This is a genomic window from Variovorax sp. CCNWLW225, assembly GCF_037204045.1.
Taxonomy (GTDB): Bacteria; Pseudomonadota; Gammaproteobacteria; order Burkholderiales; family Burkholderiaceae_C; genus Variovorax.
In genome coordinates this window covers 1-85,955 of record NZ_JBBCBV010000018.1, presented here as the reverse complement: position 1 = coordinate 85,955, position 85,955 = coordinate 1, and the positions used below count along the sequence as shown (strand labels likewise).

The window sequence follows — 85,955 nt, the reverse complement described above, 5'->3', positions numbered from 1 at the left end:
CGTTGGCCTCCGGCTTCGCTCGAGGCGCCTTCGGCCACCGAGCGGCTGTCGGCGCTCTACGGCGCCGCGGGCAAGGCCTTCGATCCGGAGCTGACCCGGCTTCTGCTCGACGCCGGTGCGGATCCCAACGACGGCGAGTCTCTCTACCACTCACTCGAAGCGCCCGCGTGCACCATGCTCCTGCTCGATGCCGGCGCGCGCATTGCCGGCTCGAACGCGATGTATCGCGCGCTCGATCTCGACGACGCGAGCGCGTTGCAACTGTTGCTCGATCACGGTGGCGATCCCAACGAGGCACCGCTGGGTGCGCCTACATCCGAGTGGAGATCGCCATTGTTGTGGGCTATACGCCGCCGCCGCTCGCTTGTCCACGTCGAGGCCTTGCTTGCGGCGGGCGCGAGGGCGGACGTGTGCACATCGGACGGCGTGCCGGCCCACACGCTGGCGCTTCGCTTCGGGCGAGCGGACGTTGCCGGACTCCTGGAGCGTGCAGGCGCAGGCGCAGGCCGTGAGCCGCTGGCAGCGGACGAAGCCTTTGTGGCTGCCTGCGCGCGCGGCGACGCGGAATCGGCGCGCGCAATTCAGCAGATCCATCCGGGCGTGATCGACGCACTGGACGATGCCCGGCTGCGCATGCTTCCCGAACTCGCTGCGCAAGGCTGCGTCGACGCCGTCAAGGCAATGGTGGCCTGCGGTTGGCCGCTGGAGATCCGCGGTGGCGACATCGATGCCTCGGCGCTCAACCACGCCGTTTTTCGTGGTGATGCAGCTCTCACGCACTTTCTGCTGGAGCACGGCGCCGATTGGCGGACGCTGCACGGCTTCGGCGACAACGCCTGCGGCAGCCTGTCCTGGGCGTCGCTCAACGAACCGGTCGAAGGCGGCGACTGGGTTGGCTGCGCAAAGGCCTTGTGCGCACATGGCCTGCCGCCTGCGCGGCCTGACCCCAACGGTTCGGACATCGTCCTGATCGGAGAGGGGCGCTATCGGTTCGCGGACGACGTCACGGATGCGCTGCTCGGCGCCGCCGCTGCCCGGCAGGGGTCCTGAGTCGGAGAATTTGAGCGGTCGTGACGAACTTCCGTACATGGACGCCCCCAATATGCCAGGCATTCAGTTATTGATGGCTTGAAGGTTCGATTGCACCCGTACATTCGGACTTTCGCTGCGGCACTTTGCCGTTTGGGGTGTTCATGGGGCGCAGTTGAGGAAATATTCTTCGTTGTACCTGAGCGACCGCGTCTGGCCGTCAGACGTCGGTGGCGTCGAGAAGGTAAACCTTCGACCCGACGGGGAGACTCGCCTTGTTGACCGCTCGGGGCAAGGAGAACGGCGCGTGAACCATGGGCCGCCCGCGGCTAATCATTTCGAAAGCGGCGACGTTCGTTCGAACGTACGCGCCCTGGGGAGTCACGATGAGAAGCTGCTCGCCCGTCTTCACGTCGCGTCGAAACGCATCCGGGACGCCCGGCACGAGCACATATCCGCGGCCGCCGATGTCAAACACGTCTTCGATTTCGAACAAGAACTGCATCGCGATGGTCGTTGGATAGCGAACTGGAGAGCGGGGACGAACTTCCGGTATTGGCCGACTGCGGCCTCAACCCATATGTGCGCCAGCTTCGGCATTTGGGTAGACGACCGCGAAGTCGGCAGGGCGCTCCGCCTCATCAAGCGGTGAAGTTCCGACTGTGGCTGAATCGGCCAGCCGGTTCTCATAGATCATTTCGTTCTCTAGGAGTTCGATCACGAAGGGGAGTGCTGCATCCAGGTTTTCGGTGGACAGATAGATGAGCATTGCATCAGTTCCCTCTTCGTAGTCAAAGCCGCTGTCCGTCAGAATTCCGCTCGAAACCTCAGCCAAGCGATTAGGCACAACGTATCGAAGATCAGTATCTGGGTTCTCCATACGGCCGGGGTCAAGACGAATCAAGACTGACGGCATATTCCACCCTCAAGTGTTTTGGGATGACCGGTTCGTGGCAACTCTGTTCGCATGCGCATTTCCGCTCTTGGCCGGATTCTGCCGTAACCCGCAGCGCGACGCTGGGCTCAAGACAGCACCTCGGAAGAAGCTCACCGACCGCCCCTGATAACGATACGGGTCATGCCCTGGCCTGCCAGAAGCTCAATGAACTCTGATAGCGCACCGGCCGGAGCAGAGCCAAAGTCGCCGGCGAGGTACCACCATCCATCCTGACTCTCGACTGGGGAGAACGAGTGAATCGCCTGGCTCGTCCCGAAGGGGCCCGGGGGATTCTTGTCCTCAACGTCCAGCCAGCGAGTAATCCACCCTTCCAACTGTCTAGAGTCTTTGATTGGGCCGTTTACCAGCACCTGGACCGAATCCCAAGTGAAGGGGTAGACCTCAACCGCGAACGCTCCAAAGTTGAATTCCCGCGCTTCGAACGCCTCGTCAATATCGATCACCACTTCGCCTGGTTTCGGCAGGCCATCGGGGCCCTTGGACATGATGTCAACTCGGACGTAGCGGTATGGATACGGGATGGCCTCGTTGTTTATGCTGAGCAGCAGTTCCCCGACCGTGCCCTCGGACTCCGAGGCAAGTCGCGTTCTCGTCTCCACCAAGAACTGCACATATCGGTTGCGCTCCTGCTCAAAGATTTGCGATAGCTTCATAAATTCTATGGTGACTGCGATGCGCGGAGTGCCTCATTAGGGCAGTTCACGAAGGCTCATAGCATCGTCGCAGGGAATCTGCGAGGCCGCCGGCAATGTCTGGTTCTGGCCGACTGCAGCCTGTCTAGTTCTCAACCGTTATGTGCCGGTATCTCAGCGCGAGAGCGCTCTCGACGGGCTGCTGGCAGGCCATGCCGCGCATGCGGAAGATGCCCAGTTCCAGCCGAGGAATGGAGAGGCCGTGAATGGTCAAGGATTGCATCTATTCTTGCTCGTTGATGTAAGGAGCTCAGGCGCTTGCCAAGCCGGTGTAGAGGCCGCGCTCAAAAGCACCGAATAGTTCGACCATTCGCGCGTCGTAGAACGGCAGCAGTTGCGTGAATACCGCACCGGTCACTTTCTTGATCGGGTCGACCCAGAAGTAGCAGTTGAGCAGCCCGGCCCACGCGTAACTGCCTGCGCTGCGACCGTTGGGCCCGGGCTGCGTGTTGATGTCGAACGACAGGCCCCACTTCTGCGGCATGCCGGGGAATAGGTCGGCGTCGTTCGACCACGCTGCCGCGGATGTCTTCAGCGGGTTCACGTTCAGATCGCCGATCTGGTTCTGGCGCATCATGGCCACCGTCTGTGGCTTCAGAATGTGGGCGCCACGGAACGTACCGCCGCTCAGCAGCATCTGCAGAAGGGCCATGTAGTCGCGCGGCGTGCCGAACAGGCCACCCCCGCCCGAGAAGAACTCCGGGCGCTGCGGCATTTCGAACGGCATCGACGTGAGCGAGCCGTCCGCCTGGCGGATGTACGTCGTCGCCACGCGACGCTTCTGCGCACTGCTAATCAAGAAGCCGGTGTCGGTCATGCCGAGCGGCGCGAAGATGTTCTCGCGGAAGTAGACCTCGAGAGATTGATCGCTGACGGCCTCGACGATCTTTCCCACGGCGTCCATGCCCGTGCCGTACTGCCAGCGATCACCCGGGTCGAACTCGAGTGGGGCGTCGAATGCGCCGTTCTTGCTTTCGGCGATATCGGGCAGACCCGTGAACTTCTCGTACTGGGGCAGCTTGTCGCTCCAGTTGCTATAGGTAAGGCCCGAGGTGTGGGTCAGCAGGTGGCGCAAGGTGATTGGCCGCCTGGCGGGCCGCAGCGTGGGTGCCCCAGACGCATCGAAGCCTTCCAGAACCTTGGGCGACGCCAGTTCCGGCATCAGTTTGCCCACGGGATCGTCAAGTTGCAGCTTGCCCTGTTCGACGAGTTGCATGCAGGCGATTGCCGTTACCGCCTTCGTCATTGACAGCAGCCAGAAGACGGTGTCGAGCGACATGGCTGGACCGTGCGCCGCGTCGCGCTTGCCGAACGACCCTTCGTAGACGATGCCTTTGTCACTCGCACCCACGGCAACGACGCCAGCGACTTGCTTCCCGTCAACAGCACGCTGAAGCATTCGATCAATCGAGTTGAAGGCGCCACTGCGAGGGTATTTGGCCACCGGGCTCGGGGTACGTGCCGTCGCCGCCATAACTTGGGCGCTCGCCAACTGGGCGAGCGCGGGGACGGTCATCAACGTGGCAGCACCTTTGAGCAGATTGCGCCTACTGAAGCCTTGGTTCATGTTCATGACTCCTGTCAGGCGCGCGCGATCAGGGTTTGCAGAACCGTATCCAGGGACACGGTGCCTTTGCGCGTGCTGGATGCGTCACCCTCGAAGTCGATCCACCCTTCATTGAAGCCATCCAGCATCTGGGCGCGTGGCACCGGGTTCTTCATCCCCTGCGACTTGAACAGCGCCTCCCAGGTGGCGCGCGGCACCGCTTCCATCCGTACCTCGCGTTCGAGCACGCGCCCAAAGGCCGCGGCGATGTCATTGGGTGACAAGCGCGCGCCCTCCAATTCGACGACGCGCCTGCCTTGCCAGGTTTCCTGGAGCAACTCGGCCGCCACGCGCCCGATGTCCTCGGTGGCGACCATCGGCACCGGCTTGTCCAACGGGTAGAGAAAGCTCGGGATCACGCCGGTCGTGCGGGCCGGTGCGACATCCCATGTCGCGTTCTCCATGAACCAGGCGGCGCGCAAGAAGGTGATAGGCAGCGGCAAGGTTCCCAGGCTTTTCTCCTGCAACTGGTGCTGCTGCAGCAGGTTTGGCTGCAGCGCTTGAGCGCCTATCGTCGACAGGGAGACAACCTTGGAGGGCCGCGCGACTTCGAGCGCCTCATGGACGGCGGCGATCACACGACGCGCTTCGTTAAAGTCGGGCGACGGATCGAACACCGGCGGCAGCAGGAAGAAAACCCCTTGCACGCCGGCGAAGGCCTTCTTCAGTGCGGCGGCATCGTACAGGTCCGCGACTGCGACCTCACATCCTTTGCGCGCCCATGCCGCGCCCTTTTCAGCATCGCGCACGACTGCTCGTACCCGCTGTCCATTGTCGATGAGTGCCCTTGCGACGGCACCCCCGACCTGACCTGTGATTCCTGTAATGGCGAACATTCGAGACTCCTTGGGAAGGCGGCACTGAGCCGCGGTGCAAGAAGTCTCGGAGAACGAGCTTGATACTTCAATGATATGGGTGTCATTTCATTAATGACACAAGATCATCATTGAAGCTGGAGGCTAATGCAGCAGCGCGACGATGAAGTCCAGAAACGCGCGCGTCTTCGCGGGCACATGATGGCGTGACGGGTGCAGCGCATACAACGGAAACCGCTCATCGGGCCAGTCTGGAAACACCTCCACCAATCGTCCATCGGCAATCATCGGCCCGACGCCCAGGTCCATGACTTGGGCCATCCCGTGACCGGCGAGACACACGCTGTACAGCGTTCCGGCATCATTGACCGTCAACGAGCCGCTGGTTTCGAGCACCAGCTTCTTGCGACGTTTGTGAAACTCCCATGGATAGGGACGCCCGGACTCCGGATCACGGAACTGAATGCAGACGTGATGGCCCTTCTCGAGTTCGCGTGGGTCTTTGGGATGGCCGTAGCGCTTGAGGTAGGCGGGCGCTGCGATGGTCACCATCCGGGTGTCCAGCAGCTTGCGTGCGACCAGTGTCGACGGGCGAGGATTTCCGAAGCGCACGGCCAGATCGAAACCATCGGCCACAAGGTCGCCCAGGCGATCCGTTGTGATCAGTTCGAGGCGCAACTGCGGGTAGCTCTCGAGGAATGCGCCCAGCCTTGGCCCCAGGATCAGTCGAGAGAAATACGGATCAAGATTGACCCTCAGGCGCCCGCGAACGGCGGCCGCGCCTTGGGCGGCGGAGGCCGCAGCCTCTTCCAGGCCGGCCAGAAGGGGCATCACCTGCTCGTAGAAGCGCCTGCCCTCGTCGGTGAGGCTGACAGATCGCGTGGTGCGGTCGAGCAGCCGAATACCCAGCCGCGCCTCAAGCCGCGCAATCGACCGGCTGACGCCGGATTGCGACATGTTCAGTATGTCGCCAGCCGCCGCAAACGTGCCGCTGTCGACGATCGCGGACAGCACGCTGATCCCGTTTGTCACCCGATCGTCAAAGCTTGTCATACATGCCAACTTGTCATTTAAGAAACTTCATACATGCTATCGCCGTCTTCAATCGCGACACACGGGATCGAATTCTCTGTGTTGTTGCTATCGTTGTCGGGCGGTTCCAATGGCTAGCGATTCGGCTGACAGCTAGGAGCATCCAGCGCAGCCCTACGGTTCAATGAGCAAGCGCGGTGGCGAGAGATGATGCGGCTTGGCGTGAGCAGCGGAAGCATCCGCTTTCGGACGGATCGCGAACGACCCCTCATGGCCGAAGTCCGTCATCCTGTCGCCGGCCGTCATGCGTCCATGATCTCATGGGCTATTGACCAACTGCATGTATCGCCAGACGCCCCAAACCACGCCCACAGCGATACCAACCGCGACGCTCCAACCCACAGAAACACCCGCGATGAAGCTCAGAAAAAACATCAATGCGACCGACGCGAGACTAATGTAGGTCAGTGTGATGAGGTCAAAGCGTGCGATCTCGCTCGCGTCCTCGGAGACTGCACGGTCGCCGTGATCGCGCTTGCGGCGCTGCCCTCTGAAGAGCACCACGTCAACGATGAACTCGAAGATTCCGACGACGACGTCCGTCAGCAAGCTGAACATGAAGCTCCTTTGAGTGCCCGCAATTGGCCGATTGTGCCCCTAGCCGTAGGCCAAACATGGCCGCGAAAGCTGATGTCCATCCCAGAAATAGCAGGCGCTGCTTGGGCGCTGCATCCAGGACAGCTGCAGTCCGGCCAGCGCATGCTGAGGCTCCCTCAACTCGATGGGAGACCATCATGGGATCAGTAAACACTGCAACCTGCAAAGTGCCCTGGAACAAGGGCAAGATCGTCGGCCAGAAGGCACCTTTCAAACTCAAGGACATTTGGGCGCTGCGGGTACGGCTGCAATTAGAGGGCCGTGTGCGCGAGCTGGCTCTCTTCAACTTGGGCCTGGACAGCAAGCTGCGCGGCTGCGATCTTGTCAGCCTGAAGGTCAGGGACGTCTGCCACGGAGAGCAGGTTGCACCACGGGCGACGGTGATGCAGCACAAGACCCAGCGTCCGGTGCAGTTTGAGCTCACGCCTGGAACCCGAGAGGCTGTGCATGCGTGGATCCAGCGCATCGGCCTGCGATCGGACGACTTCCTGTTCCCGAGCCGAATGCACGGCTCGCCGCACCTCGGCACCCGGCAGTACGCCCGCATTCTGGGTGGCTGGGTCAGAGAGCTTGGACTAGATCCTGCCGGCTACGGAACTCACTCCATGCGGCGGACGAAGGCTACGCTGATCTACCGGCGGACGAGAAACCTTCGTGCGGTGCAGTTGCTGCTCGGCCATTCGAAGCTCGAGTCGACCGTCAGATATCTGGGCATCGAGGTGGATGACGCCCTGGAGATCTCGGAGCAGACAGAAATCTGAGCGAGCGTCGATTGAGCAGCGCAGATCCGTCCTCCTTGCTGCGGCGGTAAGGCGGATCAATGCGCTGCCGGATGACTCGATTGCGGCGCACAGCAGACAATCAGCGGGCCACGCCGACTGACCGCAACCAGTCTGAAGCGGAAGCTCCAAGACTCCCCAACAGCGGCTCAGTTGTATCGACCGCGCCGTGGTTCGCCTCCGAGACGAATGGGTTTCGTCCCGAAGGGGGTCTAGCTTCAATAAACCCTCGATTTTTTTGACACTCTGTTAGGAAGGCGTCATAACGAAATCTGATGGCGTTTTCAGATTTAACACTCTGCAATCAAGGGCCACTGGGCAACAGGGCGCCAAACCCAATAGCAACGTCGATTTTTTTTAACACTCTGTTAGGGATCACTAGGGGTCGCCTTTCGGGTAAGGAGACCTATGCCTTCAGGTACTCGGCCTTGGTGCCAAGCCAGCGGTCGATATGCCGCTGCGCCAGGTCCGGGTGTTTTTCAAGCATCACGGGCGCGAGTTCGCGCGCCCAGTCGAGCAGCATCAGGTCGGTGGTCAGGTCGGCAAAGCGCAGCAATGGTGCGCCCGACTGGCGCGCACCCAGGAACTCGCCCGGGCCGCGAATCTCAAGGTCGCGGCGCGCTATCTCGAAGCCGTCGCTGGTTTCGGCCATGGCCTTGAGCCGGGCACGCGCCGCCTCGCCGACGCGCCCGCTGTCGCCCGGCGCATAGAGCAGCACGCAGGCCGATGCCGCGGCGCCGCGTCCCACACGGCCGCGCAGCTGGTGCAGCTGAGAGAGGCCGAAGCGCTCGGCGTGCTCGATCACCATCAAAGAGGCGTTCGGCACGTCCACCCCCACCTCGATCACGGTGGTGCTCACCAGCACCTGGATTTCGTTGGCCGTGAAAGCCGCCATCACGGCCTGCTTCTCGGCGGTGGGCATGCGCGAATGCAGCAGCCCGACGTTGACCGCGGGGCCCAATGCGTCGGCCAGTTCGTCGCGTGTTTCGGTCGCGTTGCGCAGGTCGACGGCCTCGCTCTCCTCGATGAGCGGACACACCCAGTACACCTGCCGCCCCTGTTCGACCTGCGCCTGGATGCGATCGATCACCTCGTCGCGCCGGTGGTCGGCCACCAGCTTGGTGACGATGGGCGTTCGGCCCGGCGGCAGCTCGTCGAGCGTGGAGACATCCAGGTCCGCGTAGTAGCTCATCGCCAGCGTGCGCGGGATGGGCGTGGCGCTCATCATCAGCAAGTGGGGTTCGAGGTGCCCGACTGCCTTGCCGCGCAGCGCGAGCCGCTGGGCCACGCCGAAGCGGTGCTGCTCGTCGATGATCGCGAGCGCCAGGTTCTTGAAGCGCACCTTTTCCGAAATGACGGCATGCGTGCCGATCACCAGGGCTGCCTCGCCGCTTTCCACCGCGGCCGACATGGCGTCGCGCTCCTTCTTCTTCTGGCTGCCCGTGAGCCACGCCACGCGCAAGCCCCGCTCGGCCAGCAGCGGATCGAGCCAGCCCACCAGCTTGCCGAAGTGCTGGGCCGCAAGAATTTCTGTCGGCGCCATCAACGCGCACTGAAAACCCGCGTCGATGGCCCGCGCGGCAGCAAGCGCCGCCACCACCGTCTTGCCCGAGCCTACGTCGCCCTGCAGCAAGCGGTGCATCGGAATCTCGCGGCCCAGGTCGCGCGTGATTTCTTCGCCCACGCGCTGCTGAGCGCCGGTCAGGCCGAAAGGCAGCACCGCGAGCAATTGCGCATGCAGCGAGCTCGGCTCCGGCTCGGTGGAAGAGGGTAGCGCCGGTGCGCGCTGAGCCGCCCGCTCCAGCCGCGCCTGCAGCTGCGAAAGCTGCTGCGCCAGCAACTCCTCCGCCTTGATGCGCTGCCAGGCGGGGTGGCTGTGGTCTTCGAGCGTGGCCATGGCCACGTCGGGCGTGGGGTAGTGCAGGAAGGTCAGCGAACTGCGCAGGTCCCAGGCGCCTCGCAGGCCGATCTGCACCGGAATCGTCTCGTCGAGCACCGCACGCGCCAGGCCCGAGCGCACCTCGCGCCGGAGCACGGGCTGCGGGAGCCCGGCTACGGTCGAATACACGGGGGTGAGCGCCTCGGGCAGCGAGGTGCCGGCCGCCTTCACGGTCGGATGCATGATCTGCCGCCCGACAAAGCCGCCGCGCACCTCGCCGCGCACGCGCACGCGCGCACCGACCGCAAGCTGCTTCTGCTGCGAAGGGTAGAAGTTGAAGAAGCGCAGCTGGCAGGTGTCGCTGCCGTCGTCGATGGTCGCAATCAATTGCCGGCGGGGGCGGAACACCACCTCGCACTCCGTCACCACGCCTTCGACCTGCGCCATGTCGCCGTCGCGCGTGTCGGCCAGCCGCACGATGCGGGTCTCGTCCTCGTAGCGCATCGGCAGGTAGAGCGCGAAGTCGATGTCGCGCACCAGGCCGAGCTTGCGCAGTGCGCGCTGCACGGCGCTCAGGCCGGCGCCGGGCGGTTGCGCCGGCGCGGCGGGGGGAGTCGGTTCTTTCTTTGCGGGCACGGGCAAGGCTTCTAGCGTGGACGGCAAAGGTCCGTCAAGGCGCTGCGGGCATCGGGAAACATGAACTGGAAGCCGGTGCGCAGCAGCTGCGCCGGCACTACGCGCTGGCCTTCGAGCAGCAGGTCGGCCTGCTCGCCGAGCAACCACTTCACGGGCGCGGCGGGCGTGGGCATCCAGCAGGGGCGATGCAACACACCGGCCGCGACACGGGTGAAGGCCTCCTGGCCCAGTGTGCCCGGCGCGGTGACGTTGAAGGCCTGCGCGGCGACGGGCCCGGAGGAAGATTCGGTCGCGGTCCACACGTGTGCGATGGCACGAATCAGGTCGTGCACATGCACCCACGAGAGCCACTGCCGCCCGCTGCCCAGGCGCCCGCCCATGCCGAGCTGCACCGGCATCAGCAACTGCGGCAGCGAGCCCTGGTGGCCCAGCACGAATCCGAAGCGCAGGCAGGCCACGCGAACGCCGCGCGGCACGGCCGCATGCGCCGCCTGTTCCCAGCGCTGGCACAGCGTCGACATGAAGATGCCTTGCGGCGGCGCGTCTTCGGTGAGTTCGGTGGTCTCGCCCTGCGGCTGCACGCCGTAGTAGCCGATGGCGGAGCCCGAGAGCAGCAGCCACGGCTTGCGCGGGCGCGCCGCAATCCATGCGACGAGTTGCTGCGTCAGCCCTTCGCGGCTTTGCAGCAGCTGCTGCTGGCGCCGCGCGCTCCAGCGCTGGCCTAGGATGCGCGCGCCCGCAAGGTTGACGATGACATCGATGGCGTCCGCCGCAGGAATCTGGTCGAGCGCCTCCACGCAGCGCACCGCGCCGCCGAAGCCCCAGGCGGCGGCGCGCGCGTTGCGCGTCCACACCGTTACCGCGTGGCCATCGGCCAGCAGGTGCCGCACGAGGATCTGGCCGATGAAGCCGGTGCCGCCCGTCACCAGCACCTGCCGCGGCTTCGTGCCGAAGTGCACCTGTGCCTGGGCGTCGCGCGCCTGCGCCTGCTTCTGCTGTTTGAACAGCGCGCGCGCCGCAAAGCCGTCGCGCAGGCCCGAGATGCCGACGCCCACGCCGCACAGCGCGAGGAAGGCGCTGAGCCAGCCGTGCGGCTGCCAGACCATCGCGGTCGATTGCGCGGCCCAGCCGACCGCGCTCATCGCCAGCAATGCGATGAACGCGCCGGCGTTGATGGCCAGCACCGTGTGCGTCACGCGTTCGGTCGGCGGCAGCAGGCGGCTGCCGTCTTCGACCACGAAGTCCCACAGCGTGAGCACGATCTCGACGCCGAACACCGCGAGCAACACCCACGCCCACGCGCCGTGCCAGGCCCACGCCGACAGCCCGAGGAACAGCACGCAATAAATGGACGAGCGCGTGGCGTGGATCGCCAGTTCGCGCCCCGCCGTGCCGCGGCGCGGCAGGGCTTCTGTGCCTTCGTGGTGGTAGAGCGTGTCGAAAGCGCCCAGCGCGCCCTGCACCGCCATGAGCTGCAGGGCCAGCAGGTGCGTGTCGATCATGCGGCCACCGCCTGCGGCTGCGTCACTTCTTCGAACACGCCGACCTGCGTAAAGGTGGTGCCCATGAGGCAGTGGCGAATCTCGATGCGGATGTTGAAGCGCTCGGGCGTCTCGTTGTGGTGCCACAGAAAAGTCTTGCCCGGCGTGAAAAGGCCCGGCAGCGGAATGCGCCAGCCGAACAGTTCCCAGAAATAGCCGTCGCTCTGGAAATGCAGGCTGCCGTTGGCTTCCACGCTCAGCACCAGCTTCATGCCTAGCCCCATACCCACGTACTCCAGCACCTCGCCGCGTTCACTCTCGCGCATGAAGCTGGTGAACTGGATGGGTTGGCGCCCATGCAGGCGGTAGATGCGCTGCTTGTAGATGGCCGGGTCGCCGGGCCGGGCGTAGACCTGGATTTCGACCGGGAAGTGGCTGTCGCTGTAGGGGATCAGCGCGCCCTGGATCATCGGCTGCGTGAGGTGCCCCAGCAGCTTGCCGAAGCGCGAGCAGCGCAGTTCGCTGAGCGCGCCCAGGTAGTGCAGCGCCTTGCCCGGCAAGGGGTTCTTGTCAAAGCGCCGGCGGATGTCGGGGTGCAGGCCCATCCAGGCACCGCCCAGGATCTTCTTGAAGAGCTCGCCTTCGGAAGGAGGAGCAGGGGACGGCGTGACACGCGCGACAGAGGAATCGACCATGCGTCGATTCTGCCTCGGCAACCCCGGGCCAACCCCTGAGCAGTGCTGTGATTCCGGGCCATGGGACAATCGCCGCTCTCCGCCTTTTTCTCTTCCCACGCCTCCTTGGCACGGGCCCGTCCGGCCCTCAAGCACCATGCGCGCCTTTACGCTTTCCGATTTCGATTTCGACCTGCCCCCCGAACTGGTGGCGCAGCACCCGGCCACCGAACGCACTTCGTCCCGCCTGCTCGACGGCACCGGCAGCGAGCCGGTCGACCGCATCTTCAAGAGCCTGCCTTCGCTGCTGCGCAAAGGCGACCTGCTGGTCTTCAACGACACGCGCGTGGTCAAGGCACGCCTCTTCGGCGAGAAGCCGACTGGCGGCAAGCTCGAACTGCTGGTCGAACGCGTGCTGCAGGGCAACGAGGTCGTCGCACACATGAAGGTCAGCAAGAAGCCGCCTGTGGGCACCACGCTGCAGATGGTGGGCGGCTTTCGCGCGACGCTGCTGGGCCGCTGGCCGGAAGAAGACGGCGCGCTGTTCCGTTTCAGCTTCGAGAGCGGTACCGGCGAAGACCCCTACGCGCTGATGGCCCGCTGCGGCCACGTGCCGCTGCCGCCCTACATCACCCACACCGATTCGGCCGATGACGAGAGCCGCTACCAGACCGTGTTCGCGCGCGTGCCCGGCGCCGTGGCGGCACCAACGGCGGCGCTGCATTTCGACGAAGCGCTGCTCGACGAACTCGAAGCCCGCGGCGTGCAGCGCGCCAACGTCACGCTCCACGTGGGCGCCGGCACTTTCCAGCCTGTCAAGACCGAGAACATCGCCGAGCACACGATGCACGCCGAGCGCTACGAGGTGCCCGAAGCCACGCAGCGCGCAATTGCCGAATGCAAGGCACGCGGCGGCCGCGTGGTCGCGGTCGGCACCACCACCGTGCGCACGCTCGAGTCGTGGGCCAAGAGCGGCGAAACGAGCGGCGACACGCGCATCTTCATCACGCCGGGCTTCGCCTTCGAGCACGTCGACCTGCTGGTCACCAACTTCCATCTGCCGAAGAGCACGCTGATGATGCTGGTCTCGGCCTTTGCGGGCTACGAGCGTGTGATGGCGCTGTATGCCCACGCCATTGCCCATCGATACCGCTTCTTCAGCTACGGCGACTCCATGCTGCTGGCGCGCTCTGCCCCATGAAGTTCAGTGCCCTTCGCCTTTGGCTGGCCGCGTTCGGATGCGCGATGCTGCTGCCGACGGCGGGCCATGCGCGCGGCTACACGCCTCAGGGGCTCTGCGGCGAGTACGCGCGGCTCGACATCGGCAGCCCCGCGGGCACCTGCGTCGCGCTGCTGGCCGACGAGGCGCAGGGCCTGCGTGCGCCCCGGCGCATCCTCGAGGTCGCGCCGGGCCGCTACTGGGTTGTCGACATGGGCTCGTGGGAACCGCGCCGCGGCCGCCTGCTAGAGATGGTGCTGCCCGCCGAGGGCCCCGCGCCGCGGCGCGCGCGCTTCAGCGTTCTGGCCGAGCAGCTCGACCGGCCCCTGGGGCTCGTTGCCGGACCTGACGGCAAGATCTACATCGGCGAATCAGGGACGGTCTGGCGCACGGCTATTCCTTCGCCCGGCAGCGCACTGCAGCGCGAAACGGTGATCGACGGGCTGCCGGGCGACGGCACGCATCCGCTCAAGGAACTGGCGTTCGGACCCGGCGGGCGCCTCTACGTGAACGTCGGCTCCGATTCCGATGCCTGCCGCGATACGTCGTCGAAGCAATACCCGCTGCCCTGCCCCGACTTGGCCGGACCGAAGCCGCGCGCCGCGGTGTACGAAGCCGTGCTCTCCGGGCCAGATTACAAGTTGCAGAGCTTCAAGCCCTTTGCCACGGGGCTGCGCAACTCGGTCGCATTGACCGTGCTGCCGGACGGCCCGGCCAAGGGCGCCGTGCTGCAGGGCGAGAACTCCATCGACTACGAAGACGTGGGCCAGCCCCCCGAAGAGTTGAACCGGCTTCAGGCCGGGCGCGACTACGGCTGGCCCTACTGCGTCGGCAACCGCCGGCCCGCGCGCGGCTACGAGAACCGGCACGACTGCGAGGCCACCGAGGCTCCGCTGATGCTCTGGCCCGCGCACGTGGCGCCGCTGCAGATGATCGTCGGGCCCGCCGGCAGCCGCTTCGCCGGCCAGCTGCTGGTGGCGTGGCGCGGCCACCAGGCGCCCGGCCACCGCGTGGTGGGCTACAAGCTCGATGCGCGGGGCCTGCCGTCGGGCAAGCCGATCGAATGGCTCGCCGGCTGGAACCCCAAGCCCGGCGTGCGCCCGATGGGCCGCCCCACCGGCATCACCGTCGACCGGCAGGGCCGCTTGCTCGCCGTCGAAGACTTCAACCGTACCATCCTGATGCTGCTGCCGGACGCCGGCGCCGCCACCCAGAAATGACCGACACCACGTCCCTGCCGCGCCTGAAGTTCGAACTTCTCAAGACCGACCCCGACAGCCACGCGCGCCGGGCCACGCTCACGCTCAACCACGGCGTGGTGCAAACGCCGATCTTCATGCCCGTGGGCACCTACGGCACCGTCAAAGGCGTGATGCCGCGCAGCCTCGAAGAGATGGGCGCGCAGATCATCCTCGGCAACACCTTCCACCTGTGGATGCGGCCCGGCCTGGACGTGATGGCGAGCTTTGGCGGGCTGCACCAGTTCGAAAAATGGAACAAGCCCATCCTTACCGACTCGGGCGGCTTCCAGGTCTGGTCGCTGGGCGCAATGCGCAAGATCAGCGAAGAGGGCGTCAAGTTCGCCTCACCCGTCAACGGCGACAAGCTGTTCCTCACCCCCGAGGTCTCGATGCAGATCCAGACCATTCTCAACAGCGACATCGTGATGCAGTTCGACGAGTGCACGCCCTACGATACCAAGGGCCACATCACCACCGAAGCCGAGGCGCGCATCTCGATGGAGCTGAGCCTGCGCTGGGCCAGGCGCTGCCAGCATGAATTCGCACGGCTCGACAACCCGAACGCACTCTTCGGCATCGTGCAGGGCGGCATGTTCGAGAACCTGCGAGAAGAATCGCTCGCCGCGCTGGTGGACATGGATTTTCCGGGCTACGCCATCGGCGGCGTGAGCGTGGGCGAGCCCAAGGAAGAGATGCTGCACATCATGGGCCACACGCCGCACCGGCTGCCGGCCGACAAGCCGCGCTACCTGATGGGCGTGGGCACGCCCGAGGACCTGGTGCAGGGCGTGGCCGACGGCGTCGACATGTTCGACTGCGTGATGCCGACCCGCAATGCGCGCAACGGCACGCTGTTCACGCGCTTCGGCGACCTGAAGATGCGCAATGCGCGCCACAAGAACGACCCGCAGCCCATCGACCCGAGCTGCACCTGCCATGCCTGTGCGGGCACCTCGGGCGTGAGCTGGAACGACGGCGGACGCGAGGGCTTCAGCCGCGCCTACCTGCACCACCTGGACCGCTGCGCCGAGATGCTGGGGCCGATGCTCACCACCATCCACAACCTGCACTACTACCTGAATCTGATGCGCGAAATCCGCGAATCGCTCGAGGCGGGCACCTTCACGGCTTTCAGGGCCCGCTTCAAGGCCGACCGCGCGCGCGGCGTGTAGCCGCCGCACCGGGCCCGGTCGAGCCGGCTCGCTCTACTTTGCAGCGGCGGGGGCCTTGACGGCAAGCGGCGTGGCGTACGGCTCGATGCGCAGCAGGTCGTTCTTGAAGACGGCCACCTGGCGCAGCGGCGCCTGCACCAGCGCACCTGCGGCATCTTTCTGCGATGCGTATTGCCAAAGCGTGAGCTGCCCCTTGGCCGACAGCAGCTCGGCCAGGCGCTGCACGCCGGGCCCGGCTCCGGTGCCGAGCTGCGCCGCCTCCACCCCGACGATGATTTCGTCTTTCGGCGAGACCAGCTTGAAGAGCTGGATCGGCGCCGGCGCTTGGGCGCGGGCGGGCCGCACGGCGGCTGCCAAGGGTAGAAGCGCCAGGGCGGAAAGGCCGCTCAGCGCACGGCGACGGTAGGAATTGTTCATGGGCGACAAGCCTACCCACGCAGGCGCCCGCTGCCCACATGCCGGAAGCCATACGCCACGTACACCGGAGGTACGCAGGACTAAACCGGGTTCGCCTGCAGACGTACATCCGCTACGCTAAACGCCATGACCACCGCTTCTTCATCACCAACTACCGCATACACCGCCCGCTATCCCTCGCTGGCCGGCCGCACCGTGTTCATCTCCGGCGGCGCCACCGGCATCGGCGAAGCGCTGGTGCGGGCCTTCCACAACCAAGGCGCGAAGGTCGGCTTCTGCGACCTCGATGCCGCGGCGGGCCGTGCGCTCGCGGGCCAGCTCCAGGGCGGCAACCCGGCGCTGTTCTGCGAATGCGACGTGACCGACACCTCGGCCCTCAGCGCCGCCATTGCGGCGGTGCGCGCGCAGTTCGGCCCCATCGGCGTGCTGCTGAACAACGCGGCCAACGACCGCCGCCATGAAATGGCCGACGTGACCAGCGAAGATTTCGACCGGCTCGTGGCCGTCAACTTCAAGCACCAGTTCTTCGCCGCGCAGGCGGTTGCGGACGACATGCGCGCGCTGAGCGGCGGCTCGATCATCAACTTCGGCTCGATCAGCTGGATGATCAAGGGCCGGGGCTACCCCGTGTACCAGGCCTGCAAGGCGGCCGCGCGCGGGCTCACGCGGTCGCTGGCGCGAGACCTGGGCAAGGAGAACATTCGCGTCAATTCGATCGTGCCGGGCTGGGTCATGACCGAGCGGCAGATCAAGCTGTGGGTCAAGCCCGAGTCCGGCGCCGAGATCGATGCGGCGCAGTGCCTGCCGGGCCGCGTGATGGCCGAAGACATTGCCGCCATGGCCCTGTTCCTGGCCGCCGACGATTCGAGGATGTGCACCGCGCAGGATTTCGTGGTGGACGCCGGGTGGACCTAAGCCCTGTTGCTGATTCTTCAACGCAAAAGCCCGGCATGCCGGGCTTTTTGCTGGGTCGACAACGAAGATCAGTCGCGCAGTTCGGCCGGCACCTTGCCGCCGTTCGCAGCCAGCTTGGTCATGACCTGGCGGTGCAGCCAGATGTTCATCTTGGCGCTGTCGCTGGTGTCCGCGCCATAGCTGAGTTCGGCCGCGAGCTGCTTGCGCGCGTCGAGGCTGCTGTCCAGGCCCAGCAGCTTCATCAGGTCGACGATGGAAGTGCGCCAGTTCAGGCTGCTTGCGCCGGGCATGCCGTCGAGCAGTGCCTCGACGTCGACCACGGTGATGGCCGCCGGCGGTGCCGCCGCAGCGGGTGCGCCGGCGGGCGCCGGTGCTGCCGGAGCAGCAGGGGCGGTGGCGGCGTTCGCGGACGGGAAGATCTTGGAAAGAATGCTGCCGAAAATGCTCATGCGTGTGCTCCGTCAATGTTGAGAACTGAAAACTTGCGGCAACAGTTGTGTCGCCGCCGGACGTTGTAGCACGGCCCTGCGGCGCCCCCGCTACACGGCGGGCCGAACCGCCGCGCCGGATGTGAACGAATCCGCAGACTCCGCGGCCGATGCGAGCGGCACCCGCGCCGCGGCGGAGGTACCGCAGGCATGGCAGAACTTCGAGAACGCACTCTTGCGGGTTTCGCACTGGCCGCAATGGTCGAACAGGCCAATGCCGCAATGCGGGCAAAAGTCGATCTCGTTGTTCTTCAGGTCCACCGGGCGCTCGCATCCGGGGCACACGTTCTTGCCGAGCCGCGTGAGCGCGGTGTCGTAGCTGAGTTCTTCGCGCCGCACCTGATCGGGCTGCTGCTCGGCCAGCTTCTGGCGGGCAAGGTAGCGGTTCAGCGCGACGATGGCGTAGCGCCCCACGAGCACCGTGACCAGTATGCCCACCACGTAGCGCACGTAGCCGCCGTAGCTCGGCATGTAGGGCACCAGCTCGACGAAGAAAGCGAACAGCGCAAAGAAGATGAAGCCCCAGACAAAGGGCCAATAAGTGCCCTTGCGCTTCTTCACGAACAGCCAGCCTGCCACCGCCAGCAGCGGCAGCGTGAGCGCAAGCCGGTAGCCGAACACGCGCAATTCGACGCGGCGGTACTCGGCGTCCAGCTTGTCCTGTGCGTCGCGCTCCAGCACCGCAAGCGATTCCCGGGCGCGCTGCTCGCCCTGCTGCGCATCGAGCACGATCTGGTGCTGCGCATCCACCTTGCGCTGCACCGCGTCCTCCTTGTTCTTGAGCGCGTCGAGCGCCTTGGTGCGCGCGATCAGCTCGGTGTCCTGGTCGGGCTGCGCGGTGGCACGCCGCGTGGCGATCCAGTTGCCGAAGGTCTCGCGGGCGTTGGCGCTGGCTTGCTGCGCGGCACTGAGCTGCAGGCCGATCTGGTCGAGCTCCCGCGACGCAGCCCGTTCGGTCTTTTCCGCCGCCTTGATCGCGTCGCGCAGCGGCGCGGCCGCGGCACGGTCAATGAAATCGTCGAGTTCGAGCGCCCTCTCGACCCGCGGCAGGTCGCCCACGACGGTACCGCCGAGCCCGATCAGGAAACTCGCGAACACCAGCGCCACCAGCCACAGGCCGCGGCGGAACCATTTTTCAGACAGACGCAATGACTTGCTCATTTGTTTTTTCCTCTTTTTTTCTTCTGAAGCGCGCACGCTCCCGTTGCAACTACAGCTTGAAAGCCACCGGCGCCGCACCCAGCCCCGCGCGCGGCAACCATGCAAACACCGAATCGACCGTGACCGTTTCGATGCGGTCCGAGAACCGCTTATCGTTCGGGTGATCGTCGAAGGCCACATTGGCCGACCCCACGCGGCCGCCCAGGCGGGTAAGCGGGCCGAGCCGCAGTGTCGTCGGTTCGTAGCCCTTGAACTGCATCCACGCCTGCGCCTGCCCGCGGCTGCCGATAGTGGCGGGCTCCATGGCCGCGGCCAGCGTCTCGACGGCCCACTGGTTCGACTGCTGGTACTTCTGCCCCCAGACGTAGCTCACGATGCTGTAGGGCGCCACGTTCAGCCGCGTGATGCGCGACGGCGGCTCGAGCAGCGCGGCCAGCAGCTGCGTCTGCACCTGCGGCGTCGGCACGGCCCAGGCCGCCTCGTAGCGCCACAGGTCGTCCAGGAAGAACTCGCCGAGCCCTTGCCGATAAACCGCGGCCACGGCGGTGCCGCACTGGTTGAGCTTGTGCACCACGCGCCACGGGCCTTGCTCGGTCTTGTAGGCGATGCCGAGGTGCGAATAGCGCAGGCCGTACTTGCTCAGGTCTTGCCCGGCGCGCGCCAGCAGCACGACGCGGGCGCCGCTCGCATCCAGCTGCTGCGAGGTGCGCTCGGCCAGCTGCATGCCCTTGACGATCAACTCTGCCGTCGGCTTGGCCTGCTCGCAGGAGCGGCCGGCCTGCGCTTGCAGCGGCAGCGCCGTTGCAAGCGCCAGGAGCGCCGGAAAAAACGCCTCGACGAGAGTGCGCTTCACGACAGCCTCTCGTTGTGCAACAGCGCGCGGCCAATGGCATTGGGCACAAAGGCCAGCACGTCGCCCGCGGCGGACAGCACGATGCCGGTGCCGATCACGCTGACAAGCACGCCGGTGCCGACCGAGGCGGATACGCCGTTGGCGGCGCGGCCCATGACCTTGATGCTGGCGCGTGCGCCGTCCGAAGCGCGCTCCAGCACGTAGACGGTACCGTCGGCCGAAGCCTCGACCGCCACCACGGTGAGCACCGAGCCGCCCACCGAAAGCGCGGCAGGCACCGCGACCACTGCCGTAGCCGAAGCCCCAACGGCGGATGCAGCCCCGACCACCGACGCCACCGGCAGCAGCGAGAGGGCTGCCGAAGCCTCGGAAGCGTGATTCTGGGCCTGGGCATGAAGGGGAAGCGCGGTACCGGCGAAGGCGGTGCAGGCAGCGGCGAGGAGAGCAGCAATCGACTTTTTCATGACGGTCTTTCGTTGGTTGAAGTGCGGGTCAAAGCGAAGTGAAGGAAGCCGCGCTCATTCGGTCGAGCCGGCGGCGGCCGCTTCCTGGCGCGCGGCACGGCGGCCTTGCAGGCGCGCTTCGACAAGGTCGGCTTCGTGGCGGTCGCGCAGCGTCTTGGCCAGCGTGAAGGCCGAGCTGATCAGGAACAGCCAGCTCACGCCCAGGAAGGCCTTGTAGGCATCGTTGATCTCCATGCGGATCAAGCCCCAGCCGGTCAGGCCCATGGCGGTGAAGAAGCTGCCCCAGACCACCAGGCGCCACATCGGCACGTCGCGGCCTGCGGTGCCACCGGCGTCCGCGTGCTGGTTGTCGCGGATGAACTTGGCCAGCATGAAGGCGGTGCTCAGGCAGAACACATAGCCCATCACCATGAACGCGCGGTCCAGCGCCTCGCCCGGCAGCCAGCTCAAGCCGGTGGCACACAGGAACACGGCAATGGCGAAAGAAGCCCAGACCTGAAGCTGCCAGGCCCGCGTATCGCGTTGGATCGAAACGGTGGTGGAAGGGAAGGGTTGCATGAATGCCTCGCGGCGTAGTGAAGGTGGGCGAATGATGGTTCGCCCCCGCGCCGCGAGGATCAAATGCTTCGACCAGTTCTGGTTTGAGCCGCTATTGGTATCCCACCAAGATACTTTCCGGCGCCTTGCGCGCCGGCGAGGCCGTGCCTCTGCGCGTCAGGCTGCCAGCAACCCGCTCACGCGCTGCTGCAGCGCCTCGGGCTGCACTTCGACCGGCGGCACCGCATGGCCGACGTTCAGCCCCACGCGGCTGAAGAAACCGCGGCGGAACGGCTTGGCCATGGCCACGTTCTGTCCGCCGCGCAACTCGATGCGGCTGAAGTACGAGCCCCAGAGGTTGGTCAGCGCCATGGGGATCACCGGCGGCTCGATGCCTTCGGCGCGCGCGCTTTCGATGATCTTCATCACGCCGCCCTTGAACGGCTGCAGTTGGCCGTCGCGGGTGATGGCGCCCTCGGGAAAGATCGCCAGCAGGTCACCCTCGCGCAGCACCTGCAACGCGCGGGCAAAGGCGGCTTCGTAGGCGGCGGGATCTTCCTTCTGCGGCGCGATCGGAATGGCCTTGGCCAGCTTGAACAGCCAGCCGAGCACCGGCACCTTGAAGATCCGGTGGTCCATGATGAAACGGATGGGCCGTGGGCTCGCCGCCATCAACAAGATCGCGTCGATGAAGCTCACGTGGTTGCACACCAGCACCGCCGCGCCTTCGGTGGGAATGTGCTCGTCGCCCTTGATCTCGAAGCGATAGACGAAGTGCGACAGCATCCACGCAATGAAGCGCAGCAGGTACTCCGGCACCAGCATGAAGATGTAGAACGCCACCACCGCGTTGGCAATGCCGGTGAACAGGAAGATCTGCGGAATGGTGAAGCCGGCGCCGAGCAATGCGCCCGCGAGCACCGAGCTGCCGATCATGAACAGCGCGTTGAGGATGTTGTTGGCCGCGATGATGCGCGCGCGATGCGTCGGCTGGCTGCGCAGCTGGATCAGCGCATACATCGGCACGCTGTACAGCCCCGCGAAGAGCGACAGCAGCGCCAGGTCGGCCATCACGCGCCAGTGCGCGGGCTGGCCCATGAAGGCGCCCAGCCCCATGCCGGCGGAAGGCGGCAGACCGCGCGATGCAAAGTACAGGTCGATGGCGAACACGCTCATGCCGATGGCGCCCAGCGGCACCAGGCCGATTTCCACCTGCCGGCGGCTCAGCGTCTCGCACAGCAGCGAGCCGATGCCGATGCCCACCGAGAACACCACCAGCAGCAGCGAGGCCACCTGCTCGTCGCCATGCAGCACTTCTTTCGCGAAGCTGGGGAACTGGCTCAGAAAGACGGCGCCGAAGAACCACATCCACGAAATGCCCAGCAGCGAGCGGAACACCACGATGTTGCCGTGCGCGAGCTTGAGGTTGCGCCACGTCTCGCTGAACGGATTCCAGTTGATCACCAGCCCGGGGTCGGTGGCCGGCGCCTGCGGAATGGCCTGCGCCACGCCGCGTCCGACCAGTGCCAGCAGCACGCAGGCCACCGCCACCGTGGTGTGGCCGATCTGCGGCAGCGCCACCAGCAGCCCGCCCGCCACTTGCCCGAGCAGGATGGCGACGAAGGTGCCCATCTCGACCATGCCGTTGCCGCCCGTGAGCTCGCGCGAGTCGAGCACCTGCGGCAGGTAGGCGAACTTGACCGGGCCGAACAGCGTGGAATGCAGGCCCATGAGGAACACGCAGCCCAGCAGCACCACCGCATCGGCGCGCATGAAGCCCCATGTCGCAATCAGCATGATCGCGATCTCGAAGTTCTTCACGAAGCGGATGATCTTCGTCTTGTCGAACTTGTCGGTGAGTTGGCCCGCCGTGGCGGAGAACAGCAGAAACGGCAGGATGAAAAGCGCGCCGATCACCAGGCCCGCCATGGCCGGCGGCATCCAGCTCAGCTGGAGCTGGTAGGTCACCATGACGGTGAAGGCGAACTTGAAGAGGTTGTCGTTCGCCGCGCCCGCGAACTGCGTCCAGAAGAAAGGCGCGAAACGCCGCTGCTTGAGAAGGGCGAACTGGTTGGCGTGCGCGTTCGCCTCGTGGGGCGCGGTGGCGGCAGTCGCAGCAGCGGCGGGGGTTGTCATTCGAAGAATTCTCCTCAGGCCGTTACGACGGCTGCGTCGGGATTGTGCCGCAGCAACGTTGCCCGCCAGCCCATATCGAGCTTCCGGAGTGCCGCCAGAACCGGCAAGCCCGCGAGCGCCGCCACCAGGTGCTTCAGGCTGTGGCCGGAGATCAGGTGCCCGGAGGCCTCGTAGATCTGGTGGTCCGCCAGCTCGAAGGCCTTGGCCACCACATAGAAGAAGATCACCCAGCCCAGCTTGAGGCCGACCGCGCCGCGCATCGGCGTGGCCAGCGCAAGCGTCAGCACCAGCGCCATGCCGCCGAACTGCACAAGGGCCCAGGGCAGGACATTGCCGGTCTCCTGGACCACCTCGGCCGCAAGCAGGCCCGTGGTCAGCACGAACCAGGCGGCCGGCCAGCCGGCGCGCTGGCTCACGCGTTCGCAGACCGCAATGCCGATCAGCCCGGCAAAGGCCACGGCCATGCCGGCGCGGTCGGCCGCAAGGCGGGGTGCGTCCGGCAGCAGGTGATAGAAGGCGGAGCCCGCCGCGGTGGCGATCAGGCCGGCGAAGAACAGCCAGGCGCAATCGAGCGTGTTGTCCGGCGGGTCGCTGGCCGGGGGTGCCAGGGGAAACTGGGCCAGCGCCTGCTGATGGGCCCGGTCGATGCGGTTGAGCCGGTACAGGCCCCAGCAGCCGATCAGCAGGAACGGCAGGTTGCTCAGCACGTCCATGGCATTGGGCAGGCCGTGCCAGGCGCGGTTGTCTGCAAACACCGAGGCAATTGCCACATCGGCCGCGGGCAGCGCGGGGCCGAACAAAGCCACAAGCGCAAGCAGCGCAAAGGTGAAGAGCAGCCCGCGTTCGCGGCGGCTGAGAGTGGGCAGGAACATGGCGGGCCTCGTTGGTTGGGTGGTACGAGCCGCGGAATTTAGTTGCCAGCCTCTCTGTAGGCATCGAGAATCGATACGAGGTATTAATTCACACCTTTCGGTATCCTTTTTCGATACCCCTCTCCGCACAAGCCACCTTTCATGAGCACCACCGTCGACCTCGTCCAAGCCCTCAAGAACGAACTCAAGAGCGCCCGCATGACCTACGCCGACCTGGCGCGGTCGCTCGACATGGCGGAATCCAGCGTCAAGCGCATGCTGGCCAAGAGCGACATGCCACTGTCGCGCGTCGACGCGATCTGCCGTGCGCTCAAGATCGACTTTGCCGAGTTGGCCCGCCGCGTGGCCGACGCCCAGCCGCTGTTGAAGGAGCTCACGCAGGAGCAGGAAAGGGCGGTGGTCAAGGACAAGAAGCTGCTGCTGGTGGCCATCAGCGTGCTGAGCCAGTGGACGCTGGAGCAGATCGTGGCCTCGTACCGGATCACGGAGGCGGAATGCATCGGCTTCCTGGCGCAGTTGGACCGCATCGGCATCATCGAGCTGCGGCCGCTCAACCGCTACCGGCTGAAGCTGGCCAAGACCTTCCGCTGGCGGCCGCACGGCCCGGTGATGGAGTTCTTTCGCGAAAACGTGGTGCTCGACTACTACCGCGGCGGCTTCGACGGGCCGGCCGAGGGGCTGTTGCTGGTGCACGGCTCCATCAGCCGCTCATTGGCACCGGCGTTTTTGGAGCGCCTGCAGCGCGTGGCGCAAGACTTTGCGCAGCAGCACCAGACGGACCAGAAGCTCTCGGCCAAGGACCGCGAGGGCTACACGCTGCTGCTGGGCATGCGGAATTGGGAGTTCGAAGCCTTCACGCGGCTCCGCCGCGCCTGAACCTCAGGGCTTTGCAGCTTCGAGCGCGTCGCGCGTGGTGCGCGCGGCGTTCTTCGCCGCGGCGGCAAAGTCGTCGCCCGACGACGCGTAGATGATCGCGCGGGACGAGTTCACGATGATCGGCGCATCGGCGCGCCAGCCCGCGCGCACCGTGGCTACCGCGTCGCCGCCCTGGGCGCCGACGCCCGGAATCAGCAGCGGCACCGTGGGCGCGAGTTCGCGCACGCGTTCGATCTCGGCCGGATAGGTGGCGCCCACCACGAGGCCGAGTTGGCCGTTGAGGTTCCACGGGCCTTGCGCGAGCTTGGCGACGTGCTCATAGAGAAAGGGCTGGCCCTCGATGTCCGCGAGGCGCTGGCCCTGCAGGTCGGAGCCGCCGGGGTTGCTGGTACGGCACAGCAAAAAGGCGCCCTTGCCTTCGTGCTTGAGGTACGGCGCCACGGAGTCGAAGCCCATGAAGGGCGACAACGTGACCGCGTCGGCGCCATAGCGCTCGAAAGCCTCGATGGCGTACTGCTCGGCGGTGGAGCCGATGTCTCCGCGCTTGGCGTCCAGGATGACGGGCACATGGGGCGCATTGCGGCGCATGTGCTCCATCAGTTGCTCCAGCTGGGCTTCGGCGCGGTGGGCCGCGAAGTAGGCAATCTGCGGCTTGAAGGCAATCACCAGGTCGGCCGTCGCGTCGACGATGCGCGCGCAGAAGTCATAGATGCGGCTCGCGTCGCCCTTGAGTTGCCCCGGGAACTTGGCTGGCTCCGGATCGAGCCCCACGCAGAGCAACGAACCGTTTTTTTGCTGTGCGGTGGCCAGCTTGTCGAGGAAAGTCATGGGGCCGATTTTAAGGACCCGCCGGCCGCCGCTTATTTCGACGGCATTTGCTGGTCGGCTGCCAGGCACAGGTCGGCCCAGGCGCGCGCCTTGTCGGCGGGGTTTCGCAGCAGGTACGCCGGGTGGTAGGTGGCCACCACCGGCACGCCGTTGACCGAGTGCAGCGGCACGGCGCGGCCGCGCAGCTTGCCGAGCGGGTCGGTGCTTTGCATCAGGCTTTGGGCGGCCAGCGGGCCCATGGCGAGCACCATGCTGGGCGCCAGCGCGGCGGCATGTTCCTCGAAAGCCTCGGCCATCGGGCGCGGGCTGCCGGGCTGGCCGGCTGCCACGCCGCGGTGCGTGCGCATCAGGTGCACCGGCGTCTTGCCATCGTGCAGCTTGAGGGCGCGCAGCATGTTGTCGAGCAGCTTGCCCGCGTCGCCCGCAAAGGGCTCGCCGTGGCGACCGTCGGCTTCGGGCGGCATGTCGGCCACGACCAGCCAGCCGCCTTGGGCCGACTCGGTGCTTCCGGCCTCGGCATAGAGGCGACGGGGCGTTTCGACCAGCACGGCGGCGCCATGGGCGAGCGGTGCCGCGGCAGGTGCAGTTGCTGGGCGAGCGACCGGCGCCGGTGCCGCGGCGGGCCTTGCGACCGGTGCATGCGCAGGCGCGGCCACGGGCGTTTCGGCGACGTACGGTTCGCGCTCGTCGACGGGCGGCGGCTCTGCGACAACTGCTTGTGCCTCTGCGGCAACGGGTGCCGCCTCGACGACCTCGGGCATCGGCCACCAGACCTTCACGCCCATTTCGTCGAGCATCGCGCGCTGGCGCGCGTCGAGCTTCAATGTCTGTACCGCACTCATCGCAAGGCTCCCCAGGCGGAGCCTGTCTCGTTCAATCTCAGGCTCATGACCACGGCGTCTTCGCGCTTGCCCTCATGCGCCGGGTAATAACCCTTGCGCACGCCGACGCTGCGGAAACCCTGGCGCACATAAATGTCGAGCGCGCGCTGGTTGCTTTCGCGCACCTCGAGCCACAGCCACTGCGCGCCTTCGCCGCGCGACCACCCGGTCAGCGCCTCGAGCATCAACGGCGCCCAGCCCTGGCGCTGGAAAGCCGGCGCCACGGTGATGTTGAGCAGATGCACCTCGTCGACGCCCTTCATGGCGACGTAGTAGCCGATCAGCGTTTCGCCGAGGCTGGTAACCGGCGTGGCCAGGTTCGGCAGCGACACCGGCGCGAGCAGGCATTGGCAGTGGTAGCCAACGGCCATGGAATCGATGAAATTCCCGCGCGTCCAGGGATGGCTGTAGGCCGTGTGCTCCACCGCGCAGACAGCCTCGAGCCGCTCGATGGTGAGCGGTTCGAGTCGGGCTTCGACGGGCTGGAGAACGGCACTCATGGGTGGGTCACACTGGTGAAATCGCAACCGCGGCCGCCTTGATGGCGGCACGCTCTTCCGTGGTTTGCGCCACTTTATCGCGAACATACAGCGGCCAGGCATGTGCCGCATCCACAGTGCGTCCGGCGGCCAGCAGCGCCGGGGCGAGCCGAAGCATGGCGGCGGCCGTCGGCAGCACCTCGTGGCGCGCTGCCGCCGGCGCCAGGCGCGGGCCGTAGGCTGCAAAGGCATTGCCGGCGAGCGACCAGCCGGCGGGCACTTCGAGCGCCTCGGGGGCCCGCAGCAGCGGCTCGTTGTCGTTGCCTTGCAACGCGCCGAGTTCGCCGCCGCCTTCGAAGTCGTAGCGGGCGGCATACAGCTGGTCCATGCGCGCATCGAGCACCGCAACCACCTGGCGGGCGCCGAAGGCATGGCGCGCTTCCTCGGCCACGGCCTGCAGGGTGTCGACCGGCAGCAATCGCACACCGGAGCCGAAGGCCAGCCCCTGGGCCACCGAGCAGGCGGTGCGCAGGCCCGTGAAGGAACCCGGCCCGCGGCCGAAGGCGATGGCGTCGAGCGCGGCCAGCTCGAGCCCGGCCTCGGCCAGCAATTGCAGGATGAGCGGGATCAACGTGCTCGACGCCTGCGCACCGCCAGCGCCGCTGTGCGTGAACAGGCGCTCGCCGTGGCGCACCGCCACCGACAGGTGTTCGGTGCTGGTGTCGAAAGCCAGGAGCCTATGCATCGTGGCGCCCCATGGCTGCGGCAGCCGGAACCGCGGGCACTGCGGCATTGCGCGCTCCGGCGGCCTTCTGCACGCCGAACAGGATGCCGGCGGTCACCAGCAGCAGGCCGGCGATCAGGTTCCAGTACAGCGGCTCGTCGAGCCAGATCACCGCGCCGAAGGCCGAGAGGCCGGGCACCAGCGCCGTGATCATGGTGCTGCGCACCGGGCCGAAATATTGAATCATCTTCGTGAAGGTAATGCCCGAGATCACCACCGAGCCGATGCCCTGGAACAGCATCTGAAACGCCACCTCGCCCCAAGGGGCGGAGCCGATGTGGCTCACGACCGCGCCGCCCGCCACCAGCAGGCTGTACACGGGCACATAGGTGAGCAGTGCGAACACGGTAATGGCAATGGTCGCGCGCACGGCGTCGAGCCCATGGCGGCGTGCCACCACGCTGTAGCAGGCCCAGCAGAACGCTGCGCCCATGAAAAGCAGGTCGCCCTTCCAGACCTCACCGCCCTCGAAGGCGTGCAGCAGGCTGCGGCCGCCGACCATGAGGTCGCCGGCAACGATCAGCGCCAGGCCGAAAGCGCGGCCCGGGGTGATGCGGTCGCGCAGCACCAAAGCGGCCAGCAGCGTGGTCCACAGCGGCAGGCTGCCCGGCATCAGCACCGCGGCATGGCCCGCGGGCGCAAAGAAGAAGCCGCTGTACGCAAGCATGGCGTAGGCGAGCCCGCCGAAGACGCCGGCGGTGGCTGTGACGCGCAGGGAAAGAGGCGAAAGCCCGAACAGCGACGAGGCCGTGCCCCCTTGCTGTTCGCGGCGGCTCTTCATGACCAGCCACGCACCCCATGGAACCAGCACCATGCTGGCGCCGCAGATGCGCGCCAAGGCCAGGTCGAAAGGCGTGAGCGAGCGTCCGGCCGAGGCCCGGGCGATGACGATGAAGGCGGTCCAGACCAGCACGGTGACCACGGCCGCGCCGATGCCGAGCGTGCGGGGCGAAAAACGGGGCGTGGCAGGCATCCCCCGATTATCGAGGGCCCGCCGCCGCCCCGCCGGCCAGGGGCGAATCAGCCGCCGTCGCTGCGCAAGATGGCCAGCCCCACCTTGCGCAGCGCCGCCAGCGCGGGGGCGGGCGCCTCCGGCGACACCAGCAGGCTGGTAGCGGCGGAAACCGGGTTGATCACCCAGGCCGAAGCGGCGCCGATTTTTTCCGATGAGGCCAGCACCACCGTCTCGGCCGCCGCCGCCATGAGCGCGCGCTTGATCGCCGCCTCTTCGTCATCGCCGGTCGTCAGCCCGGCTTCGGCCTGCACGCCGGTCACGCCCATGAAGAAGGTGTCGGCATGGATGCGCGAGATGGCGTCCATGGCCGCGGCGCCCACCGCCACCATCGAATGCCTGAAAAGCCGCCCGCCGATCAGCACCACCTCGACGGCGACGTGGCCAGCCAGCTCGACCGCCACCGAGGGGCTGTGCGTCACCACGGTGGCACGCAGGCTTTCGGGCAGGTGCCGTGCCATCTGCACGGCCGTGGTGCCGCCATCGATGAACACCACCTGCCCCGGCCGCACCAATCGCGCAGCGGCACGGCCGATGGCCACCTTCTCGGCGGTTGCCAGCTGCAGGCGGCCCGCAAAGTCGGCCTCGGCCCTGGCAAGCGGCAGCGCACCGCCGTGCACGCGCTGCAGCAGCCCTTCGGCGGCGAGCTCGCGCAGATCGCGGCGAATGGTGTCTTCCGACAACGCGAGCTCCTCGCTGAGCGACTTCGCGACAACGCTGCCGTCGCGCCGCAGGACCGAGAGGATGTGTTGTTTGCGCTGGCGGGTAAGCATCGGTGCGATCGTATCCGGCCAAGCCGCAGATTGCACGAATTTTCTTGTTTTTGCACGAATCAGCGCATATGCTTTGCGCCATGACCCTTCAAGACCGCGTCCGGGTGCACGAAGCCACCCTGCTTTCCGACAACTGGTACACGCTGAAGACCACCGCCTTCGACTGGCGGCGCAACGACGGCAAGTGGCAGCGCATGCACCGCGAAACCTACGACCGCGGCAACGGCGCCACGCTGCTCCCCTACAACCGGGCCCGGCGCACGGTGCTGCTGACGCGGCAGTTTCGCTACCCGGCTTTTCTCAACGGCCACGACGACCTGCTGATCGAAGCGGCCGCCGGCCTGCTGGACAACGCGGCGCCCGAGGAGCGCATTCGCGCCGAGGTGGAAGAAGAACTGGGCTACCGGCTCGGCGCGGTGCAGAAGATTTTCGAAACCTTCATGAGCCCGGGCTCGGTGACCGAGAAGCTGCACTTCTTCATCGCCGAGTACGAGCCTTCGATGCGCGTGGGCAATGGCGGCGGCCTGGCCGACGAGGGCGAGGACATCGAGGTGCTCGAACTCGGCATCGACGAGGCGCTGGCCATGGTGGCGGACGGGCGCATTGCCGATGCCAAGACCGTCATGCTGCTGTACCACGCGCAGCTGCATGTTTTTCCGCCGAGATAATCGGCCGATGGTTCTTCCTCGTCTCTCCTTCCTCCGGCCCGTCTGTGCGCTGTGCCTCGCCACGCTTTTCGCTTCCGGCGCCTACGCGCAACAAGCCTTTCCGACCGAAGTAGAGACCGCCCTCGCGCGCGCCAAGGTGCCGCGCGATTCGGTGACCATGCTGGTGGCCGACGCCGACGGCGTGCGCCCGCCGCGGCTGGCGTGGCGCTCGCAGGTGCCGGTGAACCCCGCATCGATCATGAAGGTGGTCACCACCTACGCCGCGCTCGACCTGCTCGGCCCGGCCTACAGCTGGAACACGCCGGTCTACGTCGACGGCACGGTGAGCAACGGCGTGCTCAACGGCAACCTCTACATCAAGGGCCAGGGCGACCCCAAGCTGGTGCTCGAGCGCGTGTGGCTGCTGCTGCGGCGCGTGCAGGGCCTGGGCATCAACACCGTGAGCGGCGACATCGTGCTGGACCGCAGCACCTTCGAGAACACGGCCGAAAACGATCCGGCCGCCTTCGACGGCGAGCCGCTGCGGCCCTACAACGCCTCGCCCGACGCGCTGCTGGTCAACTTCAAGTCGGTCAACATGACCTTCACGCCCGAGCGTGGCGGGCAACAGGCGCGCATCAACTACGAGCCCCCGCTCGCCAGCGTGTCCATGCAGCCCACCATCGCGCTGGCGCCCGGCGAATGCGGCGACTGGCGCACGGCGATCAGGCCCGACTTCAGCGACCCGAACCGCATCCGGTTCAACGGTGCGCTGCCGACCGCCTGCGGCGAGAAAAGCTGGGCCGTGGCCTATGCCGACCCGCGCACCTACGGGCTGCGCGCCATCGGCGGCATGTGGGCCGAGATGGGCGGCCGCGTCGGCGGGCAGATGCGCGACGGCCGAGTGCCGCCGGGCCTGAAGCCGGTGTTCGAGTTCGGCTCGCCGCCGCTGGCGGAGGTGATTCGCGACATCAACAAGTACAGCAACAACGTGATGGCGCAGCAGGTGTTCCTGACGCTCGGCCTCACGCAAAAGAACCGCGGCACCTTCGAGGCGTCGCGCAATGCGCTGGGCCAGTGGTGGCGCGACCGCATCGGCACGGGCGAGGGGCAGCCGGTGTTCGACAACGGTTCGGGCCTGTCGCGCGAAGAGCGCATCAGCGCCGCGGCGCTCGGCAAGATGCTGCAGGTCGCGTGGCGCTCGCCGGTGATGCCCGAGTTGGTGTCGTCGCTGCCCGCCTCGGGCGTGGACGGCACGCTCAAGCGGCGCGCGCTGCGCTCGGGGGGCGCGGCGCACCTGAAGACGGGCACGCTGCGCGACTCGTCGGGCGTGGCTGGCTACGTGCATGGCGCGAGCGGACGGCGCTACGTGCTGGTGGCCATTGCCAACGGCGAGAACGCGGGTGCGGCGCGGGCGGCGTTCGACGCCCTGGTCGACTGGGCTTACCAGGACAACTAGGCGCCTGGTCGCTTGGTCGCCTGGCCTGCCGCACCGTGTACTGAAAACTTCTGTAGGTGATAGCCGCTTGCGCGCGGCAGGGGTGCTGCACAGAATCGGACGCCCGTTCGATTCGACACCCGTGCAACACAGGAGATACGCCTTGAAGACACCGCAACAACCTTCCCGCCTCTCGATGCAAAAAGGGGCGGCATCGGCGGCGCTCATCGGCGCTGCGCTGCTGCTGGCGGCCTGTGGCGGAGGAGGCGGTGGTGGCGGAGGCGGCATCGGAATCGGGCTTCCGCCACCCGCGACGGATACGGGCCGAGGCTCCGTCGTGACGGACCCGCCCGAGCAGGCGTCGAAGCTGACCGCCGACCAGTTCAGGTCGCTGCTCGAGGCCGATGCTTCGGGCAGAGCGCTGCTTCAGGTGACCGGCACGCCCAAGTGCGGCATCGAGACGCGCTATCTCGAATACCGCACCATCGGCGGCAAGAACGAAGCCACCAACGCCACGGCCGCGGTCATGGTGCCCTCGGGCGCCGACGTGGCCTGCAACGGCGCGCGGCCGGTGGTGCTGTATGCCCACGGCACCACCGCCGCGCGCAACTTCAACATCGCCAAGTGGACCGAAGCCGGCCAGCCCGCGGCCGGCGAAGGCCTTCTGGTTGCCGCCATGTTCGCGGCGCAGGGCTACCTCGTGGTGGCGCCCAACTATGCGGGCTACGACAAGTCGACACTGCCCTATCACCCGTACCTGAACGGCGACCAGCAAGGCAAGGACATGGTCGATGCGCTCACCGCGGCGCGCAAGACCTTCTCGGGCATCAACGCGACCGATGCGGGCTCGCTGCTGATCACCGGCTATTCGCAGGGCGGCTACGTGGCCATGGCGGCGCACCGCGAGATGCAGGCCACGGGCAAGGCGGTCACCGCGTCGGCGCCGCTCTCGGCGCCATCGGCCATCGGCCTGCTGGCGGACTACACCTTCCAGGGCTGGCCGGCGCTGGGCAGCACGCTCTTCGTGCCGCTGCTCTCGGCCAGCTGGCAGCAGCAGTTCGGCGACGTGTACGGCAGCACCAGCGACATCTACGAATCGCAGTACGCCGCCGGCATCGACACCCTGTTGCCTAGCCTGACGCCGATCACCACGCTTTTCGCGAATGGAAAGCTGCCGCAGTTGGCGCTCTTTCCGGCGGGCGCCACGCCGGGGCCGGTGAGCCCCGACCTGTCGATCTTCTATGGCGCCAACAACCTGATCCGCCAGAGCTACCTGACGCAGGCGGCCAGCGACATCCAAGCGACCCCCTGCCCCGGCAATGCGCTGCCTCCCACGGCGAGTTCGCTCAGCACGACTTCGCCGCTCGATTGCCGGCCGGCCGTGGGCTTTAGAAAGGCGGCGCGCGCCAACGACCTGCGCAACTGGCTGCCGACCCGGCCGGTGCTCATGTGCGGCGGCGCCAACGACCCGACCGTGAATTTCCTCAGCACCCGCGCCACCGCCGGCTACTTCCGCGCCCGCGGCATGCCCGCCGCCGCGCTGACCGTGGTCGACCTGGAAGACAACGCCACCACCGACGCCTATTCCGCCGCGCGCGCCGGCTTTGCGCAGGCCAAGAGCACCCTCGCGCAGAACAGCCCAGGCAGTGAGGCCGACAAGGCGCGGGCGGTCACTCTGGCCTATCACGGCACGCTGGCGCCGCCGTTCTGCCTGGCTTCGGCGCGCGGCTTCTTCCAGGGCGTGTTGGCCGCCGGCGGCTGACCCTTGAGGGTCAGCCCATCGACGCGCGTTGAAGGCGGTCGCGCACGCCTTCCCACTCGGGCGTGTCCGGCGGCGTCTCGACCCAGATCAGCTTGACGCCCTGCGCGTCGAACTCGCGCAGCACCGCGAACAGCTGGTGCGCGCTGGCCGCGGCGTCGTCGGGCATGCGCCGCTGCAGCACGCGCTGCGAATGGCTGCGCACTCCGGTGCGCGTCCACACCGCGATGTTCGCGGCGCCGGCGCCGAGCACGTCGAGCCCGGTCTGGATGGCCTTGGCATCCATCAGCCGCAGCTTGGCATTGGGAGCGTAGTGCGCCTCCAGCGTGCCAGGCGCGCGCGGATCGGGCGTTTCGAGCACCTCGCGGTCGCTCAGGCGCTCGCCCAGCGCTGCCTCGACCTGCGCTCGCGTGATCAGGCCCGGCCGCAGCAGCACGGGCGCGCCGCGGCTGCAGTCGATGATGGTCGACTCGATGCCCACCTCGCAGGCGCCGCCGTCGACCACCGGCAGCGAATCGCCGAATTCATCGAACACATGCTGCGCGGTGGTCGGGCTCACGCGGCCGAACCGGTTGGCGCTGGGCCCCGCTAAGCCGGGCACGCCCTGCTCGGCGCAGGCCTCGAGCAGCGCCTGCGCCACCGGATGCGAAGGGCAGCGCAAGCCGATGGTGTCCTGTCCGCCCGCCGCCGCGGCCGCAACGCCGGGCTGGCGCGTGACGATCAGCGTGAGCGGGCCGGGCCAGAAGGCCTGCACCAGCTTCTGCGCGAACGGCGGAAGCGGCTGCGCAAAGCGCGACAGCGCCTCGGTGCCCTTGATGCCGGCCGCCACGTGAACGATCAGCGGATGGTCCGAAGGCCTCCCCTTGGCCTTGAAGATGCCGGCCACCGCCATGTCGCTGGTGGCATCGGCGCCCAGGCCATAGACGGTTTCGGTCGGGAATGCGACCAGCCCGCCCGCGCGCAGCACGCGCGCGGCTTCGGCGATGGCCTGGGGAGACTGGCCGTCGAGAATCATGCGAAGTCGGCCGCCGTGAGCGCCGGCAGGCCGAGCAGGGTGGAGGCTTGCGATGCCGCGGCGCGCACGCCCTCGAGCGTGGCGCCGGTGAAGGTGATGTGGCCCATCTTGCGGCCGCGTCGCGGTTCGACCTTGCCGTAGAGGTGCAGGTGGGCGCCCGGCAGCGCGAGCACGTCGCTCCAGCGCGGCGCCGCCGGCTTGTCGCCGCCCTCGGCGGTGAACCACAGGTCGCCCAGCAGGTTCAGCATGATCGCCGGGCTGTGCTGCCGCGGCGGGGCCAGCGGCAAGCCGGCAAGGGTGCGCACCTGCAGTTCGAACTGCGACACGTCGCAGGCCTCCATGGTGTAGTGGCCGCTGTTGTGCGGCCGCGGTGCCATTTCGTTCACGACCAGCGAGCCGTCGGTCAGCACGAAGAACTCGACGCACAGCACGCCCACGTAGTTGAGCCCGGTGGCAATGCTCTTTGCCGAGTTGATGGCGGCCTGCGCCACCGTCTTGGGCATGTTCTGCGCATGCACCTCGGTCACGGCCAGGATGCCGCCCCGGTGCAGGTTGCGCTGGGGCGGAAAGTGCACGATCTGCCCGTCGCGGCCGCGCGCCACGATCACCGAGCATTCGAACTCGAGCGGCAGCAGCTTTTCGAGCACGCACGGCACGCAGCCCGCGGCCTGCCAGGCGTCGATCAGCTCGGCCCGGGTGGACACGCGCTGCTGGCCCTTGCCGTCGTAGCCGAGGCGGGCCGTCTTGAGAATGCCGGGTAGCAGCCCGTCCTCACCGGCGGCAAGCTGCGCCGCCGTCTCGATGACGGCGTACGGTGCACAGGCCACGCCGCAGCGCGTGAAATGAGCCTTTTCGGCGATGCGGTCCTGCGCGATGGCAATGGCCGCCGCGTCGGGCGCCACGGGCCGGGCGACGGACAGCTTGTCGAGCGACGGCGCGGGCACGTTCTCGAACTCCGTCGTCACCGCGTCGGCCAGGCCCGCGAGCCGTGCCAGCCCGTCCACGTCGGCGTAGTCGGTATGGATGTGGTGATGGCTCACGCGGCCGGCCGGGCTGTCGGCGTCGGGGTCGAGCACCGCCGTGAAATAGCCCATGCGCTGGGCGGCGTGGGCGAACATGCGGCCCAGCTGGCCGCCGCCGAGCACGCCGAGCGTGGCGCCCGGAAGAATGGGAAGGTCGTTCTTGCTCACAGTGCACCCCCGCCTTGCGGCGAAAAAGGCGATACGGCGCCGGCCTCCGCCGCGGGAGGCGGCGGCAGCGTCATGGCCTCGGCCGCAGCGGTTTGCGCGGTGCGGAAGGCGTCGAGCCGGGCACGCAGCGCCGGATCGTTCACCGCCAGCATCGCCACGGCGAACAGCGCCGCATTGGCGGCCCCCGCATTGCCGATGGCAAAGGTCGCCACCGGAACGCCCTTGGGCATCTGCACGATGCTGTAGAGCGAATCCACCCCCTGCAGGTGGCGGCTGGCAACCGGCACACCCAGCACTGGCACGGTGGTCTTGGAGGCCAGCATGCCCGGCAGGTGGGCCGCGCCGCCCGCGCCCGCGATGATTGCGGTGAGCCCTCGCCCGGCGGCGCTTTCGGCGTACGCGAAGAGCGCATCGGGCATCCGGTGGGCCGAGACCACCTTCGCTTCGTGCTTGATTCCGAATTGCTGGAGAATCTCGACCGCGTTGCGCATCGTCTCCCAATCGGAGCTCGAGCCCATCACTACACCGACCTGAATGGTTTCGTTCATGGTTTCAATTTTACGTTTCACCCCCAGCTGGTTCCGATGATCGACATCACTCTCGAAAATTTTCAGGCCGAACTGATCGGAGGCTCGGTCGCCACGCCGGTGCTGCTGGACATCTGGGCCGAATGGTGCGGCCCGTGCAAACAGCTCGGCCCGGTGCTCGAAAAGCTCGAAACCGAGTACGCCGGCCGCTTCACGCTGGCCAAGCTCGACGCCGACAAGGTGCCCCAGATTTCGTCGCAGCTGTCGGAGATGTTCGGCGTTCGCAGCATTCCGTTCTGCGTGATGTTCAAGGACGGCCAGCCGGTCGACGGCTTCGTCGGCGCCATTCCGGCCGACAAGATCCGCGAATTCCTCGACAAGCACGTGCCCGGCGCCGAAGAGGTCGAGGCGGCTTCGGAAGAGGCTGCGGCCCAGGAAGCGCTGGCCGACGGCGACACCGAAGGCGCACTCGAGCGGCTGCAGCATGCGGTGGCCACCGACCCCGCCAACGACGACGCGCGCTTCGACTACATCAAGCTGCTGCTGCAAGAGGGCCGCATCGACGATGCCAAGGTGGCTTTTGCCCCCGTCATCGCCAAGACCACGCTGGTGCGCCGCTTCGATTCGCTGCAGCGCTGGATGGACGCCATCGACTTTGCGGCGCCTGCAGCGGGCGCTGCGCCCACCCTGGCCGAGTTCGACGCCAAGATTGCCGCCGGCAAGCGCGACTTCGACGCCCGCTTCGGCCGCGTCCGCCTGCTGATGGCCGAACAGCGTTGGACCGACGCCATGGACGAACTGCTCGAGATCCTGATGCGCGACAAGAGCTGGAACGAAGAACTCGCGCGCAAGACCTACATCGCCATCCTCGATCTCATCGAGCCGCCCAAGGTGAAAGTGGCCGACGGGCAGATTCCGCCGGACGATCCGCTGGTGGCCACATATCGCCGCCGGCTCAGCAGCGTGGTGTTGAGTTGAGCAACGAATTGCTCATTGCAATGAGTAATTAGATAAAAAAGCGACTTGAGAGTCGCTTTTTTATTGCCCTTCCTAGCCTCATATAGATATCATTACTACTCAATTCGACGTAAAAGCGTACGCTAATGATCCAACTCACTGAAGAACTCGAAAAGGCCCGGAGGGCAGCGAGCCTGAGCCAGGAGGCCTTGGCGACCCAAGCCGGCCTTTCGCGCATGACGGTGCAGCGCATCGAGAGCGGCCAGATCGATCCACGGCTTTCAACGCTGCTCGAAATGGCGCGCGTGCTGGGGCTCGAGCTCATGACGGTGCCCGCCGCGCTGCGCCCGCAACTGGAGGACTTCGTGCGATCGGGTGGCCGGCTGCTTGGCCAGCCGGCAGGCGCAGGCGCACCGCCCTCCATTGCACAGAGCCTGGCTGACGAAGGAAGGTGAGCACCCGCGCCGCGTTCAACACCGGCATCCGCTATCTGCGGATGTACCTGCATGCGCCCGGCGGCAATGCCCAAGCCGCGGACGGGCGGCGCGCCATCGGCTATCTCTCGCAGTACGGCGACATTCTTCGCGTGTCGTTCGACGAGGCCTACATCGCCGATCCGGCCCGACCCACGCTCTCGCTGGCCTACCGGGGTGCCGACGAAGCCGCAACCCGAGCCATCCTGGCCTCAGCCCGCGATGCCCGGGTGTCGCGCAGCGACGGCCGCTGGCCGAGCTACTTCCAGAACCTGCTGCCCGAAGGCCACAACCGTGAGCGCCTCGCCTTGCAGCGCGGCTGCAGCGCGGACGACGAATTCGAACTGCTGGCCGCCGCCGGCCACGACCTGATGGGCGCGCTCGAGGTCGAGCCCGTGCCCACGGCCGAAGGCATTCCCGACACGGTCCGGCACTGGCACACCGCGCTCGGGCTGGACGTGCTCGAGCCGGGCTTCGTCGAACTGCCGGTGGAAGACGCAGCCGCCATTCCGGGCGTGGTGACCAAGTTCTCCGCCGTGCAGGACGGCCGGCGCTACGTGGTGCGGCGCCATGGTGCGGCCGGCTCATTCATCCTCAAGCTGCCGACCACGCGCCACCCTGATCTGGTGGCCAACGAGCACACCGGCTATCGCCTGTGCGGCGCACTCGGCCTTGACTGCGCCGAGGCCAGCGTGATCGAGCGCACCGAAGCCGACCTGCCCGAGCAGGTGCCGTTCGGACAGATCCTTGCCGTGCGCCGCTTCGACCGCACGGCCGACGGCGGCCGCATCCACATGGAGGAATTCGCGCAGGTGCTGCAGTACGAACCGCGCCAGAAGTACGGCCGCGGCCTCAATGTCGACTGGCCCGCCATGCTGCGCGTGCTGGACCGGCTGTCGCCCAACCCGGTGGCTGATGTGCGCGAATGCGTGCGGCGCATCGTGGCTTTCATCCTGCTGGGCAACAGCGACGCCCACCTGAAGAACTGGGCATTGCGCTACCCCGACGGCGTGGCGCCGGTGCTGGCGCCGCTCTACGACCCGGTGTGCGTGGCGGCTTTCTTCGAAGACGTGCCGGCGGTCGACTACGCGGTCAACCGCGCCATCGATGCACGCCTGCGCGCCTTCGACTGGCCAGCGCTCGAAGCGCTGCTGCGCGCGGCCGGGCTGCTGCGCCCGTCCCGGCTCATGGCCATCGCGCGCGATACCGTGCGCCAAGCGCAGGCCGAATGGCCCGCGCTGCTCGACGACCCGGCCACACCAGCCAGCGTGCGGACCTGCGTTCGCGCACGCCTGGCAGGCGGTACGGCATTGGCGAGCTAGGCCGGCGTCGAATACGATTGCGGGCGATTCAACTTGTTGCAATTGAGAAGAAGGAAAAACCGGCCATGCGTTTCCTCGCCCGCCATCGCGCCCGCCTCGCGCTTCCCGTTTTCGCGGCCGTCGTCCTCGGGGCCGCGCTGTCCGGTTGCGGCAGCGGCATCAGCCTGGACGAACCGATCGAGGGGCCGGTCTGGCGCCTCGTGCAGCTGGGCAACGAGCCCGTGGCGCCCGGCGGCGACGCGCAGATCCAATTCGACCGCAGCAGCGGCCGCGTCAGCGGATCGGGCGGCTGCAACCGGGTGTCGGGGTCGTTCACGCGCAGCGGCAGCACGCTGCGCATCGGCCAACTGGCCTCTACCCGCATGGCCTGCGCCGACCCTGTGCGCGGCGCGAATGAAGCGCAATTCATCTCGGCGCTGCAGGCCGCCGCCACCTATCGGTTGGCCGGCCCGGGGCGGCTTGCATTGCTCGACGCAAGCGGCCGGACGGTGGCAACGCTGAACTCGGCCAGCCGCTGAGGCGGCCGGAGCCGGCTACCCAGCGAGCTCAGCCGGTAAGGCGCTCCAGCGCTTCCCGGTACTTGGCCGCGGTCTTCTCGATCACTTCGGCCGGCAGGCGCGGCGCGGGCGGCGTCTTGTCCCAGGGCTTGCCGTTGATCTTGGTGGCCTCGAGCCAATCGCGCACGAACTGCTTGTCGTAGCTCGGCGGGTTGGCGCCGGCGGCCAGCGCGGCCTGGTAGCCCTCCACCGGCCAGTAGCGCGAGCTGTCGGGCGTCAGCACTTCGTCCATCAGCACCAGCGTGCCGGCTTCGTCCAGGCCAAACTCGAACTTGGTGTCGGCAATGATCATTCCCTTGGTGAGAGCGATCTGCGCGGCGGTTTCGTAGATCTCGAGGCTGGTCTCGCGAATCTGCTGCGCCAGCTTGGGGCCGACGATCTCGACCACGCGGTCGTAGCTGATGTTCTCGTCGTGCTCGCCGGCCGCGGCCTTGGCGGCGGGCGTGAAGATCGGGCGCGGCAGCTTGCTTGCGTTGGTGAGCCCTTCGGGCAGCGGAACGCCGCACACGGAGCGGCTTTCCTGGTATTCCTTCCAGCCGCTGCCGGCCAGGTAGCCCCGCACCACGGCCTCGACCGGAATCGGCGTGAGGCGCTTGACCAGCATCGAACGGCCGGTGACCTGCGGCACTTCTTCGGCCGTGACCACGCTTTCGGGCGCTTCGCCGGTCAGGTGGTTGGGGCACAGCTGGCCAAGCCGTTCGAACCACCACAGCGCCATTTGCGTGAGGATTTCGCCCTTGCCGGGAATCGGCTCGCCCATGATCACGTCGAAGGCGCTGAGCCGGTCGCTCGCGACCATCAGGATGCGGTCTTCGCCGACAGCGTAGTTGTCGCGCACCTTGCCGCGCGCAAGCAGGGGCAGGCTCTGGATGGAGGAGGTGTGGACGGTGGTCATGGGGCGATGCTGTGCGGAAACGGGTGACGGGGAAAACGGATTGTGCGCGCAGAAAAAAGCCACCGCGAACGGTGGCCTGCGGATCGTGAAAAAAGTTTCTTCTTCAGACCACTTCTTGCGCGAGCTCGCCCTTGGCGTACTTGGCGGCGACCACTTGCAGCGTCTCGCCCTTGATCTTGGCGCCCTGGCCTTCGCAGCCGAACTCGATGTAGCGCTGCTTGCAGATCTGCTTGGCGGCTTCGCGCGCGGGCTTGAGCCATTCGCGGGCGTCGAACTTCTCGGGGTTCTCGGCCAGGAACTTGCGCACCGCGCCGGTCATGGCCAGGCGGATGTCGGTGTCGATGTTGATCTTGCGCACGCCGTACTTGATGGCTTCCTGGATTTCCTCGACGGGCACGCCGTAGGTTTCCTTCATGTTGCCGCCGTACTTGCGGATGATCTCGAGCAGGTCTTGCGGCACCGACGACGAGCCGTGCATCACCAGATGGGTGTTGGGCAGGCGGGCGTGGATTTCCTTCACGCGCGAAATCGACAGGATGTCGCCCGTGGGCTTGCGGGTGAACTTGTAGGCGCCGTGGCTGGTGCCGATGGCAATGGCCAGCGCGTCGAGCTGCGTGGCCTTCACGAACTGGGCGGCTTCCTCGGGATCGGTGAGCAGCGCGGAGTGGTCGAGCACGCCTTCGGCGCCGATGCCGTCTTCTTCACCGGCCATGCCGGTTTCGAGCGAACCCAGGCAGCCCAGTTCGCCTTCGACCGTGACGCCGACCTTGTGCGCCAGCTGCACGACCTTGCGGGTCACGTCGACGTTGTAGTCGAAGGAAGCCGGCGTCTTGCCGTCTTCGTGCAGCGAACCGTCCATCATCACGGAGGAAAAGCCGAGGTCGATGGCACCCTGGCAGATGGCCGGGCTCTGGCCGTGGTCCTGGTGCATGACCAGCGGAATGTTCGGGTACTGCTCGATGGCGGCCTGGATCAGGTGCTTGATGAAGGCTTCACCGGCGTATTTGCGGGCACCGGCGCTGGCTTGAAGGATGACGGGCGCGCCGGTTTCCTTGGCGGCCTCCATCACAGCCTGGACCTGTTCGAGGTTGTTGACGTTGAAGGCCGGAATGCCGTAGCCGTTGGCGGCTGCGTGATCCAGCAGTTCGCGCATCGAGACGAGTGCCATGGGAAATACCTCGCGGAAATAGGGGAAAAAGAAGGCGGAAAGACAGGAGAAAACTGCCGCAATTCTATCGAGCCCCCTTGTGGGACGGCACTGACAGGTACCTCAGGGGAACGGGCAGGGCTGTGGCGCGCGCCCCTAGATCGGCAGTTGCGTGGTCGACAGCACCTGCTTGAGCACCACGAAAGTCCGGATCTGCCGCACGCCCGGCAAATACAGCAGCTGCTCCGCGTGCAGGCGGTTGAAGCTGTCGTTGTCGCGCGTGCGCACGAGCATGAAGTAGTCGAACTCGCCCGTGACCACGTGGCATTCGAGGCAGCCGGACACCTTTTGCGCCGCCTTTTCGAAGTCGGCAAACGAGTCGGGCGTGGAGCGGTCGAGCACCACGCCGATCATCACCAGCATGCCGAGCTCCAGCGCGTCGGCATCGAGCAGCGCCACGATGCCCTTGATGAGCCCGGCGGCCTTGAGCCGCTCCACGCGGCGCAGGCAGGCGGGCGCGCTGAGGTTGACCTTGGCGGCCAGCGCCACGTTCGACACCGAGGCGTCGCGCTGCAGGGCGCGAAGAATGGCGCGATCGATGCGGTCGAGTTCCAGCGCCGTATCGCCCGCGCGCGCGGACGCCGGCGTGGCACGAAACTTTGTTGTGCTCATCTGTTTCCTTGCAAACTTAAAGCCATCGATCTGGCGATCTTGTCTTTTTTTCGCTCACATTTCCACCAAAGTTTGCAACCACGTTTCGGCGGCTTCTTTCTACGATCGATGTCATTCCTCCCTTCCATTTCCGCTGGAGCACATCGATGAACCTGAAAAAATTTCCCCGCCACGCACTCACCTTCGGCCCCACGCCGATTCACCCGCTCAAGCGCCTCAGCGCCCACCTGGGCGGCGAAGTCGAGCTCTATGCCAAACGCGAGGACTGCAACAGCGGCCTTGCCTTCGGCGGCAACAAGACGCGCAAGCTCGAATACCTGATTCCCGAGGCGCTCGAGGGCGGCTACGACACGCTGGTGTCGATCGGCGGCATCCAGTCGAACCAGACGCGGCAAGTGGCGGCCGTGGCTGCGCACCTGGGCCTGAAGTGCGTGCTGGTGCAGGAGAACTGGGTCAACTATTCCGATGCGGTGTACGACCGCGTCGGCAACATCGAGATGTCACGCATCATGGGCGCCGACGTGCGGCTCGACGCCGCGGGCTTCGACATCGGCATTCGCAAGAGCTGGGAAGAGGCCATGGCCGACGTGCGCAAGGCCGGTGGCAAGCCTTTTCCCATTCCGGCCGGCTGCTCGGAGCATCCGCGCGGCGGCCTGGGATTCGTGGGCTTCGCTGAAGAAGTGCGGCAGCAGGAGGCCGAACTGGGCTTCAAGTTCGACTACATCGTGACCTGCTCGGTCACGGGCAGCACGCAGGCCGGCATGGTGGTGGGCTTTGCGGCCGATGGGCGCGCCGACCGTGTGATCGGCATCGACGCCTCGGCCAAGCCGCAGCAGACCTTCGAGCAGATCGTGCGCATTGCCAAGGGCACGGCCGAACTGGTGGAACTGGGCCGCGACATCACCGAGAAAGACGTGGTGCTCGACCGCCGCTTCGGTGGCCCCGAATACGGCCTGCCCAACGAAGGCACGCTGGAAGCGATTCGCCTCTGCGCGCGCCTCGAAGGCATGCTGACCGACCCGGTGTACGAGGGCAAGTCGATGCACGGCATGATCGAGAAGGTGCGGCTGGGCGAATTCCCGGCCGGCTCGAAGGTGCTGTACGCGCACCTGGGCGGCGTGCCCGCGCTGAACGCCTACAGCTTCCTGTTCAGGAACGGCTGAGCAACCTCCGTTCGCGCGACAGATCTCGGTCAGGTAGGAACCCACTCAGCCCGTCTATCGTTCGGCGATTTGCCTCGATCCGTCATCGCGGTTTGACGCGCAGATACTCCCCGGAAGGCTTGGCAGACTTGTCCGTCCTGACACACAGGTGTCCGTCGCACAGCGTGACATCGGCCTCGTTGTAGGCCTTGAGCAATGCGGCAGAAATCTGGTTCTTCGAGATTTCGTCGTGGTATTGACTCGACAACCAAGCACCGCCCGCCAGCATCAACACCAAGCTGCCCAGCGTGATGCCTGCAACCTTCCAGATCAGGTGGCGGTGCAACGTCTCGGCACGTCGTAGCTGCGCGCTCAAGGCAAGAGAAGACTGCTGGATTTGTTCGCCTGCTTCGCGCAGGCGCCGTTCATAGTCTGAAACCGGCCGCTCGATGCCGCCGCGGACATCTGCAAGCACCGCCTCTGGCAGTCGGCCCAGCTGCTCGTTGGCGGCTTGGCGCACCACTGCCGGCAGCTGTTGGGAAAGCTTTTGCAGTTCCGAGCCGGATTGCTCGCATCGGCGCTCGAACTTTTCGACCAGTGCGCTCATCTTGCTGGCCAAGGCCAGCATGGTTTGATCGTTCACTTTTATTTGCCTCGCCTGTTCCGCGCGTGGATGAGTTCAATGGCGCATGGCCATCGTCGGCGCATCCATTGCAGGCTGCTGCTGCGCTTGCGCCTGCTGTTGCGCAACCCATTGCTCCTGGCGATTCACTTCCGCAATTCCCTCTGCAATCACCTCTCGGCCCGGCGGCAGGTCCGCCAACGTCTGTTGCATTCTTCTGAAGGTGGCGTCATCGGCGCTCAGCATGCGGTCCAGAAATGCGGACAGGTCGTCGGTGGGTGAGGGCTCCTTGGATGGCGTCTGCGGCGTGCGTTGCGCTTCGCCCATTGCTCCTGCAGGCGCGGCGCCAGGCAGCATGCGGCTCGCCTCGACTTCACAGAATTGGCCGTAGGTTTGCCTGGTGTTCGATGTGACGTTGCCCCTGTTGTTCTGAGCCAGCGCATAGACGGCCGCCTCCATGACCTGAGTGGCGGTCATGTGGCCGGGTTCTTCCCGGGCGGCATCGGAAATACGTCTGGCGATCAGATGGTCCAGGCCTTCGCCGCGGCTGCTGTGCACCCCTTCACCGCGCCAGCGGGATTCCAGTTGAACTTCCTGTTCCGTAAGGGGCCGTTGCTCGAGCTCGGCGGCCAAGCGATTGGTTTCCAGGATTTCTTCGCGCACTTTGACTTCGTTGTAGTGGGCGTAGCCTTCGGTCAGGTGGCAGGCGCTCTCGTAAGCGGCTTTGTCTTTTTCAGTCAGCGCGTTGGCGCGCACGGTCGCGATGGCGGCATTGGGTTCTTCGACGCGGAAGTGCCCGAGTTCATGGGCTAGGATGCTGACTGTGCCTTCGGGGGTGGTGAAGCGGTCGGAGGCGAGGTGGAGGTAGCCCTTGATTTTCCCAGTTGGGGTGCTGTACTCGCCTGCCCCGGCTTTGGGGTTGACCCTTCCATCGGCGGTGTAGTCGCTGGATGCATAAGCGCGCATGTCGGCCTTGAGCGTTTCCGACCTGTTGATCATCGCCAGCGCTTCGGGCGAAATGCTGTACGCCTTGAATTTGTTCTTTTCGTCAGCCAACCATTCCGCTGTGAGGGCTGTGGCAAACGTGCTCATTTCTTGCGCTCCACTCTCGGATCTTTCAATGATTCAAGGTCGCGTTGCACGGTAATGTGTCCCACGCATTCGTAGTAGCTGAAATCAAACTCGACCTGACCGTCGCTAGGCCCCTTGAAAAAGCGCGGAGTGACATAGAAGATGCCCTGGAGCTTTCCTGTTTGAAAGGGAGGCGATGGCACCACCCCTGGCAGCGCCACAGCAGGCGCTACGGTGCGGTGTGGCGAGACGGTGAAGCCATCGCCGAAGGTGGCGATCACATCCGCCAGTGTCACGCATGATTTCCTGATGTCGATGGCAAAGCTGAAGTACCTTTTCCCCCCAATTCTTGGTCTGTCGTCATCCGCACGCGTGTAGTAAAAGTTGCTGACCCCCGCTGGCAAATGTCGAAGCTCTTCTGCATTCCCCGCCCCCGCCGAGATTCGCCAAGGGACGTTTCTGGACTCGCTGTAGTCCCGGTCGTTCTTGATCTCCAGCGTCTCATGAAACAGGCGGTTTGGATCGGAAAGGTCATCCGTCCGCGCGATGCACCAGGCCAGTTCGACGATGGGGTGTTTCGGCGGCCGAGCTTCGGCGCTCTGAACCGCGCATGACGCTGCCGTGGAGGAGTTGAAATTCGATCCCCCCGGCAGAACGCCGCACCCTGCAACGGACACCGCCGTCGCCAAGGCCAGCAGCACCGCTTTGAATGCGTGCAATTGCTTCATTGATGTTCCTGCCCTTCCGGATGTCGCGATCACATCCGCAGTGTCACGCAGGATTTCTCGGGGTCGGTTCAAAACCAACACGCCTTTTTCCGCCGATCGTGAACTTATAGACGTCTATGCGTTGGAAGGGTTGAAATTCGACACCCCGGCAGAACGCCGCGCCCTGCCTGCAACGGACAGCGCCGTCAGCAAGGCCGGCAGCATCGCCTTGGATGCAGCAATTGCCCATTTGATGTCCCCCGCCCTTCCGGCGGTCGAGACATCGTCGATGCCCGATCGATCAGCTGGCGCGGCAGATCTTGAGCATGTTGGTGCCGCCCGGGGCACCCATCGGCTCGCCGCAGGTAATCGCGTAGACGTCGCCGGTCTGCACGATGCCGCGCTTCTTCAGGTGGGCTTCGGCCTGCTCGAGCGCGGTGTCGCGGTCGCTCTCCGAATCCATCAGCAGCGGGCGCACGTTGCGGTAGAGCGCCATGCGGCGCTGCGTGGCAAGGCGCGAGGTCAGCGCGTACATCGGAATGTGCGCGCGGTGGCGGCTCATCCACAGCGGCGTGGAGCCCGACTCGGTGAGCGCCACGATCGCCTTGGCGCCCAGGTGGTGCGCCGTGAACAGTGCGCCCATGGCAATCGACTGGTCGATGCGGCTGTAGGTCTTGCCGCTGAAGTCGGCGTCGAGCGTCTTGTCTTCGGCCGATTCGGCGGCTTCGCAGATGCGGCTCATCTCCTGCACGGTTTCGAGCGGGTAGCGGCCCGAGGCGGTTTCGGCCGAGAGCATCACCGCGTCGGTGCCGTCGAGCACGGCGTTGGCCACGTCGCTCACTTCGGCGCGGGTGGGCACGGGGTTGGTGATCATCGACTCCATCATCTGGGTCGCGGTGATCACCACCTTGTCCATGTCGCGCGCCATGCGGATCATTTTTTTCTGCAGCGCCGGCACGGCGGCGTTGCCGACTTCAACCGCCAGGTCGCCGCGCGCCACCATGATGCCGTCGCTCGCGCGCAGGATTTCTTCCAGCTTGGGAATGGCTTCGGCCCGCTCGATCTTGGCGATGAGCCCGGGCTTGTGCCCGTACTCGGCCGCGGCCACGTTGCACAGCTGGCGCGCCATTTCCATGTCGGTGGCGTTCTTCGGAAAGCTCACCGCCACGTAGTCGGCCTGGAAGCTCATCGCGGTCTTGATGTCTTCCATGTCCTTGGCGGTGAGCGCCGGCGCCGTGAGACCGCCGCCCTGCTTGTTGATGCCCTTGTTGTTGGAGAGCTCGCCGCCCAGCTTGACGGTGGTGTGCACCGCCTCGCCCCGCACTACGTCGACCGTGAGCACGATGAGGCCGTCGTTCAGCAGCAGCCGGTCGCCGGGGCGCACGTCGCGCGGCAGGTCCTTGTAGTCGAGGCCGACGGCATCGGCATCGCCCGGCTCGGTGCGCGAGGCGTCGAGCACGAACTTGGCGCCCGGCTCGAGCCAGACCTTGCCCTGCGCGAACTTACCGACGCGGATCTTGGGGCCTTGCAGGTCGGCCATGATCGCCACTTCGCGGCCGATCTTGCGGGCGGCCTCTCGCACCATGGCGGCGCGGTCGATGTGGTCTTGCGCCGTGCCGTGGCTGAAGTTGAGCCGCACCACGCTGACCTTGTTCAGGATCATCTGTTCCAGCAGCTCGGGCGTATTGGAAGCCGGGCCGAGCGTGGCGACGATCTTGGTGGCGTGGCGGGGAAGGCGATCCGTGATCATTGAGCTTGTCTCCATTTTGTATCCGCTACTGTATACACTTTGTGTGACAACAGGAAGCGGGCACCGCGGCGCGGGCGCGAAAAATCAGCCCGCAGCACGCTTGGCAAGGATTTCGAAGGCCGGGAGGGTCTTGCCCTCGAGCACCTCGAGGAAGGCGCCGCCGCCGGTCGAGATGTAGCCGACCTGCTTCTCGATGCCGTACTTGGCAATGGCCGCGAGCGTGTCGCCGCCGCCTGCGATCGAGAAAGCGCTGCTCTCGGCAATGGCCTGCGCAATGGCCTTGGTGCCGCCCGCGAAGGCGTCGAACTCGAACACGCCCACCGGGCCGTTCCAGACGATGGTGCCGGCTTTGCGCAGTTGCGCCGAAAGGATCTCGGCGGTCTTCGGACCGATGTCCAGGATCAGGTCGTCATCGGCCACGTTGCTCGCGTCTTTTACCGTGGCGGGCGCGTCGGCCGCAAAAGTCTTGGCCGTGACCACATCCACCGGAATCGGCACATCGGCGCCGCGCGCGCGCATGGATTCGATCACTTCCTTGGCCTGGTCGACGAGGTCGGGCTCGGCCAGCGACTTGCCGATCTTGAGGCCGGCCGCGAGCATGAAGGTGTTGGCAATGCCGCCACCGACGATCAACTGGTCGACGTTGGCCGACAGGCTCTTGAGAATGGTGAGCTTGGTGCTCACCTTGGAACCCGCCACGATGGCCACCAGCGGCCGCTTGGGCAAGGCCAGCGCCTTCGAGATGGCGTCGAGCTCGGCTGCGAGCAGCGGGCCGGCCGCGGCCACCTTGGCGAACTGCGCGATGCCGTAGGTGGTGGCTTCGGCGCGGTGCGCGGTACCGAAGGCGTCGTTCACGTAGATGTCGGTGAGGGCCGCGAGCTTGCGGGCCAGCGCTTCGTCGTTCTTCTTCTCGCCCTTGTTGACGCGGCAGTTCTCGAGCAGAACGACCTGGCCGGGCTTCACGTCGACACCGTCGACCCAGTTGGCTACCACCGGAACCTCTCGGCCCAGCAGCTCGCCCAGGCGCTTGGCCACGGGGGCGAGCGAGTCTTCGGGCTTGAACTCGCCTTCGGTCGGGCGGCCCAGGTGCGAGGTGACCATGACGGCGGCGCCGGCGTCGAGCGCCAGCTGGATGCAGGGCACCGAGGCGCGAATGCGCGTGTCTTCGGTGATGTTGCCTGAGTCGTCCTGCGGCACATTGAGGTCGGCACGGATGAAGACGCGCTGGCCGGCGGCCTTGCCCTGCGCGCAGAGGTCGGTGAATCGAATGACGTTCATGGTCTGTGTTTCGTGGAAGACAAGTCGCCTTGCATTGTAGGTTTCGCTCAGCGGCAGCTCTACACGCCTCTTGCGGCGTTCCGATGCTTTGCGTCAACCTTTCGGCTGCGCCCTGGCGAAGCGTTCGAGCACTTCGACAAAGCTCGCCGCAGCCGGCGACAGGGTGCGCCGCGCGGCGCTGTAGATGCAGACCTCGCGGTGGAAATCGGGCGACTCCAGCCGCACCATCTGCAGGCCGTGGGCACGCACGAGCGATGCGGAATAGGTCGGGCATACGGTAAGCCCCAGCCCCGACGCCACCATGCCGAGCGCGGTGGTCATGTACGACACCTCCTGGGTGCCCGGGCGCAGCATGTAGTCGCGCTCCGCCGGCCCCAGTTCGGGCAGCACGCGCTGGCGAAAGTCGCGCGTGGGGGCAATGAAGGTGTACGGCCCGAGCTCATGCCAGCGCACCTTGCGGCTCCTGGCGAAGGCGTGGTCCGGCGGACAGATCAGCCAGTGCCTGTCGCGCAGCAGCGTGCGGCGTTCGATCGCGCCGTCAACGGCCACGTCCTGCCCTACAGCGAGTTCGACATCGCCGGCCGCAACGCCGGCGAGCAGGTGTTCGGGCAAGGTATCGGCAAGGCGAACGTCGACATCGGGGTACGCCTCGCGATAAAGAGCAATCACCCGCGGCATCAGTGTGCAGGCCATCAGCTGGGGCGCTGCAAGGCGCAACACTCCTTTCTTCTTGTCACGCAAATCCGTCACGCCGGCCACCGCGCTCGTCAGGTCGCCGAGCAGCCGGTGCACTGAGGGCAGGAACTCGCGCCCCGCTTCGGAAAGCTGCACGCGCCGGGTGTGGCGGTCGAGCAATTTCACGCCGATTTCGCGCTCGAGTTCGCGCACCAGCACGCTGAGCGCCGATTGCGTGAGATGCAGTTGCTGCGCCGCAGCAGTAAAGCTGCCGGTCTCGGCCACCGCAGCGAAGGCGCGCAACTGGCGCAAGGTCAGATTCATATGTCTTTTTCATCAATCGATGAATTAATTTCGATTGCATCATAAGACGCGGCGTCGCCCAATAACGGCTCACCGGAGACAAGAAGCCATGCCGACGACCGACCACACGGCGCCCCCACCCGCCCCACCAGTGCGTGGACTGCACCACTTTGCCTGGCGCTGCCGCGACAGCGAGGAGACCCGCCGCTTCTACGAAGACCTGCTGGGCCTGCCGCTCGCGCACGTGATCAAGAGCGACCACGTGCCGAGCACGGGCGAGTACTGCCCCTACGTGCACATCTTTTTCCAGATGCGCGACGGTTCGTACATCGCCTTCTTCGACCTGGGCGACGACATCGCCGCGCTGCCTTCGCCCAACACCCCCGCGTGGGTGAACCACATCGCGCTGCGAGTGGATTCGGTGGGCGACCTGCTCGCCGCCAAGGCGCGGCTGGAGAACGCCGGCGTTGAAGTGCTGGGCGTAACCGACCACCACATCATCGAATCGATCTACTTCTTCGACCCCAATGGCATTCGCGTGGAGCTGACCACGCCGACCGTGCCGCAGGCCGAGATGGAAGCGCATGCGCTGCGCGCCCGTTCGGACCTCGACACGTGGACCGTGCGCAAGGCCGAGCTGCGCGCCGCAAGGGGCACCGCAAATGTCTGAATTGCAGCTCGCCGTCATCGACGTGAAGCCCGGCGCTGCGATGGAGAGCCAGTCGGGCCTGCAGATGCTGCGCCCGCGCATCTACGGCGCTTTTCGCGCGCCGCAAGGCCCAAAGAAGATCGCGGCCATCGTGATGCATCCGACCAGCAACTTCATGGGCCACTACCTCATCGGCCCGCTCGCCGACCGCGGCATCTGCTGCATGGGGCTGAACTCGCGCTACATGGGCAACGACACGGTGCTGCTGATGGAGCGCGCCATCCAGGACCTGGGGGCCGGCGTGCAGTACCTGCGCGCGGCCGGCTACGAGAAGGTGTTCCTGGTCGGCAACTCGGGCGGCGCGGCGCTCGCGAGCTTCTACCAGGCGCAGGCCGAGAAGCTCACCGCCACGCACTTTCCGGACGGCGACCCGACGCACCTGCACCCGGACGACCTGCCGCCGGTCGACGGCATTGCCCTGTGCGCCGCGCACCTGGGCCGCACGCGGCTGATGCGCGACTGGATCGACCCTTCAGTCACCGACGAGCACGATCCGCTGTCGGTGGACCCCGAGCTCGACATGTACGACCCGCGCCACCGCGTGCCCTACGAGCCCGAATTTCTCGCCCGCTTCAGCGCGGCGCAGAAGGCGCGGCTCGACCGCATCGAGCAATGGTGCATCGACCGGCTCGCGCTGCTGCGCGGCACACCGGGCGCACCGCGCGACCAGACCTTCATCGTCTACCGCACGCATGCCGACCCGCGCTGCGTGGATCTTTCGCTCGATGCCAACGACCGGCTGCCGGGCAGCGTATGGGGCGATGCGCGGCAAGTGAACTACTCGGCCAATGCGATGGGACGCACCACCTCGCTCACGGCGTTTCTTTCGCAGTGGTCTTCGCGCTCGCAGGCGGACGGGCCCACCAACCTTGCGCGCACCACGGTGCCCAAGCTGCTCCTCACCTACACGGGCGACCAGTCGACTTTTCCGAGCACACGGGATGCGTGGATGGCCGCCGGCGGCACGCGCATCCGCAATGTCGACATCGTCGGCGGCAACCACTACCTGGCGGGACAGCCTGAGCTCGTTCCAAAGGCGGCCGACGCGATTGCCGAATTTGCCCACGCGCTGTAGACCGGACATGGAAACCTTTGCATTTGCGCCGGCCTACGAACTGCCAAGCTGGCCCTTCACACCGCCGCCCGAACTGGGCAGCACCCCAATCATTCGCCACCCGATCGTGATCGTGGGAGCCGGGCCTTCGGGCCTCACGCTGGCCTGCGACCTGGCACGGCGCGGCGTGCATGCCGTGCTGCTCGACGAGGATGACACCGTCGGCGTGCGCGGCGCTTCGTCGCGCGGCATTTGCTATGCGCAGAAAAGCCTGGAAATCTTCGAGCGACTGGGCATCTACGAGCGCATGGCGGCCAAGGGCATCACGTGGTCTTTCGGGCGCACCTTCTCGGGCGAGCAGGAGGTCTACAACTTCAACCTGCAGGCGAACAGCGTCTCGAAGCAGCCGCCGTTCATCAACCTGCAGCAGTTCTATGTCGAGTGGTTCCTGGTCGAGCGCATCCTGGAACTGGGGCTGACCGATGTGCGCTGGAAGAATCGCGTGGCCGAGGTCGAGCAGCTGGGCGACGGCGTGCGCATCGAGGTCGAGACACCCGCGGGGCGCTACACGATCGAGGCCGATCGGCTGATCGACGCGACCGGCGCCAACAGTTCCATCCGCACGCAGCTCGGCATCGATGCGCATTCGTCGCGCAGCACCGACCGCTGGTGCATCAGCGACGTGCGCTTCAAGAAGCCGCTGCCTACGGAGCGCTGGACCTGGGTCGACGCACCCTTCAACGAAGGCCGCGGCGTGTGGCAGCACCTGATGGCCGACGGCGTGTGGCGTATCGACTACCAGATGCCCGAGGACTGCGACACGAGCTACATCAGCAAGCCCGAAGTGGCCGGCGCGCGGCTGCGCGAACAGCTGGGGCCGGGCGTGGAATTCGAGTTCGTGTGGATCGGGCCGTACGGCTATCGCGACCATCTGCTCGACAGCTTCCGCCGCGGGAATGTGTTCTTCATCGGCGATGCCGCGCATGTGGTGAGCCCGTTCGGCGCGCGGGGCGGCAACAGCGGCATCCAGGACGCGGCGAATCTCGGCTGGAAGCTGGCGCTCGTTGCGCAAGGGCAGGCGAGCGATGCGCTGCTCGACAGCTACGACGCCGAGCGCCAGCCCGCCGCGCAAGAGAACCTGCGGGTCACGAGCCGGTCGGCGCGATTCCTCGCGCCGCGTTCGCCGGCCGAGCACACGCTGCGGCGCGCGGTCGTGTCGCTGGCGGCGCGCCATCCGTTTGCGCGGGCGCTGGTGAACACGGGCCGCATGTCGGTTGCGAACGACTATCCACCCGCGCCGCAATTGCCTGAAGGCGGGCGCAGCGTGCAGAACCTGCCGCTGCGCTGGGCCGACGGAAGCGAGACGACGCTGATGCAGCTTCTGGCCGATGGCACGCAGTGCATCGGTCTGTGGCTGGCGCCGACACGCACCGAGGCCACGGCGGCGATGGAATCAACCGCATCGTTGCCGCTGCGCCTGCTGGCCATCGGCGGCGACAGCGGCTTGCCGACGCTGCAGGTCGACGACCGGGTCACGAACCACCTTGGCCTGCGCGACGCAGGCAGCCTGGTGCTCGTGCGCCCCGACGCCTACCGCGCCGCGACGTTGACGAATGCCACGTCCGCGGCCATTGCCGACGCGCTGCGCACAGCCCTTGCCCGGAACACCAACTCATGATCACCGAGCCCCGCATCCCCAATCCGGACGGCTTCTACGCCGCCCTGCTCGCAGCGCACGAAGGCTTGAGCGAAGCGCAGAGCGCCGACCTCAACGCCCGCCTCGTGCTGCTGCTGGCCAACCAGTGCGGCGACCAGGCCGTGCTGCTCGACTGCATCCGTGCAGCGGCCGAAGACCCTACGACCATTCAAGCCCCATGAACGCCAACGTCTCCTTCGCTTCCGCCTCCGACACACGCGAGCAGAAACCGCAACTGCGTGAGCTCGCGCCCGGCGTGTACGGCTACATCAGCGACTTCGATCCGAACTGCGGCTTCGTCGTCGGCGACGAGGAGGTGGTGCTGATCGACACCCGGCCCACGCCGCGCATGGCCCGCGACTTTCTCGCCGCCATTCGCACGGTGACCGACAAGCCGATCAAGACCATCGTGCTCACGCACTACCACGCGGTGCGCGTGATGGGCGCGAGCGCTTTCGACGAGGTGCAGGCCATCATCGCCAGCAACGGCACGCTCGACTGGATCCGCACGCGCGGACAGGCCGACTTCGATTCGGAGGTCGGGCGCTTTCCGCGCCTCTTCGCGGGCATGGAAGAAATTCCAGGCCTCACCTTTCCGACAATGAGCTTCGAGCGCGAGATAAGCCTTTGGCTCGGTCCGCGTCCTGGCCTGGGCCGTGAACTGCGCCTGATGGCGCTGGGCCGCGGCCATTCGAGCGGCGACACGGTCGCGTGGCTCCCCGACTGCGGCGTGCTGTTCTCAGGCGACGTGGTGGAGAACCACTGCGGCGTGTACGCGGGCGATGCCTACATCGGCGACTGGGCCGGCACGCTCGACGCGGTGCGGGCATTGAAGCCGCGCGTGCTGGTGCCCGGACGCGGCGCCGTGCTGCAAGACGAAGCCGCCTGCGCCGAAGCCATCGGCCTCACCCAGGCTTTTCTTGGCACCCTGCTCGACAGCGTGAAAGCCGGCATTGCCGCGGGCGAAACGCTCAAGGGCTGCTTCGCGCGCGCAGAAGCGGCGATGACCCCGCGCTTCGGCGCATGGCCGGTGTTCCAGCACGTGCTGCCCTTCGACGTGTCGCGCGCCTATGACGAACTGCGCGGCATCGAACACCCCGTGGTGTGGACGGCGGAGCGCGACCGCGAGCTCTGGCAGACGCTGCGCGGGGACTGACCCGCTACCGATTTTCAAAACAAGCAACGGAGACACAAGCGATGAAACGATTTCTTCCCCTGCTGGCCGCAACCCTCGCGCTGGCTGCCGCAGTGCCTTTCGCATCTGCCCAACAGGCCGCCTACCCGAGCCAACCCGTCAAGTGGATCGTGCCCTACGTGGCCGGCGGCGGCACCGACAACCTGGCGCGCGCGCTGGCCGAGGCCATGCAGCCTTCGCTCGGGCAGCCGCTCATCATCGACAACCGGCCGGGCGCATCCACCAACATCGGCGTGTCGGTGCTGATGCAGGCCAAGCCCGACGGCTACACGATCATGCAGGCCGAGAATGCAGCATTGCTCTTCAACGAGCACATGTTCGCCAAGCTGCCCTACAAGCCCGCGAGCGACTTCACCTACATCGGCACCATCGGCCGCTTTCCGGTGGCGCTGGTGGTGCACCCGGACTTTCCCGCAAAGAACGTGGCCGAGTTCGTGCGCTACGTGAAGGCCAACCCCGAGAAGGTGAGCTACGCGTCGCCCGGCAACGGCTCGCCGCACCACATGGCGATGGAACTCTTCAAGCAGAAGGCCGGTATCAGCATCACGCATGTGCCGTACAAGGGCGCCGCACCCGCCATGACCGACCTGATGGGCGGCCAGGTGCCGACGATGATGCTCGACCTGGCTTCAGGCCTGCCGATCATCAAGGCGGGCAAGGTGCGGGTGCTCGCGATTGCACTTCCTCAGCGTGCGGGCGCGTTGCCCGAAGTGCCGACCTTCGTCGAGGCCGGGTTCAGCGACGTGAACGCCTATGCGTTCCACGGCCTGATCGGGCCGGCCGGCATGCCGCCGGAAGCGGTGGCGCGCATCAACAGTGAGCTGCAGAAGGCGATGAAGGCACCCAAGGTGGTGAAGCTGTTCGCGGATTTCGGCTTCGAGCCGCTGCCGGGCACGCCGCAGGAGTTCTACAAACTGTCGCGGGCGGAGAGCGAGCGCTGGGGCAAGATCATCCAGGCCGCGGGCGTGAAGCTGGACTAGAAAAGGACCGACTGCTACCAGCCGAGCCACAGGTGCAAGGGCAGGTACACCGCCATGCCCGCCAGCATCGTGCCGAGCACGCCGCGCCGCCAGTAGTAATAAGCGGCGCCAACCACCGTGGCGTACAGGCGTGCATCGTGCAGCGTGGTGATCAGGTGGCCCTGGGTCATCACGATCTCCGGCGCGATCACACCTGCCAATGCCGCGGCCGGCGCGTAGTGCAGCGCGCGGTGCGCCCAGTCGGGCAAGCCCCAGGGGCGGTCGAGAATGAAGAAGAAGCACCGCGTGAGCACGGTGACCCCGGCCAGTCCGACGATGATTGCGAGCGTCCAGAAATCGGTGGTGCCGCTCATTTGTTGTCTTCCGCATCCGGGTCGAGCCCGAGCTGCTTCTCGAGCCAGAAGCACAGCAGCACCGCCGTGCCGATGGCCACCACGATGTTGAGCTTGAGCGGCAGCGCATAGGCCGCCACCGCGGTAACGCTGGCAATCAGCGCGGCCAGCATGCGCAGCGGCGTGGTCGCCATCGAGCAGACGATGGCCACCAGGCTCAGCACGCCCGCAAAACCGAGGCCCCAGTTCTGCGGAATGAAGTTGGCCAGCGCAATGCCCAGAAGGCTCATGCCCATCCACGAGCACCAGGTCACGAAGTAGTTGCCGGTGAGATAGGCCTCCTGCGCCTTCTGCTCGTCGGGCCCGACCGGCGGCGACGTATACCGCCGGGTGAAGAGCGCATAGCTCAGGTCGGCGGTGAGATAGCCGTGTGTCATGCGGCGCCAGCGCGGCATGTGCATGAGGTATGGCCGAAGGTGCAGGCTGAAGACCACGAAGCGCAGGTTGACGCAAAAGCCGGTGGCCAATATCACCCAGGCCGGCGCGCCTGCGAACAGCAGCGGAATGGCGGCGAGCTGCGAACTGCCGGCGTAGACCAGCAGCGTCATTGCCACGGATTCCAGCACGCTCATGTTCGACTTGACCATGGCAACGCCGGTCATGAGGCCCCAGGCGCCGATGCCCAGAGCGGCCGAGGACATGTCGCGGATGCCGGCGCGGAATTCTGGGCGGCGGCGGATGGCTGCGGACAGGAACATCAGCCGAACACCTGCCCGGGCTTCAGGTCGAAGCCGCGCAGGAAATCGGCCACGGCCAGGCGCTTGCCGCCGGGACGCTGGAGTTCGGTGACCATCACGATCGAGCCGGCCGCGGCCACCGCAACGCCCGCGTCGGTAACAGCGAGGATGGTGCCGGGTGCGGCCGATTGTTCGGCGGGCGCGGCGTAGGCGGCCCAGAGCTTGATGGTTTCTCCATCGAGCACGCTGTTGGCACCGGGAAAAGGATCGAACGCGCGAATGCGCCGCACGATGGCGTCGGCAGGCTGGTTCCAGTCGACCTGCGCTTCGTGCTTTTCGACCTTGTTGGCGTAGGTCACGCCTTCGGCAGGCTGCGGGGTGCGCGCCAGGTTGCCGATACGGGCCAGCGCCTCGACGATCATGCGGCCGCCGAGTTCGGCCAGCCGGTCGTGCAGGCGGGCGGTGCTGTCGTTGCCGATATCCACCGACTCGCGCAGCAGCATGTCGCCCGTGTCCAGGCCGGCGTCCATCTGCATGATGGTGATGCCGGTTTGCGTGTCGCCGGCTTCAATGGCGCGGTGGATCGGCGCCGCACCGCGCCAGCGCGGCAGCAGGCTGGCATGGATGTTGAGGCAGCCGAACTTCGGCAGGTCGAGCACCCATTGCGGCAGGATGAGCCCATAGGCCGCAACCGCCATCACATCGGGATTTGCCGCCAGAAGGGCCTCGCGCGCGGCCGAAGCGTCTTCGGGGTACTTGCCGTCGAGCCGCAGGCTGCGCGGCTGCGCCACGGGCCAGTGGTTGGCCACGGCATATTGCTTGACGGGAGAGGCCTGCAGCTTCATGCCGCGCCCGGCGGGTCGGTCGGGCTGGCTCAGCACCAGCACCACTTCATGTCCGGCCGCGGCAATGGCCTCGAGCGCGACGCGCGCAAACTCGGGCGTGCCCGCAAAAACGACCTTGAGCGGGTTCAATCCCGGATCCGATCGAGTTCGAGGTCATCCCCCGTGTGATAGCGGCGAACCACGCCGGTGGGGTCGATATAGATATAGAGCATGCGGCGCTCGTTCACGGCCTTGTAGCGCCAGGTCCAGACGGTGCCGTCGAAAGAACTGACGCGGCTGATTTCATAGGGCCGGCCATAGAAGGCGACCACGTCGTTCTGGCGCCATCGGTCAACCTTGATGTCGTGGCCGAAGCGCGCCTCGTTGAGCACCTGCGTCACGGAAATCACCTTGCCGGAGGCATCGACGTCGATGTCGATCACCTCGTAGCCGGCCGGCATCCGCGAATACTGCAGGCGCTCGCCGCCGCCGGTGAGCGGGTAGCGGCCCGTCGGAGGCCCCAGGCGCTGCAGGGTTTCGGCCGCCGTGGTGCCCGGCACGATGCGCGTCGGTTCGCTGGCGCAGCCGGCCAGCAGCAGCCCGGCGGCGACGATAAAAGCACTCGGCCAGGCAAGGCGCATCCTCAGGCCCTGCCTTCCCTGGCCTCTTCGCGCTGCTGCTTGAGCAGCTTGCTCTTGATACGGTTGCGCTTGAGCGGCGACAGGTATTCGACGAACACCTTGCCCAGCAGGTGGTCGAGCTCATGCTGGATGCACACGGCGAGCAGGCCTTCGGCCTCGATGGTGCGCAGCTCGCCGTTTTCGTCCAGCGCCTGCACCTTGACCGACGTGGAGCGCATCACGCCGTCGTAGATGCCGGGCACCGAGAGGCAACCCTCTTCGTTCAGCACCTTTTCGTCGCTTGCCCAGATAATTTCGGGGTTGATGAGCACCAGCGGCTCGTTGCGCTCTTCGGAAACGTCGATGACGACCAGGCGCTCGTGCACGTCGACCTGGGTGGCGGCCAGCCCGATGCCGTTGGCGTCGTACATGGTCTCCAGCATGTCGGCAACCAGGGCCTTGATGCGTGCATCGACGCCCTGTACCGGCTTGGCAACCGTGTGCAGTCGCTTGTCCGGGTAACTCAGAATGATTCGTTTGGCCATGAAAAACGGGAAAAGTTGTGGCTATTTTCGCCAATTCCGCGACGCGATGAGCTCGGATCGCCTGAAAACGTTGCCCTTTAAAGGGCTTCGGGCGCAGAATTCGTAGCAAATTGTGAGATTCGTATGCGCGCCGATACTTTGATGCGCTCACCCATCCAGACATGAAAAAGCTCCGAACCCCTGTCCGCCAGCGCACGCATCTTTTCGCCACGTTGGCAGCCCTTGCGGTAATCAGCGGTGGCACGACGGCCTGGGCTCAGAACTACCCCGTCACTCCGCAGCAACGCGCCACGGCACAGCAAACCGCCCAGAACGGCGTTCCGCTGAGCGAACTGGCGGCCAGCGCACCTGACGAATACACGGTCAAGCCCGGCGATACGCTCTGGGCCATTTCGCGCCTCTACCTGTTGCGCCCCTGGCGCTGGCCGGAACTGTGGGGCATGAACATCAACGAGATCGCGAACCCGCACCGCATCTACCCGGGCCAGGTTCTCTACCTGGACAAGACGGGCGGCCGCGCGCGCCTCACCATGCGCCGCGGCTCGGGCGGCAGCGCAGACGGCGGCACCATCAAGCTGTCGCCGCGCACGCGCTTCGATTCGCTGGCCGGCATGGCGCTGCCCACGCTCAACCCGAGCATCATCGAGCCGTTCCTGAGCGAGCCGATCGTGGTGGACGCCGACACGCTGCAAAGCGCGCCGCGCATCGTGGCCGGCAACGACAGCCGGGTGCTGCTGTCGCGCGGCGACCGTGCCTATGCGCGCGGCAATGCCGATACGCCGTTGCTCGAAACGCCGGGCCCGCTGAAGAACTTCCGTGTGTTCCGCAGCGCCACGCCGCTCAAGGACCCGGGAACCGGTGAAATCCTCGGCTACGAGGCGCAGTACCTGGGCAAGGCCCAGCTCCAGCGCGGCGAATCGACCACGGTCGAGACCCAGAAGGACAAGGACGTCATCACGGTGGTGCCGGCCAGCATCGACATCATCGCGGCACGCGAGGAAATCCGCGCCGGCGACCGCCTGCTGCCCGAGCCGCCGCGCCAGCTGCTGAGTTACGCGCCGCGCGCGCCCTCCACGCAGGTCGAAGGCCGCATCATCTCGGTCTACGGCAATGCGGTTCAGTTTGCGGCGCAGAACCAGGTGGTGGCCATCAACAAGGGCACGCGCGACGGCGTCGACAGCGGCCACGTGCTGGCCATCCTGAAGAACGGCGAAACCATTCTCGACCGCACTGGCGAACGCAAGGAAACGATCAAGCTTCCGAACGAACGCATCGGCCTGCTGATGGTGTTCCGCCCGTTCGAAAAGGTGTCGTACGCGCTGGTGCTCGAAATCACCGACACCCCGCGCGCCGGCGACTTCCTCGTCAATCCCTGACGCCTTCACGCTTTCCATTTTTCGCTTCGTTTGGAACGCGCAGAACTCGCAGGCTGGTTGCGGCTTTCACTGACGCCGGGCATCGGCGACGGCGCCGCACGCAAGCTTCTTGCGGCCTTCGGGCTGCCTGAGGGCATTTTTGCGCAGCCCGCCGCGGCGCTCCGGCAGGTGGTGTCCCAGGCGCAGGCCGACGCCTTGCAGCAGCCGCCCAACGGCCTTCAGGCGCAAATCGACTTGACCTGGCAGTGGCTGCAATCCGGCCCGGATGACGGCACCGCCCGCCGTATCGTGACGCTGGGCGATGCGGGCTATCCGGCGTCGCTGCTCGAAATGGTCGACCCGCCGCTGATGCTCTATGTGCTGGGCGCAGCGGACTTCGACCTGACACAGCTCACCAACAGCATTGCGGTAGTGGGCAGCCGCAACCCCACGCCGCAAGGTGCCGCGAATGCGCGCGCCTTTGCACGGGCGCTGGGCGACGCGGGCTTGCCGGTGATTTCGGGGCTGGCGCTCGGCGTGGACGGCGCCGCGCACCAGGGCGCGCTTGACGCGGCCGGCGATGCGTCCCGGCTCGCGACCGTGGCCATCGTGGGGACCGGCCTCGACCGCGTCTACCCGGCCCGGCACCGCGACCTGGCGCACCGCATCACGCAGCACGGACTGATCGTGAGCGAGCTGCCGCTCGGCACGCCTCCACTCACGCAGAACTTCCCGAAGCGCAACCGCCTCATTGCCGGCCTGGCACGCGGCACGCTGGTGGTGGAGGCCGCGCTCCAGTCGGGTTCGCTGATCACGGCTCGCCTGACCTCGGAACAGGGCAAGGAAGTGTTCGCCATTCCGGGCTCGATCCATTCGCCGCAATCGCGCGGCTGCCACGCGCTGATCCGCCAGGGTGCAAAGCTGGTCGAGTCCGTCAACGACATCATCGAAGAACTGCCCGACCTGCGCGCAGCCAGCGCGAATGCGGGTCTTTTCGGCGATGCGGGCGCCTCCTCTTCAGCCGCTGAAAATCCGCTGCTCGAGGCCTTGGGCTTCGATCCGGTGAACCTCGACGCCCTGAGCGCACGCACCGGCTGGAGCGCAGCCGCGCTGCAGGCCAAGATGCTCGAGCTCGAACTCGACGGCCATGTGGCGCGCCTGCCCGGCGGGCTGTTCCAGAGAACGGCGGCGGCTTAGTATTTTTCTCCCCCCAAAAAGGAGGGAAGAAGTGACATGAAGCCCGGGAGCTCGCAACAAGCTTCGGCTATATTGGGCTCATGTTCGAAGTGCTTGTTTTTGTCTACGAAAACTATTGGCGCGGCGATGCCTGCCCCGAACCTGGACAACTGGGCCGCAAGCTCAGTGCCCACGGCTTCGAGGCAGAAGAGATCCGCGATGCACTGCACTGGCTCGACGGCCTGAGCCTTGCAACCCAAGGCATGCAACTCGAGCGAAGCGCCGATGACGACGCCATTGCCACCGTCACGCTGCGGGGCGCCCCCGAAGCCGCGCTGCCCCAGTCGAGCGATGCCATGCGGGTGTATTCCCAGGCCGAGCAGGAGCACCTGGGCGCCGACTGCCTTGGCTTCATCCGTTTTCTCGAGTCGTCGAACGTGCTGTCTTGCGGTTTGCGCGAAATCGTCATCGAACGCGCCATGGCCGCACCGGGCGACCCGGTTGCGCTCGACGAACTCAAGATCATCGTGCTGATGGTGCACTGGAGCACCGGCATCGAGCCCGACGCGCTGGTGCTCGACGAACTCTGCGAAAGCCGCGAGGGCCGCATCGCGCACTAGCCGGCTAGTTCAGCAGGCGCTCCGGGTTGGCGTCGAGCTTGGCGAGCGCCTCGCGCGTGGCGCGCACCGTGAGTGTTTCTTCCTCGGCCGGTACCAACAGGCCGGCTTGCAGGTAGTTGGCCAGCCGGCCGACCTGGATGAGAAAGCTGCGGCCGTCGGCCGAAGCGAACAGGTGCAGCTGCTTGCGGTCGCTGCGCCAGACGAATTGAACCTGGCTCACGCGGTCGTTGTGGTCGAGCATGAACCAGTTGCCCACCTGGAGTTCGTGCGCCCACTCCAGCATGTCTTCGGCCACAACGGCGCCGGAGGTATCGGGCACCACCTCGATCGAGGCCGCATCCACGCCGAGCAGCAGCTCGATGCTGTTCGCGTCGAGCGGCAGGTTGGAGGCGCCGCCTTCGTCGCTCACAAAGTCTTCCAGGTGCGCCAGGCGCTCGGCCATGGCCTCGATCTTGGCTGCGGGAATGGCCTCGGTCTTCGACAGGAAGGCATCGGACAAGGTCGCGCCGATGGTCTTGATGTGGGCTTCCTGGGGCTCGTCGATGATGCCCAGCAGGTTCATGCCCAGGCGCAGTCGCTGAAGCAGCTGCGGCAGGTCCTGGATCACGCGGGCGCGGTCGGCGCGGTTGGGCTTGGCGCTCGCGGCCCACACCAGCTCGGAGGCGACGCGCTTGAGCATGACGGTCTGCTCGCCCTGGGCGCCGTAGCGCAGTGCGGCAATGGCCAACACCTCGGCCCAGACCTTGAAGAGAAACTCGCGGATCTCGTCGCGCACCGGCATGTCGTTGAGCATCTTGCGCAGCTCGATGGTGTACTGGATCGCCATCGTTTCCTTCTGCTCGACCTGCTGCGCCACGCTCATGACACGCTGGGTGGTGTCGCTTTGCGTGAGATAGCGCCCGAGGAACGCGACGAACTCGTCGAACACCAGCTTGAAAACGCGCTGCCCGGTCTCGGGGTATTGCTCGATCACCTGCACCACGCGGCGAATTTCGCCTTCGAGCGCACTGCCCGAAATGGCCGCGGCATCGAAGCCCATCACGCAAGAGCCCATGCGGTCGATCAGCATGCGCGCCGGATGCTGCAGGGTGCCGAAGAACTCGGGCTCGGCAATGGCCACGCGCAGCACGGGCATCTGCAGTCGCGCAAACCACACGCGGGCCGAGAAAGGAATGCGCTCCTCCGCGAGGATGGCCTGGAACATGAGCGCCACGATCTCGACGGTGGCCTTGTCGGCCGTAGTGGGCGCGCGCTTCTTGATCTCGGCGCTGCGCCGACGCAGATCGACCGACGCCTGCTGGAGCATGGTGGCCTGGTCGCCGGGGCTGTTCTGCATGTACTGCGTGGCGGCCATCCTGTAGGCGGCTTCGGCATCGGCGATCACGGCTGCAAAGGTATTGGAAACGGCCCGCGAAGTGCCGCCGCCACCCCCGCCGGCGCCGCCCGCGGGCGCGCTGCCGTCCGTTCCGGCGACCGACTGCGGCGACGAAGACATGGTGGACTGCATGTCTGCCGCACCGATGCGGGCGGCGACAAAGCGCTTGAGGCTGAGCAACGCCGTCTGCGCGCGCTGGCGGGCAAGCAGCAGCGGCGAGCCGCCAGTCGTTGCGAGCGGCACCGACGGCGCAAAGCCCCGCGCTTGCGGCGACGCTTCCGACGAGCCATGGCGCGGTGCGGCACCCGGAGCCTGGCTGGCACCGCCGCCGGCATATGGCGACCCGGGCACCGTCGCCGGTCCGCTGGAGCCGCCGGAACCGCCGGTTCGGCGCACGAAATTCTTGAGATCGATCTCCTCCATCACGCCCTTGGAGACCAGGAACGCGTTGGCGTCTTCGTAGGCCTTGACGACCGCGCCGACCAGGAGTTGCTGCACGGTGTCCTGCACGCGGGCCCAGAGCGCGCGGCTCAAGCCGGCCGCCAGCCACTGGTCCACCAGCAGCTTGGACAGCGCTTCGGGCCTGAGCACGTCATGGGCGTCCAGCTCGGTGGTGCCTTCGAGGTGCTGGATGCGCAGCCGCAGGTCGCTGAGTTCGAAGCTCGCTTTTTCCTGGATCGCCTGCGCGAGGCGGGACGACAGGATGTTGCTTTCCATCACGTCGTCGCCGATCAGTTCGAGCCGCAGCCCGCCTGTGGACGATGCGCCGGCCGCCGCACCCGGCGTGTTCACCGACTTGCGCCAGCTGGTCTGGGCCAGCGAAACCCATTGCGTGGCCTGCCCCTGGAATGCCACGAAATCGTCACGGCTTTCCTGCATGGCGCGCGCGCTGCCGACTTCCGAGGCCTGCCTGGTCAGGCGGTCCCGGATGGCCTGCGCCAGGGGAACGATGACGCTCCCGGTCGCCAGCACGAAACGCTCACGCGTCTCGCGTGCGAGCTGCAAGGAAGAGGCGGACCGCGCAATACTCATTGAAAGATCGGGAAGGCCGGTGAAGCTCTATTCGGCAACAGCCGAGAGCTTGCATCGGGAAAAGCAACTGCACAAGTGTGCATCAGCTTCCTTGCAGTTGCTGACTTCCCGCGGCACTTTCGTTCGATCCGGTGCCGTCAGACCACGGCGCCGGCGTTCGGGTCGTCCTCGGAATCGCCGTCGCGCTTGACCGGGGTGCCCCTGATCAGGTCTTCGCGCTTGATGCCGAGCCACATGGCGATGGCCGCCGCCACGAAGCACGACGAGTAGATGCCGAAGCAGATGCCGATGGTCAGTGCCAGGGCAAAGTAGTGCAGCGTCGGGCCGCCGAAGAAGAACATCGAGAGCACCACCAGCTGCGTCGAGCCGTGCGTGATGATGGTCCGGCTGATGGTCGAGGTGATCGCGTTGTCGATGATCCCCACCGTGCTCATCTTGCGGTAGCGGCGGAAATTCTCACGCACCCGGTCGAAGATCACGACCGACTCGTTCACCGAATACCCCAGCACCGCGAGCACCGCCGCCAGCACCGCAAGCGAGAACTCCCACTGGAAGAAGGCGAAGAATCCCAGGATGATGACCACGTCGTGCAGGTTGGCCAGCACGGTGGCCACCGCGAACTTCCATTCGAAGCGCACCGCCAAGTAGATCATGATGCCGATCACCACCATGCCGAGCGCTTTCAGCCCGTTGGTGGTGAGCTCGTCGCCTACCTGCGGCCCGACGACTTCCAAGCCCCGCTGCGTGGCCGAGGGGTCGACCGACTTGAGCGCCTGCATGACCTGCGCGCTTTGCTGGTCGGAGCTCATGCCCTTTTGCGCCGGCAGGCGGATCTGCACGTCGCGCGACGTGCCATAGCTCTGCACTTGCACGTCCGGATAGCCGAGCTTGCTGACGGCCTCGCGCACCTTGCCGATGTCGGCGGACTGCTGGTAGGCCACCTCCATCACGGTGCCGCCCGTGAACTCCACCGACAGGTGCAGCCCGCGGTGCAGCAGGAAGAACACTGCCAGCGCGAAGGTGGCAAAGGAAATGATGTTCAGCACCAGTGCATGGCGCATGAACGGGATGGTCTTGTGGATGCGGAAGAATTCCATGGCGCTTGTCCTTGACCTTTACTTGCCGTCAGCCACGGCGGTGCCGTCGGTCTTGGGCCGCCACACGGTGCCGATCGACACCGACTTGAGCTTTTTCTTGTTGCCGTACCAGAAGTTCACGAGACCGCGCGAGAAGAACACGGCGGAGAACATCGAGGTGACGATGCCGATGCAGTGCACCACCGCAAAGCCGCGGACAGGGCCCGAGCCGAAGGCCAGCAACGCAATGCCGGCGATCAGCGTGGTCACGTTGGAGTCCAGAATCGTGCCCCAGGCGCGGTCGTAGCCGGCATGGATGGCGGCCTGCGCCGAGGCGCCGTTGCGCAGCTCTTCGCGCACGCGCTCGTTGATCAGCACGTTGGAGTCGATCGCCACACCGATGGCCAGCGCCATGGCCGCAATGCCGGGCAGCGTGAGCGTGGCTTGCAGCATCGAGAGAATGGCCACCAGCAGCATCAGGTTGACGGCCAGCGCAATCGACGAGAACAGGCCGAACAGCGCGTAGTAGGCGCACATGAACACCATGATGGCCAGGAAGCCATACATCACGCTCTTGAAGCCCTTTTCGATGTTGTCGGCGCCCAGGCTTGGGCCGATGGTCCGTTCCTGGATGATTTCCATCGGCGCGGCCAACGAGCCAGCGCGCAGCAGCAGCGCGAGGTCGGCCGCTTCGGCCACCGTCATCGAGCCCGAAATCTGGAAGCGGTTGCCGAGCTCGCCGTTGATCGACGGGGCCGTGAGCACTTCGCCCTTGCCCTTTTCGAAGATCAGCATGGCCATGCGCTTCTTGTAGTTCTCGCGGCTCACGTCGCGCATGATCCGCCCGCCCTTGGCGTCCATGGTCAGGTCGACCTTCGGTTGGTTGCTCTGCTGGTCGAAGCCGGGCTGCGCGTCGGTGAGGCTTTCGCCGGTGACGAGCACCTGCTTCTTCACGATCACCGGGCGGCCGTTGCGCTCGAAGAATTTCTCGGAGCCGAAGGGCACCGGTCCGCCGCTCAGCTCGGCCGCGCGGCCCTCGGCGCTTTCGTCGACCAGGCGCATTTCGAGCGTAGCGGTGCGGCCCAGGATGTCCTTGGCCTTGGCCGTGTCCTGCACGCCGGGCAACTGCACCACGATGCGGTCCAGGCCCTGCTGCTGGATCACCGGCTCGGCCACGCCGAGTTCGTTGATCCGGTTGTGCAGCGTGGTGATGTTCTGCTTGAGCGCCGCGTCCTGGAGCCGGCGCGCGGCCTCGGGCTTGATGGTGGCGGTGAGGCGCCAGTTCGCGCCGTCTTGCGCTTCGGTGGTCGCGAGATCGGGGAACTGGTCCTGGATGAGCTGCTTGGCCGTTTGCAGCGCCGCCGCGTCGCGGAACGAGACCTCGATGGTCTGGCCGTTGCGGTTCACCGAGGTGCCGCGAATGCCCTTGTCGCGGAAGGTGGTGCGCAGGTCACCCGCGAACGACTCGGCCTTCTTGTCGATGGCGCCCTTCATGTCGACCTGCAGCAAGAAGTCGACGCCGCCGCGCAAGTCGAGGCCCAGGTACATCGGGAACGCGTGCAGCGACGTGAGCCACGCCGGGGAACGCGAAACCAGGTTCAGCGCCACCACGTAGGGCGGGTCGGACGCATCGGGCACCAGCGTGCGCTGCAGAACGTCGCGCGCCTTCAGCTGCTCGTCGGGCGTGGCGAAGCGCGCGCGCAGCGAGCCGCCTTCGAGCGTGAGCAGGTCGGGCGTGAGCCCGGCTGTTTTCAGCGCCTCCTCGACCCGGCCCTGAGTAGCGGCGTCGACCTTGACGGTCGACTTGGCCGCGGACACCTGCACGGCAGGCGCCTCGCCGAAGAAATTGGGCAGGGAATAGATCAACCCCACAAGCAGCACGATCACGATGATCGCGTACTTCCAGACCGGATAACGGTTCATGAGAGAGCGCTTTTCAGAAACGAAACACGGCGTGACTTGAGGCCTTGCTCCACAAAGCGCAAGGCCGGGCCACGCATTTATTGCTTACTTGACGGCGCCCTTGGGCAAGACCTGGACCACAGCGCTGCGCTGGATCTTGATCTCCACGCCATTGGCGATCTCGAGGCCGAGGTACTGGTCGCCGAGCGAAGTGATCTTGCCGAGCACGCCGCCGGCCGTGGCCACCTCGTCACCCTTGGCGAGCGCCTCGATCATGGCGCGGGCTTCTTTCTGGCGCTTCATTTGCGGGCGGATCATCACGAAATACAGCACCACGAACATCAGCACCAGGGGCAGCATGCTCCCGAGCGAAGACAACATGTCGCCACCGCCGGAAGCAGCGGGCGCGGTTTGGGCGAAAGCAGAGGAAATGAACAAGAGAGTCTCCAGCAGAGAGAAGAGGAATGTCAGAAGCGCGGAACGGGCCCGCGGTTCCGCGGCCCCGTGGAAAAGGCCGCGAGTCAGAGCGTGAAGCGGCATCGGCCGCGCACAGCAGCGGGCATTGTATTCGTGGCAATGCCCCGCTCCGCGCGCTTATCCGGCGCGCCGGGCAGGGCTTTCCAGGGCTTGGGGCGCGCGTCTGGCGCTATCTTTTCGGGAGCACAGTACAGCCGGAGGCCGGCTGCTCCCAAGAATCAGGCCGCTACGCGCTGCGCCGTCTGCGGGTTGCGCCACTTGGCGAGCAGTTCGCTCCAGCGGGTGCGCGCGGCAGCCAGGTTGCGCTCCTTCACATGGCCGTAGCCGCGAATCTGCTCGGGCAGGCTGGCAATCTCCAATGCCAGGGCGTGGTTCTCGGCGTGCAGGCCGGCAATCACCTCTTCGATGCTCGCGCGGTATTCACCAATGAGCGCGCGCTCGGTCTTGCGCTCTTCGGTGCGCCCGAAGATGTCCAGGGCCGTGCCGCGCAGGCCCTTGAGCCGGGCCAGTAGCCTGAAGCCGGAGAGCATCCACGGGCCGAATTGCTGCTTCTGCAGCTCGCCCTTGGTGTTCTTCTTGGCGATGATGGGCGGCGCAAGGTGGTAGTTGAGCTTGAAGTCCTTGCCCATCTCGCCCTCGAACATGCCTTCCACCCGGTCCAGGAAGCTGCGGTCGGTGTGCAGGCGCGCCACTTCGTATTCGTCCTTGTACGCCATCAGCTTGAACAGGTAGCGGGCGACCGTTTCGGTCAGCGCGGTCTTGCCCAGTGCCGATTCGGCCTGCTGCACCTTGACCACGAACTGACGGTATTCGTCGGCATAGGCCGCGTTCTGGTAGCCCGTGAGAAATTCAACCCGGCGCGCCACCAGGCTTTCGACGGTTTCACGCTTCTTGAACTCGATGACCTGGCCGGGGCGCACGCGCTTTTGCAGCGCGCCCGGGTTGGCGGCCGCCTGGCGGCCCCAAGCGAAGGCGGTCTTGTTGTTCTCGACCGCCACGGCGTTGAGTTCGATGGCGCGCAACAGCGACTCGAGTGCCAGCGGGATCCAGCCCTTTTGCCAGGCAAAGCCCAGCAGCATCGGGTTGGCGTAAAGGCTGTCGCCCATGAGCGTGGTGGCGGCCGCGTCCGCATCGAAGGTGCCGAGCGCATCGGTGCCCACGACGCGTGCGATCTGGTTCGCGCAGTCGTCTTGCGGATTGACCCAGTTGGCGTTGCGCACAAAGGCGGCCGTGGGCGTGCTATGCGTGTTGAGCGCCACGTGCGTGCGCCCTTCGCGCATGCGCGCCAGGGTTTCGGCGTTTACCGCCACCAGCGGGTCGGCCGCCAAAATCAGGTCGGCCGCAGCGGTGCCGACGCGCGTGGTGCGAATCGCGTCCTGCGATTCGCCGATGAGCGCATGGCTCCACGTGGCGCCGCCCTTTTGTGCAAGGCCCGCCGCATCTTGCGTGACGATGCCCTTGCCCTCAATGTGCGCCGCCATGCCCAGCAGCTGGCCAATGGTGATGACGCCCGTGCCGCCCACACCGGCCACCACGATGCCCCACACCTGGTCACGCGCCAGCACCGGCACGGCCGGGTCGGGCAGCGCGCCGAGTTCGAGCGGCGTATCGGCCTTGTTCTTCGCCTTCTTCTTGAGCTGCCCGCCTTCGACGGTGACGAAGCTCGGGCAGAAGCCCTTGAGGCAGCTCATGTCCTTGTTGCAGCTGCTCTGGTTGATGGTGCGCTTGCGGCCGAATTCGGTTTCGAGCGGCTCCACCGACAGGCAGTTGCTCTTCACGCTGCAGTCGCCGCAGCCTTCGCAGACCAGGTCGTTGATGACCACGCGCTTGGCCGGATCGACGGCCGTGCCCCGCTTGCGGCGGCGGCGCTTTTCCGTGGCGCAGGTCTGGTCGTAGATGATGGCAGTGGTGCCGGCAATCGCGCGGAACTCGCGCTGGATGTCGTCCAGCAGGTCGCGGTGCTTCACCTCGACGTGGTCGCCGGGGATGTTCACGCCCTCGTACTTCTCGGGCTCGTCGGTCACGATGACGACCTTCTTCGCGCCTTCGGCATGCAGGCTTTCGGCAATCTGCAGCACCGAGTGGCCCTCGGGCCGCTCGCCGACCTGCTGGCCGCCGGTCATGGCCACGGCGTCGTTGTAGAGGATCTTGTAGGTGATGTTCACACCGGCCGCAATGCTCTGGCGGATGGCGAGCAGGCCGCTGTGGAAGTACGTGCCGTCGCCCAGGTTCGCGAAGATGTGCTGGTCGGTGGTGAAAGGCTGCTGGCCCACCCACGGCACGCCCTCGCCGCCCATCTGCGTAAAGCCGATGGTGGAGCGGTCCATCCAGGTGGCCATGAAGTGGCAGCCGATGCCGCCCATGGCGCGCGAGCCTTCGGGCACCACGGTGCTGGTGTTGTGCGGGCAGCCCGAGCAGAACCAGGGCTGGCGGTCGGCGCCTTGCACGCCGCCCACCTTGAGCACTTCCATCGAGCGCTCCTTGGCTTCGAGGATGGCCATCTGCGCATCGATGCGCGCGCGCATGTCGGCGCCGGCCTGCTCCAGGATGCCCAGCTTGCGGAGGCGCTGGGCAATGGCCTTGGCGATGAGCGCGGGGTTCAGGTCGGCGTTGGCGCGCAGCAGCGTGTTGGCGGTGGGGTTGGGCATGGCCCATTCGCCGCCGGAGAAATCGCCGTCGAGTTCGTTGAACTTGCCGAGCACGTTGGGCCGCACGTCGGCGCGCCAGTTGTAGAGCTCTTCCTTCAGCTGGTATTCGATGACCTGGCGCTTCTCCTCGACCACCAGGATTTCCTGCAGGCCGGTGGCGAAGTCGCGCGTGAGCTGCGCCTCCAGCGGCCACACCACGCCCACCTTGTGCAGCCGAATGCCCAGTTGGCGGCAGGTCGCGTCGTCCAGGCCGAGGTCGATCAGCGCCTGGCGGGTGTCGTTGTAGGCCTTGCCGCTGGCCATGATGCCGAAGCGATCGTTCGGGCCTTCGATCACGTTGTGGTTGAGCCGATTGGCGCGGATGTAGGCCAGCGCGGCGTACCACTTGTAGTGCATGAGCCGCGCTTCCTGCTCGAGCGCGTGGTCGGGCCAGCGAATGTGCAGGCCGCCGGGCGGCATCTGGAAATCGGTGGGAATGACGATCTCGACGCGATCCGGATCGATCATGGCCGTGGCGCTCGACTCGACGATTTCCTGGATCGTCTTCATGCCCGACCAGATGCCCGAGAAGCGGCTCATCGCAAAGGCGTGAATGCCCAGGTCCAATATTTCCTGCACATTGGCCGGAAAGAACACCGGCGTGCCGCAGGCCTTGAAGATGTGGTCGCTCTGGTGCGCGGCCGTGCTGCTCTTGGAAATGTGGTCGTCGCCCGCCACCGCAATCACGCCGCCCCATTCAGTGGTGCCGGCCATGTTGGCGTGCTTGAAGACGTCGGAGCAGCGGTCCACACCCGGGCCCTTGCCGTACCAGATGCCGAAGACGCCGTCGAACTTGTTGGTGCCCGCGGGCGAGAAGCCCAGTTGCTGGGTGCCCCAGAGTGCCGTAGCGGCGAGTTCTTCGTTCACGCCGGGCTGGAAGACGATGTTCTGTTCCTTCAGGAACTTGCTCGCCTTCCATAGCGCCTGGTCATAGCCGCCGAGCGGAGAGCCGCGATAGCCGCTGATGAAGCCCGCGGTGTTCTTGCCAGCCTGCTTGTCGCGCAGCCGCTGCAGCATGGGCAGCTTGACCAGCGCCTGCACCCCGCTCATGAAGGCCCGGCCGTAGTCGAGGCTGTATTTGTCGTCGAGCGTGACGGTTTCCAGCGCCTTGCGGATGTGCTCGGGCAGCGGTGCGTTCATGTTTGTCTGTCTCCGTGTGGCAGGGCCTTGTGGGCCTGGCTGATGGGTGTGGGTCTGTGCCCGGGTCGGGCGCGAGCCCATGATCACGCAAAGTGTATGCCGGGGCCAGCGACAGGTGTTTGCGTTCTTCGCCTCAAAAAAACGCCTTTTAGAAAGAATCTTGCTTAATATCGGTACTTATGGAAAGTATCGACAAGTTCGACCTTGCAATCCTGCAAGAACTGCAGGCCGACGGCCGCCTGACGAATGCCGAGCTTGCGCAGCGCGTAGGCCTTTCGGCCGCACCCTGCTGGCGCCGGGTGCGCGCGCTGGAAGAAGCCGGCTTCATCAAGGGCTACCACGCCGAGATCGACCGCCACAAGATCGGGCTTGGCGTGCTCGCTTTCGTGCGAGTGGACACCGAACGCGTCACGCACGACGCCACCCAGCAACTCGAGGACGCCATCCGCAATCTGCCCGAGGTGGTGGCCTGCCACTACATCAGCGGCACCGGCACCTTCGAGCTGCAGGTGGTGGCGCAGGACTTGGACAGCTTCTCGGCCTTTGCGCGGCGCCACCTGATGAACTTGCCCAACGTGAAAGACCTGCACACCAGCTTCTCGCTGGGGGAGGTGAAGGCCAGCAGCGCCTGGCCGCTCGGGCACTTGGCACGCTAGCTGCAACCTAGAATTCCCGCCCACCCCATACATATAGATGCCGCCAGCTGGCGGAACAAGAGGAAGAGGACCCCGCATGAACTCCATCCGCCGCGCCCTGGCGCTCGGCCTTGCCGCCGCCACGCTCGCCTTCGGCGCCCAGGCACAGAACCGCGAACTCACCGTGGCCTCCAGCGCCACCTACGCGCCCTTCGCCTTCGAGAACAAGGACAAGCAGATCGTCGGCTTCGACATCGACATCATCAACGTCATTGCCAAGCAGCAGGGCCTGAAGATCAAGGTGGTCAACACGCCGTTCACCGGCATCTTCGGCGCGCTCAACAATGGCGACGTCGACCTGGTGATTTCGGGCGTGACCATCAACGACAAGCGCAAGCAGAGCTACGACTTCACGCCGCCCTACTTTGCGGCGCGACAGCTCATCGCACTGCCCAAGAGCAGCACGGTCGCGTCGCTGAAGGATCTTGCCGGCAAGAAGATTGCCGTGGTGAGCGCCTCCACCGCCGACGACATCGCCTCGCGCGAGTTCGGCAAGACCAGCCCCAACATCCGCCGCTTCGAGAGCACGCCGCTCATCATTTCGGAACTGGCCGGCGGCGGTGTCGATGCCGCCATGGGCGACAACGGCGTGATCGCCTACCGCGTGGCACAAAACCCCGATCTCAAGACCGTCGACGACAAGTCCTTCCCTGAAGAGGGCTTCGGCATCGTGGTGAAGAAGGGCGACAAGGCGCTGCTCGACAAGCTCACGGCCGGCCTTGCTGCGATCCGCGCCGACGGCAGCTACAACACGATCTACAAGAAGTGGTTCAACAAGGACCCGAACGCCCGATGAGCAGCAGCACGTCCGGCCCGGGCGCAAGGGAGCACTAGATGGAACAGCCGATCCTGTTGTTCGGATGGTTCCGCTGGGACATCCTGGTCGAATACAAAGACCTGTTCTGGCAAGGCGCCTGGATGACGCTGCGCATGACGGTGGTGTGCGTGCTGCTGGGCGCAAGCTGGGGCCTGTGCCTGGCGCTGGCGCGGCTCGCGCAGCCGCGCCATGCGCCCTGGACGTGGGTTGCACGTTTCTTCCTGCGCTGGCCGGCCACGGTGTACGTGAGCTTCTTTCGCGGCACGCCGCTCTTCGTGCAGATCCTGCTGATCCACTTCGCGGTGATGCCGGTGTTCATTCACCCGAGCACGGGCCTCCTGATCGACGGCGACCTGGCGCGCACGCTCAAGCAGGAACACGGCGCGCTCATTTCGGGCGTGGTGGCGCTCACGCTCAATTCGGCGGCCTACATCTCCGAAGTGTTCCGCGCCGGCATCCAGTCGATTTCGCGCGGACAGTTCGATGCGGGCCGGTCGATCGGCTTCACGCCCGCGCAGGTCATGCGCTACGTGGTGCTGCCGCAGGCCTTCCGCCGCATGCTGCCGCCGTTGGGCAACAACGCAATCGCCTTGCTCAAAGACACGTCGCTGGTCTCGGCCATCGGCCTGGCCGAACTGGCCTACGCCGCACGCACGGTGGCCGGCGCCTATGCGCGCTACTGGGAGCCGTACCTTGCGATTTCGGTGGTGTACTGGGTGATGACGCTGGTGCTCACCACGATGCTGCGGCGGCTCGAACACCGCCTGGCGCGCAGCGACAGGGGATAGGCACAATCGGGCGACATGCCACCGATTTCCCCCGAAGAGACACCCGTTCCCCCCGCGCGGCCGCAGCCGCCGAAGTTCGCGGCGCTGGAGCCGCTCAAGCTGCCCGTGTTCCGCATGCTGTGGAGCACCTGGCTCATCGCCAACATCTGCATGTGGATGAGCGACGTGGCGGCGGCGTGGATGATGACTTCGCTGACCACCTCGCCGATCTGGGTGGCGCTGGTGCAGTCGGCCTCCACCTTGCCGGTGTTCCTGCTGGGCCTGCCCAGCGGTGCGCTAGCCGACATCCTGGACCGCCGGCGTTGGCTGGTGGCCACGCAGTTCTGGCTGGCGGGCACGGCCATCGTGCTGTGCGCGGCCATTGCGCTGGACATGATGACCGCGCCGCTTTTGCTGGCACTCACTTTCGCCAACGGCATCGGCCTGGCGCTGCGCTGGCCGGTGTTCTCGGCCATCGTGCCTGAGCTGGTGCCGCGGCCGCAGCTGCCGGCGGCGCTGGGCCTGAACGGCATCGCGATGAATGCCTCGCGCATCATCGGCCCGCTGACGGCCGGCATGCTGATTGCCAGCGCGGGCAGCGTTTGGGTGTTTGCGCTCAACGCGGTGCTGTCGGTGGCCTCGGGTTTCGTGGTGCTGCGCTGGCGGCGCGAGCACAAGCCCAATCCGCTGGGGCGCGAGCGGCTCATCAGCGCCATGCGCGTAGGCGTGCAGTTCGTCTGGCAGTCGCAGCGCATGCGGGCCGTGCTCTCGCGCATCACCATCTTCTTCTTTCATTCGACCGCGCTGCTCGCGCTGCTGCCGCTCCTGGCGCGCAACCTCGAGGGCGGCGGCGCCGGCACCTTCACGCTGCTCCTGGCGGCCATGGGCTCGGGCGCGATCGTCGCAGTGCTGTTTCTGCCGCGGCTGCGCCAGGCGCTGGGGCGCGACCAGTTGGTGCTGCGCGGCACGGTGCTGCAGTCGCTTGCCACCGCGGTCATGGCCTTTGCACCCAACGCGTGGGTGGCGGTGCCCGCCATGTTCTTCGGCGGCATGGCCTGGATCACGGTGGCCAATTCGCTCTCGGTGTCTGCGCAGTTGGCGCTGCCCGACTGGGTGCGCGCACGCGGCATGTCCACCTACCAGATGGCCATCATGGGCGCGAGCGCGATTGGCGCGGCGCTGTGGGGCCAGGTGGCCACCGTGACCAACCTGCGCTCCAGCCTCGAAATTGCCGCGGTGAGCGGCACGCTGATGATGCTGGCGGCGCTGCGCTGGGTGACCGACGTCTCGGGCGAAGAGGCCGACATGAGCCCCGCGCGCGCCGGCTGGGCGGCGGGCCCGCCCGCGGAAACGCCCGAAGAAAACGGCCGCGTGGTCATCACCATCGAATACATGATCGATCCCGCACGCGCGGCGGCCTTCCACCTGGTGATGCACCAGACCCGCCGCGCGCGGCTCGGCCAGGGCGCCATCGGCTGGGAACTGCTGCACGACATTTCGGAGCCCGGCCGCTACGTGGAAGAGATCGTCGACGAAAGCTGGACCGACCACCTGCGCCGCTTCAACCGCGCCACGGCCGCCGACATGGCCTTGCGCGAACGGCGGCTGGCGTTTCACATCGGCGAGTCGCCGCCCGTGGTGACGCGCTACGTGGTGAAGCGCTGAATCAGACCGGACGCTCAGGTTTGCAGCAATTGGTTTTACGGGCGATCGGCCTGTCTGGGTAACTACCGATCCATGTTTTTTTGACCGATTGGATAATTTAGACCATCATCCCGCCCTGATTGCCCGTCACCACGAGGTACGCCACGATGAACCCGGTCCCCCTGCGCAGCCGCTTCTGGTCCGACCTGACCAGCGAAGAGTTCTCCCGCCTCGACCGTGAACGGCTCATTGCCGTGCTGCCGGTAGGCGCCACCGAACAGCACGGCCCCCATCTGCCGATGTCGACCGACACGGCCACCATCGACGGCATGGTGCGCGCCACCCTCCCGCACCTGCCCGACGACCTGCCGGTGCTGTTTCTCCCCACCGTGCCCTACGGCAAGAGCAACGAGCATTCGCGCTACCCGGGCACGCTCACCGTGTCCGCGAACACGCTGATCTCGCTGTGGAAGGACATCGGCGCCTGCGTTGCAAAAGCCGGGGTGCGCAAGCTGGTGCTCTACAACAGCCACGGCGGCCAGATGAGCGTAATGGACATCGTCGCGCGCGACCTGCGCGAGGAACACGACATGATGGTCGTGGCCGCCAACTGGTACACGCTCGGCCTGCCCGAAGGCCTCTTCACCCCGCACGAGGGCAAGCACGGCATTCACGCGGGCGATCTCGAAAGCTCGGTGATGCTGCACCTCACGCCCAACTACGTGCGGAAGGACCAGTTCCAGAACTTCAGCTCGATGACCGAGCAGCTGGCCGCCGAAAACAAGTTTCTCTCCATCACGCCCAGCGGCAAGCTCGGCTGGCAGATGCACGACATCAACCCTTCGGGCGCCGCCGGCGATGCCACGCGCGCCACTGCCGAGAAGGGCGCCGCGGTGCTCGACCACGTGGGCCGGCGCTTCGTCGAACTGCTGCACGAGGTCGACCGCTTTCCGCTCTCGCGCCTTGCCAACGAGCCCGCCTGGAAATGAGCTCCACCGCCACCCCGCCGCTGGTCAGCCTGCGCCACGTCAGCAAGCGTTTTGCCAACGGCACGCTCGCGCTTCAGGGCATGACGCTCGACATCGGCGAGCACGACTTCATCAGCTTTCTCGGCCCGTCGGGCTGCGGCAAGAGCACCGCGCTCAGGCTCATCGCCGGGCTCACCCGGCTCAGCTCGGGCGACATGCACTGGTCCGGCGCCAACACCGGAAAGACGCAAAGCGACCGCGACCTGGGCTTCGTGTTCCAGGAGCCCACGCTCATGCCCTGGGCCAAGGTGTTCGACAACGTGTGGCTGCCGCTCAAACTGGCCGGCATGAGCCGCGATGCGGCCGCGCCGGTGGTGCAGCAGGTGCTGGAGATGGTCGGCCTTTCGCGCTTCGCCGACGTGTACCCGCGCGAGCTTTCAGGCGGCATGAAGATGCGCGTGTCGATTGCGCGCGCACTGGTCACGCATCCACGCCTGTTGCTGATGGACGAGCCCTTTGCCGCGCTCGACGAAATGACGCGCATCAAGCTCAACAACGACCTGCTTGCGATCTGGCGCGAGCACCGCTTCTCGGTGGTGTTCGTCACGCACAGCGTGTACGAGTCGGTGTACCTCTCCAATCGCATCGTGGTGATGGCCGCGCGCCCCGGCCGCGTGATCGACGAGATCCGTATCGACGAACCGTATCCGCGGGGCGAAGAGTTCCGCACCTCGAGCCGCTACAACGCGCACTGCACGGCGGTGTCGCAATCCCTGCACGGAGCGCTGCATGACGTCGATCACTGAGCCCGTGGCGCCGGCCGCCGAGGTGGCGGTGAACCCAGCCGACACTGCGCCTTCGGAAGCAATGCTGCGCGCGCATGAAGACAGGCTGCGCCGCCGCGACTCGATGCTGCGCATCGTGGTGCCGGCCGCCATCGTCATTGCGCTGCTGCTGGCATGGGAATGGATGGTGCGCGCCAACAACATTCCGCACTACATATTGCCCGCGCCCTCGCTCATCCTGCGCACGCTGTTCGACAACTGGGCGTCGCTTTCGAGTGCGCTGTGGTTCACGGTCAAGCTCACGCTGCTGGCGCTGGCCGCGGCCATCGTTGGCGGTGTGCTGCTCGCGATTGCGTTCGCGCTCTTCAAGTGGGTGGAGATCGGCCTTTTCCCTATCGCCGTGATCCTGCAGGTGACGCCGATCATCGCGATCGCGCCGCTGATATTGATCTATGTGTCTAGCACCACCGCGGCGTTGTTGCTGTGCGCATGGATCGTGGCTTTCTTTCCGATCCTGTCGAACACCGTCGTCGGCCTGAAAAGCGCCGACAGCAATCTGCGCGACCTGTTCCAGCTCTACAAGGCCTCGCCCTGGCAGACCTTCCGCTACCTGCTCGCGCCCAGCGCGCTGCCTTACTTCATGGCGGGCCTGAAGATTGCGGGCGGACTGAGCCTGATCGGCGCGGTGGTGGCGGAATTCACGGCCGGCACGGCGGGCAAGGAAACCGGGCTGGCTTCGCGCATTCTCGAATCGAGCTTTCGCACCGAGATCCCGATGATGTTCGCGGCGCTGCTGCTGGTGTCGCTGCTCGGTATCGTGATCTTCATCGTGTTCGCTGCGTTGTCGCGCCTGGTGCTCGGCCATTGGCATGAAAGCGAAATGCGCCGTGAACGCTAGCACCATGGCAGCAGCGCAAGTCGACTGGAGCGCCCTGCATGCGGACCTGCGCGGGCTCAACGTCATTACCGCGCCAAACCAACGCAAGCAGCTGTCGAAAGACTTCTACTGGTACAGCCCCATCCTCACCGCGCAGCTCGCGGGCTGCGTAGCCGACCTGGTCGTCAAGGTCAGCACCGAGGACGACGTGCGCCAGGCCGCGGCCGTGGCCGCCAAGTGGAAGCTGCCGCTCACCGTGCGCGCCGGAGGCACCGGCAACTACGGCCAGTGCGTGCCGCTGGAAGGCGGCATCGTGCTCGACGTGACGCAGATGTGCCGTGTGCTCGACATCCAGCAAGGCCGCATGCGCGTGGAGGCCGGGGCGCGCATGCACGACATCGACCTTGCCGCGCGCGAGACAGGCCAGGCGCTGCGCATGTGGCCCTCGACCTGGCACGTGGCCAGCATCGGCGGCTTCATCGCAGGCGGCTTCGGCGGCATCGGCTCATTCCGCCACGGCATCCTGCGCGACCCGGGCAACCTGCTGCGCGCGCGCGTGATGACGGTGGAGCGCGAGCCGCGCATCATCGAACTCCACTGCGACGAAATCCAGCAGGTGCACCACGCCTACGGCACCAATGGCGTGATCCTCGACGTGGAGGTGGCGCTAAGCCCGGCCGTGGAATGGGTGCACTGCACGGTGCTGTTCGACACGTACCGCGGCGCTCTCGACTTCGGCATCGCCGCGCAGGCGCCGACGTTGGACATCTTTTTGCTCTCGACCGTCGAGGCGCGCTTTTCGCCCTACTACACAGCGATGCGCGACCGCTTCCCAAGCAATCGGCATGCGGTTTTCACCATGGTCTCGCCCGAATCGATGGCGGATTTCCGCGCACTCGTCAATGCGCACGGAGGCACGATCTCCGTCGCCGGCACGGAGGCCGAGCTGCTCGCCGACGGTCTGCCACCCGCCTACGAATGCGCGTTCAACCACACGACCCTGCAGGCGCTGAAGGCCGACCGCGGCTGGACGTACCTGCAAGTCGCCTACGCCCAACCATTCGACCCGGCAGTTGTCGAGCGCCATCTGCAAATCTTCGGTGACGACGTTCTGCAGCACCAGGACTTTGCACGCGCCGGCGGCGAATGCGGCACCTTCGGCATCCTGCTGGTGCGATGGAAGGGCGAGGCCCACCAGTACGAAGTGATTCGCGAGATCGAATCGCAGGGCGGCTGCCAGATCTTCAATCCGCATGTGTTCACCATCGAGGACGGCGGAATGAAGACCATCGACACGCAGCAGATCGAGTTCAAGAAGCGCAGCGATCCGATGGGTTTGATGAACCCTGGAAAGACGCGCGGCTGGACTCCCGATATGGCTGTGGAGCGTTGAAGTGACGTCGTGCTTTTTCTTTGGCGGCGTTGGTCTCGAGGGCAGCTGTTCGTGGTGCGCACCCGCCGCGTGCCCAAGTGCACAGGGCATCGGGTGCTCCGCGCAGCGAAATAAAGGAGGAGGGGCGCAGCCCCGGGGGACATTCGCGGAGGGGAGTACCCGGTGGCCTTTGCACACGCCCTGAACACAGCGCCAAGAACAACAGCACCTCCAAAAAACGGCGCCCAAAAGTTCCATCACATGCCCGCTGACATGAAAATCCCCCGCAGCATTCAACCCAGGAGTCCACTGCCATGCGCGTTCCCGCTCTGACCATCCGTCCGCTTGCTCTAGCCCTCGCCCTCGCGGCCGCTGCCTTCGCCGCACAGGCGCAGGAAAAAGTGGTGTTCGCCACCAACTGGAAAGCACAGGCCGGCCACGGCGGCTTCTACCAGGCACTGGTGGACGGCACTTACAAGAAATACGGCCTCGACGTCGACATTCAGCAGGGCGGCCCCATGGTCAACAACCGGCCGATGCTGCCCGCCGGCAAGGTCGACTTTCTGATGACCGGCAACCTGCTGCAGTCCTTCGACAATGTGAAGAACGGCGTGCCCACCGTCGTGGTTGCGGCCTTCTTCCAGAAAGATCCGCAGGCCATGTTTGCGCACCCGGGCCAGGGCTTCGACACCTTCAAGGACATGGCCAAGGCCCCCGTCGCCTTCATCGGCAAGGACGGCCAGTTCAGCTTCTGGCAGTGGATGAAGTCGGAGCACGGCTTCAAGGATTCGCAGCTCAAGCCCTACACCTTCAACGTGGGCCCGTTCCTGGCCGACAAGAAGTCTATTCAGCAAGGCTACGCCATCTCGGAGCCGCTGTCGATCAAGGCGCAGGCCGGCTTCGACCCCGTGGTGCAGCTGCTGGCCGACAACGGCTTTTCGACCTACTCGACCACCATCGAGACGCGCGCCGACCTCGTCAAGACCAAGCCCGAGACCGTGCGCAAGTTTGTCGAGGCCTCGATCATCGGCTGGAACAACTATCTCTACGGCGACAACAAGGCAGCCAACGAGATGATCGCCAAGATCAACCCCGACTCGCCTGTGGCCGCATCGCAGGGCTCCATCGAACTCATGAAGAAGATGGGCATTGTCGACAGCGGCGAATCCCTCACCAAGGGCATCGGCGCGATGGACGAAGCACGCGTGAAGGACTTTTACGACAAGATGGTGAAGGCCGGTTTGTACAAGCCCGGCGAGATCGACCTTTCGAAGGTCGTGACCACGCAGTTCGTCAACAAGGGCGTCGGGCTCGACGTCCGAAAGAAGCTCGCCGGCAAATAGCCGGCTCGGTTTTTTCCCGCGGGCCGCGCGGGGCTTGCGCCGGGGTCAGATGCCGGCGCCTGGGTTGCCATAAGGCACTGCGCGGCTCTTTGTTCCCTGGGCTCTGACCCCGTCTCGCCGACAGGCGAACCGGCCCTCTCTTTCATGAAAACGCTCGTCGTCCACTGCCATCCGAACCCTGAGAGCTTCAACCACGCGCTCTACCGCACGGCCCTTGCGGCGCTGGAGCCGCGGCACCCCGTCAAGGCCATCGATCTGTACGCCGAGGGTTTCGACCCGACGCTGACGCGCGAAGAGCGCATCGCCTACTTGGACAACCCCGAACTCATCCGCGAACGCGTGAAGCCCCATGTCGAAGCGCTGCTGTGGGCCGAGCACCTGGTGTTCGTCTACCCCACCTGGTTTCATGGACCGCCGTCCATGCTCAAGGGCTGGCTCGAGCGCGTGTGGCTGCCCGGCGTTGCGTTCCTCCCCGCAGAGCGCAAGGGGCAGGTTGCGAAGTCGGGCATGCGGCACATCCGGCGGTTGACGGTGGTGACCACGGGCGGCTCGCCGCGCTGGTTCGTGATGCTCATCGGCGACCCGGGCCGGCGGCTCTTCACGCGCGCGCTGCGGGCGCTGTTTGCGTGGCGCTGCAAGGTCACGTGGCTGCAGCTGCACGACATGAACGCAGTCACCGAACGCGACCGCATCCATTTCATCGAACGCGTGTCGCGCAAGCTGCAGAGCATCTAGCCAGGGAGACACACACCATGAGCCTTGAACGCATGCTCACCGTCCGCGTCGAACGCATCTCGCGGCAGACGCCGGAAATTCTGGCTTTCGAGCTGGCGCATCCGTGGGGCCGTGGACTGCCGGGCTATGAAGCCGGCGCGCACATCGATGTGTTCATGCCCGGGGGCTTCTCGCGCCAATACTCGCTGGCGCGATGGTCTTCCGATGCGCCGTCGAATGCCGCGTCGTACGTGATCGGCGTGAAGCGCGAGGCCCAAAGCCGCGGCGGCTCGGCCTCGATGCACGAGCGCGTGCGCGAGGGCGACCTGCTGGCCATCAGCGCGCCGCGCAATACCTTTCCGCTGCGCGAAGCGGCAACGCGGCACCTGCTGCTGGCCGGCGGTATCGGCATGACGCCGCTGCTGGCCATGGCCCAAGCGCTTGCGGCACGCGGCGCGGACTTCGCCCTGTGCGTGTTCGCGCGCAGCGAAGAGCACCTGGCGTTTGCAGACGCACTGCATTCGCCGACGCTCGCACCGCACCTGCGGCTGCACCTGGACCAGGGCGATGCCACGCAGCGCATCGACCTGCGTGCGCTGCTGGCCGAGCGTGCACCCGGCACGCACCTGTACGTCTGCGGTCCCGGCGGCTTCATGAAGGCGGTGCGCGAAGCGGCTGCGCACTGGCCCGAAGACGCGCTGCACGCCGAATACTTCGCCGCGCCGGCCGATGCGAACACCAGCACCGGCCTGCCCTTCACGCTGAAGCTGGCGCGGCGCGGCATTGCGGTGCCCGTTGCGGCCGACCAGACCGCCGTCGATGCACTGCATGAGGTCGGCATCGACATTCCGGTGTCATGCCAGCAGGGCCTGTGCGGCACCTGCGTGGTCGAAGGAGACGGCGAAGGCGCGGAGCACCGCGACTTCTGCCTCACGGGCACCGAGCGCCGCACGAAAGTGGCCCTGTGCTGCTCGCGCGCCAAGGGCCAGGAACTGGTACTGCAGCTGTGAATGCGCGGCCCGCCATCGGCACTACCGACGAAAGCATCGGCGAGGCGCCCGCCACGCGCGGCCGTTCACGCAAGTACACCCAAGTGCTCGGGCTCATCAACCAGGCCGCCATCGAGGTGTTTGCCAGCGAAGGGCTGGCCGGCGCGTCCACCCAGGCGATTGCCGACAAGGCTGGGCTTTCGAAGGCGCAGCTGCACTACTACATCGAGAGCAAGGAAGCGCTGTACCGGCAGATCCTGCAGGACATTCTCAACGACTGGATCGTGGTGTTCGGCTTTGCGGACGAGGCCTTCGGCCCGCGCAAGGTGCTGGGCGACCTGATCCACCGGAAGATGGTGTTCTCGTTCGAGCACCCGCTGCGCTCGCGTATTTTTACGGCCGAGATGATGCACGGCGCCCCCGTGCTCAACAGCATGATGGACACGAGCAAGCAGCGCACCGACCAGGCCGCCGCCGTGATCCAGAACTGGATGAACCAGGGCCTGATGGACAAGGCCGACCCGATGCTGGTGCTGTTCCACATCTGGGCCGTGACGCAGTTCTATGCCGACCACGCCACGCAGGCCGCGTATTTCCGCAACGTTGCGCAAGACGGCGACGACAGGGACCGGCGCTACCTGATCGAGCAGGTGACCGAATTCCTGCTGAAGGGCGCGGGCGTCAAATAGGCCGGTGCTGCGGCAGGTACATGGTGGCTTCCACTTCCACCAGCACTTCGTCGCCCGGCAGGAAGCGCGACACCTCGACCACCGTGCTCACCGGCGGCTCGCCCGGATAGAAAAGCCCGCGCACGCGGTTGTAGAACGCATAGTGCGGCAGGTGCCGAAAGTACTGCACCAGCTTGACCACGTCTTCCATGGTGCCGCCGTGCTCGGCGGCAATCTGGCGGATGCGTTCGAGCACGAACCAGCTCTGCGCCACGATGGGCGCCTCGAAGATGTCGACCGACATCTGCCCCGTGGCATAGCCCACGCCCTGCAAGGCCGTGCGGGCTTCTTCGGGAATGGCGTCGTAGCCGGCCACGGCGCGCCGCGTGGCCGGATCGACCGCGACCACGCCGCTCATGAAGACGAAATCGCCGACGCGTTTGGCGGCGGCGTAGTTGGCCATTGGTTTGCCCATGCTCATTGTGTTTGCTCCAGAATTTGACCGGCACGGATCACGGTGCGTTGGCGCCCACGCGGGCCGATGAGTTCATGCTCATCGGTGGCCGCAAGCAGCACCAGGTCGGCGGGGCAGCCCGGCGCAATGCGCCCGTCCCACGCAAGGCCGAGCGCCTTCGCAGGGCTGACCGTCACCGCGTCGAACCATTCGCCCGCAGGTGCGAGGTGCGCCATTTGCACGCCAAGGCCAAAGGTTTCCAGAAGATCGTAGCTGCCATAGGGATAGAAGGCGTCCTGCACGTTGTCCGTTGCCAGGCTCACACGCAAGCCACGTGCCGCCGCCTCGTGAATGCGCGTGATGCCGCGCTGCACCGGCGTGCGGTCCCAGGCACCCTGGAGGTACAGGTTGGTGGTCGGCAGCGCGACGATGTGAAGGCCCGCGCCGGCACACAGCGCCAGCGTTTCGTTGGCCACCGCATCGTCCTGCACGGCCAGCGAGCAGCAGTGGCCGCACACCACGCCGCGCCGGAACTCGCGCGCACGCATCAGCTGCGCAATGCTGCGCAAGCCGCTCGCGTCGGCATCGAGGCCTTCATCGACATGAAAGTCGAGGCCCAGGCCGTGGCCTTGCGCCAGGTCGAACACGCGGCCGAGCTTGTGCAGCAGGCCTTCGTTGCGATAGACGAAGGCACCGAGCGTGCCGCCCGTACGCTTTACCTCGCGCGCGATGCGCTCGCCGGCGTCGAGGTCCGCAAACAGATCCAGCGGGGTGAGAGAGACGAACTGCAGCTCGATGCGCCCGCGCCATTCATGGCGCAAGGCTTCGAACACTGCGAGCGCGGCCGGCGGCTCGGCCTGCACCCAGTCGATGTGCGTGCGCAGCGCGCGCGTGCCTGATTGCCAGGCGTCGTGCAGCGCGCGTGCCATGCGCGGTCGCAGCGCTTCGCCGGTCCAGCCCGCGCGGTGCTTGTCCATGCGTTCGATGGCCGCGAACAGGTTGCCCTCGGCCGCGCCGACTTCCTGCACGGTGTAGTTCTTGTCGATGTGCGCGTGCGCTTCGACAAGCGCACTCAGCAAGATGCCGCGCGCGCCCGACTGCGATGCGCTCGGCACGACGGCCTGCACGCGATCGCCGGCCAACGTCACGTCGAACACCTGCGCATCGCCCGCGGCAAAGCCCCGCAGCCGCGTCGGAATGCGCACGGACTCGAGCTTCATGCGCGCTGTTGCAATGCCCGCAGCCAGCCCAGGCCGGCCGAAGTGCCACCGGGTTCCATGCCGCGGCTGGGCCGGTATTCGCAGCCGATCCAGCCCTGCCAGCCGCACTGCGCCGAGACTTCGTCGATCAGGTCGAACAGGTATGGGTAGTTCTGCTCGCCGATGTCGGGCTCGTGGCGCTCTGGAACGCCGGCAATCTGGATGTGGCCCACGCGGCCGGTCGGCAGGTACTTTCGGATCTTCATGGCCACGTCGCCCTCGACGATCTGACAGTGGTACAGGTCCATCTGCACCTTGAGGTTGGGCGCGCCCACCATGTCGACGATTTCGTGCGCGTGGTCTTGTCGGTTCAGAAAGAAGCGCGGAATGTCGCGCGTGTTGATCGGCTCGATCAGCACGTCGCGGCCGGCCTTGGCGGCCTCGGCGGCGGCCCAGCGCAGGTTGTCCACGTACACGGGCTGCACGGCTTCGCGCTCCAGGCCCTCAGGCACCAGGCCCGCCATGATGTGGATGCGCGGGCAGTCGAGCGCCGCGGCGTAGTCGATGGCCTTGGCAATGCCTTCGCGAAACTCGGCGTCGCGGCCCGGCAGGCAGGCAAGACCCCGCTCGCCGCCGTCCCAGTTGCCCGGGGGGCCGTTGAAGAGCACCTGCTGCAGGCCGTTGTGCTTCAGGCGCGCAGCAATCTCGTTGCGGTCGAAGGCATAGGGGAACAGATATTCGACGGCCTTGAAGCCATCTTTCGAGGCGGCTTCGAAGCGGTCAAGAAAGTCGAGCTCCGGATAGAGCATCGAGAGGTTGGCGGCAAATTGAGGCATGGGGTGCTTTTTACTATTACCAGCGCGCGCCGAAAGTGCGGCGCAGTTCGTCGATCTGTTCATCGCTCAGCGGCTGGGGTTTGGCCGTGCCGGTGAGCAGATGGAGCTTTGCGGTTTCTTCGAGTTCCTCGAGCACGGCCATCGCCGCGCCCGGCGTCTCGTGCCACACATTGGGTCCGAGGCGTTCGAGCATCACGGCACGAATCGGCGTGCCGGCCGCACCGCGGCGCTCAATGGCTTGTGCGACCAGCTCGGCCGCTTCGGGCGCGCCGGGCCGGTGATAAGGAATAAGCGGCACGTGACCGACCTTCATCACGAAGTACGGCGTGAGCGCGGGCAGGAGTTCATCGCCTTGCGTGCCAAGCGTGAGTGCAACGCAGTGCGTGCTGTGCGTGTGAATCACGCAGGCCGTGCCTGCATCGAATTTGCGCGCAGCCGCATAGATGCGCGTGTGCAGCGCAATGGTCTTGCTGGCGCGGTCGCCGACTGTCTGGTTGCCCTGAGTGTCGAGCTTGGCCAAGCGCGCGGGGTCGAGGAAGCCGAGGCAGGCATCGGTTGGCGTGATGAGAAAGCCGTCATCGAGCCGCACGCTGATGTTGCCTGCCGTCGCATGCACATAGCCGCGTTCGAAAAGGCTGCGGCCTACGCGGCAGATTTCTTCGCGGGCTTCGGTTTCTTTCATTTCGGCTTTCTATGCGCGTTGTGTAGGTGCTTTTTCAGGGCGTGTGCAAAGGCCACCGGGTACTCCCCTCCGCGAATGTCCCCCGCCTTCGGCTCCTCCTTTATTTCGCTGCGCGGAGCA

The 85,955-nt window shown here is 66.2% G+C and carries 87 protein-coding genes; 36 read left to right on the top strand and 51 right to left on the bottom strand.

What is annotated here, in order from left to right:
- The coding region (locus tag V9L20_RS22780; RefSeq protein ID WP_443098620.1) for an ankyrin repeat domain-containing protein at positions 1–1,050 on the top strand (1,050 nt) is incomplete at its 5' end.
- A gap of 199 nt (positions 1,051–1,249) precedes the next feature.
- Here V9L20_RS22780 and V9L20_RS22775 read toward each other — a convergent pair.
- The 8 genes from V9L20_RS22775 to V9L20_RS22740 all read right to left on the bottom strand — a co-directional run bounded on the left by V9L20_RS22775 (position 1,250) and on the right by V9L20_RS22740 (position 6,750).
- Positions 1,250–1,534 (bottom strand): hypothetical protein, encoded by a 285-nt coding sequence (locus V9L20_RS22775; RefSeq protein WP_337298345.1) that lies wholly within the window; start codon positions 1,532–1,534, stop codon positions 1,250–1,252.
- Positions 1,535–1,600: 66 nt separating this feature from the next.
- Complete coding sequence (locus tag V9L20_RS22770) at positions 1,601–1,798, bottom strand: hypothetical protein (protein ID WP_337298344.1); 198 nt, start codon at positions 1,796–1,798, stop codon at positions 1,601–1,603.
- A gap of 278 nt (positions 1,799–2,076) precedes the next feature.
- On the bottom strand, positions 2,077–2,640 hold the full coding sequence (locus tag V9L20_RS22765) for a hypothetical protein (protein WP_337298343.1): 564 nt from the start codon (positions 2,638–2,640) through the stop codon (positions 2,077–2,079).
- Positions 2,641–2,764: 124 nt separating this feature from the next.
- Positions 2,765–2,902 carry a hypothetical protein gene (locus V9L20_RS22760; protein ID WP_337298342.1) on the bottom strand — a complete coding sequence of 46 codons (138 nt, stop codon included), beginning with the start codon at positions 2,900–2,902 and terminating at the stop codon, positions 2,765–2,767.
- Between the two features lie 27 nt (positions 2,903–2,929).
- Complete coding sequence (locus V9L20_RS22755; protein WP_337298341.1) at positions 2,930–4,252, bottom strand: serine hydrolase domain-containing protein; 1,323 nt, start codon at positions 4,250–4,252, stop codon at positions 2,930–2,932.
- A gap of 8 nt (positions 4,253–4,260) precedes the next feature.
- The gene (locus V9L20_RS22750; protein ID WP_337298340.1) at positions 4,261–5,121 is read right to left on the bottom strand and encodes an NmrA family NAD(P)-binding protein; all 861 of its coding nucleotides are present in this window, start codon (positions 5,119–5,121) and stop codon (positions 4,261–4,263) included.
- Positions 5,122–5,244: 123 nt separating this feature from the next.
- Positions 5,245–6,153: a LysR family transcriptional regulator gene (locus tag V9L20_RS22745; RefSeq protein ID WP_337298339.1), complete on the bottom strand. Its 909-nt coding sequence runs from the start codon at positions 6,151–6,153 to the stop codon at positions 5,245–5,247.
- Positions 6,154–6,450: 297 nt separating this feature from the next.
- Entirely contained in the window at positions 6,451–6,750 is a 300-nt protein-coding gene (locus V9L20_RS22740) for a hypothetical protein (RefSeq protein ID WP_337298338.1), read from the bottom strand.
- Between the two features lie 176 nt (positions 6,751–6,926).
- On the opposite strand from V9L20_RS22740, the gene V9L20_RS22735 reads away from it, so the two are divergent.
- Positions 6,927–7,550 (top strand): tyrosine-type recombinase/integrase, encoded by a 624-nt coding sequence (locus tag V9L20_RS22735; protein WP_337298337.1) that lies wholly within the window; start codon positions 6,927–6,929, stop codon positions 7,548–7,550.
- Positions 7,551–7,974: 424 nt separating this feature from the next.
- On the opposite strand, the gene recG is transcribed toward V9L20_RS22735, so the two are convergent.
- From recG to V9L20_RS22720, 3 genes are read right to left on the bottom strand one after another with little or no spacing between them, the layout of a single operon-like run.
- Positions 7,975–10,083: an ATP-dependent DNA helicase RecG gene (recG, locus tag V9L20_RS22730; protein ID WP_337298336.1), complete on the bottom strand. Its 2,109-nt coding sequence runs from the start codon at positions 10,081–10,083 to the stop codon at positions 7,975–7,977.
- An 11-nt stretch (positions 10,084–10,094) separates the two neighbouring features.
- Positions 10,095–11,585, bottom strand: a complete 1,491-nt coding sequence (locus V9L20_RS22725; RefSeq protein ID WP_337298335.1) for a TIGR01777 family oxidoreductase — start codon at positions 11,583–11,585, stop codon at positions 10,095–10,097.
- Positions 11,582–12,259 (bottom strand): DUF4166 domain-containing protein, encoded by a 678-nt coding sequence (locus V9L20_RS22720; RefSeq protein ID WP_337298334.1) that lies wholly within the window; start codon positions 12,257–12,259, stop codon positions 11,582–11,584. Before V9L20_RS22720 ends, V9L20_RS22725 begins: the two co-directional genes overlap by 4 nt.
- A 136-nt stretch (positions 12,260–12,395) precedes the next feature.
- On the opposite strand from V9L20_RS22720, the gene queA reads away from it, so the two are divergent.
- From queA to tgt, 3 genes are read left to right on the top strand one after another with little or no spacing between them, the layout of a single operon-like run.
- On the top strand, positions 12,396–13,439 hold the full coding sequence (gene queA, locus V9L20_RS22715; RefSeq protein ID WP_337298333.1) for a tRNA preQ1(34) S-adenosylmethionine ribosyltransferase-isomerase QueA: 1,044 nt from the start codon (positions 12,396–12,398) through the stop codon (positions 13,437–13,439).
- The gene (locus V9L20_RS22710; protein ID WP_337298332.1) at positions 13,436–14,677 is read left to right on the top strand and encodes a PQQ-dependent sugar dehydrogenase; all 1,242 of its coding nucleotides are present in this window, start codon (positions 13,436–13,438) and stop codon (positions 14,675–14,677) included. The genes queA and V9L20_RS22710 overlap by 4 nt, the downstream gene beginning before the upstream one ends.
- Positions 14,674–15,870, top strand: a complete 1,197-nt coding sequence (gene tgt, locus V9L20_RS22705; RefSeq protein ID WP_337298331.1) for a tRNA guanosine(34) transglycosylase Tgt — start codon at positions 14,674–14,676, stop codon at positions 15,868–15,870. Before V9L20_RS22710 ends, tgt begins: the two co-directional genes overlap by 4 nt.
- 33 nt (positions 15,871–15,903) lie before the next feature.
- On the opposite strand, the gene V9L20_RS22700 is transcribed toward tgt, so the two are convergent.
- On the bottom strand, positions 15,904–16,287 hold the full coding sequence (locus tag V9L20_RS22700; protein ID WP_337298330.1) for a hypothetical protein: 384 nt from the start codon (positions 16,285–16,287) through the stop codon (positions 15,904–15,906).
- Positions 16,288–16,413: 126 nt separating this feature from the next.
- Here V9L20_RS22700 and V9L20_RS22695 point away from each other — a divergent pair, with 126 nt between their 5' ends.
- Positions 16,414–17,202, top strand: coding sequence for an SDR family NAD(P)-dependent oxidoreductase (locus V9L20_RS22695; protein WP_337298329.1), 789 nt, complete (start codon positions 16,414–16,416; stop codon positions 17,200–17,202).
- Between the two features lie 68 nt (positions 17,203–17,270).
- On the opposite strand, the gene V9L20_RS22690 is transcribed toward V9L20_RS22695, so the two are convergent.
- The 7 genes from V9L20_RS22690 to V9L20_RS22660 form a co-directional block, all read right to left on the bottom strand.
- Positions 17,271–17,651, bottom strand: coding sequence for a DUF3597 domain-containing protein (locus V9L20_RS22690; protein ID WP_258502872.1), 381 nt, complete (start codon positions 17,649–17,651; stop codon positions 17,271–17,273).
- Between the two features lie 90 nt (positions 17,652–17,741).
- Positions 17,742–18,851 carry a zinc ribbon domain-containing protein gene (locus V9L20_RS22685; protein WP_337298328.1) on the bottom strand — a complete coding sequence of 370 codons (1,110 nt, stop codon included), beginning with the start codon at positions 18,849–18,851 and terminating at the stop codon, positions 17,742–17,744.
- A 49-nt stretch (positions 18,852–18,900) separates the two neighbouring features.
- The gene (locus V9L20_RS22680; protein WP_443098619.1) at positions 18,901–19,704 is read right to left on the bottom strand and encodes a DUF2145 domain-containing protein; all 804 of its coding nucleotides are present in this window, start codon (positions 19,702–19,704) and stop codon (positions 18,901–18,903) included.
- Positions 19,701–20,168: a hypothetical protein gene (locus tag V9L20_RS22675; RefSeq protein ID WP_337298327.1), complete on the bottom strand. Its 468-nt coding sequence runs from the start codon at positions 20,166–20,168 to the stop codon at positions 19,701–19,703. The genes V9L20_RS22680 and V9L20_RS22675 overlap by 4 nt, the downstream gene beginning before the upstream one ends.
- A gap of 54 nt (positions 20,169–20,222) precedes the next feature.
- Positions 20,223–20,726 (bottom strand): YiaA/YiaB family inner membrane protein, encoded by a 504-nt coding sequence (locus tag V9L20_RS22670; RefSeq protein WP_337298326.1) that lies wholly within the window; start codon positions 20,724–20,726, stop codon positions 20,223–20,225.
- Positions 20,727–20,882: 156 nt separating this feature from the next.
- Positions 20,883–22,841 (bottom strand): MFS transporter, encoded by a 1,959-nt coding sequence (locus V9L20_RS22665; protein ID WP_337298325.1) that lies wholly within the window; start codon positions 22,839–22,841, stop codon positions 20,883–20,885.
- Positions 22,842–22,855: 14 nt separating this feature from the next.
- On the bottom strand, positions 22,856–23,713 hold the full coding sequence (locus tag V9L20_RS22660) for a hypothetical protein (RefSeq protein ID WP_337298324.1): 858 nt from the start codon (positions 23,711–23,713) through the stop codon (positions 22,856–22,858).
- 141 nt (positions 23,714–23,854) lie between these two features.
- Here V9L20_RS22660 and V9L20_RS22655 point away from each other — a divergent pair, with 141 nt between their 5' ends.
- Positions 23,855–24,589, top strand: a complete 735-nt coding sequence (locus V9L20_RS22655; RefSeq protein WP_258502883.1) for a helix-turn-helix domain-containing protein — start codon at positions 23,855–23,857, stop codon at positions 24,587–24,589.
- A 3-nt stretch (positions 24,590–24,592) separates the two neighbouring features.
- On the opposite strand, the gene pyrF is transcribed toward V9L20_RS22655, so the two are convergent.
- The 6 genes from pyrF to V9L20_RS22625 are packed head-to-tail and all read right to left on the bottom strand — an operon-like array spanning position 24,593 to position 29,346.
- Positions 24,593–25,417, bottom strand: a complete 825-nt coding sequence (gene pyrF / locus V9L20_RS22650) for an orotidine-5'-phosphate decarboxylase (RefSeq protein ID WP_337298323.1) — start codon at positions 25,415–25,417, stop codon at positions 24,593–24,595.
- A gap of 32 nt (positions 25,418–25,449) precedes the next feature.
- Positions 25,450–26,259 (bottom strand): uracil-DNA glycosylase family protein, encoded by an 810-nt coding sequence (locus tag V9L20_RS22645; protein WP_337298322.1) that lies wholly within the window; start codon positions 26,257–26,259, stop codon positions 25,450–25,452.
- Positions 26,256–26,798: a ribosomal protein S18-alanine N-acetyltransferase gene (rimI, locus tag V9L20_RS22640; RefSeq protein WP_337298321.1), complete on the bottom strand. Its 543-nt coding sequence runs from the start codon at positions 26,796–26,798 to the stop codon at positions 26,256–26,258. Before rimI ends, V9L20_RS22645 begins: the two co-directional genes overlap by 4 nt.
- Positions 26,799–26,805: 7 nt before the next feature.
- Positions 26,806–27,522 (bottom strand): tRNA (adenosine(37)-N6)-threonylcarbamoyltransferase complex dimerization subunit type 1 TsaB, encoded by a 717-nt coding sequence (gene tsaB / locus V9L20_RS22635; RefSeq protein ID WP_337298320.1) that lies wholly within the window; start codon positions 27,520–27,522, stop codon positions 26,806–26,808.
- The gene (locus tag V9L20_RS22630) at positions 27,515–28,534 is read right to left on the bottom strand and encodes a DMT family transporter (RefSeq protein WP_337298319.1); all 1,020 of its coding nucleotides are present in this window, start codon (positions 28,532–28,534) and stop codon (positions 27,515–27,517) included. Before V9L20_RS22630 ends, tsaB begins: the two co-directional genes overlap by 8 nt.
- 47 nt (positions 28,535–28,581) lie before the next feature.
- On the bottom strand, positions 28,582–29,346 hold the full coding sequence (locus tag V9L20_RS22625; RefSeq protein WP_337298318.1) for a DeoR/GlpR family DNA-binding transcription regulator: 765 nt from the start codon (positions 29,344–29,346) through the stop codon (positions 28,582–28,584).
- 80 nt (positions 29,347–29,426) lie between these two features.
- On the opposite strand from V9L20_RS22625, the gene V9L20_RS22620 reads away from it, so the two are divergent.
- From V9L20_RS22620 to V9L20_RS22610, 3 genes are all read left to right on the top strand, one after another.
- Positions 29,427–30,014 (top strand): GDP-mannose pyrophosphatase, encoded by a 588-nt coding sequence (locus V9L20_RS22620; protein ID WP_337298317.1) that lies wholly within the window; start codon positions 29,427–29,429, stop codon positions 30,012–30,014.
- A 7-nt stretch (positions 30,015–30,021) separates the two neighbouring features.
- A complete protein-coding gene (gene dacB / locus V9L20_RS22615) occupies positions 30,022–31,452 on the top strand; it encodes a D-alanyl-D-alanine carboxypeptidase/D-alanyl-D-alanine endopeptidase (protein ID WP_337298316.1) in 1,431 nt (476 codons plus the stop codon).
- 175 nt (positions 31,453–31,627) lie between these two features.
- The gene (locus tag V9L20_RS22610) at positions 31,628–33,193 is read left to right on the top strand and encodes an alpha/beta hydrolase family protein (protein ID WP_337298347.1); all 1,566 of its coding nucleotides are present in this window, start codon (positions 31,628–31,630) and stop codon (positions 33,191–33,193) included.
- A gap of 10 nt (positions 33,194–33,203) precedes the next feature.
- Here the strand turns inward: V9L20_RS22610 and V9L20_RS22605 are convergent, their stop codons facing one another.
- Genes V9L20_RS22605 through purE form a run of 3 tightly spaced genes read right to left on the bottom strand, consistent with a single transcriptional unit; the run spans position 33,204 to position 35,943 of the window.
- Complete coding sequence (locus V9L20_RS22605) at positions 33,204–34,205, bottom strand: L-threonylcarbamoyladenylate synthase (RefSeq protein ID WP_157616346.1); 1,002 nt, start codon at positions 34,203–34,205, stop codon at positions 33,204–33,206.
- The gene (locus tag V9L20_RS22600; protein ID WP_337298315.1) at positions 34,202–35,395 is read right to left on the bottom strand and encodes a 5-(carboxyamino)imidazole ribonucleotide synthase; all 1,194 of its coding nucleotides are present in this window, start codon (positions 35,393–35,395) and stop codon (positions 34,202–34,204) included. The genes V9L20_RS22605 and V9L20_RS22600 overlap by 4 nt, the downstream gene beginning before the upstream one ends.
- The gene (gene purE, locus V9L20_RS22595; RefSeq protein WP_337298314.1) at positions 35,392–35,943 is read right to left on the bottom strand and encodes a 5-(carboxyamino)imidazole ribonucleotide mutase; all 552 of its coding nucleotides are present in this window, start codon (positions 35,941–35,943) and stop codon (positions 35,392–35,394) included. Before purE ends, V9L20_RS22600 begins: the two co-directional genes overlap by 4 nt.
- 36 nt (positions 35,944–35,979) lie before the next feature.
- On the opposite strand from purE, the gene V9L20_RS22590 reads away from it, so the two are divergent.
- The 4 genes from V9L20_RS22590 (at position 35,980) to V9L20_RS22575 (ending at position 39,192) form a co-directional block, all read left to right on the top strand.
- Positions 35,980–36,900 carry a tetratricopeptide repeat protein gene (locus tag V9L20_RS22590; RefSeq protein WP_337298313.1) on the top strand — a complete coding sequence of 307 codons (921 nt, stop codon included), beginning with the start codon at positions 35,980–35,982 and terminating at the stop codon, positions 36,898–36,900.
- 125 nt (positions 36,901–37,025) lie between these two features.
- The gene (locus tag V9L20_RS22585; protein WP_337298312.1) at positions 37,026–37,334 is read left to right on the top strand and encodes a helix-turn-helix domain-containing protein; all 309 of its coding nucleotides are present in this window, start codon (positions 37,026–37,028) and stop codon (positions 37,332–37,334) included.
- Between the two features lie 41 nt (positions 37,335–37,375).
- On the top strand, positions 37,376–38,674 hold the full coding sequence (locus tag V9L20_RS22580; RefSeq protein ID WP_337298346.1) for a type II toxin-antitoxin system HipA family toxin: 1,299 nt from the start codon (positions 37,376–37,378) through the stop codon (positions 38,672–38,674).
- A gap of 65 nt (positions 38,675–38,739) precedes the next feature.
- Positions 38,740–39,192 carry an META domain-containing protein gene (locus V9L20_RS22575; protein ID WP_258502905.1) on the top strand — a complete coding sequence of 151 codons (453 nt, stop codon included), beginning with the start codon at positions 38,740–38,742 and terminating at the stop codon, positions 39,190–39,192.
- Positions 39,193–39,220: 28 nt separating this feature from the next.
- Here the strand turns inward: V9L20_RS22575 and V9L20_RS22570 are convergent, their stop codons facing one another.
- The 3 genes from V9L20_RS22570 to V9L20_RS22560 form a co-directional block, all read right to left on the bottom strand.
- Positions 39,221–40,126, bottom strand: a complete 906-nt coding sequence (locus V9L20_RS22570; protein ID WP_258502906.1) for a phosphoribosylaminoimidazolesuccinocarboxamide synthase — start codon at positions 40,124–40,126, stop codon at positions 39,221–39,223.
- A gap of 103 nt (positions 40,127–40,229) precedes the next feature.
- A complete protein-coding gene (fba, locus tag V9L20_RS22565; protein WP_258502908.1) occupies positions 40,230–41,294 on the bottom strand; it encodes a class II fructose-bisphosphate aldolase in 1,065 nt (354 codons plus the stop codon).
- Positions 41,295–41,429: 135 nt separating this feature from the next.
- A complete protein-coding gene (locus tag V9L20_RS22560; protein ID WP_337298311.1) occupies positions 41,430–41,945 on the bottom strand; it encodes an Lrp/AsnC family transcriptional regulator in 516 nt (171 codons plus the stop codon).
- Positions 41,946–42,091: 146 nt separating this feature from the next.
- Here V9L20_RS22560 and V9L20_RS22555 point away from each other — a divergent pair, with 146 nt between their 5' ends.
- Complete coding sequence (locus V9L20_RS22555) at positions 42,092–43,108, top strand: 1-aminocyclopropane-1-carboxylate deaminase (protein ID WP_258502912.1); 1,017 nt, start codon at positions 42,092–42,094, stop codon at positions 43,106–43,108.
- A gap of 82 nt (positions 43,109–43,190) precedes the next feature.
- On the opposite strand, the gene V9L20_RS22550 is transcribed toward V9L20_RS22555, so the two are convergent.
- From V9L20_RS22550 to V9L20_RS22525, 6 genes are all read right to left on the bottom strand, one after another.
- A complete protein-coding gene (locus V9L20_RS22550; RefSeq protein ID WP_337298310.1) occupies positions 43,191–43,730 on the bottom strand; it encodes a hypothetical protein in 540 nt (179 codons plus the stop codon).
- A gap of 36 nt (positions 43,731–43,766) precedes the next feature.
- On the bottom strand, positions 43,767–44,801 hold the full coding sequence (locus V9L20_RS22545) for a hypothetical protein (RefSeq protein WP_337298309.1): 1,035 nt from the start codon (positions 44,799–44,801) through the stop codon (positions 43,767–43,769).
- Positions 44,798–45,508: a hypothetical protein gene (locus V9L20_RS22540; protein WP_337298308.1), complete on the bottom strand. Its 711-nt coding sequence runs from the start codon at positions 45,506–45,508 to the stop codon at positions 44,798–44,800. The genes V9L20_RS22545 and V9L20_RS22540 overlap by 4 nt, the downstream gene beginning before the upstream one ends.
- 280 nt (positions 45,509–45,788) lie before the next feature.
- The gene (gene pyk, locus V9L20_RS22535) at positions 45,789–47,237 is read right to left on the bottom strand and encodes a pyruvate kinase (RefSeq protein WP_337298307.1); all 1,449 of its coding nucleotides are present in this window, start codon (positions 47,235–47,237) and stop codon (positions 45,789–45,791) included.
- 84 nt (positions 47,238–47,321) lie between these two features.
- Positions 47,322–48,515, bottom strand: a complete 1,194-nt coding sequence (locus tag V9L20_RS22530; protein WP_337298306.1) for a phosphoglycerate kinase — start codon at positions 48,513–48,515, stop codon at positions 47,322–47,324.
- 93 nt (positions 48,516–48,608) lie between these two features.
- Positions 48,609–49,514, bottom strand: coding sequence for a LysR family transcriptional regulator (locus V9L20_RS22525; protein ID WP_337298305.1), 906 nt, complete (start codon positions 49,512–49,514; stop codon positions 48,609–48,611).
- An 88-nt stretch (positions 49,515–49,602) separates the two neighbouring features.
- Between V9L20_RS22525 and V9L20_RS22520 the strand changes: the two genes are divergently transcribed.
- The 6 genes from V9L20_RS22520 to V9L20_RS22495 are packed head-to-tail and all read left to right on the top strand — an operon-like array spanning position 49,603 to position 55,127.
- Positions 49,603–50,163: a VOC family protein gene (locus tag V9L20_RS22520; RefSeq protein WP_337298304.1), complete on the top strand. Its 561-nt coding sequence runs from the start codon at positions 49,603–49,605 to the stop codon at positions 50,161–50,163.
- Complete coding sequence (locus tag V9L20_RS22515) at positions 50,156–51,277, top strand: alpha/beta hydrolase family protein (protein ID WP_337298303.1); 1,122 nt, start codon at positions 50,156–50,158, stop codon at positions 51,275–51,277. Before V9L20_RS22520 ends, V9L20_RS22515 begins: the two co-directional genes overlap by 8 nt.
- Positions 51,278–51,284: 7 nt before the next feature.
- Positions 51,285–52,934 carry an FAD-dependent monooxygenase gene (locus V9L20_RS22510; protein ID WP_337298302.1) on the top strand — a complete coding sequence of 550 codons (1,650 nt, stop codon included), beginning with the start codon at positions 51,285–51,287 and terminating at the stop codon, positions 52,932–52,934.
- Positions 52,931–53,134 (top strand): DUF2783 domain-containing protein, encoded by a 204-nt coding sequence (locus tag V9L20_RS22505; protein ID WP_337298301.1) that lies wholly within the window; start codon positions 52,931–52,933, stop codon positions 53,132–53,134. The genes V9L20_RS22510 and V9L20_RS22505 overlap by 4 nt, the downstream gene beginning before the upstream one ends.
- Complete coding sequence (locus V9L20_RS22500; RefSeq protein ID WP_337298300.1) at positions 53,131–54,108, top strand: MBL fold metallo-hydrolase; 978 nt, start codon at positions 53,131–53,133, stop codon at positions 54,106–54,108. Before V9L20_RS22505 ends, V9L20_RS22500 begins: the two co-directional genes overlap by 4 nt.
- Before the next feature lie 41 nt (positions 54,109–54,149).
- Positions 54,150–55,127: a Bug family tripartite tricarboxylate transporter substrate binding protein gene (locus V9L20_RS22495; protein WP_337298299.1), complete on the top strand. Its 978-nt coding sequence runs from the start codon at positions 54,150–54,152 to the stop codon at positions 55,125–55,127.
- A gap of 14 nt (positions 55,128–55,141) precedes the next feature.
- Here the strand turns inward: V9L20_RS22495 and V9L20_RS22490 are convergent, their stop codons facing one another.
- The 5 genes from V9L20_RS22490 to def are packed head-to-tail and all read right to left on the bottom strand — an operon-like array spanning position 55,142 to position 58,185.
- Positions 55,142–55,480, bottom strand: a complete 339-nt coding sequence (locus tag V9L20_RS22490) for an AzlD domain-containing protein (RefSeq protein WP_337298298.1) — start codon at positions 55,478–55,480, stop codon at positions 55,142–55,144.
- The gene (locus V9L20_RS22485; protein WP_258502921.1) at positions 55,477–56,217 is read right to left on the bottom strand and encodes an AzlC family ABC transporter permease; all 741 of its coding nucleotides are present in this window, start codon (positions 56,215–56,217) and stop codon (positions 55,477–55,479) included. The genes V9L20_RS22490 and V9L20_RS22485 overlap by 4 nt, the downstream gene beginning before the upstream one ends.
- Positions 56,217–57,170, bottom strand: coding sequence for a methionyl-tRNA formyltransferase (gene fmt, locus V9L20_RS22480; RefSeq protein ID WP_337298297.1), 954 nt, complete (start codon positions 57,168–57,170; stop codon positions 56,217–56,219). Before fmt ends, V9L20_RS22485 begins: the two co-directional genes overlap by 1 nt.
- Entirely contained in the window at positions 57,167–57,661 is a 495-nt protein-coding gene (locus V9L20_RS22475) for a hypothetical protein (RefSeq protein ID WP_337298296.1), read from the bottom strand. Before V9L20_RS22475 ends, fmt begins: the two co-directional genes overlap by 4 nt.
- Before the next feature lie 2 nt (positions 57,662–57,663).
- On the bottom strand, positions 57,664–58,185 hold the full coding sequence (def, locus tag V9L20_RS22470; RefSeq protein ID WP_258502924.1) for a peptide deformylase: 522 nt from the start codon (positions 58,183–58,185) through the stop codon (positions 57,664–57,666).
- A gap of 161 nt (positions 58,186–58,346) precedes the next feature.
- On the opposite strand from def, the gene V9L20_RS22465 reads away from it, so the two are divergent.
- The 3 genes from V9L20_RS22465 (at position 58,347) to V9L20_RS22455 (ending at position 61,336) form a co-directional block, all read left to right on the top strand.
- On the top strand, positions 58,347–59,561 hold the full coding sequence (locus V9L20_RS22465) for a LysM peptidoglycan-binding domain-containing protein (protein WP_258502925.1): 1,215 nt from the start codon (positions 58,347–58,349) through the stop codon (positions 59,559–59,561).
- 30 nt (positions 59,562–59,591) lie between these two features.
- Entirely contained in the window at positions 59,592–60,737 is a 1,146-nt protein-coding gene (gene dprA / locus V9L20_RS22460) for a DNA-processing protein DprA (RefSeq protein ID WP_337298295.1), read from the top strand.
- A gap of 80 nt (positions 60,738–60,817) precedes the next feature.
- Positions 60,818–61,336, top strand: a complete 519-nt coding sequence (locus tag V9L20_RS22455; protein ID WP_337298294.1) for a DUF494 family protein — start codon at positions 60,818–60,820, stop codon at positions 61,334–61,336.
- Between the two features lie 4 nt (positions 61,337–61,340).
- Here the strand turns inward: V9L20_RS22455 and V9L20_RS22450 are convergent, their stop codons facing one another.
- The 5 genes from V9L20_RS22450 to V9L20_RS22430 form a co-directional block, all read right to left on the bottom strand.
- Positions 61,341–63,743, bottom strand: a complete 2,403-nt coding sequence (locus V9L20_RS22450; protein WP_337298293.1) for a DUF1631 family protein — start codon at positions 63,741–63,743, stop codon at positions 61,341–61,343.
- A 137-nt stretch (positions 63,744–63,880) separates the two neighbouring features.
- A complete protein-coding gene (secF, locus tag V9L20_RS22445; protein ID WP_337298292.1) occupies positions 63,881–64,840 on the bottom strand; it encodes a protein translocase subunit SecF in 960 nt (319 codons plus the stop codon).
- 18 nt (positions 64,841–64,858) lie between these two features.
- On the bottom strand, positions 64,859–66,742 hold the full coding sequence (gene secD / locus V9L20_RS22440) for a protein translocase subunit SecD (RefSeq protein WP_258502932.1): 1,884 nt from the start codon (positions 66,740–66,742) through the stop codon (positions 64,859–64,861).
- 84 nt (positions 66,743–66,826) lie between these two features.
- Positions 66,827–67,159 carry a preprotein translocase subunit YajC gene (gene yajC / locus V9L20_RS22435; RefSeq protein WP_126748582.1) on the bottom strand — a complete coding sequence of 111 codons (333 nt, stop codon included), beginning with the start codon at positions 67,157–67,159 and terminating at the stop codon, positions 66,827–66,829.
- A 257-nt stretch (positions 67,160–67,416) separates the two neighbouring features.
- Positions 67,417–71,025, bottom strand: a complete 3,609-nt coding sequence (locus tag V9L20_RS22430; protein ID WP_337298291.1) for an indolepyruvate ferredoxin oxidoreductase family protein — start codon at positions 71,023–71,025, stop codon at positions 67,417–67,419.
- A 179-nt stretch (positions 71,026–71,204) separates the two neighbouring features.
- Here V9L20_RS22430 and V9L20_RS22425 point away from each other — a divergent pair, with 179 nt between their 5' ends.
- The 12 genes from V9L20_RS22425 to V9L20_RS22370 all read left to right on the top strand — a co-directional run bounded on the left by V9L20_RS22425 (position 71,205) and on the right by V9L20_RS22370 (position 82,685).
- The gene (locus V9L20_RS22425; protein ID WP_337298290.1) at positions 71,205–71,681 is read left to right on the top strand and encodes an Lrp/AsnC family transcriptional regulator; all 477 of its coding nucleotides are present in this window, start codon (positions 71,205–71,207) and stop codon (positions 71,679–71,681) included.
- Positions 71,682–71,757: 76 nt separating this feature from the next.
- On the top strand, positions 71,758–72,516 hold the full coding sequence (locus tag V9L20_RS22420) for a basic amino acid ABC transporter substrate-binding protein (protein WP_337298289.1): 759 nt from the start codon (positions 71,758–71,760) through the stop codon (positions 72,514–72,516).
- 38 nt (positions 72,517–72,554) lie between these two features.
- On the top strand, positions 72,555–73,325 hold the full coding sequence (locus tag V9L20_RS22415) for an amino acid ABC transporter permease (protein ID WP_157616379.1): 771 nt from the start codon (positions 72,555–72,557) through the stop codon (positions 73,323–73,325).
- A gap of 15 nt (positions 73,326–73,340) precedes the next feature.
- Complete coding sequence (locus tag V9L20_RS22410; protein WP_337298288.1) at positions 73,341–74,969, top strand: MFS transporter; 1,629 nt, start codon at positions 73,341–73,343, stop codon at positions 74,967–74,969.
- Positions 74,970–75,115: 146 nt separating this feature from the next.
- The gene (locus tag V9L20_RS22405; protein ID WP_337298287.1) at positions 75,116–75,937 is read left to right on the top strand and encodes a creatininase family protein; all 822 of its coding nucleotides are present in this window, start codon (positions 75,116–75,118) and stop codon (positions 75,935–75,937) included.
- Positions 75,934–76,722 (top strand): ABC transporter ATP-binding protein, encoded by a 789-nt coding sequence (locus tag V9L20_RS22400; protein ID WP_431769290.1) that lies wholly within the window; start codon positions 75,934–75,936, stop codon positions 76,720–76,722. The genes V9L20_RS22405 and V9L20_RS22400 overlap by 4 nt, the downstream gene beginning before the upstream one ends.
- Positions 76,706–77,599, top strand: coding sequence for an ABC transporter permease (locus tag V9L20_RS22395; protein WP_337298286.1), 894 nt, complete (start codon positions 76,706–76,708; stop codon positions 77,597–77,599). Before V9L20_RS22400 ends, V9L20_RS22395 begins: the two co-directional genes overlap by 17 nt.
- Positions 77,600–77,603: 4 nt before the next feature.
- Positions 77,604–78,971: an FAD-binding oxidoreductase gene (locus V9L20_RS22390; protein WP_337298285.1), complete on the top strand. Its 1,368-nt coding sequence runs from the start codon at positions 77,604–77,606 to the stop codon at positions 78,969–78,971.
- A gap of 293 nt (positions 78,972–79,264) precedes the next feature.
- A complete protein-coding gene (locus V9L20_RS22385; RefSeq protein ID WP_258502939.1) occupies positions 79,265–80,293 on the top strand; it encodes an ABC transporter substrate-binding protein in 1,029 nt (342 codons plus the stop codon).
- A gap of 144 nt (positions 80,294–80,437) precedes the next feature.
- Positions 80,438–81,028 (top strand): NAD(P)H-dependent oxidoreductase, encoded by a 591-nt coding sequence (locus V9L20_RS22380; RefSeq protein ID WP_258502940.1) that lies wholly within the window; start codon positions 80,438–80,440, stop codon positions 81,026–81,028.
- 17 nt (positions 81,029–81,045) lie between these two features.
- Positions 81,046–82,017, top strand: a complete 972-nt coding sequence (locus V9L20_RS22375) for a PDR/VanB family oxidoreductase (RefSeq protein ID WP_337298284.1) — start codon at positions 81,046–81,048, stop codon at positions 82,015–82,017.
- A complete protein-coding gene (locus tag V9L20_RS22370; RefSeq protein ID WP_337298283.1) occupies positions 82,014–82,685 on the top strand; it encodes a TetR family transcriptional regulator C-terminal domain-containing protein in 672 nt (223 codons plus the stop codon). Before V9L20_RS22375 ends, V9L20_RS22370 begins: the two co-directional genes overlap by 4 nt.
- Here V9L20_RS22370 and V9L20_RS22365 read toward each other — a convergent pair.
- Genes V9L20_RS22365 through V9L20_RS22350 form a run of 4 tightly spaced genes read right to left on the bottom strand, consistent with a single transcriptional unit; the run spans position 82,678 to position 85,835 of the window.
- Entirely contained in the window at positions 82,678–83,145 is a 468-nt protein-coding gene (locus tag V9L20_RS22365; RefSeq protein WP_055807648.1) for a RidA family protein, read from the bottom strand. The two genes, V9L20_RS22370 and V9L20_RS22365, sit on opposite strands and share 8 nt — an antisense overlap.
- Positions 83,142–84,338, bottom strand: coding sequence for an amidohydrolase family protein (locus tag V9L20_RS22360; RefSeq protein WP_337298282.1), 1,197 nt, complete (start codon positions 84,336–84,338; stop codon positions 83,142–83,144). The genes V9L20_RS22365 and V9L20_RS22360 overlap by 4 nt, the downstream gene beginning before the upstream one ends.
- Entirely contained in the window at positions 84,335–85,153 is an 819-nt protein-coding gene (otnI, locus tag V9L20_RS22355) for a 2-oxo-tetronate isomerase (protein ID WP_337298281.1), read from the bottom strand. Before otnI ends, V9L20_RS22360 begins: the two co-directional genes overlap by 4 nt.
- Positions 85,154–85,169: 16 nt before the next feature.
- Positions 85,170–85,835: a class II aldolase/adducin family protein gene (locus V9L20_RS22350; protein WP_337298280.1), complete on the bottom strand. Its 666-nt coding sequence runs from the start codon at positions 85,833–85,835 to the stop codon at positions 85,170–85,172.
- Positions 85,836–85,955 lie beyond the last annotated feature (120 nt).

Excerpts from the sequence above, each read along its gene's own strand:
- V9L20_RS22775 (WP_337298345.1), bottom strand. The coding sequence starts at position 1,534 with ATGCAGTTCTTGTTCGAAATCGAAGACGTGTTTGACATCGGCGGCCGC.
- V9L20_RS22770 (WP_337298344.1), bottom strand. The coding sequence starts at position 1,798 with ATGCTCATCTATCTGTCCACCGAAAACCTGGATGCAGCACTCCCCTTC.
- V9L20_RS22765 (WP_337298343.1), bottom strand. The coding sequence starts at position 2,640 with ATGAAGCTATCGCAAATCTTTGAGCAGGAGCGCAACCGATATGTGCAG.
- V9L20_RS22760 (WP_337298342.1), bottom strand. The coding sequence starts at position 2,902 with ATGCAATCCTTGACCATTCACGGCCTCTCCATTCCTCGGCTGGAACTG.
- V9L20_RS22755 (WP_337298341.1), bottom strand. The coding sequence starts at position 4,252 with ATGAACATGAACCAAGGCTTCAGTAGGCGCAATCTGCTCAAAGGTGCT.
- V9L20_RS22750 (WP_337298340.1), bottom strand. The coding sequence starts at position 5,121 with ATGTTCGCCATTACAGGAATCACAGGTCAGGTCGGGGGTGCCGTCGCA.
- V9L20_RS22745 (WP_337298339.1), bottom strand. The coding sequence starts at position 6,153 with ATGACAAGCTTTGACGATCGGGTGACAAACGGGATCAGCGTGCTGTCC.
- V9L20_RS22740 (WP_337298338.1), bottom strand. The coding sequence starts at position 6,750 with ATGTTCAGCTTGCTGACGGACGTCGTCGTCGGAATCTTCGAGTTCATC.
- V9L20_RS22735 (WP_337298337.1), top strand. The coding sequence starts at position 6,927 with ATGGGATCAGTAAACACTGCAACCTGCAAAGTGCCCTGGAACAAGGGC.
- V9L20_RS22725 (WP_337298335.1), bottom strand. The coding sequence starts at position 11,585 with ATGATCGACACGCACCTGCTGGCCCTGCAGCTCATGGCGGTGCAGGGC.
- V9L20_RS22720 (WP_337298334.1), bottom strand. The coding sequence starts at position 12,259 with ATGGTCGATTCCTCTGTCGCGCGTGTCACGCCGTCCCCTGCTCCTCCT.
- queA (WP_337298333.1), top strand. The coding sequence starts at position 12,396 with ATGCGCGCCTTTACGCTTTCCGATTTCGATTTCGACCTGCCCCCCGAA.
- V9L20_RS22710 (WP_337298332.1), top strand. The coding sequence starts at position 13,436 with ATGAAGTTCAGTGCCCTTCGCCTTTGGCTGGCCGCGTTCGGATGCGCG.
- tgt (WP_337298331.1), top strand. The coding sequence starts at position 14,674 with ATGACCGACACCACGTCCCTGCCGCGCCTGAAGTTCGAACTTCTCAAG.
- V9L20_RS22700 (WP_337298330.1), bottom strand. The coding sequence starts at position 16,287 with ATGAACAATTCCTACCGTCGCCGTGCGCTGAGCGGCCTTTCCGCCCTG.
- V9L20_RS22695 (WP_337298329.1), top strand. The coding sequence starts at position 16,414 with ATGACCACCGCTTCTTCATCACCAACTACCGCATACACCGCCCGCTAT.
- V9L20_RS22690 (WP_258502872.1), bottom strand. The coding sequence starts at position 17,651 with ATGAGCATTTTCGGCAGCATTCTTTCCAAGATCTTCCCGTCCGCGAAC.
- V9L20_RS22685 (WP_337298328.1), bottom strand. The coding sequence starts at position 18,851 with ATGAGCAAGTCATTGCGTCTGTCTGAAAAATGGTTCCGCCGCGGCCTG.
- V9L20_RS22675 (WP_337298327.1), bottom strand. The coding sequence starts at position 20,168 with ATGAAAAAGTCGATTGCTGCTCTCCTCGCCGCTGCCTGCACCGCCTTC.
- V9L20_RS22670 (WP_337298326.1), bottom strand. The coding sequence starts at position 20,726 with ATGCAACCCTTCCCTTCCACCACCGTTTCGATCCAACGCGATACGCGG.
- V9L20_RS22665 (WP_337298325.1), bottom strand. The coding sequence starts at position 22,841 with ATGACAACCCCCGCCGCTGCTGCGACTGCCGCCACCGCGCCCCACGAG.
- V9L20_RS22660 (WP_337298324.1), bottom strand. The coding sequence starts at position 23,713 with ATGTTCCTGCCCACTCTCAGCCGCCGCGAACGCGGGCTGCTCTTCACC.
- V9L20_RS22655 (WP_258502883.1), top strand. The coding sequence starts at position 23,855 with ATGAGCACCACCGTCGACCTCGTCCAAGCCCTCAAGAACGAACTCAAG.
- pyrF (WP_337298323.1), bottom strand. The coding sequence starts at position 25,417 with ATGACTTTCCTCGACAAGCTGGCCACCGCACAGCAAAAAAACGGTTCG.
- V9L20_RS22645 (WP_337298322.1), bottom strand. The coding sequence starts at position 26,259 with ATGAGTGCGGTACAGACATTGAAGCTCGACGCGCGCCAGCGCGCGATG.
- rimI (WP_337298321.1), bottom strand. The coding sequence starts at position 26,798 with ATGAGTGCCGTTCTCCAGCCCGTCGAAGCCCGACTCGAACCGCTCACC.
- tsaB (WP_337298320.1), bottom strand. The coding sequence starts at position 27,522 with ATGCATAGGCTCCTGGCTTTCGACACCAGCACCGAACACCTGTCGGTG.
- V9L20_RS22630 (WP_337298319.1), bottom strand. The coding sequence starts at position 28,534 with ATGCCTGCCACGCCCCGTTTTTCGCCCCGCACGCTCGGCATCGGCGCG.
- V9L20_RS22625 (WP_337298318.1), bottom strand. The coding sequence starts at position 29,346 with ATGCTTACCCGCCAGCGCAAACAACACATCCTCTCGGTCCTGCGGCGC.
- V9L20_RS22620 (WP_337298317.1), top strand. The coding sequence starts at position 29,427 with ATGACCCTTCAAGACCGCGTCCGGGTGCACGAAGCCACCCTGCTTTCC.
- dacB (WP_337298316.1), top strand. The coding sequence starts at position 30,022 with ATGGTTCTTCCTCGTCTCTCCTTCCTCCGGCCCGTCTGTGCGCTGTGC.
- V9L20_RS22610 (WP_337298347.1), top strand. The coding sequence starts at position 31,628 with ATGCAAAAAGGGGCGGCATCGGCGGCGCTCATCGGCGCTGCGCTGCTG.
- V9L20_RS22605 (WP_157616346.1), bottom strand. The coding sequence starts at position 34,205 with ATGATTCTCGACGGCCAGTCTCCCCAGGCCATCGCCGAAGCCGCGCGC.
- purE (WP_337298314.1), bottom strand. The coding sequence starts at position 35,943 with ATGAACGAAACCATTCAGGTCGGTGTAGTGATGGGCTCGAGCTCCGAT.
- V9L20_RS22590 (WP_337298313.1), top strand. The coding sequence starts at position 35,980 with ATGATCGACATCACTCTCGAAAATTTTCAGGCCGAACTGATCGGAGGC.
- V9L20_RS22585 (WP_337298312.1), top strand. The coding sequence starts at position 37,026 with ATGATCCAACTCACTGAAGAACTCGAAAAGGCCCGGAGGGCAGCGAGC.
- V9L20_RS22580 (WP_337298346.1), top strand. The coding sequence starts at position 37,376 with ATGTACCTGCATGCGCCCGGCGGCAATGCCCAAGCCGCGGACGGGCGG.
- V9L20_RS22575 (WP_258502905.1), top strand. The coding sequence starts at position 38,740 with ATGCGTTTCCTCGCCCGCCATCGCGCCCGCCTCGCGCTTCCCGTTTTC.
- V9L20_RS22570 (WP_258502906.1), bottom strand. The coding sequence starts at position 40,126 with ATGACCACCGTCCACACCTCCTCCATCCAGAGCCTGCCCCTGCTTGCG.
- fba (WP_258502908.1), bottom strand. The coding sequence starts at position 41,294 with ATGGCACTCGTCTCGATGCGCGAACTGCTGGATCACGCAGCCGCCAAC.
- V9L20_RS22560 (WP_337298311.1), bottom strand. The coding sequence starts at position 41,945 with ATGAGCACAACAAAGTTTCGTGCCACGCCGGCGTCCGCGCGCGCGGGC.
- V9L20_RS22555 (WP_258502912.1), top strand. The coding sequence starts at position 42,092 with ATGAACCTGAAAAAATTTCCCCGCCACGCACTCACCTTCGGCCCCACG.
- V9L20_RS22545 (WP_337298309.1), bottom strand. The coding sequence starts at position 44,801 with ATGAGCACGTTTGCCACAGCCCTCACAGCGGAATGGTTGGCTGACGAA.
- V9L20_RS22540 (WP_337298308.1), bottom strand. The coding sequence starts at position 45,508 with ATGAAGCAATTGCACGCATTCAAAGCGGTGCTGCTGGCCTTGGCGACG.
- pyk (WP_337298307.1), bottom strand. The coding sequence starts at position 47,237 with ATGATCACGGATCGCCTTCCCCGCCACGCCACCAAGATCGTCGCCACG.
- V9L20_RS22530 (WP_337298306.1), bottom strand. The coding sequence starts at position 48,515 with ATGAACGTCATTCGATTCACCGACCTCTGCGCGCAGGGCAAGGCCGCC.
- V9L20_RS22525 (WP_337298305.1), bottom strand. The coding sequence starts at position 49,514 with ATGAATCTGACCTTGCGCCAGTTGCGCGCCTTCGCTGCGGTGGCCGAG.
- V9L20_RS22520 (WP_337298304.1), top strand. The coding sequence starts at position 49,603 with ATGCCGACGACCGACCACACGGCGCCCCCACCCGCCCCACCAGTGCGT.
- V9L20_RS22515 (WP_337298303.1), top strand. The coding sequence starts at position 50,156 with ATGTCTGAATTGCAGCTCGCCGTCATCGACGTGAAGCCCGGCGCTGCG.
- V9L20_RS22510 (WP_337298302.1), top strand. The coding sequence starts at position 51,285 with ATGGAAACCTTTGCATTTGCGCCGGCCTACGAACTGCCAAGCTGGCCC.
- V9L20_RS22505 (WP_337298301.1), top strand. The coding sequence starts at position 52,931 with ATGATCACCGAGCCCCGCATCCCCAATCCGGACGGCTTCTACGCCGCC.
- V9L20_RS22500 (WP_337298300.1), top strand. The coding sequence starts at position 53,131 with ATGAACGCCAACGTCTCCTTCGCTTCCGCCTCCGACACACGCGAGCAG.
- V9L20_RS22495 (WP_337298299.1), top strand. The coding sequence starts at position 54,150 with ATGAAACGATTTCTTCCCCTGCTGGCCGCAACCCTCGCGCTGGCTGCC.
- V9L20_RS22490 (WP_337298298.1), bottom strand. The coding sequence starts at position 55,480 with ATGAGCGGCACCACCGATTTCTGGACGCTCGCAATCATCGTCGGACTG.
- V9L20_RS22485 (WP_258502921.1), bottom strand. The coding sequence starts at position 56,217 with ATGTTCCTGTCCGCAGCCATCCGCCGCCGCCCAGAATTCCGCGCCGGC.
- V9L20_RS22475 (WP_337298296.1), bottom strand. The coding sequence starts at position 57,661 with ATGCGCCTTGCCTGGCCGAGTGCTTTTATCGTCGCCGCCGGGCTGCTG.
- def (WP_258502924.1), bottom strand. The coding sequence starts at position 58,185 with ATGGCCAAACGAATCATTCTGAGTTACCCGGACAAGCGACTGCACACG.
- V9L20_RS22465 (WP_258502925.1), top strand. The coding sequence starts at position 58,347 with ATGAAAAAGCTCCGAACCCCTGTCCGCCAGCGCACGCATCTTTTCGCC.
- V9L20_RS22455 (WP_337298294.1), top strand. The coding sequence starts at position 60,818 with ATGTTCGAAGTGCTTGTTTTTGTCTACGAAAACTATTGGCGCGGCGAT.
- V9L20_RS22450 (WP_337298293.1), bottom strand. The coding sequence starts at position 63,743 with ATGAGTATTGCGCGGTCCGCCTCTTCCTTGCAGCTCGCACGCGAGACG.
- secF (WP_337298292.1), bottom strand. The coding sequence starts at position 64,840 with ATGGAATTCTTCCGCATCCACAAGACCATCCCGTTCATGCGCCATGCA.
- secD (WP_258502932.1), bottom strand. The coding sequence starts at position 66,742 with ATGAACCGTTATCCGGTCTGGAAGTACGCGATCATCGTGATCGTGCTG.
- V9L20_RS22430 (WP_337298291.1), bottom strand. The coding sequence starts at position 71,025 with ATGAACGCACCGCTGCCCGAGCACATCCGCAAGGCGCTGGAAACCGTC.
- V9L20_RS22425 (WP_337298290.1), top strand. The coding sequence starts at position 71,205 with ATGGAAAGTATCGACAAGTTCGACCTTGCAATCCTGCAAGAACTGCAG.
- V9L20_RS22420 (WP_337298289.1), top strand. The coding sequence starts at position 71,758 with ATGAACTCCATCCGCCGCGCCCTGGCGCTCGGCCTTGCCGCCGCCACG.
- V9L20_RS22415 (WP_157616379.1), top strand. The coding sequence starts at position 72,555 with ATGGAACAGCCGATCCTGTTGTTCGGATGGTTCCGCTGGGACATCCTG.
- V9L20_RS22410 (WP_337298288.1), top strand. The coding sequence starts at position 73,341 with ATGCCACCGATTTCCCCCGAAGAGACACCCGTTCCCCCCGCGCGGCCG.
- V9L20_RS22405 (WP_337298287.1), top strand. The coding sequence starts at position 75,116 with ATGAACCCGGTCCCCCTGCGCAGCCGCTTCTGGTCCGACCTGACCAGC.
- V9L20_RS22400 (WP_431769290.1), top strand. The coding sequence starts at position 75,934 with ATGAGCTCCACCGCCACCCCGCCGCTGGTCAGCCTGCGCCACGTCAGC.
- V9L20_RS22395 (WP_337298286.1), top strand. The coding sequence starts at position 76,706 with ATGACGTCGATCACTGAGCCCGTGGCGCCGGCCGCCGAGGTGGCGGTG.
- V9L20_RS22390 (WP_337298285.1), top strand. The coding sequence starts at position 77,604 with ATGGCAGCAGCGCAAGTCGACTGGAGCGCCCTGCATGCGGACCTGCGC.
- V9L20_RS22385 (WP_258502939.1), top strand. The coding sequence starts at position 79,265 with ATGCGCGTTCCCGCTCTGACCATCCGTCCGCTTGCTCTAGCCCTCGCC.
- V9L20_RS22380 (WP_258502940.1), top strand. The coding sequence starts at position 80,438 with ATGAAAACGCTCGTCGTCCACTGCCATCCGAACCCTGAGAGCTTCAAC.
- V9L20_RS22375 (WP_337298284.1), top strand. The coding sequence starts at position 81,046 with ATGAGCCTTGAACGCATGCTCACCGTCCGCGTCGAACGCATCTCGCGG.
- V9L20_RS22365 (WP_055807648.1), bottom strand. The coding sequence starts at position 83,145 with ATGAGCATGGGCAAACCAATGGCCAACTACGCCGCCGCCAAACGCGTC.
- V9L20_RS22360 (WP_337298282.1), bottom strand. The coding sequence starts at position 84,338 with ATGAAGCTCGAGTCCGTGCGCATTCCGACGCGGCTGCGGGGCTTTGCC.
- otnI (WP_337298281.1), bottom strand. The coding sequence starts at position 85,153 with ATGCCTCAATTTGCCGCCAACCTCTCGATGCTCTATCCGGAGCTCGAC.
- V9L20_RS22350 (WP_337298280.1), bottom strand. The coding sequence starts at position 85,835 with ATGAAAGAAACCGAAGCCCGCGAAGAAATCTGCCGCGTAGGCCGCAGC.